Consider the following 85,410-nt stretch of genomic DNA (forward strand, 5'->3'; position numbering starts at 1 on the left):
AGGCCCAGCTCCTCGGCCCGCTGGGCGCTCATCACGACGACGGCGGCGGCGCCGTCGTTGAGCGGGCAGCAGTTGCCCGCGGTGATCCGCCCGTCCGGACGGAACACCGGCTTCAGGCCGGCCACCGCATCCAGGGTGACGCCTGCGCGGGGGCCGTCGTCGGTGCTCACCACGGTGCCGTCCGGCGTGGTGACCGGGGTGATCTCCCGGGCCCAGAAGCCGTCGGCGATGGCCTTCTCGGCGAGGTTCTGACTGCGCACACCGAACTCGTCCATGTCGGCGCGGGTCACGTCGTACACCTGGGCGAGGTTCTCCGCGGTCTGCCCCATGGTCAGGTAGATGTCCGGCAGCTCACCGGCCTCGCGCGGGTCGGTCCAGACCTCGGCGCCGCCCTGCGCGCGGCGCTTCGAGCGCTCAGCGGCCGCCGCGAAGCGCGGGTTCTCCCAGCCGCCGCCGACGAGGGCCTGCGCCTCGGGAGGCAGCCCGTCGGAGCTGCCGCGGGCGTAGCGGGAGACCATTTCGACACCGGCGGAGACGAACACGTCGCCCTCGCCGGCGCGGATCGCGTGCAGCGCCATCCGGGTGGTCTGCAGCGAGGAGGCGCAGTAGCGGGTCAGCGTGGCGCCGGGAACGGTGTCCAGACCGAGCAGGGTGGCCACCACGCGGGCCATGTTGAAGCCCTGCTCACCGCCGGGCAGGCCGCACCCGAGGTAGATGTCGTCGATGGTGGTCGGGTCGAGTTCGGGGATCTTGTCCAGTGCGGCCTGGACGATGGTCGCGGCGAGGTCGTCGGAGCGGACATCGCGCAGGGACCCCTTGTGCGCCCGGCCGATGGGGGAGCGGGCGGTAGCGACGATGACGGCGTCGCGGGACGACTCAATCGGCATGGGCCAACGTTAACCCGCCGGTAACATGGCACGGAAGAAGCAGGCGCGGCGGGAAATGTCACCCCGGCCGGGCGTGCTCTAGCGCCGGGAGGCGACCGCCGCCGCGGCCGCGACGGCCGGCAGCAGGGCGTGCGCCCACACCCGGTAGCCGTCGGCGGACGGGTGGAAGCCGTCGTGGCAGAGCGTCCCCGCGTCGGCCCGGAAGACCGGCCCGGTCTCGGTGGCCAGGTCGACCACCGCACCGCCCGCCTCCAACACCGCGGTGGTCTGCGCGCGGGCCATCCGCCGCCCGGACCAGCCGACCAGCTGACGCAGCGGCGGCGCGATGGCGCGTACGGCGCCGAGGTCGGGGCAGGTGCCCACCACCACCTCGACGCGCGCCTCCCGCAGCCGGTGCACCGCCGCCCCGAGATAGGCGGACGCGTCGGCGGGCCGGCGCAGCCCGGTGGCGTCGTTCGCGCCGATCAGGATCAGCGCCACGTCGGGCCGCTCGCCGAGCAGGGCCCGGGCGACCTGGGTGGCCAGGTCCGTCGAGCGCGACCCGGAGACGCCGACGCTGGACAGGTGCACCCGGCGGCCGGTCGGGCCCTCGGCGAGCAGGTTGGCCAACTGTCCGCCAATGGTGTCGTCGAGGCGGTCGACGCCCACGCCCAACGCCGACGAGTCACCGAGCAGCACCAGCCGCAGCGGCGCGGCGTCGGCCCGGCCGATCGTCGCCCGCAACGCCAACCCCAGCTCCGGCTCGGCGTAGCGCCGGTGCCGGGCGACGAACGCCTCACCGGCCAGGACGGCGGCGCCGCCCACCGTGCCGGCGAGCAGCGACAGCGCCGCCGCCCGACCCAGGCGGCCGGGAAGACCGGCGGTCACGCCCCGCTCGCTGCGCTCGTTCATGCCAGTCCCTCCACTGTCGAGGTGTCCGTCGCGGAGCCGGACTGCGGCACCGTGTTGACACCGAAGAACGCCCGGCGACGCAGCTGCGCCCACCGGCCGGCCGGTCCTCGGTCGCGGCCCCGGACCTGGGTGCCGCTGACCTCGGTGCCGGCGTGCCGGGCCGCCTCCTGCGCGGCCTTTGGCAGCGACCGTACGCCCTCGCCCCGCGCCGGTGTGGCCCGTCGCTCCGGCCCGGAGCCGAGCGCCGAGAGCATCGTCGGCAGCAGAGCGGCGGCGGCCATCGCGTACCCCTCGGCGGAGGGGTGGAACCGGTCCCAGGCGAACATTCGGTGCGGTTCGGCGGCGAACCGTGGGCCGAGCAGGTCGCCGAGGGACACCGTCGAGCCGCCCGCCTCGACCACCGCCACCGTCTGGGCGGCGGCGAGCTGGCGACTCCACCGGTGCGCCAGCCAGCGCAGCGGTGGCTGGATCGGCCGGATCGCGCCGAGGTCGGGGCAGGTGCCGACGACCACCTCGCAACCGGCGTCGCGCAGCGCGTGGACCGCCTCGACCAGGTAGCGCACCGCCAGGCCGCGCGGCGTGCGGTTGGTGATGTCGTTGCCGCCGATCAGGATCACCGCGATGTCCGGCGCACACTCCAACGCCGCCTCCACCTGGTGCCGGAGCGCCGCGGAGATGGCGCCGACCACCGCGAAACGGCGCACCAGGACCGGCCTGTGCAGCCGCCGGGACAGGCCGGTGGCGAGCAGCGCCCCCGGTGTCTCCCGGCGGCGGTGGACCCCGTAGCCGGCCGCCGACGAGTCACCGAGCACGACCATGGTGAGCGGGGGGCCGGGGAACTTCGCGCCGTACATCCCGTCGCAGCGCGGCGGCGGGGCCTCGGCCATCGGGATGGTGCGCCGGGCCTGGCGGGCCTGGCCGAGCAGCACCCCGCCGGTCGCCATCGCGGCCGCCGCGGTGGCGCCCGTCCCGATAGCCGCCAGCCGGGCGATCCGCCAGGCCTGCCGCCAGCGCGGACCAACGGGTACGACAGAACCAGCGACCCCCATATGCCGACATTATCGCGCCGGCCCGACACGCCGCTGTCGTCGTCCCGGCTCGGGAGTGCCTGGAAACCGACGAGACGGGGTACCTGTCCGGTGGAGGCCGGCCGACTTGCGCCGACCCGCCACGCTGATCCGGCGGAGAGGAGCGCGACGATGGGGAAGACACTGAAGCGCAGCGCGGCGTTCACGGCCCTGGCGCGGGCACTGGCGGCGGGGGCGCGCGGCGGGCCCTCGCTGGGCAGCCGACTGGCGGCGCTGCCCCGGATGATCCGGGCCACGACCCGGGGGGAGTACGACGGTGGCCTCCGGCTGGCCCTGATGACGGCGGCCACGGCGTACATCGTCTCGCCCATCGACCTGCTGCCGGAGATCCCACTGGCGATCTTCGGGCTGGCCGACGACGCGGTGATGATCACCTGGCTGGCCGGCAGCGTGCTCGCCGAGACCGACCGTTTCCTCGAATGGGAGGCCCGACGCAGCTCGGTCATCCCCGGGGGGCTGGTGCCCTGACGGCACGTACGCTGGTCGGCGAGGATACGTCTGCCCGGCCGCCGTCGCCGGCGCCGCAACGAAGGGCACACCGTGCAGTACTACGACAACGTCGTCGACATGATCGGCAACACCCCGCTGGTCCGCCTGCGCAACGTCACCGAGGGCATCCAGGCCACCGTGCTCGCCAAGGTCGAGTACGTCAACCCGGGCGGCTCGGTGAAGGACCGGATCGCGCTGCGCATGGTCGAGGACGCCGAGGCGGCGGGCCTGCTGCGGCCCGGCGGCACGATCGTCGAGCCGACCAGCGGCAACACCGGCGTCGGGCTCGCCCTGGTGGCCCAGCTCAAGGGCTACAAGTGCGTCTTCGTCTGCCCCGACAAGGTCAGTCAGGACAAGCAGGACGTGCTGCGGGCGTACGGCGCCGAGGTGGTGGTCTGCCCGACCGCGGTCGCGCCGGAGGACCCGCGCTCGTATTACAACGTCTCCGACCGGCTGACCCGCGAGATTCCCGGCGCGTGGAAGCCCGACCAGTACAGCAACCCGGCGAACCCGCGCTCGCACTACGAGACGACCGGCCCGGAGCTGTGGAAGCAGACCGAGGGCCGGCTCACGCACTTCGTGGCGGGCGTCGGCACCGGCGGGACGATCTCCGGCATCGGGCAGTATCTGAAGGAGGCGTCCGAGGGGCGGGTGCGGGTCATCGGGGCCGACCCGGAGGGCTCGGTCTACTCCGGCGGCACCGGCCGGCCGTACCTGGTGGAGGGCGTCGGCGAGGACTTCTGGCCGGAGACGTACGACCGGGGTGTGGCCGACGAGATCGTCGAGGTCTCCGACAAGGCGTCCTTCGAGATGACCCGGCGGCTGGCCCGCGAGGAGGGCCTGCTGGTCGGGGGCTCCTGCGGGATGGCCGTGGTCGCCGCGTTGGAGGTGGCCCGCAAGGCCGGCCCGGACGACGTCGTGGTGGTGCTGCTGCCCGACGGCGGTCGCGGCTACCTCTCCAAGATCTTCAACGACTCGTGGATGGCCCGGTACGGCTTCCTGGACAACTCCGGCCACGAGCCGACGGTGGCCGACGCGCTGGCCAGCAAGCCGGGCGGCCTGCCCGAGCTGGTGCACGTGCACCCGACCGAGACGGTCCGGGACGCGATCGACTACATGCGCGAGTACGGCGTCTCGCAGCTGCCGGTGCTCAAGGCCGAGCCGCCGGTGGTGACCGGTGAGGTCGCCGGCTCGATCGCCGAGCGGGATCTGCTCGACGCGCTGTTCACCGGTCAGGCCCACCTGCACGACACCATCGAGCGGCACATGGGTAACCCGTTGCCGATGATCGGTGGCGGCCAGCCGGTGAGCGAGGCCGTCGGCCTGCTGGAGAAGTCCGACGCCGCGCTGGTCCTGGTCGACGGCAAGCCCAAGGGCGTCCTGACCCGCCAGGACCTCCTGGCTCACCTCGGCGCCCACTAGTTCTCGCCCCCGCCTGTCCGCATGCTCGCCTCCGGGGCGGCACGGGCACCTCTGCCGGTCCTTTGCTCTGCTTCACTCCACGCAACACCGAGTGTCCGGTAATCGGACACTCGGTGTTGCGTATGTTGAAGCAGAGCAAAGGCCGTGAGGCAGGGCGGGGCGGGGTGGACGCCGCACGAACCGCACGTGGGCGAGCGCCCCACGAAACGCACGATCGTCGGGCAGCAGGGCGTCAGAGGGGGCGGGTGTAGCGGAGCTGGGGCGCGGGGGCGGTGCCCATGTGTTCCTCGCGTTCCGCTCCCGTCGGGGTCCAGCCGCCGCGCTCGTAGAAGGCGCGGGCGTGGGCGTTGTCGCGGAGCACCCAGAGCACCGCCCGCTGCCAGCCCCGCGCCCGCATGGCGTCCAAAGCGTCCACCATCAACGCGCGGCCGGTGCCCCGCCCCTGCTCGGCCGGGTCCAGGTGGATCGCGTTGAGCAGTCCGGTCGCCGGGTCGTCCTCGTCGTCCGGGCCCACGTAGCTGAAGCCGACCAGCACGCCGGCGCGTTCCGCCACGGTCAGCCGCTGGTTGTCGCGCTCCCAGGCCCACCGTTCGGTCCAGTACCGTCCCATCGCCTCCCCGGTCGGCTCGGCCAGCGCTTCCGCCGGCAGGAACGACGAGTAAGCGGCCACCCGGGAGCGTTGGTGCAGGGCGCCGATCCCCATCAGGTCGTCGTCGGTGGCGGGGCGGAGCGTGACGGTCATCCGGCCGAGGCTACCCGGCGGGGCGGGACCTGCACGGTGGTCAGATCCTCGGCGATGACCAGGTCGCCGTCGAATGGCCCGCGGGCCTCGTCGAAGAACCGGCGCGGGTCGGGGTAACGCTGCGAGAAGTGCGTGAGCACCAGCGTGCGTACCCCCGATTCGGTCGCCACCCGCGCGGCCTGCGCCGCGGTCAGGTGGCCGACCTCGGCGGCGAGCGCGGCCTCCGACTCCAGGAAGGTCGACTCGATGACCAGCAGGTCGGCGTGCTCGGCCAGGGCGTACACCCCGTCGCACAGGCCGGTGTCCATCACGAAGGCGAACCGCTGCCCCGGCCGGGGCACGCTCACCTCGTCGCGGGTGACGCGACGACCGTCGAGGTCCAGGTGCCCGACGCGGATCAGCTCGCCGACGGCCGGACCGGCGATGCCGTACGCGGCCAGCTTCTCCGGCAGCATCCGGCAGCCGTCCGGCTCGACCAGCCGATAGCCGTACGTCTCGATCGGGTGCCGCAGCCGGCGGGCCTCCAGCGTGCCGCAGCTCAGGGCGATCCGTTGACCGTCGGTCTCGATCGGGGTGACCGCCAGCTCGGCGGTCTCGTAGAAGGAGGTGGCGTGCCGCAGTCGGGCGAAGTACTCGGCGCCGCCCGCCGGGAAATGCACGGCGACCGGATGCGACACCCGGTCCAGCGAGAGTCGCTGGATGGTGCCGGGCAGGCCGAGGCAGTGGTCGCCGTGGAAGTGCGTGACGCAGATCCGGGTCAGGTCGGTCGCGGTGACCGTGGTGTGCAGGAGCTGCCGCTGGCTGCCCTCGCCCGGGTCGAAGAGGATCACCTCGTCGTCCCAGCGCAGCACGTACCCGTTGTGGTTGCGCTGCCGGGTGGGGGCCTGGCTGGCCGTCCCGAGAATCACCAGCTCGCGCATCGACACGCTGATCTCCCACAGCTATGGAGCGACCCCCGGGGCGCTCCGCGCTGTCGCGCGGGCCGGCTGGACTTGGCCGGCACCCCGGGGGTCGGGTGGCTGTCGTGGATTCGCCGCACCGCTGCCACACGGTCTCGACGGTCGTACTGGTTGCCCGCCTCGCGGCGGACGGATCACTGTCGAGGACAGCGGCTAGCTGACAGCCACCTCACGAGTCCGATTGCTATACAAGTCTGGACCACCTCCTTTCACGTGTACGGCCACGTTATCGAGTTCTCGCCGGGCGCGGCAACGGATTTCGATCACAGGGCCAGACGGGAATGCCCGGCCACCTCGTCGGCGGCCGGGCATCGCGCTCAAGCAGGTGGGTCAGCCAGCGGTACGCGCCACGCCGACCGGGCAGCTCAGCCCGTTCGGGCCGTGGTTGCAGTACCCGTTCGGGTTCTTGGTCGGGGCGAGGTACTGCTGGTGGTAGTCCTCGGCGAAGTAGTAGCTGCCGAGCGGGGCGATCTCGGTGGTGATCTCACCCTTGCCGGCCCGGCTCACGATCGGCTGGAAGGCGTCCCGGGACGACTCCGCGATGGCCCGCTGCTCGTCATTGGTCGTGTAGATCGCCGACCGGTACTGGGTGCCCACGTCGTTGCCCTGGCGCATGCCCTGGGTCGGGTCGTGGTTCTCCCAGAAGACCTTCAGCAGGTCCTCATACGTGATCTTGCTGGGGTCGTACACCACCTGGACGACCTCGGCGTGCCCGGTCCGGCCGGAGCACGTCTCCTCGTACGTCGGGTTCTTGGTGATGCCGCCCGCGTAGCCGGCGGAGGTGGTGTAGACGCCGGGCAGCGTCCAGAACAGCCGCTCGGCACCCCAGAAACAGCCCATGCCGAAGACGGCGACCTGGAGACCCTCCGGGAACGGGCCCTTCAGCGGGGTGCCCAGCACCTCGTGGCGGTCGGCGACCGGCATGGCGATCGGCCGGCCCGGCAGGGCCTGCTCGGGCGAAATCATCTCGGCGTTCATACGGCGCAGGAACACGGTGGGACTCCTCTCGTACCTCTCCCAGCGTGTAACACCGGTGGGTCTTTCTTCCTTACCCGTGCCACTGTGACTCAGGCCCCGCCACCCAGGCCGGCGGCGATCCGGTCGGCGTAGGTCTGTGCGTCGGTGTCGTCGGCGTACCGGGTGCGCGGCCAGAAGAAACCCCGCAGCCCGTCGCCCTTGGTTCGCGGCACCACGTGGGTGTGCAGGTGCGGGACGGATTGGGACACCTTGTTGTTCACCGCCACGAACGTCCCACCCGCCCCCAGAGCGGCCTCCACCGCCACCGCCAGCCGCTGGACCAGCGCGAAGTAGCCGGGCAGCAGGTCGGCCGGAAGCTCGGCCAGGGTCACCAGGTGCGCCCGGGGCACCACCAGCACGTGCCCCTTGAACACCGGCCGGGTGTCCAGAAATGCCACCCCGTCCGCCTCGTCGGCGACCCGGAACGCCGGCACGTCACCCGACACGATCCCGCAGAAGACGCACCCGCTCATCGCCCCAGGCTATGTCGCCGGCTGACCGGCCCGCCGCCCCCTGGCCGGCACGTGGGGGCCGGGCCGGACAGGCCCGTCCCCACCCGGAGCGCGGGTTCCGTTCCAGCCCGCCGGACGGGGGCACTAGCCTCACCAGAATGAGTCACGGCTTCGAGACGCTCGCCATTCACGCCGGTCAGGACCCTGAGGCCCGCACCGGCGCGGTGATCCCGCCGATCTACCAGACCAGCACGTACGCCCAGGACGCCGTCGGCGCGCCCCGGCTCGGCTACGAGTACAGCCGCTCCGGCAACCCGACCCGTGACGCCCTGCAGGAGTGCCTGGCCGCGCTGGAGGGCGGGCCGGTGGGCCTCGCCTTCGCCAGCGGCCTGGCCGCGGAGGACACCCTGCTGCGGGCCGTCTGCCAGCCGGGCGACCACGTGATCATCCCGGACGACGCGTACGGCGGCACCTACCGGCTCTTCGCCCGGGTGGCCCAGCGCTGGGGCCTGGAGTTCACCCCCGCCAAGGTCTCCGACGCGGCCGCGGTCCGGGCCGCCGTGCAGCCCGGTCGGACGAAGATCGTCTGGGTGGAGACGCCGACGAACCCGCTGCTCGGCATCGCTGACATCGCCGCCCTGGCCGCCGTGGCGCACGACGCGGGCGCGCTGCTGGTTGTCGACAACACCTTCGCCTCGCCGTACCTCCAGCAGCCGATCGCCTTCGGCGCGGACGTGGTGGTGCACTCCACCACCAAGTACATCGGTGGGCACTCCGACGTGGTCGGTGGCGCGCTCGTCGTCGCCGACGCCGGGCTCGGCGAGGAGCTGCGCTACCACCAGAACGCGATGGGCGCGATCAACGGCCCGTTCGACGCCTGGCTCACCCTGCGCGGCATCAAGACCCTCGGGGTACGCATGGACCGGCACTGCGACAACGCCGAGCGGCTCGCCGCGTACCTGGACGGGCACGCCCAGGTGGCCGAGGTGATCTACCCCGGGCTGCCCTCGCACCCTGGTCACGAGGTGGCCGCGAAGCAGATGCGTCGGTTCGGCGGCATGATCTCGTTCCGCGCCTCCGGCGGTGAGGACCACGCCGTGGAGATCTGCAACCGCACGAAGCTCTTCGTGCTTGCCGAGTCGCTCGGCGGCGTGGAATCCCTGATCGAGCACCCGGGCCGGATGACACACGCAAGTGCTGCCGGCTCGCCGCTTGAAGTTCCCGGCGATCTCGTGCGACTGTCTGTCGGCATCGAGACGGTCGACGACCTGCTCGCCGATCTGGAGCAGGCGCTGGGCTGACCGCTGGGGAGGATGGCCGTGCAGGACATCATGTCGACCTGGGTCGGGGCGACCGCCAAGCAGATCGCCCGGGGCGTACGCAGGGGTGACGTCTCGGCCACCCAGGTCGTCGCCGACCACCTGGAGTACATCGCCTCGGCCGACCGCGAGCTGGCGGCTTTCCGCGCCGTTCGCGGCGGCGAGGCGATCACCGAGGCCGAGAAGGTCGACGAGCAGGAGGACCTGGCCAACCTCCCCCTGGCCGGGGTGCCGGTGGCGGTCAAGGAGAACACCCCGGTCGCCGGCCTGCCCACCTGGAACGGGTCGGCAGCCGTGCGGACCGACGTCGCGGAGGCCGACCACGAGGTGGTGCGTCGGCTGCGCGGCGCGGGCGCGGTGATTCTCGGAGTCACCCGGATGCCGGAGCTGGGGCTGTGGGCACTCACCGACGACGACAGCGCGGTGACCCGCAACCCGTGGGACAACACGCGTACCCCCGGTGGCTCTTCGGGCGGCGCCGCCGCCGCGGTGGCCGCCGGGCTGGTGCCGATCGCGCACGGCAACGACGGTCTCGGCTCGATCCGGATTCCCGCGGCCTGTTGCGGCCTGGTCGGGCTCAAGCCCGGCCGAGGCGTGGTCCCCTGCCAGCTCGGCGCGGACGACTGGTTCGGCCTCACCGAGCACGGCATGCTGACCAGCACGGTCGCCGACGCGGCGGTCGGCTTCTCGGTGCTCGCCGGCCGGCGAGCGGAGAAGCTGGTCCCGCCGCAGCGGCTGCGGGTGGGTGTGTCACTGCGCTCCCCGGTGCGCGGCGTCTCCCCGGACGCGCCCAACCGGGACGCGGTGGCCACCGCCGGCCGGCTGCTCGCCGCCGCCGGGCACGACACCGTGCCCGCCGATCCGGTCTACCCCACGGCCCTGGGCCTGCAGGGCATCGCCACCTGGTTCGCCGCGGCCGCCACCGACGTCCGGGCCGCCGGGCTGGACCGACGCGGCCTCCAGCGCCGCACCCGCCGGCACGTCGCGCTGGGCGAGTGGGCGCAGCGTCGCGGTTACGTCCGGGAGGCCGACCGGGCCGCCTGGCGGCAGCGGTCGGTCGACTTCTTCACCGACCACTCGGTCGACCTGCTGCTCACCCCCGCGCTGGCCAGCGCGCCGCCGGAGGCCGCGCGCTGGTCCGAGCGGTCCTGGCGGGCGAACATGTCGGCCAACATCCGGTACGCCCCGTACGCCGCACCGTGGAACATCGCCGGCCTGCCGGCGATCGTGGTGCCGGTGGGCCGCCGGCCCGACGGCCTGCCGGTCGCCGTGCAGATCGTCGGCCCGCCCGGCTCGGAACTGCTGCTGCTCGGCGTGGCCGGTCAGTTCGAGATGGCCGCCCCGTGGTCGCGTCACGCCCCCGGTTATCCCCTCGTCGGAACGGGGTCGCCGGCCGCCGCATGATCGTCTACCGTGTGCGCGCAACGTCGCGCGGACCCGGGGGACACCAATGCGCTGCCAGACCTGCGGGGACCCCACGTCCCCCGAGCACAACGACTGCCAGCGCTGCTACACGCCGCTGGGCCAGCCCGCCGTCATGCCGGGTCTGCCGACCTACCGGGTACGCGGGATCGGCCTGGCGGCGAACATCGCCGTCGGCGCGACCGCCCTGCTCTACCTGGTGGTGGCGCTGTCTCCGCTGATCGGGATGGCGATGGCCCGGCAGGCCAGGGTTAACGACGACGTGGACCTGCTGCTCGGCGCGGCGATCGTCGGAGGGCTGCTGTCGCTGCCCATGGTGGTGGCGCACCTCACCGCCGCCGTACTGGTGATCATCTGGACGTGGCGGGCGCGGAAGAACACCGACGCCTTCCCCGGCGCCCTGCCGACGCTGGGGGCCGGCTGGGCGATCGCCGGCTGGCTGGTGCCCTTCGCGAACTTCGTGGTGCCGGCCCGGGTGGTGGCGGGCGTGGCGCGGGACAGCCTCTGGCGGCGGTTCACGCCGACCCTCGTGGTCGTCTGGTGGTGCGCCTGGCTGGTGTTCAGCGTCGGCGATCGGGTGCGCAGCCGCGTGGACGAGGAGGCGTACAACCGGCTGCCGGAGACCCCGTTCACCGACGCCGGCTACCAGGCGTACGTCGACTACTACCGGGACTCCCTGCTCCGCAACACGCTGCCCGCGCTGGGCTGCGCAATCGCCGCGGTGACGCTGATCCTGCTGATCCACCGGATCTCCGCCGCGCAGGAGGCCCGGATCGCCCGCGCCGCCCCGGTGTGGCCTACCGCCCCGGTCTGGCCGGGGGCGCCGGTGTGGCCGGCGGCGCCGGTGTGGCCCGCGTCCGCTCCGCCCTCGGCCGGTCCGGCTCCGACGATGGCGACCCCGGCGGCCCCTGCCCCGCCAGAGGCTCCTGCCGCGGCCCCGGCGGGTCCTGCCGCGGCCCCGGCGGGTCCTGCCGCGGCCCCGGCGGCCCCCGCGGGCCCTGCCGCACCGGAGGCCGCGCCGACACCGTGATCCACTCGGGATCGCTGATGTGGCGGTGTCCGGGCGCGGTTGATACCGCGACATCGGGGATGTCGAGTGGATCAACCCGGTGTCGCCGCAGGGGACGCCGGGGCCGGGTGGCACGATCGGGGGCATGACGGAACTGGTCGGCCTCGACGACGTACGGGCTGCGCGGAAACTGCTCGCCGACGTCGTCCGGACCACCCCGCTGGAGCCCTGCCGGCCACTGAGCGCCGCACTGGGCGGACCGACCTGGCTCAAGTGCGAGAACGTGCAGCGCGCCGGCTCGTACAAGGTGCGCGGCGCGTACGTGCGGATCTCCCGGCTGTCGGCGGCCGAGCGCGAACGCGGCGTGGTCGCGGCGAGCGCCGGTAACCACGCCCAGGGAGTGGCTCTCGCCGCCGGGCTGGTCGGCACGCACGCGACGGTCTTCATGCCGGTCAACGCGCCGCTGCCGAAGGTCGCAGCCACCAAGGGGTACGGCGCGCAGGTCGAGCTGGCCGGCAACACGGTCGACGAGTCGCTGGTGGCGGCGCAGACGTACGCCGAGCGCACCGGCGCGGTGCTCATCCACCCGTTCGACCACCGGGACGTGATCGCCGGGCAGGGCACGGTGGCGTTGGAGATCCTCGAACAGTGCCCGGACGTGCGGACGATCATCACCGGGGTGGGCGGCGGCGGCCTGATCTCGGGTATGGCGGTGGCCGCCAAGGCACTGCGGCCCGACGTCCGCATCATCGGCGTGCAGGCGGCCGGCGCGGCGGCCTTCCCGCCCTCCCTGGTGGCCGGGGAACCGGTCCGGCTGCCCGCCTTCGCCACCATCGCGGACGGCATCGCGGTCGGGCGACCGGGGGAGATCACGTTCAACCATGTCCGCAAGCTCGTCGACGAGATCGTCACGGTGACCGAGGAGGACATCTCCCGGGCCCTGCTGATGCTGTTGGAGCGGGGCAAGCAGGTCGTCGAGCCGGCCGGGGCGGTCGGCGTGGCCGCGCTCCTGGCCGGCGTGGTGGAGGTGGAGACACCCGTGGTCGCGGTGCTCTCCGGCGGCAACATCGACCCCCTGCTGATGATGCGGGTGATCGAGCACGGGCTGGCCGCCGCGGGTCGCTACCTGCGGGTGACCGTGCGCTGCTCGGACCGGCCGGGGCAACTCGCGTCGCTGCTCAGCCAGATCGCCGAGCACCGGGCCAACGTGGTGGACGTGGAACACCAGCGGGCCAATCCGCACCTGGGCCTCGGGGAGGTGGAGGTGGCGCTGTCGGTGGAAACCCGTGGTGTGGAGCACTCCGACACGCTGATCAGCGCCTTGCGGGCCAGTGGTTACCAGGTGGTCTTCGCCGCCGAGGCGTGACACGGGTGGGTGTCACGCCTCGGCGGCGGCACACGTCAGACGGCGCTCAGGTGCCCGGTGCCCTGAAAAGCCGCTCGGCGACCGCGGCGCAGAGCCGCGTGACGCTCAGCCGGAGAACGGCTCGAAACTGACCACGGTCACCTTGATGTCGGCGCCACTCGGGGCCGTGTAGGTGCAGGTCTGCCCGGAGCGGCCACCCAGGATCGCCTTACCGAGCGCCGACTCGGGGCTGTAGACGGTGAGGTCGGTGGTGGCGGCGATCTCCCGTGAGCCGAGCAGGAAGGTCTCGGTGTCGTCGGCGTCGTCGTCGAAGTAGATCGTCACGACCATGCCGGGCGACACCGCGTCGGCCGTCGGGGCCTCGCCGACCTTGGCGGTGCGCAGCAGTTCCTGCAGGTAGCGGATGCGGCCCTCGGCCTTGCCCTGCTCCTCGCGGGCGGCGTGGTAGCCGCCGTTCTCGCGCAGGTCACCCTCCTCGCGCCGAGCGTTGATCTCGGCTGCGATCGCCGGCCGGTTGGCGATGTGCTCGTCGAGCTCGGCCTGGAGGCGGTCGTACGCGTCCTGGGACAGCCAGGTGGCGGGCGCCTCGTTGCCAGTGGACACAGGCGTTCTCCTCAGTTGTGCGTGGCTGGCTGACAGGTGAACTACCAAGTTACCAGTGCGGTACGACACAGCGTGGCGGCGATCACCGCCGGTGTCCGCCTCCGGCACTCGCGGTCGACGCGCCGCGACGGGTTGACCGCAGGCGTTGCGGAGTGACGTCTGCGCAGCTCAGGCAGGAGGCCGGCAGCGCAGCACCTCGCCGATGAACGGTCGGGCGGAGGTGTTCAGACGGTGCCGGGTGGTGACGTGCCGGTCGCCGGGTGCGGCGCTCACCGTGACCTCTTCGCGGGCCACCTCGACGCCGGCGCGGTCCCGGGCGCGCAGCACACAGACCGCCGAGCCGCCCGACGGCACGGTCACCCGGAAGTCGACGACCACCTGGCTGTCCGTGATGTCGGTGTACGTGATCACCTGAGCGTCGTAGACCGGGTCGCCGTACTGCCGGTAGAGCCGCAGCGAGATCAGGCTCAGCACCGTCACCAGCACCAGGAGGACCAGCGCGGCCAGCAGCGTACGGCGGCGGCCCCCGCCGGGCGCCCGGCGGCGACCGTAGCGGCCGGCGGGGAAAACCGGCGCGCCCGGTGAAATTGTGGCGTGCGTCTCGGTCACCGGCGGGTATCTCCTGGCGTTGTTGTCGGCGGCATCGGCAAGAATGGCAGAAGTCCATCCTCCCAGCCCGGCCAAACGGCAGGAATGGCAGGTCGGGCCCCGCGGTGCCGACCGGCAGCGGGGCGAGGAGGGTCCCGGCAGGTCAGCCGGTCGAGCCCGGTCGGGTCCACCGGCCGGCACAGACGAGGAGCGCCGAAGTTGGCAGAGCAGCTGCGTCTCATGGCCGTCCACGCGCACCCGGACGACGAGTCGAGCAAGGGTGCGGCGACGATGGCGAAGTACGTCGCCCAGGGGGTGGACGTGCTGGTGGTGACGTGCACCGGTGGTGAGCGCGGCAGCGTGCTCAACCCCAAGCTCGACCGGCCTGACGTCTGGGCCAACATCGCAGAGATCCGGCGCGCCGAGATGGACGCCGCGCGGGCGATCCTCGGCGTCGACCAGGCCTGGCTCGGGTTCGTCGACTCCGGCCTGCCCGAGGGTGACCCGCTGCCGCCGCTGCCCGAGGGCTGCTTCGCGCTCCAGGACGTCGAGGTGGCGGCCGGCCCGCTGGTGCGCCTGATGCGTGAGTTCCGTCCGCACGTGGTGACCACGTACGACGAGGAGGGTGGCTACCCGCACCCCGACCACATCATGTGCCACAAGGTGAGCGTGGCCGCGTTCGAGGCCGCCGGCGACCCGGAGCGCTACCCGGAGCTGGGTGCCCCCTGGCAGCCGCTGAAGCTCTACTACGACATCGGTTTCTCCAAGGCCAGGATCATGGCCCTGCACGAGGCCATGCTCGCCACCGGCGCCGAGTCGCCGTACGAGGATTGGCTCAAGCGCTGGGACGAGCGCCCGGACAAGGGCCCCCGCATCACCACCCGGGTGGACTGCGCCGAATACTTCCCCGTCCGGGACGACGCGCTGCGCGCCCACGCCACCCAGGTCGACCCGGACGGCTTCTGGTTCCACGTGCCCATGGAGCTGCAGCAGCGTGCCTGGCCGACGGAGGATTTCGAGCTGGCGCGCACCGTGGTGGACAGCCCGCTGCCCGAGTCCGACCTCTTCGCCGGAGTGCGGGAGACGGCGCACGCGGGTTGATTCCGGCCGGGGCTACCCTGGTAGGCAGTCGCACAACGGAGGAACGCCATGCTGACCGCTGCCCAGGTGCTCGCGGAGAACAACTTCGGTGACACCCGCACGGGTGGTCTGGCCGGACCGATGGGCCTCTTCCTCATCCTGCTGCTGTCCGCCGCGACCATCCTGCTGATCCGTAACATGAACGCCCGACTGCGGCGTCTGCCCGACCGGTTTCCCCAGCAGGGGCGGCCGACCGATGCGACCAGGGCCGACGCTTCAGTCGTCGATCCGACAGACGGGACCAGCGCGCATGATTCATCCACGCGCGCTCCCAATGGGCACCAGCAGCAGCGGAACGGGTAGTCCGCGCATGATTCACGCCGAACCGGGTGGTGGACCCCTGTTGCGACCACCCGGTTTGGCTTAGCCTTCCGCCGGGGGGACCAAAAGTCCCCGAGCCGTGCGCGGAAGGGGGCGCCGATGACCGTCACAGCACCGGCCGCCCGCCGTACCGTCGGTCGGTCGGCTGACGGGGGAGGTCGATGACCTCCGGCACGGGCGGCGACCCGTTCGACCGTCTCGGGGTGCACGGCATGCCAGCCCGGCTGCTCGTGCTGACGGCTGCGGTGACGGTGACGGCTCTGGCCGCCGCCGTGGTCGGTCTGACCCTTCCGGCCGGGCTGCCGTCGGATGATCCTCTTGGTGCTCCGGCCCGCTTCGGCATCGCCGTCGCCGTCCTCGCCGTGGCCCAACTCGCCCGGCTTCGCTTCCGCACCTCCGCCGGCATGGTCAGCATCACCTGGGGCGAGGCCGCCCTGATCGTCTGCCTCTACCTCGCGCCGGCCGGCTGGCTGCCGTCGGCCACCCTGCTCGGCACCGGGCTGGCCTGGACGGCGCTGTCGCTGCACAGCGACCGTCGCCCGCCGCTGGAGATCGTCCGGATCGCCGCGTCGCTGACTGCCGCGTCGGCGCTGGCCGTGACCGTGACCACCGCCCTGGGGCATCCGCTGCTCGCCTCGCCGACGCCGATGCTGGCGCTGGCCGTGATCGCCGGTTCGGTGACCTACCTCCTGGTGACCGCGTGGCTCGGTGGCGTGACGCTGGGTCTGCGGCACGGGCTGCCCATCGGGCCGCCGCTGCTCGCCGCGCTGCGCGGCAAGCTGCTGATGTTCGTGGGCAACGTGGCGGTCGGCCTGGTCGTGGTCGCGCTGCTGGAACTGGATCCGCGCTGGTTGCTGCTGCTCCCGCCATTGCTCTGGCTGCTGCAACAGACCTACCGCTACCGGCTGCGCGCGGACCAGGAACGCCGAACGTGGCGTGCCTTCGCCGAGGCCACCGCGGCCCTCAACCAGCTCGACGAGCGGGGCGTGGCCAGCGCGGCGGTGACCGGCGCGCTGGCGCTGTTCAACGCCGAGTTGGTCGACGTCGACGTGGCCCGGGCCGACGGCAGGTGGCGTCGCTACCGGGGAGACGCCGGCGGTCAGCTGCTCGACCGGGAGGTGAGCCCTCCGGACCGGTCGGAGCCCGACGAGTACGAGTTGGTCCGTCCCCTGTCGGTGGGCACCGCGCCGGTCGGCCAGCTACGGGTCCGGTTCCCGCGCTCCGCTCCACCCGCGACCCGGGAACGGGACGCGGTGGCGGCCTTCGGCGACGCGCTCGCCGCCGCCCTGCACGACGCCGCGACCCATCGCGAGCTGCGGCTGGTCACCGCCCGATCGTCGTACGAGGCGGTGCACGACCCGCTCACCGGGCTGGCGAACCGTACGGCGATGCTCGGCAAGGGCGACCAGTCGCTGCGGCAGCTCGCCCACGACCACCCGGTTGCGCTGCTGCTGCTGGACATCAACCAGTTCAAGGAAGTCAACGACACCCTCGGGCACGCGGCCGGCGACCAGTTGCTGCGGCTGACCGCCAACCGGCTCAGCGCGCTGGCCCGCCCCGGTGACCTGCTCGGCCGGCTCGGCGGCGACGAGTTCGCGCTGCTGCTCACCTCGGTCCCCGTGCTCGGCGACCGGGCCGCGCCGATGGCGCACGCGCTGCGGCAGGCTCGCGAGATCGCCGAGCGGCTGGCCGCACCGACCGAGGTGGCCGGGGTGCGGATGTCCATCGAGGTCTCCGTCGGGGTGGTGGTCGCCGACGCCGGCACCGCCGACCTGACCGAGCTGCTGCGCCGCGCGGACATCGCGATGTACCAGGCCAAGGAGGGCGGCGGCAGCGTCGCCGCGTACGACAGCACCCGGGATGCGGCCAGCACCGACCAGTTGGCACTGCTGGCCGAGCTGCGCGAGGCGCTGAAGGTCGACGACCAGTTGGTGCTGGCGTTGCAGCCGGCGGTCGACCTGGCCACCGGCGCGCCCACCGGGGTGGAGGCGCTGATCCGCTGGCAGCACCCCCGCCGTGGCTGGCTGAACCCGGCCGACTTCATCCGCCCGGTGGAAAACAGCGAGCAGCTCGGCACCTTCACCCGCTACGTGCTCGACAAGGCGCTCGGCGTGGCCGCCGGCTGGGCCCGCGAGGGGCTGGACGTCCCGATCTCGGTCAACCTCTCCGCGCGCAGTCTGCTCGACCCGCGCCTGCCGGCGGAGATCGCCGACGCGCTGCGCCGACATCAGGTGCCGCCGCACCGGCTGGTCCTGGAGATCACCGAGACGGTGGTGATGAGCGAGCTGGAGATCATCGACGAGGTGCTCGCCACGCTCCGGTCGATGGGTGTGCAGCTCGCGGTGGACGACTTCGGCACCGGCTTCTCCTCGTTGACCTTCCTCACCCGGATCGCCGTGGACGAGTTGAAGGTGGACCGCTCGTTCGTGATCCGGATGACCGACTCGCCGGAGGCCGCGGCGATCGTCCGGACCACCGTCGGGCTCGCCCACGAGCTGGGGCTGCGGGTGGTCGCCGAAGGCGTGGAGACGGCCGAGCAGCGGCTGGCCCTGGCCGAGCTGGGCTGCACGTCGGCGCAGGGCTACCACTTCTTCAAGCCGATGCCGGCGGACAAGATCGGCGCGGTGCTCGGGTCGCTGCGCGACTCGGCCGAGTCGAACGTCTTCCGGCTACGCGCCGACGGCGCCTCCTGACGAGGAAAGCCGGGGGTTAACAGGAATTGCGTAGCGGAGTGCGCTTGCAGAACCGGACACCGGGGCGGTAAGTCCTACTGCACCTGGGGAGCGCTGGCCGCACCGCCCTGCATCGCTAGGGCCAGGCACTCCTGCCCGGGCAAAGCCGTGCCCCGGGCGGCATGCAGAGCAGAGGCGGACCCGGGGCTTACGTCCTTCACGGTACCACGCCAACCCACGCAGGTAACCCGTTCGGACGGAGTGACTGAGCATGAGCGCCGACGACCTGCCGGACTGGATTCGCCGAGCGTTCTCCGTCCCGCGACTGAACCCGTACCTGACGGAGAGCGGGCAGGATCCGGATGAAGCGGTGGGGCTCTACTGGTGGAACATCGAGGTATCTGCTGCCTTCTACGGACCGCTGCACTGTCTCGAAGTTGCGCTCAGGAATGCTCTACACGACCAACTCTGCCGCCGATTCGGTCGATCGGACTGGTGGGCGTCGGCGTCGGTTCCCCTGACCGATCACGGCATCCGACTGGTGACCGAAGCGACGCTCAAGTGCCGTCGCAGGGGCCTGACGCCACCCACGGCCGATGATGTCGTCGCCGAACTGAGCTTTGGATTCTGGGTTTCTCTGCTCAGCAATCACCGCGGCTCCTCCTACGACCGGTTGCTCTGGGTCCCGACGCTGCACCTGGCGTTCCCGCATTACTCTGGCCGAAGGGATGAACTGCACGAGGCGTTCGAAACCATGCGGCTGCTGCGGAACAGGATCATGCACTACGAGCCCATCCACCACCGGGACCTGGCCGCCGACCACCGCAAGCTCTATCTCCTGTTGGGCAGGATGGATCCCACGCTGGCAAAGGAGATCCGAGGGCTGGATCGAGTCGAGACGGTCCTTATGCGACGCGTAGATTTACGTTCGCGAATAGCGCGGCCGGGCTTCTGAGGCTCGCATGGACACCCTCGGCGCAGATCTCGTTTCCCGATCTGACATCGCACGCCTCGCGGGCGTGGAACGCCCGGCCGTCACCAACTGGGAGCGTCGGTACTCCAACTTCCCGAGACCGGTCGAAACGCCTCGCGGACAACTTTTCCAACGAGACGAGGTGGTCGCCTGGCTCTTTCGGCGTCCAATACCTATGAAGTCGCTCCGGGATGACGAACTGCCGGGTAGTACATACGGCTGCCGTGTGGAACCAAGTGCGCAGCCCGGAGCGCAGAGGGAAGAGTCCGCATCCGAAGGGGATTGCCGACTGGTCAGGGAGGTCGTCGGTCTTACGGCGGACCTTCACCGATCGGCGACCCGCGATGGTGTTTTTTGGCACGTCGTCCTGGCGCTCGTATTCCTGCGCCGCTTCCGACCGGTGGTCTGGCACCATCTTCTACTCAACCAGCCGGCCCAACGAAATAATCAGTTCGCCGGCGTATTCGCAGACGCTGGCTTGTTCGAGTCGGCTAGGATTGCCGAGCGGTTGGTCGACGCGCCACCGGCGACTCTGCGCCCCTTGGGTCGCGTGATCGACCTCCTTGACAGCGTGGCCGCGGAGCCGTCTGATCTCCTCGCCGTCTTCGAGCACGCGCTCGACCAGCTCGGCGACGACCTGTCGTACGAGTTTGTCACCCCTCGATCGGCCGCTCGGCTGATTGCGGAGATGGTTGGTCCGATCACTGCTGGCTCGCGTTGTTTCGATCCGTTCTGCCGCACGGGAGAACTTCTCGTCGAGGTCAACCGTGTGGCTGGAGAGGGCGGTGCCGTACCCGTTGTCGTGAGGGGTTCGCACCCCGAACCAGCTTTCGTGGAACTGGCGGAGATGAACCTTTCCATGCATGGGCGAGTGCCCTCGTGTCGAGGTCGGAGCCGGCTTCACCCGCGATGCCTGTCAGTGACCGGTTCGACGTCGTGGTATCGAATCCGCCTTTCGGCTCGCTGGCGGAAGCCGACGTGATGCATCGGCGGTATGGACCCTCCCGCAGGCGGGAGTTTAACTGGCTGCAAATCGTCGTCGAATCGCTCGACGAGAATGGGCGGGGCGGAGTCATCATGCCCAATGGTGCCGCCTTCACCCTCAGTCACCGGGATCGGGAAATCCGGCGAGCTCTTGTCGAGGATGGAGCGCTTACCGCAGTGGTGGCCCTGCCCACGCAGCTCTTCCGGGGGACATCGATCGGGGTGACCCTGTGGCTGGTGCAACGTCCATCCGGACAGAGCGGTGAGATGCTCTTCATCGACGCCCAGAAGCTGGGCGTCATGTCCACGCGGACCCGCCGGCAGTTGGCGCCGCAGGACATCGAGGAAGTGTCCCAGGAGTATCGACGCTGGCGGTTGGCCCTCCGGACGGACGGCACGTTTGTCCCGCGGGCCGGCTTCAGCGCGACAGCCACGGCGGCTGCCATTGCCAAACAGAACTACTCGTTGTTTCCGCCGAGCTACGTGGAGCCTGGCCCGATCGCACCGGACCGCGACTCCGAGGCGGACTTCTGGACGCTGGCGAAAGAGTTGGTTCGATTGACCGATGCTGCGCAAGAGGCAGATGCCGACGTCCGCAAGATGTTGAGGGGGTTCAGCGAAGGATGAGCCTGCTGGATGTCGTACCCCGAGGCTGGGCGGAGTCCAGTCTGGGAGATGTCGCCGATATTCGGTCCGGGCCCTCGGGAGCGGCTGTGAAGACGGACGACCGCAGCGCGGACGGCGTAGGCATGATCGCTCCAAAGGACCTACATGACGGGCGGGTCCAGCCGGGTGCTGTCAGCCGCGTCCGTGCCGATGTGGCGGCCGCTCTCGCGCCCTACACCGTCGTTCTGGACGACATCGTTGTTACCCGAACCGGCACGGTTGGCCGACTCGCATGGATTCCGTCGGCATGCAACGGGTGGCTTTTCTCCACCAGCCTGATGAGGGTACGTCCTCATCGAGTGGTGTCGCGGTATCTCGCCTACTACCTCGCGCTGCCCGAGGCGCAGGAGTGGGTACGGCGGCGAGCCCGGGGTACGGCTGTGCCGTCGATGAGCGCGGCAGTGCTCGCTGGCCTGCCGGTAGTGCTTCCGCCCCTTGAGGATCAGCAAGAGATCGCTCGTGCTCTCGCGCTGTTGGATGCGCAGGTCGAGGCACACGCCACGCTGAGTCGGTTGGCAGCGCAGACACGGAATACGCTGGCCGGAATGATGATGCGAGGTGAAAGGCCGGACCGGCTCGCGCTTCGTGGGTAACTTTTTCACACTCTTCTGGCATGGCTGGTTATGGTCGTCGGGTGAACCGACTCGCCGACGCCACCAGCCCGTACCTGCTCCAGCACGCCGACAACCCGGTCGACTGGTGGCCCTGGTGCGACGAGGCATTCGCCGAGGCGAAGCGACGGGACGTCCCGGTGCTCATCTCGGTCGGCTACGCGGCCTGCCACTGGTGCCACGTCATGGCGCACGAGTCGTTCGAGAACGAGCAGGTCGGCGCCCTGCTGAACGACAACTTCGTGTCGATCAAGGTGGACCGTGAGGAGCGCCCCGACGTCGACGCCGTCTACATGACCGCCACCCAGGCGATGACCGGGCAGGGCGGCTGGCCGATGACGGTCTTCGCCACCCCGGACGGCACCCCGTTCTTCTGCGGCACGTACTTCCCGCGCGCCAACTTCACCCGCCTGCTCCAGTCGGTCACCACCGCCTGGAAGGACCAGCGGGACGAGGTGCTGCGCCAGGGTGCCGCCGTGGTCGAGGCGATCGGCGGCGCACAGGCCGTGGGTGGCCCCACCGCCCCGCTGGACGCCCCGCTGCTCGACGCCGCGGCCGCCAACCTCGCCGGTGAGTACGACGCGACGAACGGCGGTTTCGGGGGCGCCCCGAAGTTCCCGCCGCACATGAACCTGCTCTTCCTGCTGCGCCACCACCAGCGCACCGGCGACCCGCGCAGCCTGGAGATCGTCCGGCACACCGCCGAGGCGATGGCCCGGGGCGGCATCTACGACCAGCTGGCCGGCGGCTTCGCCCGCTACTCGGTGGACGCGCACTGGACGGTGCCGCACTTCGAAAAGATGCTCTACGACAACGCGCTGCTGCTGCGCGTCTACACGCAGCTCTGGCGGCTGACCGGCGACCCGCTGGCCCGTCGGGTCGCCCGGGACACGGCCCGGTTTCTCGCCGACGAGCTGCACCGGCCGGGGGAGGGGTTCGCGTCCGCGCTGGACGCCGACACCGAGGGCGTCGAGGGGCTCACCTACGCCTGGACGCCGGCGCAGCTCGTCGAGGCGCTCGGCGACGAGGACGGCCGGTGGGCCGCCGACCTGTTCACGGTGACCGAGGCTGGCACGTTCGAGCACGGCATGAGCGTGCTCCGGCTCGCCCGGGACGTCGACGACGTCGCGCCCGAGATCCGGGCCCGCTGGCAGCGGGTGGTCGGGCAGTTGCTCGCGGCCCGCGACACCCGGCCCCAGCCGTCCCGCGACGACAAGGTGGTGGCCGCCTGGAACGGGCTGGCGATCACCGCGATCGCCGAGTTCCTCCAGGTCGCCGCGCTGTACGCGTCGCCGCAGGACGAGGACGCCAACCTGATGGAGGGCGTCACCATCGTCGCCGACGGCGCGATGCGTGACGCCGCCGAGCACCTGGCCACCGTGCACCTGGTCGGCGGCCGGCTGCGCCGGGTCTCGCGCGACGGCAGGGTCGGCGAGCCGGCCGGGGTGCTGGAGGACTACGGCTGCGTGGCCGAGGCGTTCTGCGCGCTGCACCAGCTCACCGGCGAGGGTCGCTGGCTCAGCCTGGCCGGTCAACTGCTGGACACCGCGCTGGAGCACTTCGCCGCGCCCGGGGGCGCGTACTACGACACGGCCGACGACGCGGAGCGGCTGGTCGCCCGGCCGGCCGACCCGACCGACAACGCCACCCCGTCGGGTCGGTCGGCGCTGATCGCCGGCCTCGTGTCGTACGCCGCGCTGACCGGGGAGACGCACTATCGGGAGGCCGCCGAGACCGCGCTCGCCACCGTGGCGCCGATCGTCGGGCGACACGCCCGGTTCGCCGGGTACGCGGCCATGGTCGGCGAGGCGCTGCTCTCCGGGCCGTACGAGATCGCTGTGGCGACCGACGACCCGGCCGGCGATCCGCTGGTGGCCGCGGCTCGGCGGCACGCCCCGCCCGGAGCGGTGGTGGTCGCCGGTCGCCCGGACCAGCCCGGGGTGCCGCTGCTCGCCGACCGGCCGCTGGTCGACGGACGGTCCGCCGCGTACGTCTGCCGGGGTTTCGTCTGCCAGCGACCGGTCACCTCGGTCGAGGACCTGGTCGCCGAGCTGGGTTGAGTTGTAGCGCCCGGTAGTTGCCGGCGCCGCGCACCGGGCGGTCGGCGCGGCGTTGTCGAGGTGGGTCACCGGCCCTGCGGATCGGCACGGCGGCCGCCCGGATAGGCTGGCCGCGCTATGGATTCCCGTACCGGTCTGCCTGTTGTCGGCATGGTGGGTGGCGGCCAGTTGGCCCGGATGACCCACCAGGCCGCGATCGCCCTCGGCCAGTCACTGCGTGTGCTCGCGAGCGCCCCCGACGACGGCGCGGCGCTGGTCGCCGCCGACGTCCAGTACGGCGACCACACCGATCTGGCCGCCCTGCGCACCTTCGCCAAGGGCTGTGACGTGGTCACCTTCGACCACGAGCACGTGCCCAACGAGCACATCCGCACCCTGGCGGCCGAAGGGGTGACCCTGTACCCGCCGGCGGACGCGTTGCTGCACGCCCAGGACAAGCGGGTGATGCGGGAACGCCTCACCGAGCTGGGCGCTCCCAACCCGGTGTGGCGGCCGGTCAGCGAGCCCGCCGACCTGGTCGGCTTCGGTGAGCAGGTCGGCTGGCCGGTGGTGCTCAAGGCGGCCCGGGGCGGCTACGACGGTCGGGGTGTCTGGATGGTGGACGACGCCACCCAGGCCACCGAGCTGGCGACCACGCTGCTCGCCGGAGGCACCCGGCTGATCGTCGAGGAGCGGGTGCCGCTGCGTCGCGAACTCGCCGTGCAGGTGGCCCGCTCGCCGTTCGGGCAGGTGGCCGCGTACCCGGTTGTCGAGACGGTCCAGCGCGACGGCATCAACGTCGAGGTGCTGGCCCCGGCGCCCGGCCTGGACGAGGAGTTGGCCGTCGCCGCTCAGCAGCTCGCCATCGACCTGGCCACCGCGCTCGGCGTGGTCGGCCTGCTGGCCGTGGAGCTGTTCGAGGTGCGCGACGACGCGGGCCGGCCGGCGATCGTGGTCAACGAGCTGGCCATGCGCCCGCACAACTCGGGGCACTGGACCATTGAGGGCGCCAGGACCTCGCAGTTCGAGCAGCACCTGCGGGCGGTGCTGGACTACCCGATGGGTGACACCGCGCTGACCGCGCCGGTGGTCGTGATGGCGAACGTCCTCGGCGGCGAGCCGGGCGGAATGTCGATCGACGAGCGGCTGCACCACCTCTTCGCCGCCGAGCCGGGCGCCAAGGTGCACCTCTACGGCAAGCAGGTACGCCCCGGCCGCAAGATCGGGCACGTCACGGTGCTCGGCGACGACCTGGACGACGTACGGGCGCGGGCGGCGCGGGCCGCACGCTGGCTGCGCATGGGGCATGAGTGACCCGGGCGGCCGCGAACCAAGGAGGACCCCGGTGACCACGGTCGGACTGATCATGGGTAGCGACTCGGACTGGCCCACGATGCGGGCCGCCGCCGAGGTGCTGGACGACTTCGAGGTGTCCTACGAGGTGCGGGTCATCTCGGCACACCGGACGCCGGTCGCGATGATCGACTATGGTCGCGACGCCGCCGACCGGGGGCTCAAGGTGATCATCGCCGGTGCCGGTGGCGCCGCCGCCCTGCCGGGCATGGTCGCCTCGGTGACGCCGCTGCCGGTGATCGGCGTGCCGGTGCCGTTGAAGCACCTCGACGGTATGGACTCGTTGCTGTCCATCGTGCAGATGCCGGCGGGGATTCCGGTGGCCACCGTGTCGATCGGTAACGCCCGCAACGCCGGCCTGCTGGCCGTCCGGATCCTCGGCGCCTCCGACGAGACCCTGCGCGCCCGGATGGCGACGTACCAGCGGGACCTGGAGCAGCTCATCAAGACCAAGGACGCAGCCCTCCAAGTCACCCTCCCGTAACCCCTGCGGCCAACCCGGCCGGTTGACGGTGACCGGCGCACGAACCCGGCCCACTCACCGTCCCCACTCACCCACGCCGCCGTGACCCTCCGTTTTATCTCATGCCGCGTAGCGCGGTCTGGAGGCGTTCCTGGGCGCGGCGGCGGCGTTCGTTGCTGGCCCCGAGGACGAGCAGCAGGAGCCCCACGGGGATCAGCGCCAGCCACGGGCCGAGGCTGAACAGCGCGTGGATCGCGGCGATCGCGGTGACCGACGCGCCGACGATCACCGGGGCCTGCTGCCGGCTGGACGAGCCGAAGATCAGCACCGCCACCGCACCGAGCAGCAGCAGCATCTGCCGCAACGTGCTGGAATCGGTGGCCAGCACGATCGCCAGCGTCGGCAGGAACGCGGCGACCAACGCCGGCCCGTACGCCACCCAGCTGCTCAGATCCGGTCGGTGCCGTAGTTCGAGCACGCCGACCAGCAGGGCCAGCGCGGCGAACGGCAGCGTGTACGCCTCGGGCAGCGCCACGTCGGCGACGCGCATCAGGATCCACCAGGCGGTGATCTCGCAGAACACCACAGCCCAGAAGAGGATTCGGCGTTCCACCGGCCGTCGTCCGGGACGGGTCGCCGCCACGCCGAGGACCGCTCCCCAGGCGGCCAGCAGGGCGGCGATGTGCCGGGGGGAGTCGAAGGCGAGCGCCAGCGCGATCAGGGCCGCCGCGTACCCGCTCCACTGCACGGTGGCGGCCTCGCGCTGCGCCTCCGGGCGGCGCAGTCGGGGCAGGGTCGCGGCGAACACCTGCAGGACCGCTCCGACGGCGAGCACCCCGAACGCGGACCAGACCGCTGCCAGCCCGACGATCAGGCCGGCGGTGAGCACGAAGAGCTGGGCCATCAGCGAGGCGAAGAGCCAGCCGAGGATGCGCGCCCGCTGGGTGGTGCCGAACAGGGCCGCCACCACGCCCACGCCGACCGCGCCCCCGAGGGTGAACAGGGTCAGTTGCCGGTCGGCCAGGCTGCCGGCCAGGCCGGCCCCACCGGCGGCGAGGCCGATGGCGAAGACCAGCACCCGGGCCAGCCGCAGCGAACGGGCCGGCTCGACGAGGGGCGGTGGCGGGGTCAGGGCGAGGCCGAGCATGGAGATGGTGAAGACGGAGAGCGCGGCGAGCGTGCTCGCCGGCCACCCACTGCCCAGCGCGATGGGCGCGATCAGCAGCGTGACGGCAGCGCCGGGTAGCACCACCGGTACGGCACGGGACCGCCGTCCGCCGCTGAACCCGGTAGCGGCCAGGGCCGCCGTCGCGGTGAGCAGCAGCGCGGTCAGCACGTGGGTCGGGTTGACCACGTCCGCCGGCGGCGTGAGCAGCTCCGGCGGCGGACCCTGCCAGATCCGGCTCAACGTGCGGTGTGGCTCGACGAGGGCGACGACCAGGGCGGGCGCGATCGACGCGACCGCCAGGGCGGTCGGCAACGCGGCGGCCGCGAGCGCCCCGGCGGAGGGGCTGACCCGCCACCGCCGCCGGTCCGGGTCGTCCGGCAGTCGCCGCAGCGCACCGTCGAGGAGCACCGCCCAGCGGCGGACCGGCTGGGCGGAACCGGTGGGCGGCACGGTCGCCGCGCGGATCAGCTCGGCGAGGACACCGAGCAACGCGGCGGCGGCCGCGTAGACCCCGGCCGGGAGCCCGGTGGGGATGGCGGCGAGCGCGCTGATGCTGGCACCGCCGACCACGGCCACGCTGACCCAGGGCAGGTACTGCGGAACGTGCCGGCGTACCGCGGCGACGCCGGCCAGACCGAGGCTGGACGCCGCCAGCGCGGCGGTCAGCACCACCTGTGCCGAGTGCTGGAACTCGACGGCCAGCGCCGCCACCGCGCCGGGCAGCGCGAGCAGCGCGGCGCCGGCCGCCGCGCCACCGATCTGCGCCAGGTGCGGCGGCATGCCCTCGGTCTCCAGGTCGGTCACCTGCGGCCCGGCCAGGACGCGCGCCAGCGCGGCCACCACGATGCCGATCAGCGCGATGCTGCCCAGCGCCAGCGCGGTGGTCCACGGGCGGACCAGGCCGGCACCGGCCCCGTGCAGCGCGACCACCCCGGCCACGGTGGCCCGGGACAGCCCGGCCCGAGCCTCCTCGCTGGCCACCGCCGCCATCCCGTAGACGGTGGCGACCATGGCCCCGACGAGCACCGGCGACCACCAGGGCAGGTCGAACGCGGCCGGTGCGCCGATCGTGGCGAGCACCACGGCCACGCCGGACGCGTCCCACCGCCAGGGCGGCGGGAGCAGGACGCCGGCGGCGACGGCCAACAGCACCAGCGCGATGGGCGCCTGCCAGGTCGCGCCGCCGGTCGGCGCGGCCGGCCAGCCGCTCAGGTCGCCGTCCCAGATCGGCCCGGGGGTGGCCAGCACACCGACCCCACCGCGCAGCGCCGTCCAGCCGGCGAGCACCCCGATGAGCAGGCCGCCGACGGCGATGCCGAGGATCGGGCCGCGTCGCCACTCCTCGGGCATGGCACGGGCGCCCACGGCCACCACCAGGACCAGGCCGGCGGCCACCGCCAGTTGTCCACCCGGAGCGAGGACCGCGGCGATCCGCACCATCGTGGCGATCAGGGCGGTGGTCACCGCCGCGGCGGCCAGGTCCGAGCCGTCCAGGGTGAGGTCCGAGCGGCGGCCGGCGTCGATCGACGGGGCCAGGAAGAGCAGCACCGCGGCGACCAGCAGCAGCGCACCGACCCAGGCGTCGGCGACCGTCGCACCGGGCGCGCCGAAGGCGGCGGCGGTGACGACGAGCGCGCCCAGCCCGGTGCCGACCGACAGGGGCACCGGGATACGCCGCTGGGACACCTGCACCATGGCGGCGTACCCGAGGGTCACACAGACGGCCAGGAAGCTCGCCGCCAGCACCGGGACGGTCGCCTCGCGGAGGCTGGCCGGGGTGGGGGTCTCGTCTACGGGCATGGTCGCGGCGACGAACGCGGCCACCGCTCCGGGCAGCGCGAAGGCCGCCCCTCCGGCGGCCCAGTCCGTGACCGTGTCGGCGGCGGCCGACGCGATCCGGACCCGGGGCGCCAGCGCGACCAGCGCACCGGCCGCGAAGAGGGTGAGCAGGACCGCGGCGGTGAGCGCCGGTCGGGACAGGCCGGCGCCCGCGCCGAACAGGCCCACCACGGCGGCGCCGGCCGCGTGGGCCAGGGCGGCCCGGGTGGTACGCGCGGAGAGGCCGATGACCCCGATGCCGATCGCGGTGACCACCATCGGCCAGGGCGCCGAGGCCCAGCCGAGCCCGAACGACGCCGGTACGGCGAGCGCAGTCAGCGCGGCCCCGGCGACCGCGAACTCGCGGCGGATCTCCGGCGGCAGGGCCAGCACCGCGGCGATGGTGAGCAGGAACGCGGCGGCGGCGAGTTGCCACGTGGTCGGGCCGACGGCGGCGGCCAGCTCGGCCGGGTACCTGTCCAGGTCGGCGCTCCACGCGGGCAGTGCCGCCCGGACCGGGGCGACCCCGGCGCGCAGTGCTCCTCCGGCGACCACCAGTCCGCTGACGGTGAGGGCGACCGCCGAGGCGATCTGCGGGCCGCGTCGGGCGGTCTCGGGGACCGCGCGTACCGCCAGCCCGGTCACCGTGATCACCGCCGCGATCAGCAGCAACGCCTGGCCGGGCAGGGCCACGGAGACGATCCGGCCGAACGCGCCGATCACGGCCAGGGTGAGGATGCCGGCCGCCACGTCCGGCAGCGGTGGGCGGCGCAGCACCAGCGCGCCGGCCAGCCCGACGGCGGCGGCCAGCAGGAGCACCAGTCCGGCGCCGGTCGCCGTCGGCACGGCCTGCGCCCGCAGCAGGGCGGTGACCGCGTACGCCAGGGCGACCGCGACGGCCACCGCGTGCAGCGACCAGGTCAGCTCGCGCAGCCCGGGAACCGCGCGGGCGGGCCGGGCGTCGACGGTGCCCGCGCCCGCGTCGATCAGCTCGCCGGCCTCCTCCGGGTCGGCCTCCGGTCGCGCCTCGGCGGCACGTTGCCGGGGCGCCGCCGATCCGGTGGCCGCGTCCGGCAGGTCCTGCCGGACGGGGCGCTCCACCACGATCGGGGAGCGGGCCAGCCAGAGGTCGAGGAGGGCCACCAGGGTCAGCACCAGCGCCCAGCCGCCCGGCCCGGTGATCCGGTCGTACGCGAGCAGCGGCAGCACCGGCTGCGCGGCGACCACTGTCGCGAAGCGGGGCGCGCGCAGCCCGGTCCAGGCGGCGTACCCGACGGACACGGCTGCGGTGGCCGCGAAGATCAATCCGGCGAAGACGGCGCCGGAGGTGACGCCGTCGCCGATCCGGTCCACCGCCCACAGCGCGTACCCGGCCAGCGGCACGAGCAGCAGACCCACCGCGGAGATCGTCTCCGCGGTGGAGGTGAGCCCGCGCCGGGCCAGCGCCGGCGGGGCGAGCAGCATCAGTGCCGTGGCGAGCAGCAGGACGCCGAGGCGGGCCAGCGCGTCCATCGAACTCGTCGCCACCGCGGCGAAGACCACCGCGGCCACGGCGAGCAGCAGCGCGCCCAGCCCGAGCGGGATGTTCTGCACCTCCCGCGAGGACGCCTCCGGCGGGTGCTCGGGGTCGTCGGCGTCCAGCCAGGACGCCCGGGGCGGGGGCGGCGGCGGATCGTCCGGGACGTGCGGCGTGCCCTGGCGCGGAACCCGGGGCGGCGGCGCGCCGGTGGTGGCCGTCGGCGGGCGGCGACCGGGGCGGCGGCGCAGCACCCGGCGGGGCCGGGTGGCCTGCTTGATCCGCTCCTCACCGGCGTGGGCGAGGATGTCCCGTTGAAAGAGCGCGGCCTGCATCTTGGCGGCGATCTGCCGCTGTTCGCTGGCGATGGCGGCGTCGCGTGCCTTCATCTCCGCGATCGAGCGCTCGATGTCCGCCAGATGTTCGACCCACTGGGGCTGGTCGGCCCCGCAGTGCGGGCAGCGTACGGCCGGCTTGATCTCCCGACCGCACGAGGAGCATTGAAAGGTCGCCACGACACCCCTCCACCCGCACTGTGGACTCCCACTGTCGCAGCATGCCCAAAGCTGGCGCGGATTTCGACACTTGTCGGCGGGTCCGGGGCAAACAACATCACCGGCCGGCCGCGCAGAGTGCTTCGCGACCGGCCGGTGAGTGGCGAACCGTCAGGGGCGGCCCATGCCCCGGTACTCCCAGCCGGCCTGGGTCCACAGTGCCGAGTCGAGACAGTTGCGCCCGTCGACGACCTTGCGACCGCCGACCAGCTCGCCCAGGGCGACCGGGTCGGCGTTGCGGAAGTCCGCCCACTCGGTGAGGACGCAGACCAGGTCGGCGCCGGCGACCGCCTCGTTGATGCCGGCCTCGTAGGTCAGCTCGGGCACCGCGCGGCGGGCGTTCTCGGTGCCCTGCGGGTCGTACACGTGCACGTCGGCGCCGGCCTTCTGCAGGAGCGCGGCGACGGCGAGCGCCGGGGCGTCGCGGACGTCGTCGGTGTTGGGCTTGAAGGTCGCGCCCAGCACGGCGATCCGGGTGCCGGAGAAGTCCGGGCCGGCCGGCCCGGAACGGCGGCCGAGCAGGTCCGCCGCGAGCTGGAGCACGCGGGTCCGGCGGCGCAGGTTGATCAGGTCGACCTCGTGCAGGAAGCGCAGCGCCTCGCCGGCCCCCAGCTCCTGCGCGCGGGCCTGGAAGGCACGGATGTCCTTGGGCAGGCAGGCGCCACCGAAGCCGAGGCCGGCCTGGAGGAACCGGTTGCCGATCCGGGGGTCGTACCCGATCGCGCGGGCCAGCTGGGTGACGTCGCCGCCGCTGGCCTCGCAGACCTCGGCCATGGCGTTGATGAAGGAGATCTTCGTGGCCAGGAACGCGTTAGCCGCGACCTTGACCAGCTCGGCCGTCGCGAAGTCGGTGACCACCAGGGGCACCTCGCGGTCCTCGGTGGCGGCCAGGTCGAAGACGCCCTTGTGCGCGGCGTAGAGCATGCCGTTGGCCCACTCGCTCTTCACGCCGACCACGATCCGGTTGGGGCGCAGCACGTCGTCGACGGCGAAGCCCTCCTGGAGGAACTCGGGGCTCCACGCCACCTCGACGCCCAGGTCGCCGGGGGTGTGCTTGCCGACCAGCTGCTCGACCCAGTCGGCGGTGCCCACCGGCACGGTGGACTTGCCGACGATCAGCGCCTTGCGGGTCAGGTGCTGCGCGAGGCTGGTCACCGACGCCTCGACGTACGACAGGTCGGCGCCCATCCCGTCGGCCCGCTGCGGGGTGCCGACGCAGATGAAGTGCACGTCGCCGAACTCGGCGGTCTCGGCGATGTCGGTCGAGAACCGCAGCCGACCGGCGGCCAGGTTGCGCTTGAGCAGCTCGTCCAGGCCGGGCTCGTGGATCGGCACCTCGCCGGCGTTCAACATCGCGATCTTGTCCGCGTCGACGTCGAACCCGAGCACCTCGTACCCGAGTTCCGCGTAGCAGATGGCGTACGTCGCACCGAGGTAGCCGGTCCCCAGGAACGTCACCCGCGGCCGAGGCGCGCCCGAAGGCGGCGTCACCGCGGCGATGGCGGGGGTCGGCTGGATGGTGGGGTAGGGGATCGTCACGCCTGTCTTCTCCGCTCGCACTGGCGGCGCGTCGTCGCGTCGCATTCTGCTGCGGCGCCTGGCCGGGCACCGGAGGGGTGGCTCAACTGTCTGCCTTCCATCATCGCCCAGCGGCGCGGGTGCTCCGTCATGCCCATACCTACGCGCCGGTAACATCACCTGAACTGCAGTCGCTATCCTTCAGTCTGCGCGGTCGGCGGTCAGGGGAGGCCACAGACTGCGCATGATAGCGGTGAAGGGGAGGGGCCGACATGGCCGCAGGGGAGTCGTTCGACGTCTACCGGTTGCCCGAGGAGCACGAGGCGATCCGGCAGGCGGTCCGTGAGGTCTGTGCCGCCAAGGTGGCTCCGCACGCCGCCGAGGCCGACGAGACCGGGGAGTTCCCGAAGGCGTCCTACGACGCGCTGCGGGCAGCCGATTTCCACGCGCCGCACATCCCCGAGGAGTACGGCGGCGCGGGCGCGGACGCGCTGGCCACCGCCATCGTGATCGAGGAGGTGGCGCGCGCCTGCGCGTCCTCGTCGCTGATCCCGGCGGTGAACAAGCTCGGCACGATGCCGCTGCTGCTGTCCGGTTCCGAGGAGCTCAAGCGCCGCTACCTGACCCCGGTCGCGGCGGGCGACGCCATGTTCTCGTACTGCCTCTCCGAGCCGGAGGCGGGCAGCGACGCGGCGTCGATGACGACCCGGGCGGTGCGTGACGGGGATCACTGGGTGCTCAACGGCGTGAAGCGGTGGATCACCAACGCCGGCGTCTCCGAGTTCTACACCGTCTTCGCCGTCACCGACCCCGCCGCCCGTTCCCGGGGCATCTCGGCCTTCGTGGTCGAGAAGTCCGACGCCGGGGTGAGCTTCGGCGCTCCGGAGAAGAAGCTCGGCATCAAGGGCTCGCCGACCCGCGAGGTCTACCTGGACAACGTGCGAATCCCCGCCGACCGGATGATCGGCGCCGAGGGCACCGGCTTCGCCACCGCCATGAAGACCCTGGACCACACCCGGGTCACCATCGCCGCGCAGGCCGTCGGGATCGCGCAGGGCGCGCTCGACTACGCCAAGGGGTACGTGGCCGAGCGCCGCCAGTTCGGCAAGGCGGTCGCCGAGTTCCAGGGCATCCAGTTCATGCTCGCCGACATGGGCATGAAGCTGGAGGCGGCGCGGCAGCTCACGTACGCCGCCGCCGGCAAGTCCGAGCGGGGCGACGCCGACCTGACCTACTTCGGCGCGGCGGCCAAGTGCTTCGCCTCCGACGCCGCCATGGAGATCACCACCGACGCGGTGCAGCTGCTCGGCGGCTACGGCTACACCCGCGACTACCCGGTCGAGCGGATGATGCGCGACGCCAAGATCACCCAGATCTACGAGGGCACCAACCAGGTGCAGCGCATCGTCATGGCCCGGCAGTTGCTGGCCGGCGTCGTCTGACCGCCGCCTGATCGACCCCGACAGCCCCACCGCCCGCCGGCGGTGGGGCTGTCGTCGTCTGCGTGAGCCCCCACACAGTGGCGATGTCACAGGGGTCTGCGACGTTGTCGCCAAGTGAGAATCACCGAACACGATCCCCCACCGCTCGCCCCACGACGCACGACCCTCCGCAGAGAGATCGAGATGATGAAGCAGCTGGTGGAGAAGACCGCCCCCGAGCAGGATGTGCTGCCCGGCGACCTGATGACCAACCGCCAGCGGGCGCGGCTCGTGCTGGTGCTCGGCGCGTTGATCGCGATCGGCCCCCTGACCATCGACATGTACCTGCCGGCGCTGCCCGCCATCACGGCCGGCCTGCAGACCACCGAGACGGCCGTGCAGTTGACGCTGACCGGCACGCTGCTCGGCCTCGCGCTGGGCCAGTTGCTGATCGGGCCGCTCTCCGACGTGGTCGGGCGGCGTCTGCCGCTGCTCGCCGGGCTCGCCGTGCACATCGTGGCCTCCGTGCTGTGCGTCTTCGCGCCCAACATCGCCGTGCTCGGCGTGCTGCGCGTCCTGCAGGGCCTCGGCGTGGCGGCCGCCACCGTGGTCGCCACGGCCGTCGTCCGCGACCTGTTCAGCGGCGCCTCGTTCGCGCGGATCTTCTCCCGGTTGATGCTGGTCATGGGGCTGGCGCCGATCCTCGCGCCGACGCTGGGCAGCGGGCTGCTGCGCTGGACCGAGTGGCGGGGCGTCTTCGCGGCGCTGGCCGTGCTGGGCGCGTTGCTGATCGTCATCGCGGCGTTGCAGCTTCCGGAGACCCTCGCGGTGGCACGCCGCCGGCACGGCGGAGTGGCGGCGACCCTGCGCGACTACCGGGGGCTGCTCAACGACCGGGCCTTCGTCGGCCTGGTGCTCGTCGCCGGGCTGGCCATGGCGTCGCTGTTCGCGTACGTCTCCGGGTCGTCCTTCGTGCTCCAGCGGGAGTACGGCCTCGACGAGCAGCAGTTCGGCCTGGCCTTCGGGGCCGGTGCCGTCGGCCTGATCGGCGCCACCCAGTTCAACATCCGGCTGCTGCGGCGCTACACCCCGCAGCAGATCCTCATCAGCGCGCTGATCGCCGGAACGGCCGCCGGGCTGCTGCTGGTCGTGTTCGCCGCCACCGGCGTCGGTGGCCTCGGCACCCTGCTCGCGTCGCTGTGGCTCGTGCTGGCCGCGGCGGGCCTGGCCCTGCCGAACGCTCCGGCGCTGGCCATGAGCCGGCACAGCGAGGCCGCCGGCACAGCCGCGGCGCTGCTCGGGGCCGTGCAGTTCGGCGTCGGCGCGTTGTCGGCGCCCCTGGCCGGCCTGTTCGGCACGGGGAGCGTACCGATGGCGATCGTCATCGCGGGCGGCATGGCCGCGGCGCTGGCGGTCATGGTCCTGGTCGTGCCCCGCGCCACCCTCGGCGCGGTCGACCCGGACCTGGCCGTCGCCGTGCACTAGCGCGACTCGCGCCCCTCGCGCGGCGGGTCTGGTCGGGCGGGCCGGGCCTGCCGGCCCGCCCGACGATCAACGGATCTCGGTGGTGTCCTCGGGGCGCGACTGGCCGCGCGGCGGGGCGGACCACGGCGATTCGCCGCCCACCCGGCGGGGCAGCGGCTCGGTCGGCGTCGGATCGGCCGGGTAACCCAGGGTCAGCGGGGCGGTGTCGCGCTCCGCGGGCTCGGGCGACGGCCAGTCGGTGAGGGTGAAGTCGTCGCCGCGCGGGCCGTCCGCCGGCGCCGGCGTCAGGGCCGGCGCGGTGGCGGCCTGCGGCCACTGCCGCCAGCGTTGACCGCTGAACGTCGCCATGAGCAGCAGCAGGCCGATCAGGAAGAGCGTGCCGTTCTGCACCGGCAGCGCCAGCGGCAGCGGGTCACCGAGCACCTTCCACCCCTGCGGGATCGCGTCGCGCACCTCGAACGGCGCCACGAACATCCCGACGTACGGGGTGACCAGCAGCAGCCCGGCCACCAGCGGGCCCGCCGGTGAGAAGCGCAGTGTGCCGAGCAGCCCGAGCAGGACACCGCCGACACCGAGGTACACGGCCGGCTCGATCAGGTTGGCGGTGTTGAAGGTGCCGATCTCCACCCAGCGGTCGACCGTCCGGCTCGACCCGTCCTGCCCGAGTGTGACAAGCGCCCACGTGATGGGTGCCACCACCAACCCGGCGAGGAAGCTCCAGAGATGTCGCATCCGCGCACCGTACCGTTTCCGGCATGACCGAGCACCTCTCCGCCGCTCCGACCGGCAAGCCGACGTCGTACTCGCGCGTCACCCTCAGCAAGATCATGACTGCGGTGGACGTGAACCTCTACGGAACCGTTCACGGCGGGGTCCTGATGAAGTTCGTCGACGACGTGGCGGGCGCCGCCGCCGCCCGGCACAGCGGCGGAACGGCGGTCACCGCGGCGATCGACGAGATCGTCTTCTCCGAGGCCGTGCGGGTCGGTGACCTGGTGCACGCGCACGCCCAGGTGAACTGGACCGGGCAGACGTCGATGGAGGTGGGCGTGCGGGTGGTCGCCGAGCGGTGGGACTCGGCCGAGGACGCGCCGGTGCGGGTGGCCACGGCGTACCTGGTCTTCGTCGGGGTGGACGTCGGCGGTGCGCCGCGCATGGTCCGTCCGGTGCTGCCGGAGACGCCGGAGGACGAGCGCCGGTACCGGGAGGCCGAGATCCGGCGTGCACACCGCCTGGCCCGCCGCCGGGCCATCCAGGCGCACCGGGCGGGCTGAACCACATGGGTGGGTGGGCTGGAGTGTGGGCCGGGCACGCGTCGATCGGCGTACCCGGTGCGCAGAATGGCGCTTCGAGGTAGGGCAAGATGGCGCCACGGCCCATTCACAGTGTCGTGCGGGGCCAGGGGAGGGTGGAGCAGTGGGTGACGTGCTGTGGACGCCGCCGGCGGACGTGCTGGAGCGGTCCCGGATCGGCGACTACCTGCGCTGGCTGCGGGAGCACCGCGGGCTGGACTTCGCCGACTACGACGCGCTGTGGCGGTGGTCGGTCACCGACCTGGACGCGTTCTGGCGCTCGATCTGGGACCACTTCGAGGTGATCGCGCACACCCCGCCGACCGCCACCCTGGCCGAGCGGGGGATGCCCGGGGCCCGCTGGTTCCCGGGCGCCACCCTCAACTACGCCGAGAACGTGCTGCGGATGCCGGGCCGCGCCGACGACGACCCCGTGGTCATCGCGCACAGCCAGACCCGGGGGCCGGTCACCCTCACCGCCGGGGAGCTGCGCGAGCAGGTCCGCCGGGTGTCGGCCGGTCTGCGCCGCCTCGGCGTCACCGCCGGGGACCGGGTGGCGGCGTACGCCCCCAACATTCCCGAGACGTACGTCCTGCTGCTGGCCACCGCCAGCCTGGGGGCCATCTTCTCGTCCTGCGCGCCGGAGTTCGGCACGCGCAGCGTCACGGACCGGTGGCAGCAGATCGAGCCGACCGTGCTGGTCGCCGTGGACGGCTACCGCTACGGCGACAAGCCGGTGGACCGCCGCGCCGAGGTCGCCGCGATCCGGGCGGCCCTGCCGTCGCTGCGCCACACCGTGAGCATCGGCTACCTCGACCCGACGGGCTCCGCGCCCGAGGGCGCGCTGAGCTGGGCGGAGCTGGCCGCGCCCACCGACGAGCCGTCGACGTTCACGCCGGTGCCGTTCGACCACCCGCTGTACGTGCTCTACTCCTCGGGCACCACCGGCCTGCCGAAGCCGATCGTGCACGGCCACGGCGGCATCCTGCTGGAACACCTGAAGATGCTCGCCCTGCACCACGACCTCGGCCCGGCCGACCGCTTCTTCTGGTTCACCACCACCGGCTGGATGATGTGGAACTTCCTGGTCTCCGGGCCGGCGGTGGGCGCGGCCATCGTGCTGTTCGACGGCAACCCGGGGGTCCGGGCGGAGCCCGGCCAGCCGGCCGAGCCCGACCTCGGCGCGCTGTGGCGGCTGGCGGCCGAGACCAACACCACGTACTTCGGCACCTCGGCGCCGTTCCTGCTGGCCTGCCGCAAGGCCGGCCTGGTGCCCCGCGAGGTCGCCGACCTGTCCGCGCTGCGCGGTGTCGGTTCCACCGGTGCGCCGCTGCCCGCCGAGGGCTTCAAATGGGTGTACGAGACCGTCGGCGACCAGGTGCAGCTCCAGTCGCTGTCGGGCGGCACCGACGTGTGCACGGGCTTCGTCGGCGGGGTGCCGCTGCTGCCGGTGTACGCCGGTGAGATCGCCTGCCGCGCGCTGGGCGCCAAGGTGGAGGCCCGCTCGGCCGACGGCACCCCGGTGATCGGCGAGCTGGGCGAGCTGGTGATCACCGAGCCGATGCCGAGCATGCCGGTGGGCTTCTGGAACGACCCGGACGGCACCCGCTACGCCGAGGCGTACTTCTCCGTCTACCCGGGCGTCTGGCGGCACGGTGACTGGATCACCATCAACTCCCGGGGCGGCTGCGTGATCACCGGGCGCTCCGACGCCACCCTCAACCGTGGCGGGGTGCGGCTCGGCACCGCCGAGTTCTACTCGGTGGTCGAGGGCCTCGACGAGGTCGTCGACTCGGTGGTGGTGCACCTGGAGGACGACGAGGGCGGCGCCGGTGAACTGCTGCTCTTCGTGGTGCTGGCCGACGGGCTGACGCTGGACGACGCGCTGCGGAAGAAGATCTGCCGCGAGCTGCGGACCGCCCTCTCACCCCGGCACGTGCCCGACGAGATCCACCAGGTACGCGCCGTGCCCCGCACCCTCTCGGCGAAGAAGCTGGAGGTGCCGGTCAAGAAGATCCTCACCGGCACCCCGGTCGACCAGGCCGCGGCCAAGGGCGCCCTGGTGAACCCGGATTCGCTGACCGCGTTCGCCGCCCTGGCCCAACGCCGCCCAGCGAACAGGACGCCCGCCTGACAGTTGGCCGCGTGGCGACTCGTCTCCGCCCCGTCGGAGCGCATGGTGGTGACTGGGGTGTGCCCCGGCATACGCGTCCTTTGCTCTGCTTACGCGGACGCAACAGTCCGGGCCGCTTTCTGTTGCGCCGGTTGAAGCAGAGCAAAGGACGGGCGCGTACCCACCGGCCCTTGGCCGTGCCGGGCGCCCACCCGGGGATCCCCGTGGTGCCGCGCTGCCGCGCCACCGGGGCGCCGGCGGGTGGGTCACGGGAGAGCGTGCGTGACCTTCTCCGTGGTCAGGCGGGTGGGGAGGTTGGCCGGGGCCAGGTTGGCGCACAGGACGACTGTGGCGGCCCGGGTCAGCGGGGCCAGGAGCCAGTCGACCGGATCCGGGTAGCGGCTGGCGTCGACCAGGACACGTGCCCCACGCTCGATGCCCAGCTCGTCGGCGCGGGCCTCGGCGCGGGCCAGCAGGTGCGCGTCGGCGGGGCCGGGACCGGACTGCGGGGTGAAGTGGTCGCCGTGCCCGCGTACCTCGACCACGTAGTCGGCGAAGCCGGGCGGCACCTGCCGCAGCGGGACGGCGAGCGGGGCGAGGCCCAGGACGTACCGCTCGTCGGCGGGCCAGGACTGTGCTTCGTCGAGCCGGTCGGCGGCGGCGAAGAGAACGTCCACCGCGCCCGGGGTGTCGGCGACGGTCACCTTGGCAGCCCAGCAGCCCAGCAGGACGGCGGCGGTCTGCCAGTGCGGGGGGAGCAGCACGCCGGCCGCTGTGCCCGGCGCGAGGCCGACCTCGTCGACGAGGAGGTTGGCGGTCTTCGACACCCAGTTCGCCAGGGTCGCGCCGGAGAGTTCGGTGCGGTCGCCGGTGGAGTCGTCGTACCAGGTCAGTAGCGGTCGGGTCGGGTCGGTCGCGATCGCGTCGGCGAACACCCGGGCAATGTTGTCGGCCATCGGCGCGAACGATACGCCTCCGCCGCCCGTACTCGATGACGATGACAAGTCGGCGTACCGTCGGGTCGCAGTCAGCGTCGGCCCCGTACTCCGGCGTAGGCTTTACCCCGGAGTGTTGTTCCCCACAGACCCACCCTCAAGGAGTCGCCCCGTGACCGCCGGTCGCCCGCCCCGCGTGCTCATCGACGCCACGAGTGTCCCCGCCGACCGTGGTGGCGTCGGTCGATACGTCGACGGTCTGCTCGGTGCCCTCGGCAAGGTGTGCGGGTCGGGGGTGGAGTTGGCCGTGGTGAGCCTCCGCACCGACCTGGAGCGTTACACCCGGATGCTGCCCGGCGCGGAGATCATCCCCGCTCCGGCCGCCGTGGCGCACCGCCCGGCCCGGCTCGCCTGGGAGCAGACCGGCCTGCCGCTGCTCGCCCAGCAGGTCGGCGCGCACGTGCTGCACTCGCCCTTCTACACCTGCCCGCTGCGGGCCGGGTGCCCCGTCACGGTCACCGTGCACGACGCGACGTTCTTCACCGAGCCGGAGCACTACGACAAGTCCCGCCGCACGTTCTTCCGCAGCGCCATCAAGACCTCAATGCGCCGCGCCAACCGGGTGATCGTGCCCAGCAAGGCCACCCGGGACGAGCTGATCCGGCTGCTCGACGCCGACCCGACCCGTATCGACGTGGCCTACCACGGTGTCGACCACGACGCCTTCCACGCGCCCAGCGAGGAGGAGAAGGCCCGCGTGCGCGCCCGGCTGGGGCTGGGCAACAGCACGTACGTGGCCTTCCTCGGCGCCAAGGAGCCGCGCAAGAACGTGCCCAACCTGATCCGCGGCTGGGCCCGCGCGGTGGCCGACCGGGTCGACCCGCCGGCCCTGGTGATCGCCGGTGGGCAGGGGCACGACGACGACATCGACCGGGCGGTGGCCGAGGTCCCGTCCCACCTGCGGCTGCTGCGCCCCGGCTACCTGCGCTACGCCGACCTGCCCGGCTTCCTCGGCGGCGCGCTGGTCGCGGCCTACCCGTCGTACGGCGAGGGATTTGGCCTGCCGATCCTGGAGGCGATGGCGTGCGCCGCCCCGGTGCTGACCACCCCCCGGCTCTCGCTGCCTGAGGTGGGCGGCGATGCCGTGGCGTACACCTCGGAGGACCCGGGCCAGATCGCCACCGACCTGGCCGCCCTGCTCGACGACGAGCAGCGCCGGTTGTCGCTGGCGAAGGCGGGCTTCGACCGAGCCAAGGAGTTCACCTGGGAGTCCAGCGCCGAGGTGCACATCGCCGCCTGGAGTCGCGCCCGGTCGTAACCCTTCGGGCCTCTCGTGGTGACCCGTGCCACTGCGGGCGGATGCGTCGGGCATGATGTGCGGATGCTTTATGCGGTCATCCCGGCAGGTGGCAGCGGCACAAGGTTGTGGCCGTTGTCCCGCGCCGGCCACCCCAAGTTCCTCCACCCGCTGACCGGTACCAGCGCCTCGCTGCTCCAGGCGACCGTGGAGCGGCTCGCGCCGCTGACCACACCGGATCGGACCCTCGTGGTCACCGGCGCCGCGCACGTCGCGGCGGTCGCCCGGCAGCTGACCGGGCTGCCGGAGGAGAACATCCTGGTCGAGCCGTCCCCCCGGGATTCCTGCGCGGCGATCGCGCTGGCCGCGGCGGTGATCGCGCAGCGTGACCCGGACGCGGTCATGGGGAGCTTCGCGGCCGACCACCTGATCCGCGACCCGGACAGCTGGGTGCGCACGGTGCGGGAGGCGGTCCGGGGGGCCGAGCAGGGCATGCTGATGACGGTCGGGATCACCCCGACCCGGCCGGAGACCGGCTACGGCTACCTGGAGACCGGCGACGAGACCGAGGGCACGCCGTGGCGCCAGGTGGCCGAGTTCAAGGAGAAGCCGGCCGCCGAGGTCGCCGAGGCGTACGTCCGCTCGGGCCGGCACCTGTGGAACGCGAGCATGTTCGTCTGGCGGGTGGACGTGTTCCTCGCCGAGTTGGCCCGCCAGCAGCCGGCGCTGCACGCGGGGGTCACCGCGATCGCCACCGCCTGGGGCACCCCTGAGCAGGACGACGTGCTCGGCACGGTCTGGCCGACGCTGCCGAAGATCTCCGTCGACTACGCGGTGATGGAGGGCGCGGCCACCGCGGGTCGGGTCGCCACGGTGCCGGGCGATTTTGGCTGGAACGACGTCGGTGACTTCCACACCCTGGGTGACGTGCTGCCCGCCGACGACGCGGGCAACGTGGTGCTCGGCACCGACGCCAAGCCGGGCGTGCTCCTGCGGGACACCGCCAATCTGGTGGTGGTGCCGCAGTCGGGCCGGTTGGTGGCGGTCCTCGGTGTGCGCGACCTGATCGTGGTGGACACTCCGGACGCGGTGCTGGTCTGCCCGCGTGAACGGGCCCAGGACGTCAAGCTCCTCGTCGACGAGCTGAAGGAGCGGGGCGAAGAGGGCTACGTCTGAGGGCCGCGAGGGCCGGCTCGACCAGTTGCGCCGTCCCGCCGGCCAGCGGCTCGGGCAGCCGATCGGGCGGGAACCATCCCAGCTCCTCGGCCTCGTCGCTGACCTGCTCGACGGCGCCGGGCGGGGCGACCACGGCGAACCGGACGTCGTAGTGGCGCGACCCGCCCTGGCAGAACACCTCGTGCACGTCGATGTCGATCGGCACCGGATCGATGCGCAGCCCGTCGATGCCGGACTCCTCGGTGGCCTCGCGCAGCGCTGCCCCGACCAGGGTCTGGTCGACCGGTTCGCAGTGCCCGCCGAGCTGCACCCAGCGGCCGAACTTGGCGTGCAGGCAGAGCAGCACCCGTGCGCCGGTCGGGTCCAGCACCAGCGCGCTCGCGGTGACATGGCCGGGGCGGTGCTGCCGGCTCATCGCGACCGGCCCGGCGGTGAGCAGCGCGAGGGTCCGGTCCCGCGCGTCGGCCGCCGCCGGGCTGGTCGGCTGCCAGCCCTGCAGCAGCGCGACGGCGTCGGCGTGCAGCGTCGCGTACGACGCGGGATCGGTGGGGTCGACGGCGGGTCCGGTGAGCGCGGTGTCAGGCACCCCGTCACTGTACGAGCGTGCCCTCCGTACGCTAGCCGATCCTGGTGGAGGTGTCCGGGGTGCCGGGCATGTTCGCCGCGGAGCCGGTGTGGCCCCGGGCGCTGGGGGCGTACGCGGTGACCGGGGTGACCCCGCCGGGCGAGCTGACCGGCTTCCGGGCGATCGCGCCGAGGCCGGACGGCGGGTACGCGGCAGTGATCGGCTCGATCGACGCGCTGGGCAAGGGGTCGGTGCTGCTCGACGACCATCCGGGCGGGGGCGCGGTCACGTCCCGGCACGTGCGGTTCCGGTTCCCGGCGGGGCGGACGGGCGACTCGTGCCGACTGGTCGGGGAGCCGGTGGCCGACCTGGCGCCGTTTCACCACGTCGAGGGGCTGGCCGAGCTGGACGGACGGCCGTTCTACGTCACGGACGAGGACCATCGGGTCGCGCTCTGGGTCGGCTGAGCGGGGCAGGCGTTTCCGCGGCGATGGGATGACCGGACGGCACCTCTGCGGAGCAAGGGCCGCAGACCCTCGTGGTGCCGCCCGATCACCGGTCCCTCCCCGGTCCCCGGTGCCCCCGGCGCCGGTTACGTCCATGACGTGTCGGTGCCGTGCTCGGGCACTGGAAGCATGCCTAACTGGCCCCGGGGACGTCGAGGTTTTTCAGCCCAGGCTTAAAGATGGAGATAACTGCCGGCCGGGTAGAGTCGAACGGTCGCCCGGCATCCCTCTGCCGGCGACACGGGAGCGCTCCATGCTGAAGATCCACTTTTCCGGCGAGGACATTCTCCGGACCCGGGTGGCGCCGGCGGCCGACCCGGTCTGGGAGCTGGTCCTCAGCCTGCACGTGTTGCAGGGCCGCAACCGCGATCCGTTGACGTCGACCTGGCGGCGCACCGTGACTCGCGGTCTGCGCCAGGACGCCGCCTCCGACCAGCTCCGACTGCTCTTCGCCCTGAACCCGCCGCGCGGCTACTTCCCCGACTTCCTCACCCCGTACGCCAGCGTCGAGGGTTTCGAGGCGGGGCTGGAAGCGGTTCGCAGCACGCCGACCCAGCTGCTCCAGCGGGATCTGAACCTGCTGGCCGCCGAGAACCAACTGCCGGCCTCCGCCACCGCGCTGGCCCGCGGTGACGGGGCGATGCTGCGCCACCTCGCGGAGTCCATGGAGCAGTACCGGTCGCTCGCGATCGGCCCGTACTGGAGCCGGATCCAGTCGGCGGTGGCGGCGGACCGCACCCTCCGCGCGCGGGCCCTGCTCGACGGCGGCGTCGAAGGGCTGTTGGCCAGCCTTCGCCCGCGCATGCGCTGGGACAGCGGGGTGCTGGAGGTGCGCGACTACCCGCACAGCCGGGAGCTGCACCTGGACGGTCGAGGGCTGCTGTTGGTGCCGTCGTTCTTCTGCGCGGGCACCCCGGTCGCCCTGCTCGACCCGGCGCTGCCGCCGGTGCTGGTCTATCCGGTGGACCGGCTGGGCGGGATCGCCGCGACCGACGGCGACGCGTTGGCCGCGTCGAGCGCCGGCCGCGACTCGCTGGCCGCGCTGCTCGGCCGGACCAGGGCGGCGGTGCTGGAGGCCAGCCACGACGGCTGCACCACGAGCGAGGTGGCCCGCCGGCTCAACATCTCACCGGCGGCGGCCAGCCAGCACGCCACCGTGCTGCGCAACGCCGGCCTGCTCGTCAGTCACCGCGACCGCAACACCGTGCTGCACACGCTGACCCCGCTGGGCCGGGCCGTCCTGGACGCGTGAGTCCGGCCCGGCCGTGGGGTCACAGGGCGAGTGCGGCGCTGGCCGGGCTGCCGGCCGGCGGAGGCAGCAGCGTCGACCGGACACCCTCGGCGGTCAGGGCGACGCGCAGCCGGTGCAGGTCGGCGCCGAATCGGACCAGGTCCATCGGGTCGACCGGCGCCGGCGCGGTGCCGAGCACCAGCGCGCTGGCGTCGGCCGGCCAGCCCGGCACCTCGGCGACCAGGCCGGCGCGTACCTCCGCCTCGTCGACCAGGGTGAAGACCGTGCCGGGGGTGACCACCTCGGCGACCGCGTCGAGCGCCCGTCGCACCGCGGCCGGGTCGGCCGGCTCGGGGCCGATCGCCTCGGCGAGGGTCGCGGCCTCGGCCAGCCCGGACGCCCGAGCCTCAGCGGTGCCCAGCGAGAACAGGTCCTGCGCGGCATCACGGATGAGCGCCCGCGCGCCGTCGGAGTCGTCCGCGCGGGTGGCCGCGAGGTAGCCGCGCACCACGGCCACGGGGACCTGGTCACACTTGCCCTTGATCAACTCACCGGCGCCCGCCAGCTCGTCCACCACCGCCATCTGGGTCAGTTGCAGCTCGTTGCCGTACGGGTCCACCTCGCCCCGATGGTCGCGGATGGCCGGCATCCCGGCCACCCCGAGCGCCACGTCGGTCAGCCCGTTGCGCCAGGGTCGGCCCATGGTGTCGCTGATGATCACGGCGACATCCAGGTCGTACCGTTCCCGGAGCGCGGCGCGCAGCTCCCGGGCCGACGCGTCCGGATCCACCGGCAACAGCACCAGCCGGGTCTTGTCGACGTTCGACGCGTCGATCCCGGCGGAGGCCATCACGAAGCCGTGGTGGGTCTGCACGATCCGGGTCGGCCCCCGGCTGGCCACCACCCGGGCGGTCTCACCGGCCAGCACCTCCTCGCGCGCGGCGAGCCGCTCCGGCCCGTCCGCCGGGACGTCGACCAGCCGCCCCTCCGCCTTCGAGACGATCTTGCTGGTCACCACCAGCACGTCGCCGTCGCGCAGCCATGGCGCGGCGGTGGCGATCAGCGCCGCCAGGTCGTCACCCTCGGTCACATGGCCGATGCCCAGCACCGGCAGGATCTCCAGCCTCACGTCAACTCCACCGCGGCGCGGACCATCGCCGCCGTCGCCGCCTCGTCGGTCATCCGCAGCGGCATCGCGCGGACCGTCACCTCCGGCACCAGCGTGTCGGCGTCCTCCTCGTCCACCAGCCAGCCGTCCAGCAGCCCACCCGCCGCCCGAGGGCCGTAGAGCCGGCCCACCCCGGCCGCGCTGCACTCGACCCCGAGCACGGCGAGACAGCGGTCGGCCATTCCCCGGACCGGGGCGCCGCCGATGATCGGCGAGACACCCACCACCGGCGCCGGGCCGTCGGTCACCGCCTCGCGCATCCCCGGTACGGCCAGCACCGGCGCGATGCTCACCACCGGGTTGCTCGGCGCGATCAACACCAGGTCGGCCGCGCCGATCGCCTCCCGCACCCCGGGTGCCGGCGTCGCCGTCTCCGCGCCGACGAAGACGAAACGGTGGGTGGGGATGTCGGCCCGGTACCGCACCCACCACTCCTGGAAGTGGATCGCCCGCTGGCCCTCGTCACCGTCGACGACCGCATGGGTCTCCAGCCGGTCGTCGGTCGCCGGCAGCAGGCGTACGCCGGGCTGCCACCGGGTCGATAACGCCTCGGTGACCGCGCTCAGCGGGTAGCCGCCGTTGAGCATGGTGCTGCGCACCAGGTGGGTGGCGATGTCCTTGTCGCCAAGGCCGAACCAGGTCGGCTCCGCCCCGTACGCGGCCAGCTCCTCCTTGACCGTCCAGCTCTCGCCGACCCGGCCCCAGCCCCGCTCGGGGTCGGCGCCGCCGCCGAGGGTGTACATGACGCTGTCCAGGTCGGGACAGATCTTCAACCCGTGCAGCCACAGGTCGTCGCCGACGTTGACCACGGCGGTCACCTCGGCGCCGACCTCGCGGGCGTACGCCCGGACGCCGAGCAGGAACCGGGCGCCGCCGATGCCGCCGGCCAGAACCACGATGCGCATGTCGACCATCCTCGCGTACGCGACGCCTCCGGTCCGCCGGTGGCCGGGGAGACTAGGCTCACGTGCGCCCTGTCCGTCCATGCCCCGAGGGGGAGTTCGTGACCAGCCCCGCCGAGCCCGCGTCCGCCGACGCGACGCAGGCCCGCCAGCTGACCAAGCCACTGCGCGAACTGGGTGCGCTCGCCCTGCTCGGCGCCAACGCCGTGTTCCTCTTCGTGGGGCTGCTCCGGCTGCTCACCCCGAACGACTACCGCGGTTTCACCGACCGAGCTGGCGATCAGTTCTTCTCGTTCATCGGGGTGGAGTCGGTGGCGCTGCCGCTGCTGGCCGTCCTGCTGGCCACCCACGTCGCGCCGGTGCTGCCGAAGGCGAAGCTGATCACGCAGGTGGCGCTGGGTGAGTACGCGGTCAGCGCGGTGCTCGGCACCCTCACCATGCTGATCTGGACGGTGGGCCGCCTCGCCGAGGCCGAGATCCTCGACGCGTTGCTCGGCCTCCTCGCCCGGTTCGCCTGGCTGGTGATCTTCGCGGTGGCCGCCTGGGTGGTCTTCACGATCTGGCGGGCGTTCTACTACGTGCCCAAGCCGAAGCCGCAGCCGGGCGTCTACGGCCAGCCGCAGCCGGGTTGGCCGCAGCAGCAGGGCGGTTGGCCGGCGCCGGGTCAGCCCGGTGGCCAGCCGCAGGGCGGATGGCCCGCTCCCGGCCAGCCGGGCGGTTACCCGCAGGCCGGCCAGCAGGGCGGTTACCCGCCGGCGCAGTTCCCCGGCCAGTACGGCCAGCCGTCGCCGCCGTTCCAGGCCCCGCAGTCCGCGCCGCCGCACCCGCAGTCCGCGCCGCCGTTCCAGGCCGCTCCGCAGTCCGCGCCGCCGTTCCCGCAGTCCGCGCCCCCGGCCAACCCGGCCCCGCAGTCGGCGCCGCCCGCGCCGCCGTTCGGGCAGCCGCCGTCGGCCGACCCGACCCAGACGATCCCGCGCCAGTCCGCCGAGCCGGCGTCGGCCGACCCCACCCAGGCCATCCCGCGCCCGGCCGGCCCCGACGCCGACCGCACCCAGCACATCAACCCGGGCGAGCACCCCGACCAGACCCGCTGAGCCGCCAGCCCTCCGGGCTGGTGATGTTCGGGTCCTCCTTTGCTCTGCTTCAACCGAGGCAACGCCCGGCGTCCGAATATCGGACGCGCGGTGTTGCGTAGGTTGAAGCAGAGCAAAGGACCCGCGGGGGGTGCCCGCCCCTCCACCGACGCATCAAGTGATCATGGGGTGCGGTTTCCCACGCTGCGGGCCGGGTCTGGTGGCTCGGGCTCGTGCTGCGCATAGGCTGAGTGGATGGTTGATCGCACCCACTCCGGTCCGAGCGAGGCGAGCGTGCGGCGGGCCCTGGGCCGGGCCGCGACCGGGCGCGCGCTGGACGTCGACGAGGCGACCGCGCTGCTCGCCGCCCGTGGCGACGCGCTCGACGAGCTGCTCCGGACCGCCGGTGGGATCCGCGACGCCGGGCTGCGTGACGCCGGGCGGCCGGGCGTGGTCACGTACTCGAAGAAGGTCTTCATTCCGCTGACCCGGCTCTGCCGGGACCGTTGCCACTACTGCACGTTCGCCACGGTGCCGCACCGGCTGCCGGCGCCGTTCCTGGACCGCGACGAGGTGCTGGCCATCGCCCGGGCCGGTGCCGCCCAGGGCTGCAAGGAGGCCCTGTTCACCCTCGGTGACCGGCCGGAGGAGCGCTGGCCGGCGGCCCGGAGCTGGCTCGACGAGCGCGGCTACGACTCCACTCTGGACTATCTGCGCGCCTGCGCGGTGGCCGTGCTGGAGGAGACGGGCCTGCTGCCGCACCTCAACCCGGGCGTGCTGTCCTGGTCGGAGCTGCAACGGCTCAAGCCGGTCGCCCCGAGCATGGGCATGATGCTGGAGACCACCGCGACCCGCCTGTGGTCCAAGCCGGGCGGCCCGCACTACGGCTCGCCGGACAAGGAGCCCGCGGTCCGGCTGCGGGTGCTCGACGACGCGGGACGGGTCGGGGTGCCGTTCACCACCGGCATCCTCATCGGCATCGGGGAGACCCCGGCCGAGCGGGTGGACGCGCTGTTCGCGATTCGCCGCGCGCACCGGGAGTACGGCCACCTCCAGGAGGTGATCGTGCAGAACTTCCGCGCCAAGCCGGACACGGCGATGCGCGGCATGCCCGACGCGGAACTGCACGACCTGGCCGCCACGGTGGCGGTGGCCCGACTGCTGCTCGGCCCGAAGGCCCGCATCCAGGCCCCGCCGAACCTCATCGCCGGCGAGTACGACCTGCTGCTGCGCGCCGGCATCGACGACTGGGGCGGCGTCTCCCCGCTCACCCCGGACCACGTCAACCCGGAACGCCCGTGGCCGCAGATCGAGGAGTTGGCCCGGCACACCGAGCTGGCCGGGTTCACGCTGCGGGAGCGGTTGACGATCTACCCGGAGTACGTGCGCGCCGGTGACCCGTGGCTCGACCCGCGGCTGCTGCCCCACGTGAACGCCCTCGCCGACCCGGCGACCGGCATGGCGGTCGAGTCGGCCCTCCCGCAGGGGCGCCCCTGGCAGGAGCCGGAGGAGACGTTCGGCGGGCGCACCGACCTGCACGCCACCATCGACACCACCGGCCGCACCGACGACCGGCGCGGCGACTTCGACAGCGTCTACGGCGACTGGTCCGAGGTCGCCGGCAAGGTCACCCCCGAGGCGGCGGCGCAGCGAGCGGGCGTACCCCCGGCGCTGGCCGGCAGCGGTGCGGACCGTGACCTGGCGGCCGGGCTGCGGCTGGCGGCCGACGACCCGGCGGCCCTGCTCGATCCCCGGCACACCGACGCGGCGCTGGCGCTGTTCGGCGCGGACGGGCCGGCGCTGGACGAGCTGTGCCGGCTCGCCGACGACGTACGCCGCGACGCGGTCGGCGACGACGTCACCTACGTGGTCAACCGCAACATCAACTTCAGCAACGTCTGCTACGTGGGCTGCCGGTTCTGCGCGTTCGCCCAGCGTGAGCGGGACGCCGACGCGTACCGGCTCTCCGTCGACCAGGTCGCCGACCGGGCCGAGCAGGCGTGGGCGGCCGGTGCCAGCGAGGTGTGCCTCCAGGGCGGCATCGACCCGAAGATGCCGGTCACCGGGTACGCCGACATCGTGCGCGCGATCAAGGCCCGCGTGCCGGAGATGCACGTGCACGCGTTCTCCCCGATGGAGATCGTCACCGCCGCCGCGAAGGCCGGTGTGCCGGTGCGCGAATGGCTGACCCAGCTGCGCGAGGCGGGGCTGGACACCATCCCGGGCACCGCCGCCGAGATCCTCGACGACGACGTGCGCTGGGTGCTCACCAAGGGCAAACTGCCGGCCGCCGCCTGGGTCGATGTCGTCAGCACGGCCCACGAGCTGGGCATCAGGTCCAGCTCCACCATGATGTACGGCCACGTCGACCACCCCGGACAGTGGCTGGCGCACTTCCGGGTGCTGGCCGGCGTGCAGGACCGCACCGGCGGGTTCACCGAGTTCGTGGCGCTGCCGTTCGTGCACACCAACGCGCCGATCTACCTGGCCGGCATCGCCCGCCCGGGGCCGACCTGGCGGGAGAACCGCGTGGTGCACGCCATGTCGCGGCTGCTGCTGCACGGCCGGATCGACAACATCCAGTGTTCCTGGGTCAAGCTCGGCGACGAGGGCACCGTGGCGATGCTCCAGGGCGGCTGCAACGACCTGGGCGGCACGCTGATGGAGGAGACCATCTCCCGGATGGCCGGCTCCGGCAACGGGTCGGCGCGTACCGAGGAGCAGTTGCGGGCCATCGCGAAGGCCGCCGGTCGTCCGGCGCGCAAGCGATCGACTGCGTACGGTCACGCTCCGCGCTGAAGTCGAACCTTTTCCCGCCGTCGGCCGTACCAAGCGGTGCCGGCGGCGGTCGCGGCGAGGACCGCCGCCGGTGTTCCCTCAGGGGCCCGGCGGCGTCGGTCGACGGCACCGGACCCGTCCGTCACCGCGGGCGCGTACGCGCCGCCGCCGGAAAGGTTGCCCATGACCAGTGATCAGCGGAAGCGGCCCTGGCCGCGACTGACCCGCCGGCAGACGTTGACCGCCGCGGCCAGCGCCACCCTCGGCGCCGCCGCACTCACCGTGCCGGGTCTGTCGGCCGCGCAGAACGCGCCGGGCGCGGCAGGTCGGGACGACGAACCGATCGTCGTGCACCTGCGCGACGCCGCGTCCGGAACGATGGACGTCTTCGTCGGTGAATCCCGGATCGAGGTACGCGACCGCGGCCTGGCGGACCGACTGCGGCGCGCAGCCCGGCGCTGACCCGCACGCTCCGCCCGCCATCAGTCCCCGCCCAGTGAGGTTGGTCCGCCATGTCTTCCCACCGCGAGGCTCCGGAGATTGCCAAGGATCCGGTCGCCGACAGCTCCGACCTTTACGCGTTCGTCAGCCCCGACAAGCCCGACACGGTCACGTTGATCGCCAACTACGTGCCCTTGCAGCTCCCGTCCGGGGGGCCGAACTTCTTCGAGTTCGGCGACGACGTGCGCTACGAGATCCACATCGACAACGACGGTGACGGTCAGCCCGACGTCACCTACCGGTTCGAGTTCACCACCGAGATCACCAACCCGAACAGCTTCCTCTACAACACCGGGCCGATCGACTCGCTGGACAGCAAGAACTGGAACCGCCGGCAGTTCTACAGCCTGACCCGGGTGACCGACGGCCGGGAGCACCGGCTCGCGCACAAGCTGCCCTGCCCGCCGTGCAACGTCGGCCCGCTGTCCACCCCGAAGTACGCCGACCTCGTCCGGCAGGCCACCTACACGCTGTCGACCGGGGAGCGGGTCTTCGCCGGGCAGCGCGCGGACGGCTTCTTCGTCGACCTGGGGGCGATCTTCGACCTCGGCACGCTGCGGCCGTTCCAGCAGCTGCACGTCGCCGGGAAGAAGATCTTCAAGGCCGAGGGGGAGCCGGTCAACGCCACCGACCGGATGAACGTGCACAGCCTCGCCGTGCAGGTGCCGCTGAAGCAGGTGCGCCGCCGCGCCAGCCGGTACGGCGCGGGCGACCCGGCGTCGGTGCTCGGTGTGTGGACGTCGGCGTCGCGCCGGCAAGTCCGGGTGCTCGGTGACCGGGTCGCGCAGGACACCTCCACCGGCCCGTTCACCCAGGTCTCCCGGCTGGGCAATCCGCTGTTCAACGAGGTCATCGTGCCGATGTCCAAGAAGGACCTGTGGAACTCGCTGCCACCGTCGGAGGACAAGCGGTTCGCGCAGTTCGTCGAGCGGCCCGAGTTGGCCGCGCTGCTGCCGGCCCTCTACCCGGACGTCTTTCCCAACCTGGACAAGCTCAACAAGTCGAAGAAGGCCCGGGCCGACCTGGTGGCGATCCTGCTCACCGGCGTACCGGCCGGGCTGATCGACGGCTTCACCAACGCGACCGGTGACGTGCAGGCCGACATGCTGCGGCTGAACACGGCGATCCCGCCGACCCGCCGGCCGGACCGGTTCGGGGTGCTCGGCGGCGACCTGGCCGGCTTCCCCAACGGGCGGCGGGTCGGCGACGACGTGGTCAGCATCGCGCTGCGGGCGATCGCCGGGGTGACCGTCCCGCTGGTCGACAAGACGTTCCGCCCGGATGCGGCGGCCGCCGCGGTCACCCCGGGGTTGAGCGCCGCCGACGTGACGGCCCCGTTCCTCGCAAACTTCCCCTACCTCGGTACGCCGTACGACGGGTTCAACAACCCGCCGGCGTCGTCCTGATCTTCGGCCGGGGGAGCAGCGGATGCACGAGCACACGTACGGGCCGTCGGAGACGGGGAGTGTCGTCCTCGAACTGGGTGGTGACACCGGTGCCCTGATCGTCTACACCGGTCGGGAGTTGCACGGCCGGGAGATCGAGATCAGCCGCGGCGATGATCGGCGGGTCCACTCGGCGGTACGGGAGCGTCGGGTGCGGGACGGGTCGTTCCACAGTGCGGTCTATCCCGATCTGCCTGCCGGTCTGTATACCGTCTGGTGGGACGAGGACACGTCCGCCGGCATCGTTTCTGTCCATGGTGGAGGGATAGCCGAGTTCGTGTGGCCCAGCAGCGGTTTTGGGGCCGCAGGCTGACCTCGAAGCGCCACTTTTCACTCGCACCCCGTCCACATTGTGGGCGGGGTGCGAGTGCTGTCCACGGCTCGACGGGCGGTCTGCGCCGCGCCGCGTTAACCTGTCCCCCACCAAGATCAGCTTTGCGAGAGGGGGCTGGTGCTCTCCCGGCGGTGGCCCGTCGGGGGGAGCGCCACGGCAGAAAAGTCGGGCAACTCGCCGGAGAGGGCGTTACTCGGCCGGGGTCTGAATCGATAGGGCAGGTTGCGAGGCTGGGACGGTCCTGGTGGCCGACCAGGGGTGTCGGGAGGGCGACTCCATTATCAAGTTTGGCTTGACGGCGCACGCATTACACGCGTGTAATTTGAATGGGGTTGTTCGCACGGAACGCAACAAAAGGGACCGGACGAACAAACACGCCTTTCGCGTGGGGGGTTGCAGCGGCGATGACGCCGGTGCGCGACAAGGAGGCATTTGATGGACGGCCAGCTTGAGGTGGCCGACCTGCTCGGAAACGCGCCGGAGTGGCAGGAGCGGGCCTTGTGCTCGCAGACCGACCCCGAGGCGTTCTTTCCCGAGAAGGGCGGCTCGACCCGCGAGGCGAAGCGAATCTGCTCGCGCTGCGAGGTCAAGACCGAATGCCTCGAATACGCTCTCGGCCACGACGAGCGGTTCGGCATCTGGGGTGGGCTCTCCGAGCGGGAGCGGCGCAAGTTGAAGCGGCGGGCCGCCTGAGCGGTGCAGGGTCGGGGCGGTGGGGGCCGCCCGGCTCAGCCGTCGTACGGGCGCGTACGGCTCAGGCCAGCTCGTCCGGGTCGACCCCGAGCAGGTTCGCCACCTGTTCGATGATCACGTCGTGGACGAGGTCGGCGAGATCCTCGCGGTCCATGGCGCGGAACTCCAGCGGTCGCCGGTACAACACGATGCGCGGCGGCACCTCCTGGCGGCCGGGGCGGCCGGGCAGCAGCCGGGCCAGCGGCACCTCGCCGTCCTCCAGCACGTCGGAGTCGTAGACGTTCAGATCCGGTGGGACGTCCTCGACGGCGAACTCGACACCGGCCAGCTCCTTGGCGAACCGCCGCTCCAACGTCTCGACGGTGTCCAGCACCAGATCGTCGAAGACCTCGGCCTTGGTCCGCGCCAACGGCACGGTCGCCGGCACCAGACGCCCGCGCAGGCCACGCCCGTGCCGGTCGCGGTGCGCACGCCGGCCGGGGCCGGGGCGGCGGTGTTCCGGGCTCGTCATGACGCAAAGGGTAGTCCCCGTGCCGGGCCGGCCAGCGGCAGCGGCACTCCTCTGGCGCGGCGCGACCCGAACCGGGAATTGTGATCACCGCGACGGGCGTGTCGCAACGCGAAGCGATGCGCCGGACCCGGTAATGGAGATACCCTGCCGCCGTGAGGTCACCACGGCGCTGCTCCCGTAACGGCTGTCCCCGGCAAGCGGTCGCCACATTGACCTATGTCTACAACGAGTCGACAGCCGTGGTGGGCCCGTTGGCGGCGTTCGCCGAGCCGCACACGTACGACCTGTGTGAGCAGCACGCCCGCAGCCTCACCGCGCCGCGCGGCTGGGACGTGGTGCGGCACGAGGGTGAGTTCGAGCCGCCCCCGCCCACCACGGACGACCTGGTGGCGCTGGCCGAGGCGGTTCGCGAGGCCGCCCGCCCGGCCCCCCGCCCCCCGGAGCACGACCAGGCCCACCCGGAAGGCCCCCACCAGACGGGCCGCCGAGGCCACCTCCGAGTAATCCCCCCAAACCACTAACCCCCCACCCGGCCCGCCCAGCGCGGTCAGTGCCCCAGGAGGCGGGAGAGGGTTTTGGCGCGGTGGGAGGGGCGGTTGGTTCGGATCTCCTTTGCGTCGGCGCTGGTCATGACGCGCAGCGCCGTGTTCATCGCCAGCCAGCGCAGGGGTTCCGGCTCCCAGCGGGGCGAGCGGTGGTTGACCCAGGGCAGGCTGGTCAGCTCGCTGCGCTCGCCGCGGATCAGGTCGGCCAGGGTGCGGCCGGCGAGGTTGCTGGAACCCACCCCGTCCCCGACGTAGCCGCCCGCCCAGGCCAACCCACTGGCCCGGTCGAACCCGACCGAGGCGGCCCAGTCCCGGGCCACCCCGAGCGGGCCACCCCAGGTGTGGGTCACCGGAACGTCCGGCCCGAGCACCGGGAACAGTTCACCCAGCGTCCGCCGCAGCGCCGCGAAGACCCGTGGCTCCCGGTCCTGGCCGGGAGAGACCCGGGACCCGAAATGGTACGGAGCACCGCGCCCGCCGAAGGCCAGCCGACCGTCCGCCGTCCGCTGGCCGTAGATGATCACGTGTCGGTGGTCGGAGAACGTCTCCCGATCCGCCAGGCCGATCCGCTCCCAGGTCTGCGCCGGCAGCGGTTCGGTGGCCACCATCAGTGAGTACACCGGCGCCACCGTGCGTCGCAGGCCGGGCAGCATTGGCGTGTACCCCTCGGTGGCCCGTACCACCACCGACGCCCGCACCGTCCCCGACGCGGTGACCGCCGCGCCGGACCGGATCGCGGTCACCGTGGTCTGCTCGTGGATCCGCACCCCGAGTCGCTCCACCGCCCGCGCCAGACCACGCACCAGCTTCGCCGGGTGCACGACCGCGCAGTGCGGGGTGTACGTCCCACCGCGTACCCCCTCGGCGCCGCACCGGGCCGCGGCCTCGTCGGCGTCGAGGAGCGCCAGGTGGTCCGCGCCGAAGCCGAACGCGCGGGCCTCGTCCACGGCGGCCCGGGCCCGGGCGAGCTGCGGGCCGGTGCGGGCGAGCGTGACGGTGCCGCCGTCGGCCCAGTCGCAGTCGATGCCCTCGGCCGCGACCACCCTGCCCACCGCACGGACGGTGTCGTGCAGTGCCCGCTGCATGGCGACAGCCGCGTCGCGGCCGTGCCGGCGGGCCAGCCCGGTCAGTGACGTGGGAAAGAGCGCCGAGCACCAGCCGCCGTTGCGCCCGGACGCCCCGTACCCCGCGATCTCCCGCTCCAGGACGACGACCCGCAGCGTCGGATCGGCCTGGGCCAGGTGGTACGCCGTCCACAGCCCGGTGTAGCCGGCGCCCACGATCACCACGTCGGCGTCCGTGTCGCCGGGCAGCGCCGGCCGCGGCGTGAGCGGCTCGTCCAGGCTGGACAGCCAGTACGACAGATTCTCGTAGCCCATGGTCAGAGCCGCGACCACGCCTCGGTCAGCACCGTGCGGAGGATCTGCTCGATCTCGTCGAAGTGCTGCTGCTCGGCGATCAGCGGCGGGGCGAGCTGGATGACGGGGTCGCCCCGGTCGTCGGCCCGGCAGTAGAGACCGGCCTGGAACAGCGCGGTCGACAGGAAGCCGCGCAGCAGCCGCTCCGACTCGGCCTCGTCGAACGTCTCCCGGGTCGTCTTGTCTTTGACCAGCTCGATGCCGTAGAAGTAGCCGTCGCCCCGCACGTCGCCGACGATCGGCAGGTCGTGCAGCTTCTCCAGGGTGGCGCGGAACGCGTCCTCGTTGGCCCGTACGTGCCCGACGAGATCCTCGCGGGCGAAGACCTCCAGGTTGGCCAGGGCCACCGCGCAGGAGACGGGGTGTCCGCCGAACGTCACCCCGTGGGCGAACATGCTCGTCTCGGTGAGGAACGGCTCCATCAGCCGGTCGCTGGCGATCATCGCGCCGAGCGGGGCGTACCCCGAGGTGATGCCCTTGGCGGTGGTGATGATGTCCGGCTGGTAGCCGTAGCGCACGGCGCCGAAGTACTCGCCGAGCCGACCCCAGGAACAGATCACCTCGTCGGACACGAGCAGCACGTCGTACGCGTCGCAGATCTCCCGGACCCGCTCGAAGTAGCCGGGCGGGGGTGGGAAGCAGCCGCCGGAGTTCTGCACGGGCTCCAGGAAGACCGCGGCGACGGTGTCCGGCCCCTCGCGCTCGATGGCCCGGCCGATCTCGTCGGCGGCCCAGCGGCCGAACGCCTCGGCGTCGTCGCCGTGCTCGGGCGCCCGGTAGAAGTTGGTGTTCGGCACCTTGATCCCACCGGGCACCAGCGGCTCGAAGTCGCTCTTGATGCCGGGCAGGCCGGTGATCGACAACGCGCCCATCGAGGTGCCGTGGTAGGCGATGTAGCGGCTGACCACCTTGTGCTTGTTGGGCTGACCGGTGCGCTTGAAGTAGGCCCGGGCCAGCTTCCACGCGGCCTCGACGGCCTCCGAGCCGCCGGTGGTGAAGAAGACCCGGTTGAGGTCGCCCGGGGTGAGCGAGGCGATCTTCTCGGCCAGCTCGACCGCCTTCGGGTGCGCGTACGACCACAGCGGGAAGTACGCCAGCTCACCGGCCTGCTTGGCGGCGGCCTCGGCCAGCTCGGTGCGGCCGTGACCGGCGTTGACGACGAACAGCCCGGCGAGCCCGTCGAGGTAGCGGCGGCCCTGCGCGTCCCACACGTACGCGCCCTCGCCGCGCACGATGGTCGGCACCTCGCCGGCGGAGTAGCTCGCCATCCGGGTGAAGTGCATCCAGAGGTGGTCGGTGGCGTTGGCCATGTCAGCCCCATCGGTCGTCGGGCCGGTCAAAGGGGTGAAGCCGGCCGCTCTGCCAACGGTTATCGCACAGCACGACCCAGGAAAGCAAGTGTGATCGGTAGTGCCTAAGCCTAAGGACGACGGATTCGGCGAGAAATTGCCCTAGCCGCGACGGAATCCGCACGGGCGTCGGCCCTGCTCGTCGTGCCCGGCGGGCGCGCCGGGCTGCCCGCTGACCCCTGGTCGGCCTCCTTTGCTCTGCTTCAACGGACGCAACAGTGCACGTCCGGTATCCGGACGCGGGGTGTTGCGCCGGTTGAAGCAGAGCAAAGGACGCGAGCGATGGCCTGCCGGCCCGGCCCGCCGGCCACGATCCACTCCGTATCGCCGATGTCGCGGTGTCGGGGCGGAGTTGATGCCGCGATATCGGGGATGTCGAGTGGATCAAGCGAGTCGATCACGGGAGTGGAGCAACGGGTCGAGCAGCCGGGACGGGGGTGGGGCACCTTGGGGGCAGTTGCGGAGCGTTCTGGATGCGCGTCAACACGTTCACCGCAACACGCCGGTAGGCGGCGGACACCGACACGCAGCGTCGCTATCGTGCGCCGCAGTGTGCACCCGGCGGGCGGGAGGATCCGGTGGCGAACGAGGCGTTGCGGGTGGCGATGGCCGAGGCGGGGGAGACGGTCGAGTCGCTGGCCGAGAAGGTCCGCGTCGACCCCAAGACGGCGGCGCGGTGGCTCGCCGCGGGGCGCATTCCGCACCCGCGTACGAGGATCGCGGTGGCCGAGGTCCTACGCCGGGACGCGGCCGATCTCTGGCCGGAGCCGTTCCGCCGCCGGGACCTGCCCTGGTTCCGACCGTGGGCCGAGCTGGAACAGGACGCGACCTCGATCCGCTCCTATCAGCCGCTGCTCGTGCCGGGCCTGCTCCAGACCGAGGGGTACGCCCGCGCGGTCCTGAACACGGGCGGGCTGGTCGCAACCTCTGAAGTGGACCAGATCGTGGCGAGCCGGATCGACCGGCAGGCGGTCCTGCGCCGCGACGCCCCACCCCAGCTCGTGGCGGTGATCGACGAGGTGGTGTTGCGCCGCCCGGTCGGCGACCGCGCCGTCATGGCCGGCCAGCTGGCCCACCTCGCAGGCGTGGCCGAGTGGGAACACGTGCAGGTCCGGGTCATCCCCGCCGAGAGCCCGTGGCACACCGGCCTGGCTGGCCCCTTCGTGCTGGGCCGCCTGCCCGACGGGACGGAATTGGCGTATCTCGACAACCAGCTCCGCGGTCAGATCGTGACCGATCCCCTCGACGTCGCTAACCTGGGACGCAGGTGGGAGAGCGTCACCGGTGAGGCGTTGCCCCAACGTCAGTCGATCGAGCTGATCAGGGAAGTGGCCACGACATGGACATGACCGACGCCCGTTGGCGCACCGCTACCCGCAGCAGCAACAACGGCGGTGACTGCGTCGAGGTGGCCGACAACCTGCCCGGTCGAGTGCTGGTGCGGGACAGCAAGGACCGCGACGGTGGCACCCTGACCTTCGCCCCGACCGCCTGGACGTCGTTCATCGACGCAGTCCGGGCAACGGCACGCTGATCCACTCGGGTTCACGGAAACCGGGGTATCAGGGCGACCCGGACACCCCGACTTCCTGAAAGCCGAGTCGATCAAGCAAAGCACCGAGTCGATCAAAGCCCGTCAGGCCGTACCCCAGGTGTAGGTCTGCTTGCGGAGTTTGAGGTAGACGAACGCTTCGGTGGCGAGCACTCCGGGCACCGCGCGCAGCCGTTGCAGGATCTCCAGCAGGTGGTCGTCGTTGCGGCAGACCACCTCGGTGAGCAGGTCGAACGACCCGGCGGTGATGACCACGTAGTCGACCTCGTCCAGCTCGGCCAGCCGGTCGGCCACCGCCTCCAGGTCGCCGTCGGTGCGCAGCCCGATCATCGCCTGGCGGGGGAAGCCGAGCTGGAGCGGATCGGTCACCGCGACGATCTGCATGACGCCCGAGTCGAGGAGCCGCTGGACCCGCTGGCGGACCGCCGCCTCGGAGAGGCCGACGGCTTTGCCGATCGTCGCGTACGGCCGTCGGCCATCCTCCTGGAGCTGTTCGATGATCTGTTTGGCCACGTCGTCCAGCAGAGCGTGACTGGCACCTTCACGTACAGCGACGCGTCGACCGCCGTTGCCATTCTCGTGCTGCCGGTTCGTCATCGTGCGCTCCCCATGTCCCGAATCGTGATGTCGTGCGTGTGTCCCCGCGCAGTCTGGCGTATTTCGTCGTGCATCGCTAACCCCGCAACGGAATCCCTTGTGAGAGAGGGTCTCTCATGTCAGGATCAGTCGTCCCTGGTACTTGAGCCTCCCGACATTCCCGCCGGCGCGCGCCTCCCCCGTCCCGCCCGCCGACGATGACCCCTAGGAGTCGTCATGCGTACTCCCCTCCGGCCCCTCTCCCGGCGTGGACTGCTCACCGGCACTCTCGGATCGGCCGCCCTGCTCGCTGCGGGCGGCAGCCTCGCCGGCTGCGGCACCAAGGGCGCCCAGCAGACCGAGGCCGGCTGCGTCAGCGAAGACCTGTCCGGCACCGAGAAGAAGCTTGCCTTCTCCAACTGGCCGCAGTACATGGACGTCGACGAGAAGGACGAGTCCAAGCGGCCGAGCCTGGACGAGTTCATCACAAAGACCGGCATCCAGGTCACCTACACCGAGGACATCAACGACAACAACGAGTTCTTCGGCAAGGTGCAGAACCAGCTGGCCGCCTGCCAGAGCACCGACCGGGACATCATCGTGCTGACCGACTGGATGGCCGCGCGAATGATCCGGCTCGGCTGGATCCAGAAGCTCGACGTGGCGAAGATCCCGAACGTCCAGGCGAACCTGTTGCCGTCGCTGCTCAACCGCTCGTTCGACACCGAGAACCGCATCTCGATCCCGTGGCAGTCCGGCCTGGCCGGGTTGGCGTACAACGGCAGCGTCACCAAGGAGCTGCGGACCGTCGACGAGCTGCTGACCCGCCCCGATCTCAAGGGCAAGGTGACGGCGCTCAGCGAGATGCGCGACACCATGGGCCTGCTGCTCGGCTCGAACGGGCACGACCCGTCGAACTTCACCGCCGCCCAGTTCGACGACGCGCTCAACAAGCTCAAGAAGGCCGTCGACTCCGGGCAGATCCGCAAGTTCACCGGCAACGACTACGCACCCGACCTGGCCAAGGGCGACATCGCCGCGTGCATCGGCTGGTCCGGGGACGTCATCCAGCTCTCCAGTGAGAACGAGAAGGTGCAGTTCGTCGCCCCGGACTCCGGCGTGATGCTGTTCAGCGACAACATGATGGTCCCGAACAAGGCCACCCACAAGGGCAACGCCGAAGCGCTGATCAACTACTACTACGAGCCGGCGGCCGCGGCGAAGCTCGCCGCGTACGTCAACTACATCTGTCCGGTCAAGGGCGCCCAGGCCGAGATGGAGAAGATCGACCCGGAGCTGGCCGCCAACCCGCTGATCTTCCCCGACGAAACGCTGCTGGCGAAGTCCAAGGTGTTCATGGCCCTGGACGAAAAGCAGGAGAAGGAGTACGAGGGCAAGTTCCAGCAGGTCATCGGGGCGTGACGGGGATGACACGCGAGACACCCGCTGGCGATCTGCGCCTGGCCGACCTCACCAAGCGGTTCGGCATCTTCACCGCCGTCGACGACCTCAGCCTGACGATCCCGCAGGGCTCGTTCTTCGCGCTGCTCGGCGCGTCCGGATGCGGCAAGACCACCACCCTACGGATGATCGCCGGGCTGGAGGAGCCGACCAGCGGCCAGGTGCTGCTCGGCGACACCGACATCGCCCGGCTGCGGCCGTACAAGCGGCCGGTCAACACGGTCTTCCAGAGTTACGCGCTCTTTCCGCACCTCACCATCTTCGAGAACGTGGCCTTCGGGCTGCGGCGGCGCGGCATCCGTTCGGTCGACGACGAGGTCCGGCGGATGCTGTCGCTGGTGCAGCTCGACGGCTTCGGCCCGCGCCGTCCGGCGCAGCTCTCCGGTGGCCAGCAGCAGCGGGTCGCGCTGGCCCGCGCTCTGATCAACCAGCCGCAGGTGCTGCTGCTCGACGAGCCGCTGGGCGCGCTCGACCTCAAGCTGCGCCGGCAGATGCAGATCGAGCTGAAGCGCATCCAGACCGAGGTCGGTATCACCTTCGTGCACGTCACACACGACCAGGAGGAGGCCATGACCATGGCCGACACCGTCGCGGTGATGAACGCCGGCCGGATCGAGCAGCAGGGCGCCCCGGCCGACCTCTACGAGTTCCCGGCCACCGCGTTCGTGGCGAACTTCCTCGGCCAGTCCAACCTGCTCGCCGGCGAGGCCGCCGGCACGAGCGGCGGCGAGGTCGCGGTGACGGCGCACGGCGCGCGCTTCTCGGTGCCCGCCGGCCGGTCGCGCGCCGACCGGGGTCCGGTCCACCTGGGGGTACGCCCGGAGAAGCTGCACCTGGTCGGCTCCGCCGACCAGGTCCCCCAAGGACACCAACACCTCACCGGGGTGGTCACCGACGCCTCCTACGTGGGGGTCAGCACGCAGTACCTGCTGCGCACCGGTTGGGGCACCGAGCTGTCGGTCTTCGTGGCGAACAACGGCGCGGAGGCGCGGGTGCCGGTGGGCAGCGAGGCCGTGGCGTACTGGGATCCGCGCCACGCGTTCCTGCTGGCCCGAGACGCCGCCGACACCGACCGGACCACGCCGGTGCTCGACGAGCCGGTGGGCGCGTCGTCATGACCCTCCTGGCCCCCACCAAACCGGGGCAGCTGCCGCCGCCACCGGCCGCCCGGTCCGGGCGGTTCCGGCTCCTGCCGTACCTGTTGCTGCTGCCCGGCGCGGTCTGGCTGCTGGTGTTCTTCGGCGTGCCGCTGCTGCAACTCGCCGCGGCGAGCCTCTACGACCCCAGCGGCTCGCTCTCCACCGGGTACGCGATGACGTGGGCGTTCGGCAACTACCCGGACGTCGTGCAGGCGTACTGGCCGCAGCTGCTGCGCTCGTTCGGCTACGCCGGGCTGGCCCTGGTGCTGGCGCTGCTGCTCGGCTACCCGCTGGCGTACGCCATCGCGCAGAAGGCCGGCCGGTGGAAGAACCTGCTGCTGGTGTGCGTGGTCGCGCCGATGTTCACCAGCTTCCTGGTCCGCACGCTGGCCTGGAAGACGATCCTGTCGGACAACGGCGCGCTGGTCGGCCTGCTGCGTGACGTGCATCTGCTCGCGCCGGACGGCCGGCTGCTGGCCACGCCGTTCGCTGTGGTGCTCGGCCTGACGTACAACTTCCTGCCGTTTCTGGTGCTGCCGCTGTACGCGAGCCTGGAGCGGCTGGACCCCCGGCTGTTGGAGGCGGCGAGCGACCTGTACGCGAGCGGCGTCCAGGCGTTCCGCCGGGTGACCCTGCCGTTGTCCATGCCCGGCCTGGTCGCCGGCACGCTGCTGTTCTTCATCCCGGCCAGCGGCGACTACATCAACGCCGAACTGCTCGGCACCCCGAACGAATACATGATCGGCAACGTCATCGACTCGGCGTTCCTGGTCCGGCTGGACTACCCGCAGGGCGCCGCGCTGTCGTTCCTGCTGATGGCGGCGATCCTCGCGGTGGTCTTCGGCTACCTGCGCAGGGCCGGCACGGAGGAGGTGCTCTGATGCGGGTCTCCCGTTGGCTGGCCGATCGCTGGGTGATGATCGTGGCGCTGCTGGTGCTCGGCTACCTCGCGCTGCCGATCCTGGTGGTGGCCGGGCTGTCGTTCAACCGCCCGTCGAGCCGCCTGTCGTACGACTTCAACGAGTTCACCCTGGACAACTGGCGGCAGCCCTGCGCCACCTCCGACATGTGCGACGCGGTCGTCCGCAGCGTGCAGATCGGTTTCATCGCCACGGTGGTCGCCACAGTGCTCGGCACCCTGATGGCGTTCGCGCTGGTCCGGCACCGCTTCCGCGGCCGGTCCGGCATCAACGTGCTGATCTTCCTGCCGATGGCCACCCCGGAGCTGGTGATGGGCACGTCGCTGCTGGCCCTGTTCGTCTCGGCCGGGGTGCCGCAGGGATTCTGGACCATCGTCATCGCACACGTGATGTTCTGCGTGTCGTTCGTGGTGGTGACGGTCAAGGCGCGGCTCGCCGGAATGGACCGGCGGCTGGAGGAGGCCGCCATGGACCTCTACGCCAACGAGTGGCAGACCTTCCGGCAGATCACCCTGCCGCTGGTGCTGCCCGGCATCGTGTCCGCCGCGCTGCTGGCGTTCTCGTTGAGCTTCGACGACTTCATCATCACGAACTTCAACGCCGGCACGACAGTCACGTTCCCCATGTACGTCTGGGGCGCCGCCCAGCGGGGCATCCCGCCGCAGGTCAACGTCATCGGCACCGCGATGTTCGCCATCGCGCTGCTGCTGGTCGGGCTCAGCTCGCTGCGCGGGCGGCGTGCTCGCCGCGCCGCGCTGCTGGCCGGCCCGGTACCGCAAGCGCGTCGCTCGTCATGACCGCCCTGGATGCGGGCCGTCCGACCGGGCCGCCGTCATGACCCTCCCGCATACCGGCCGGGCGCTGGCCGACGCGGCGCCCGTGCCGTACTGGCTGGACCGCCCGGAGCGCCCCGACCCGCTGCCGCCGCTCACCGGCGCGCAGACCGCCGACCTGCTGGTGATCGGCGGCGGGTACGGCGGGCTCTGGGCCGCCCTGGAGGCCAAGCGGGCCGAGCCGGACCGTGACGTGCTGCTCGTCGACGCCGGGACCTGCGGGTGGGCCGCCTCCGGGCGCAACGGCGGGTTCTGTGCCGCCTCGCTCACCCACGGCCTGGCCAACGGCGTCGACCGGTTCCCCGGTGAGATCGGCGAGCTGGAACGCCTCGGCCGCGCCAACCTGGACGCGATCGCCGCCACCGTCGCCGAGTTCGACATCGACTGCGACTTCGAGCGCACCGGCGAACTGGCCGTCGCCGTCGAGCCGTACCAGCTCGACGGGTTGGCCGCCGACGCCGAGCTGGCCCGCCGGTACGGCCACCGGGTGCGGCTGCTCGACACCGACGAGGTGCGTGCCGAGGTGAACTCGCCGACGTACCTGGGTGGCATGGTCGACGCCGACCGGGTCGCCATGGTGGACCCGGCGGAGCTGGCGTGGGGTCTGCGCCGCGCCTGCGTCGACCTCGCCGTACGCGTGCACGAGCACACCCGGGTCACCGGGCTGCGCGCCGACGGCCCGGCCCTGCGCGCGGCGACCGCCGGCGGGCTGGACAACGCGCCCGGCTCGGTACGCGCCCGCCGGGTCGTGTTGGCCACCAACGCGTTTCCGCCGCTGCTGCGCCGGCTGCGCGCGTACGTGGTGCCCGTCTACGACCACGTGCTGATGACCGAGCCGCTCAGCCCGGCGCAGCGCGACGCGATCGGCTGGCGCAACCGCCAGGGCCTGGCCGACACCGGCAACCAGTTCCACTACTACCGGATCACCCGCGACGGGCGGATCCTCTTCGGCGGCTACGACGCCGTCTACCACTACGGCAACCGGGTCGCCCCGAAGCTGGAGCAGCGCCCGGCCACCTTCACCGCTCTCGCCAACCACTTCTTCACCACGTTCCCGCAGCTCGCCGACGTGCGCTTCAGCCACCGCTGGGGCGGCGTCATCGACACCTGCACCCGGTTCTGCCCGTTCTACGGGACCGCGTTCGGCGGTCGACTGGCGTACGCGGCCGGCTACACCGGCCTCGGCGTCGGCGCCACCCGCTTCTCGGCCCGGGTGCTGCTCGACCTGCTGGCCGGCGGGGACACCCCGCTGACCCGGCTCGATCTGGTCCGCCGCAAGCCCCTGCCGTTCCCGCCGGAACCCGTCCGCGCGGTCGGCATCAATCTCACCCGCCGGTCGATGGCCCGCGCCGATGCGCGTGAGGGCCGTCGCGACCTGTGGCTCCGTACTCTCGATCGTCTTGGTTTGGGGTTTGATTCCTGATGCGTGTCCTGCTCGTCGGCGCCGGTGGCGTCGGCTCCGCCGCCGTAGCCATCGCCGCCCGACGCTCCTTCTTCGAGACGATGGTGGTCGCCGACCATGACCCGGACCGCGCCGCCCGCGCGGTGGCCGGGCACGGCGACCGTTTCGTCGCCGCCCAGGTGGACGCCTCCTCGGCCGACGCGGTCACCGCGCTGTGCCGGGAGCACCGGATCACCCACGTGCTCAACGCCGTCGACCCGCGCTTCGTCATGCCCATCTTCGACGGTGCGTTCGCGGCCGGCGCGGACTACCTCGACATGGCGATGTCGCTGTCCCACCCGCACCCGTCCCGCCCCTACGCCGAGACCGGGGTGAAGCTCGGCGACGACCAGTTCGCCGTCGCCGACCGGTGGGCGGCGGCCGGCCGGCTCGCGCTCGGCGGCATCGGCATCGAGCCCGGCCTGTCCGACATCTTCGCCCGGTACGCCGCCGACGAGCTGTTCAGTGAGATCGACGAGATCGGCGTCCGGGACGGGGCGAACCTGACCGTCGACGGCTACGACTTCGCACCCTCGTTCTCCATCTGGACCACGATCGAGGAGTGTCTCAACCCGCCCGTGGTCTGGGAGGCCGACCGGGGCTGGTACACCACCGAGCCGTTCAGCGAGCCGGAGGTCTTCGACTTCCCGGAGGGAATCGGCCCGGTCGAGTGCGTCAACGTGGAGCACGAGGAGGTGCTGCTGATCCCGCGCTGGGTGAAGGCGAAGCGGGTCACCTTCAAGTACGGCCTCGGCGACGAGTTCATCGACGTGCTGAAGACGCTGCACAAGCTCGGCCTGGACTCGACGACGCCGGTCAGCGTGCGCGGCGTGCAGGTGTCCCCGCGCGACGTGGTCGCGGCCTGCCTGCCCGACCCGGCCACCCTCGGCGACCGGATGCGCGGCAAGACCTGCGCCGGCACCTGGGTGCGTGGCCTGGGCCCGGACGGGCAGCCCCGGGAGGTGTACCTCTACCACGTGGTCGACAACGAGTGGTCGATGCGCGAGTACGGCCACCAGGCGGTCGTCTGGCAGACCGCGGTCAACCCGGTCGTCGCGCTGGAACTGCTCGCCACCGGCGCGTGGTCCGGCGTCGGTGTGCTCGGCCCGGAGGCCCTGCCCCCGGTGCCCTTCCTCGACCTGCTGACCAGCTACGGCTCGCGCTGGGGGATGGAGGAGCGATGAGCCGCTACGGTGCCATGTACGGGCCGGACATCACCTTCCTCGGCGTGGACCGGTGCGCACTCGACGATCCATCGTCGTACGCGGACGCCGACATCGTCATCGTCGGCGCACCCTTTGACGGCGGCACCTCGCACCGGCCCGGCACCCGGTTCGGGCCGTCGGCGATTCGCCAGGCGTGCTACCTGGCCCACGACGGCTCCCGCCCGTCCCTCGCGCTGCGCGTCGACGCGCTGCGCGACCTCCGGGTGTACGACGCCGGCGACGTCGAGATGTTCTCCGGCGACATCGAACGGTCACTGGCCGCTCTGGAGGCGGCCGTCTACGCCGTGTCGTCCTCCGGCGCCATCCCGATCGTGCTCGGCGGGGACCACTCCATCGCGCTGCCGGACGCGACCGGGGTGGCCCGCCAGCACGGGCACGGTCGGGTGTCGCTCGTGCACTTCGACGCCCACGCGGACACCGGCGAGATCGAGTTCGGCTCGCTGCACGGGCACGGCCAGCCGATGCGTCGCCTCATCGAGTCCGGCGCGGTACGCGGCGACCGGTTCCTCCAGATCGGGCTGCGCGGCTACTGGCCCGGCCCGGACATCCTGTCCTGGATGGCCGAGCAGCGGATGCGGTCGTACGAGATGACCGAGCTGGTCGCCCGCGGGCTGGACACGTGCCTCACCGAGGCGTTCACGATCGCGGTCGACGAGTGCGAGGGGGTCTTCCTCTCCGTCGACGTGGACGTCGTCGATCCCGGGATGGCCCCCGGCACCGGCACCCCCGAACCGGGCGGCCTGACCTCCCGGCAACTGCTCGACGCGGTCCGCCGGGTCTGCTACGAGCTGCCGGTGGTCGGGGTGGACGTGGTCGAGGTCGCCCCGCCGTACGACCACGCCGACATCACCGCCTACCTGGGCAACCGCGTGGTCCTGGAGGCACTGTCGGCGATCGCCCGACGCCGGCGCGACGCCGCGGGCGGGTCACCGTGGAACCCCCACCAACCCCTCCTGGACGCCCGCTGACCAGCGCATTGACGGCAACTCGACACGTCGACGCCGGACCCGGACCTCCTCTGTGGAGCGGTCGTTATCGTGGCCAATAATTGGTGATTCGCGGATTTGCTGCCTGAATGCGCGGCACGATCAGCCGTGCCCGGTCCGGCCAAGTGGTTGCCTGACCTGTCGTCCCGTCGCCGGTCACGAGCGCGATGGTGGATATTGCACGCAGTGTTTGCGACGACACTCATCGACGTGACGATGCAACCACCGCCGAATCCTGGCCCGCCGCACGTGCCGCCGTTCGGCCCTGGGCCCCGCCTGCCCGCCGCCCAGAGCTGGTTCCGCCGGGCCAGTCCCGCCAGCCGCGTCGCCGTCATCCTCGGCTCGGTGGCCCTGTCGTTCCTGCTGCTCTGCTGCGCCGGCACCGCGATTGTCAGCGCCCTGGCCGGCGAACCGGAGCCCACCCGCACCGGCACCGCGGCCGAGCAACCGCAGCAGCCCATCGTGGCGGCACCCGCCGAGCCGACCGAGGAGGCCCCCGCGCAGGAGGTGTCGCCGGTCGCCGCACCCTCCACCGCGTCGGTCTCGCCGAGCCCGTCCAGCGCCGCGCCGGTGGTGCAGGTGACGACCGTGACGGAGCGGGCCACGATCCGGTACGCCGAGCGGACCGTGAAGGACTCCTCCCTGGCCGAGGGCAAGCGGGTCGTCCGAACCAAGGGCGTCAACGGTACGAAGACACTGACGTACGAGGTGACCACCACGGACGGGGTGCGGACGGCCCGGAAGCTGGTGAAATCCGTTGTGACGAAGCAGCCGTTGACCCAGGTCGTCGCCGTCGGCACCAAGAAGGCCGCGCAGGCGAAGTGCGACCCGAACTACAGCCCCTGCGTCCCGATCGCCAGCGACGTCGACTGCCTGCCAGGCAGCGGCAACGGCCCCGCCTACGTTCGCGGCCCGGTCAAGGTCATCGGCACCGACATCTACGACCTCGACCGCGACAACGACGGCTACGGCTGCGACTAACCGCGCCGCGTCGGCCCTGCCCCGCGTGCCCTGAACCGAGTCGATCATGGAGTTGTGGTGCCCGGTAGACGATGGTTCAGGAGTTCTGTCCGGCACCACAACTCCTTGATCGACGCTGTGGTGGAGGTCGATGCGCATAGCACGGGTGGGCTTTGTTTGGGGGTTGTGCACAGGGCGCTCGGGTATCCACAGATTCCTGGGTCGGGGCGGAATGCCTGGGGCGGGGCGCGGCAGTCTCTGCCGCATGGCACAGGATCAGTATCGATACGCGGAGTTACTCGCCGCCGGCCTCAGTCGGGAGCAGGTGCGCAGGCTGGTTGGGCTGTCCCGCCTGCACCGGTTGACGCGGAGCGTCTACACGCCCTCGGCCGACCCAGCCGCGCGACTGCCGGCGATCTTTCGGCGGTTGCCTGAGACTGCCGTCGTCGGCTTCCATACCGGTGCACAGTTGCACGGCTTCGGCGACGTCCGCAGTTTCGACGTGCACATCATTGTGCCGGCCGGCGAGAACGTCCCGCAGATGCGGGGAGTCGTCGCCCACGAGGCGGTGCTGCCGGTACGCGATACGGTGCTGCTGGGCGGAGTGCCCTGTGCCCCGGCCGCCCGTTGCGCGGTCGACCTAGCCCGGTCACTGCGCCGAATGGACGCGATGCCGCTGCTGGACCTGTGCCTTCGCGTGGGTGCCTGCCGATCCGAGGAACTCAGGGCGGAGGTCGCTCGGCACAAACGCCTCCGTGGCGTCTGCCAGGCGCGTGAACTCGTGCCACGCGCCGACCCGCGGGCGGAGTGCCGGCAGGAGAGTCAGCTTCGCCTGGTGTTGATAGATGGCGGCCTGCCACCGCCGGAGCCACAGGTCTGGGTCCCGGACGGTCATGGAGTGCCGCTCTACCGCCTCGACCTCGGTTACCGGCGCCGCAAGGTCGGCGTCGAGTATGACGGATCGTGCCATTTGGACCGCGACCGTCTCCGGCATGATCGATCCCGATCGAACTGGCTAGCCGCAAACGGCTGGAAAATCCGCCACTTCACGGACCTGGACCTCTACCGCCGCCCCAACCACATCATCAAAACCCTGATCCCCCTCCTCCACCCCTAACCCCCTCCCCGCCCCACGCTCCCCAGGGCCGATCATGGAGTTGTGGTGGCTGACGAAAGGTGTAAAGCATCCCTTGCTGCCCACCACAACTCCATGATCGACGGGGCGGGGGCGGCCCACACGCAGCGGTCGCGGGTGACCTAGGCGGCGAGGCGGGAGCGGATGAGGAAGCGGAGACCGTCGGGGGCCTCCAGGGAGAAGCCGCTGCCCCGGCCCGGGACCACGTCGACGGTGAGCCTCGTGTGTTTCCACAACTCCCACTGGGCCGACGACATCCAGAACTCGACCGGCTCCGGCACACCGTCCACGGCGAGCGAGGCGAGCAGGACATCGGACGATCCGGTGCGGAACTCGCCTGCCGGGTAGCACATCGGGGCACTGCCGTCGCAGCAGCCGCCGGACTGGTGGAACATCAGCGGCCCGTGCCGCTCCCGCAGCGACCGGATCAGATCGGCCGCCGCGGGGGTCACGGAGACGATGGACATCAGAAGAAGCCGAGCTTCTGGGTCGAGTAGCTGACCAGCAGGTTCTTGGTCTGCTGGTAGTGCTCCAGCATCATCTTGTGGTTCTCCCGGCCGATGCCGGACTGCTTGTACCCGCCGAACGCGGCGTGCGCCGGGTACGCGTGGTAGCAGTTGGTCCACACCCGCCCGGCCTGGATCGCCCGCCCCGCCCGGTACGCGGTGTTCATGTCCCGGGTCCAGACGCCCGCGCCCAGCCCGTACAGGGTGTCGTTCGCGGTCTTCACGGCGTCGTCGAGGTCGGCGAAGGAGGTCACCGAAACCACCGGTCCGAAGATCTCCTCCTGAAAGACCCGCATCGAGTTGTCGCCCTCGAAGATCGTCGGCTGGACGTAGTACCCGCCCGACAACTCGCCGCCCAACTCCGCCCGGGATCCACCGGTGAGCACCTTCGCACCCTCCTGGCGGCCGATGTCCAGGTAGGACAGGATTTTCTCCAGCTGGTCGTTGGAGGCCTGCGCGCCGACCATCGTGTCGGTGTCCAGCGGGTGGCCCTGCACGATCCGGCCGGTCCGCTCCACCGCCGCGGCGAGGAAGTCCGAGTAGTGGCCCTGCTGGATCAGCGCCCGCGACGGGCAGGTGCAGACCTCGCCCTGGTTGAGGGCGAACATGGTGAAGCCCTCGAGCGCCTTGTCGAAGAAGTCATCACGGGACGCGCTGACGTCGTCGAAGAAGATGTTCGGGCTCTTGCCGCCCAGCTCCAGGGTGACCGGCTTGATGTTCTCACTGGCGTACTGCATGATCAGCCGCCCGGTGGTGGTCTCACCGGTGAACGCCACCTTGGCGACCCGTGGCGAGGACGCCAGCGGCTTGCCGGCCTCCACGCCGAAGCCGTTGACGATGTTGAGCACGCCCGGCGGCAGCAGGTCCGCCACCAGCGACAGCCAGTAGTGGATCGAGGCCGGGGTCTGCTCGGCCGGCTTGAGCACCACGGCGTTGCCGGCGGCCAGCGCGGGCGCCAGCTTCCAGGTGGCCATCAGGATCGGGAAGTTCCACGGGATGATCTGCCCGACCACGCCGAGCGGCTCGTGGAAGTGGTACGCGACGGTGTCGTCGTCGATCTCGCCCAGCGAGCCCTCCTGCGCCCGGATCGCCCCGGCGAAGTAGCGGAAGTGATCGATGGCCAGCGGAATGTCGGCAGCCAGCGTTTCGCGGATCGGCTTGCCGTTCTCCCAGGTCTCGGCGATGGCCAGCGACTCCAGGTTGTCCTGCATCCGGTCCGCGATGCGGTTGAGGATCAGCGCCCGCTCGGCCACCGAGGTGCGCCCCCAGGCGTCGGCGGCGCCGTGCGCGGCGTCCAGGGCCTTCTCCACGTCCGCGGCGGTGCCCCGGGCCACCTCGGTGAAGGTCTGCCCGGTGACCGGGGTCGGGTTCTCGAAGTAGCCACCGCCGTGCGGCTTGACGTACTCGCCGCCGATGAAGTGGTCGTAACGGGACTGCCAGTGGGTGGGCGCGTCGTAGCGCGTCATGGTTACCTCCGCCGTCGTGGTGCGGTGTCGGCGGCGAGGCTAGTTTCGGGGACGTTGCAGCAACGTTGCGCGTGGTAGGTCGTACTCCGTGGCGAGCTGGTGGATGCGGGCGAGCGCGAGCGGCCGGCGGGCCGCGCCCACCGGTAACGCCCGCGCCAGGGCCTGCCACGCGGTCAGGTCGTCGGCGCCGGCGGGCGTCGCGGTCCACGCCGCGAGCAGCGCCGGGTCCGCGGCGGCCAGCACGGCCGCGCGGAGCTGGCCGTCGATGAGCCGGCGCAGTCGCGTGACTCCCGGCGCGTCCGAGCCGGGCAGCAACGGCCCGGAGTACGCGTCGAGCGCGCCTGCCGGATCGCCCTGGTCCAACCGATCGGCGACCGTGGTGAAGTCGGCGCGGACGGTGCCGTGCAGCCGGTACGGCCGGGAGTTGAGCAGCTCGGGACCGAGCACCCGGCGCAACCGGGACAGCTCCGCGCGCAGGGTGACCGGCAGGAGCCGGTCGTCTCCGTACACGTCGAGGCCGAGCTGTTCGCCGGTGCGCCCCTCGGGATGGTGCAGCAGCAGCACCAGCAGCTCGCTGTGCCGGCGGCCCAGCCGGATGCGCCGCCCGTCGACCCGCAGTTCCGCCTCGTCGCGGCCGAGCGCGGTCACGGTGACGACGCCGGGCTCCACCGGTCGGTCGGTGGCGAGCTGCGCCTCGGCGGCCCGGGCGGTGGCGCGGACCAGCGCCAGGCTGTGCGGGTTGGCCAGGTGGTCGCCGCCGGTGATGTCGACCGCGCCGAGCAGTCGCCCGGTGGCCGGGTCGTGGATCGGCGCCGCCGCGCAGGTCCAGCGCTGCACCGGCCGGATGAAGTGCTCGGTGGCGAAGATCTGCACGCTGTGGTCGACGGCCAGTGCGGTGCCGGGGGCGTTGGTGCCGGCGTGCCTCTCGTCCCACAGGGCGCCGGGCACGAAGTTCATCCGCTCGGCGTGCCGGCGCACCCCCGGGTGGCCCTCCACCCAGAGCAGCCGCCCGTACGCGTCGCAGACCGCCATCAGGTGCGCGCCGTCCTGGGCGATGCCGCCGAGCAGGTCCCGGAAGAGCGGCAGCACCCGGGCCAGCGGGTGCGCGGCCCGGTAGCTCGCCAGCGCGTCGTCGGTCAGGTCGACCGGCGGAGTTGCCTCCGGGTCGAGTCGGGCGGACCGTTCCCACGACCGGCGTACCACCTCCCGCACCCGGCGCGGCGCGGCGCCGGCGGCGAGGAACGCCTCGTGGGCCGCGCCGACCTGCGCGATCCGCTCGGCCGGATCGACGCCGAATTCCAGGGCGAGCCACGGGTCAGCCATGGGGCGACCTCCTCGGTCCCCATCGTGACGCAGCTCACCCTCGATCGCCAACCACACCAGGTGCGGACCCGTCGAACTGGCCGCCACGACGATCGGTGCCCGTGTCGGCTGAACGGTAGGTCCCTCCCGTCCGTACCACGCGGTGAAGAACACACCGAGGACGGGAGTGACGGCGATGAGGGTGCAGCGCAAGCACGTGCTGGCGGCGACCGTGGCGGTGCTCGCCGCGGCGGGAGTGGCGGTGGGGACCGGGTTCGGGTTCGCCGACACCGCACCCGCGCAGCAGTCCGTCTGCTCGGGCTCGGTCACCTTCTCGGCCGAGGGCGGGGCCCCGGCGGCGACCAGTGACCGGTTCCCGGTGGGCACGCGGCTGCGGGTGACCAATCTGGACAACAACCGGGCGGCCACGGTGACGGTGACCGGCCCGTCGGGCAGTTGTGTGCTGCTCAACGCCGCCGCGATGGAGCTGGTGCGGGAGCCGGGCAAGAACGTGATCCGCCGCAACGTGGTGCAACGGCTCGACGGCGAGGCCGTTCCGCCCGCCGCGCCGCCGGCCGCCGGCACGGTCCGACCCGGCGCAGCGTCTCCCGGAGCGCCCGGCCCGGCGCCCCGCTCGGCCTGCTCGGGGGCGATCACCTTCTTCGCCGAGAATGCCGCGCCGGCGGCGACCAGCGGGCAGTTTCCGGTGGGCACCCGGCTGCGGGTGACCAACCTGGACAACAACAAGGCCACCACGGTCACGGTGACCGGCCCGTCGGGCAGCTGCGTGCTGCTCAACACCGCCGCGATGGACCAGATCCGCGAGCCGGGCAAGAATCTGGTCCGCCGCAACACCGTCGAGGTGCTTCGCTGACCCTGCCGTGCGGAAGGGCCCCTTCTCGGGAAGGGGCCCTTCCCTCGGTCAGCCGAACGCGGCGTCGAGGATGTCGGCGCCTCTGGTCAGGTGCTCGTCGGAGATCACCAGCGGGGGCAGGAAGCGCAGCACGTTGCCGTACGTGCCGCAGGTCAGGGTGAGCAGGCCGGCGGCGTGGCACGCGGCCGAGATGGCCGCCGTGGCGGTCGGGTCGGGGACGAGGGTGCCGGGCTGCACCAGCTCCACGGCGAGCATCGCGCCGCGCCCGCGTACCTCGGCGATGCGGGGGTCCCGCTCGGCGATGGCGCGGAGCCGGGGGGCCAGCACGGACTCGATCCGACGGGCCGCGCCCGCCAGGTCCAGCTCGTGCATGGTCTCGATGGTGGCCAGCGCGGCGGCGCAGGCGATCGGGTTGCCGCCGTACGTGCCGCCGAGCCCGCCGACGTGCACCGCGTCCATCAGCTCGGCCCGACCGGTCACCGCCGCGAGGGGCAGGCCACCCGCGATGCTCTTGGCCAGGGTGACCAGGTCCGGTTCGACGCCCTCGTGCTGGCAGGCGAACCAGTCGCCGGTACGGCAGAAGCCGGTCTGGATCTCGTCGGCGACGAACACCACGCCAGCCGCTGTCGCCCAGGCGCGCAGCGCCGGCAGGAAACCGGGCGCGGGCACCACGAAGCCGCCCTCGCCCTGGATCGGCTCGATGAGCAGCGCGGCGACGTTCTCGGCGCCGACCTGCTTCTCGACCATCTCGATGGCCCGCGCGGCCGCCTCGGCGCCGGAGAGGCCGCCGTCGCGCAGCGGGTACGACATCGGCACCCGGTAGATCTCCCCGGCGAACGGCCCGAACCGGTGCTTGTACGGCATGTTCTTCGCGGTCAACGCCATGGTCAGGTTGGTCCGGCCGTGGTACGCGTGGTCGAACACCACCACCGCCGGTCGCCCGGTGGCGTGCCGGGCGATCTTGACGGCGTTCTCCACCGCCTCGGCCCCGGAGTTGAACAGGGCCGAGCGCTTCTCGAACCCGCCCGGCGTCAGCGCGTTGAGCTGCTCGCACACCGCCACGTACGACTCGTACGGCGCGACCATGAAGCAGGTGTGGGTGAACCGTTCCACCTGTGCGCGGACCGCCTCGACCACCCTCGGCGCGGAGTTGCCGACGCTGGTGACGGCGATGCCGGCGGCGAAGTCGATCCACTCCCGCCCGTCGACGTCGGTGAGCGTGCCACCCGACGCGGAGTCCACGTAGGACGAAATGACACTGCCCACGCCCCGGGCGACGGCACCACCGCGCCGCTTGTGCAGTTCTTCGGAGGATGTCATCGCCTCAGCCCTCGATGTTGTGCATGACGTGCTTGATCCGGGTGTAGTCCTCCAGGCTGTAGACCGAGAGGTCCTTGCCGTGCCCGGAGTGCTTGAAGCCGCCGTGCGGCATCTCGGAGACGAACGGGATGTGCGTGTTCACCCAGACGCAGCCGAAGTCCAGCCGCCGGGTCATCCGCATCGCCCGGCCGTGGTCCCGCGTCCAGACCGAGGCCGACAGGCCGTAGTCGACGCCGTTGGCCCAGCGCACCGCCTCGTCCTCGTCGGAGAAGCGCTGCACGGTGATGACCGGCCCGAACACCTCGTCCTGGATGATCTCGTCGGACTGGCGCAGCCCGGACACCACCGTCGGCGCGTAGAAGTAGCCGCGCTCACCCTGCCGGGAGCCGCCGGTCTGGATCGCCGCGTGGTCGGGCAGCCGGTCCACGAAGCCGCTGACCCGGGCGAGCTGGTTGGCGTTGTTCAGCGGGCCGTAGAGCACGTCCGCGTCGTCCGGTGCGCCGGTCTTCGTGTTGCGGGCCTGCTCGGCCAGGGCCGCCACGAAGTCGTCGTAAATGCCCGGCCCGGCCAGCACGCGGGTCGCCGCCGTGCAGTCCTGACCGGCGTTGAAGTAGCCGCCCAGCGCGATGGCCTCGGCCGCCGCCGCCACGTCCGCGTCGTCGAAGATCACCACCGGGGCCTTGCCGCCCAGCTCCAGGTGGGTCCGCTTCAGGTCGGGGGCCGCCGCGGCGGCCACCTCCATGCCCGCGCGCGTCGAGCCGGTGATCGACACGAGCTGGGGGGTCGGGTGCGACACGAGGGTACGACCGGTGTCCCGGTCGCCGCAGACCACGTTGAACACCCCCGGCGGGAAGAACTCGGCGGCGATCTCGGCGAGCAGCAGCGTCGACACCGGCGTGGTGTCCGACGGCTTCAGCACCACCGTGTTGCCGGCGGCGAGGGCCGGGGCGATCTTCCACACCGCCATCATCAGCGGGTAGTTCCACGGGGTCACCTGGGCGCAGACACCGATCGGCTCGCGCCGCACGTACGAGGTGTGCCCCGCCAGGTACTCGCCGGCGGACCGCCCCTCCAGCAGGCGGGCTGCCCCGGCGAAGAACCGGAACTGGTCTACCGCCGGCGGCAGCTCCTCCTCGGCGGTGAGCTGGCGCGGCTTGCCGGTGTTGCGGACCTCGGCGTCCACCAGTTCGGCCGCGCGGGCCTCCACGGCGTCGGCGAGCCTGAGCATCGCTCTCTGCCGCTCGGCCGGGGTGACCTCCCGCCAGCTCTCGAACGCGGTGGCGGCGGCGGTCATCGCCGCGTCGACGTCGGCGGCCCCGGAGACCGGCGCCTGGGCGAACACCTCGCCGGTGCAGGGGTCGACCAGATCGGCGTACCCGCCGTCGGCCGGTTCGACGTAGGAGCCGTTGACGAAGTTGCGCAGCTGCTGCTGGTCACTCATGACGGGATCACTCCGAGGGGGGCCGGGGATGCGGTGTGCGGAGGTTATCGCAATCTTCCTGCCATCTTCGCTACTGAATTCGCGGCAGACAAGGGATACGGCGACTGTTTCCGTCGGCGGTTGTCTCGTCTACGCTGCACGGCGTGGAGCCCGCAGACTTCTTCGTCGCCTCCCGTCCCGCCTCCGGTGAGGGCGAGCTGACCGTTCACCATCCGTACGACGGCCGCACGGTGGGGCGTACCACCTTTGCCACCCGCGACCAGGTCGACGCCGCCGTCGCGGCGGCGGCCGGTGTGGCCGCGCAGGCCGCGGCCCTGCCCGCGCACGCCCGGGCGGCGGCCCTGGACCACGTGTCGCGGCGGCTCGCGGAGCGCGCCGACGAGGTCGCGACGCTGATCACCGCCGAGAACGGCAAGCCGGTGAAGTGGGCGCGCGCCGAGGTCGGGCGGGCGGTGTCCACCTTCCGGTGGGCCGCCGAGGAGGCCCGGCGCTTCTCCGGTGAGCTGCAACGCCTCGACACCGACCCGGCCGCCAGCGGGCGGATCGCCCTGGTCCGGCGGGTGCCGAGAGGGCCGGTGCTCGGCATCGCGCCGTTCAACTTCCCGCTCAACCTGGTCGCGCACAAGGTCGCGCCGGCCATCGCGGTCGGTGCGCCGATCATCGTCAAGCCGGCCCCGGCCACGCCGCTGTCCGCGCTGCTGCTCGGCGAGCTGCTGGCCGAGACCGACCTCCCCGCCGGCATGTTCTCGGTGCTGCCGCTGCCCAACGACCGCGCCGCCGAACTGGTCGCCGACCCCCGGCTGCCGGTCGTGTCGTTCACCGGGTCGGGGCCGGTCGGCGCGGCCATCCGCCGGCAGGTCCCGGAGAAGCACGTGACGCTGGAGCTGGGCGGCAACGCGGCAGCGGTGATCTGCGCGGACTGGACGTCCGACGAGGACCTGGACTTCGCCGCGCAGCGCATCGCCACCTTCGCCAACTACCAGGCTGGCCAGTCGTGCATCGCCGTGCAACGCGTGTACGTGCACCACGCGCTGCATGCCGACTTCCTGCCCCGGCTGGTCGCGGCGGTCCGCGCCCTGCGCACCGGAGATCCCGCCTCGGAGCTGACCGACGTCGGGCCGATGGTGTCCGAGGAGGCGGCCCGCCGGGTCGAGACGTGGGTGGCCGAGGCTGTCGCGGCCGGCGCCACCGTCGAGGTGGGCGGCGTGCGAAACGGTGCGACGTACCCCCCGACCGTGCTCACCGGTGTGCCCGCCGATGCCAAGGTCGTCGCCGAGGAGGTGTTCGGGCCGGTGCTGGTGGTCACCCCGGTCGCCGACGACCAGGCCGCGTTCGCCGCCGTCAACGACTCGGCGTACGGGTTGCAGGCCGGCGTGTTCACCCGGCGCCTGGACGTGGCCTTCTCCGCCGCGCGGGTCCTGGAGGTGGGCGGCGTGATCGTCGGCGACGTGCCGTCGTACCGGGCCGACCAGATGCCGTACGGCGGGGTGAAGGGCAGTGGCGTCGGTCGGGAGGGGCTACGCAGCGCGATGGACGACTACACCGAGGTGCGGGTCATGGTGCTGACCGGGCTGGCGCTCTAGCTCGGGTCCGCCGGCCAGGTGCCGTCGTCGCCGACCCGGGCGGGGGCGCGGCCGAGCAGCAACGTGGTGAGCGCGGCGTCGATGGTGTCGCCGAGGAACCACTCGCCGCCCTGGTCGAGGGCGAAGACCCGGCCGCGCTCGTCGACGGCGAGGATGCTGTCCTGCTGCTCGGTGCCGATCGGAAAGAGCCGCACGCCGAGCACCGCGCCGAAGTCCGCGAGGGTGTCGGCGGTGTGCGCGATGGTGTGCGGGCGGATGTCGAAGCGCGAGATCCACACCTGCGCGCCCGGGCCCCGCCGCGCGCCGACCAGGCTGGGGAACGCGGTCAGCGCCTCCACGGCGGCGGGAAAGACCTCGTGCTGGTGGACGGCCCCCGGCACGGCGGTGACGTCCCGCACGCCGGCCGCGGCCATGATCTGGTCACCGATGTGCGGTCGCCAGCCCGCCGCCACCAGCGCGTTGGCCACCTCGGGCGGAAAGCGGCCCGGGTCCGGGTCCGGCTCCGCCGGTGCGAGCCACGTCTCGGTGTAGGCCCGCGCCGACTCTGGCAGAACATTGGCGCTCACCAGGAAAGAGATGCACGAGTCGCAGGGTCGCTCCGCGGCGCCACCGGCCGGGTCACCCGGCTCGCGGATCCGGAAGATCTCGAAGCGCGCCGCCTCCAGCAGGGCTGCCGCCTCGGCCCGCCCCATCGGCTCGATGCCCTCGGCGGCCCGGCGGTGGTCGTACTCGTGCAGCACGTCGGAGACCACGATCAGCTCGGCGTGACACTCGGCGCCGCGGACCAGCTCGCCCGGAGGCCGCTCGTCCAGGTAGCTGCGGACGAGTGGGTGGTGGTTCAGCGCGACGGCGCCCTTCGTGCCCTGGGCCGTCCAGATCCGACCGTCGAGGGTCAGGTGTGCCACCGTGTTCGGCATCGGCGCGCGACGGATCTCCCGGATCAGCAGACTCGACGCGTCGACGGTGCGGGGGGCCGTCGGCCCGCTGGGCTGACTGCGTCGGTACAGGTCCGCCACCACCTCGGTGGGCACGCGGGGCCAGGTGGTGACCTTTCCGGTCCGCCTGTCGATGACGGTCGTCGGCAGATCGCCGGGGATCGCCCGCACCTCGCTCGACACGATCGAGGTGACGACGAAGCCGAGGTCGAACTCGTCGACCACCGGGGTGCACTCGTGGCCGAGGCGCTGCGAATCCCGGCGCGCCCACGCGGACGCGAGCTGCTCGGCCTGCTGACGGTCGATCACACATCGAAACTACCGGACTACACGAATCGATGGCGGCCGGTATGGTCTTCCCTACCGACGGTGACGGGAGGAGCGGCGGTGAGCGAACGCGTGGACCGGAACGCCAATCGCGAGCTACGGGCCCGATTCGACGACGTGTACGGCCAGTATCAGCAGCTCAGGTCCGGTTTGGAAACTCTGCAGGCGCGGCTCGCCCAACTGCGGGTGACCCGGCGCTCGCCGGACGGCCACGTCACGGCGACCGTCGGCGCGCAGGGTCAGTTGGTCGAGGTCGTACTGGCCCCGGCGATCTACCGGGACCGCGACGCGGAGGCGCTGAGCCGGAAAGTCACCGAAACGGTCCACGCCGCCGTGGCCGCCGCCACCCAGGCCACCCAGGCCTTGGTCGCCGAGACCATGCCGGCCGGCGCCGGCTCGGCGGAGTTCCTGCGTACCGGCGATTTCGGCGCGTTGCTCGGCCGCGCCGACGCCGTGCTCGGCCGTGGCGAGGCGCCGGCATGACCGACGGCCAGCTCTGGCTCGACGCGTCCCGCGCCCGGCGCGGTGGCGCCGACCTGGCCCTGTCCGGCGAGGCGGTGACGGCCAGCCGGGCAGCGGAGGGCGGCGAGATCGAGGCCGCCAGCGGCGCCCGCCCGTGGGGGCGCGACGACATCGGCGCCGCGTTCGAGCGCAGCTACCGCGGCATCGAGCAGACCGTGCTGCGCGCCTGGGCTGGCGTCGGGCAGCGGCTCACCGAGCTGGGCGCCGACGTGGTCAGCGCCGTCGACGCGAGCGTGCAGACCGACCAGAGCAGCGCCGCCCGGCTCGACCGGGCCGCCGACCAGCGCTGACGGCGGGTCGATCCGGATGAGCGTGCTGCCCAGCCCGATCCCGCACCCGCTCGACTACGCGCCCTGGGACGTTCCCGGCTGGATCTACGAGGCCCTCGACTGGGCGGTCGGCGTGCAGTGGCCCGAGGGGAACGAACGGGCCGTCTGGGACGTCGCCGACCGGTGGTACGCGGTCGCCGGCGTCCTCGCCGGTCCGCACGCCGACGCCGCAGCGGCCGCCACCGAGGTACGCAGCGGATACGGCGGTGTCGGAGCCGTCGACGCCGCGTTCGAGGCGGCCTGGCGTGGGATCGCCGAGGGTGCTGACGCGCCCCTGCCGGTGCTCCTCGCGGTCACCGCCGATCTGGGTCGCCTGGTCGAGGAGTGCGGCTGCGACATCGAGGGCGCCAAGCTCGAAGTCTGGATCGAGCTGGGCATCCTCGTCATCGAGCTGCTCTCGGTGGCGGTCGCGGCGGTGCTCACCGCGGGTGCCGCATCCCCGGCGGCCGGCGCGGCCATCACCGCCACCCGGCTGCTGATCCAGCAGATCTTCAAGCGTCTGATGGGCCAACTGGCGAGCAAGGCGCTGCGGCGGGGGCTCAAGGAGGCCGGCGAGCGCGCCGCCAAGGAGGTCGCCAAGGGTGGCGTGCGCGGCCTCGCCAAGCGAGCCACCCGGGAGGGGCTGGAGGAGGCGGCCGAGGAGTCCGGGATCAGCCTGGCCACCCAGGCGTACCAGAACTCCACGGGCCGGGCGCACGGCGTGGACCTGACCGACCTGGGCGCGTCGGCGGTCGGCGGGCTCGCCGGGGGAGCGGTCGCGCCACTGGCCGGCCTGGGCCGTCACGCGACCGGCCGCGCGGCGCGCCTCGGCGAGCACCTGGGTCGGGAGATGACCGGCGAGATGTTCGCCGAGAGCGCCGCCAGCATCGCCACCGGGCAGGGCCTGACCTCGGTGGAGGACGCGGTACGCGCCGCCGCGTCCGGGGCCACCGGGTCGGCGACCGGGCAGACCGACCACGCCCTGCAGGCCCGGCTGCACGCGCAGGCCAACGCCCTCGCCGGAGCGTCCTTCACCGGCCCGTCCCTTCCGATCCCCACCGCGCCTCCGCTGGATGCCTCGCCCCCGGAAGCCGCGTCTTTCTCGCCGGCGTCTTCTGCTCCGGGGCCGCTGTCTGGGGCTGCGTCCTCCCCGGGGTCTTCGGTGGCGGATGTCGCCCAGCAGGCGGGGGCGGACGTTGTCGGCTCGCCGGTGCCGGCGGCACCCGACGCGACGTCGTCGGGCGTTGGGCACGGCACGAGTCCGGCGCTCTCCGCTGTCGCGGCGGATCCCACGCTCTCGGCCGTCGCGGCCCCGGGGCTTCCTGCTGTCGCGGCGGATCCCCTGCTCTCGGCCGTCGCGGCCCCCGTGGCCGGCGCCGTTGACCCGAACGGCGGGCCGGTGGCGGGGGCTGGGCCGGCGGTCGGCGCGTCGCCGGGGATCGCCTCGGGTGCGGTCGCCCCGGGCACCAACGGCACGGTTGCCGTGCCCCCGTCGACCGGCCCGTCGCCGGCTTCCGTGCCCCCGTCGACCCTGCCGTCGGCCTCCGTGCCTCCGTCGACCCCGCCGTCGTCGGCTTCGGTGCCGCTGTCGACCGGCCCGTTAGCGGGGGGCCTTTCCCCGTCGGCGGCGGCGAGCACCGTGGGGCTGGCGACGCCGGTCGCGTCCGCCGGTCCCGCGTCGACCGTCGCCCCCGGAACGGCGTTTCCGTTCACGTCCACCGGCCCGGTGGCCGGTACGACGCCCGATGCCGCCGGCAGGCCCGGCGGTGGCGCGGTCACCGGTGCGGCGGTGGGCCGGCACGCCGTACCCACGCGGTTCTCGACGCGGGAGGCGCCCGCGCCGGCCCGCGTACCCCGGCAACGGGCTCGCGGCCGGGCCTCGGTTCCCGTCGACGTGCTCGCGTTCGGCGACCCGTCGGTGTCCGTGACCGAGAGCGACGGGTACGCCGCCCGGTGGGTGGCCGAGGCGGAGGCCGCCGAGCGGCGGCGCTACCAGGGCCACTACGAGTCGCAGCGGACCGGGTTCGAGAACAATCGCCGGCAGGCGGAGGCCGCCCGCCTGCGGACCCGCGCCGCGGAGCACGACCGCAGGGCTGTCGAGTACGCGAACTACGCCCGACAGTTGCACCAGGCGGGGCACCGGCAGTGGGCCGACGGCTGGCAGCGGGCGGCGAACGACGAGACACGCGCGTACGCCCAATGGCGTGACCTGGCCGACGACGTGCTGGCGGGCATCAGAGCACCCGCGGTCGTGGACCTCGCCGACGGCGCTTTCGCGCACGCCAACAGCGACGTGGGCGCGCTCGCGCTCGGCGCGGTGGAGACCGCCGGCCCGTCCCGGCTCACCGGCGACGACGTACCCCCGTCGATCGACGACTCCCGGCCGTACGGGCAGCCGGGCGGGCTCCGGCCGCCGCTCGCCCTGCACCAGGTCGACGTCGAACGGCAGATGCCCCGTGACCTCGACGGCGCTGTCCTGCGTACCGCCGACCCCCGCCGGGGCGGCTGGTTCGGCCTCCTGAACGACGGCGGCCCCCAGGCCGACGCCACCCGGGGCATCAACTGCCTGGACTGCACCCTGTCGCTGTTCGAGACCTGGGTACACGGGCGGCCGCGGGTGTCCGCGCCGCGCACCTTCGACGGCTACCTGGACGGCGACACCCGACGCCCGATCCGCGGTGAGGCGGGTGGCCCGGGCCGGGTGGAAGACGTGACCGGCGGCCGTTTCCAGCGCGTCCTCGCACCGCCATCCGACCAACGGGCTCACCCGGCGCAGGCGCGGCAGGCCGCCGACCGGGGGTACGCCAACCTGCACGACCAACTGCTGCTGGGCGGCCACGGCAGCTACGCGTTCCTGATCACCGAGTGGGCGGGCGGCGGCTCGCACGCCTGGGTGGCGCTCAACCAGAACGGCACGGTCCTCTACGTCGACCCGCAGACCGGCCTCGTCCGGGACCGGCCGCTCTACCCCGACGTGGTCGGCATCGACGCACTCGTGCTGGGCGGGGACGGCCGGCCGATGCCACTCGGCGGGCTGCCCCGAGGCCGGTTCAGTGAACGTCCCGACCTGCCGACCCACCCACCGGCGTACGACGACGGCGGCCATGGCGACCCGTACATCAACCGGATGTACCTGCTGCTCGACGGGCCGGGCTCGGTGGCGGGTGCCCCGAGTGGGTCGCCCGGTCCGGCTGCGGACAGGCCGACGGCGGGCCGCGACCCGGCTGAGGTGCTCGCGCTGGCCGACAGTCTGGACGAGGTCTTCTCGGCCGGGGTGAGCCCGGGTGAGTTCGCGAGGGCCCTGGATCCACCGACCCTGCGGCGGCTGGTGCCCAGCCTCGACGACGCGGCCGCGCAGGACGGGTCGCGGCTGCTCACGGATGCCCGGGTCCGCGACATGCTGGATACCGCCCTGCGAGAGCCACCCGCCAGCGAGCCGAAGCTGGCCGAGACGTTGGCCCGGCAACTGGCGCAGGCGCCGGACCTGGCGCGGATCATCCTGGCCAGCCCCGAATTGGCGACGTCACTGACGGCGCGGCCGTTGACGCTGCATCACCTGGCGAGCCACCAACAGGCCATCGATGCCCTCGCCGACGTGCTCGACGACATCGCCCAGCAGGAGACGGCAGGGCCGGAGGCAGCATTCGCCGAGGTGTTGCCTGAGCCAGAACCGACACCTCTCACTGCGGATCAGCTAAGGATCAGCGCTAGCCTTCGCGCACGTCCTGGACCGGTTGCGCAGGCTGGATTCGACAGACTTCGCCGCGCTGACGATGCCTACCGCAAGCGTTACCTCGATGATCTCTACGCAGCGGCCGCCGTGGCGCAGGCCGACCTGAACCAGCTTGCGGAGTCTCTGGCCTTTGTCGATGGTCGTCGAGTCGGCGAGCCAGGCTGGCGTTCTCGGCCCAAGGATCGACGCAGAGCAGAAGACAAGGTGAACAAACGGCAGGGTGATGCGTCGACGTTGCTCGACCTCGCGGCCGCGAAGATCGAATTTGGCTCTCTCGACGCGCTCTACGCGGCGCTTGGCCGAATAAAGGACAACCCGGACGTTGTCGTCGTGAGCTGTGAAGACCGCTTCCTGTCGCCAATGAGTAGCGGCTATCGGGACGTGCAGCTCGTACTGCGGATGCGTAACGGCCATCTCGCTGAGTTCCGTCTGCACCTGGCTGCTATCGACGCTGTGGCAGTTTGGGAGCATGTGCTGTATGAGGTGCGTCGTGACATCGAGGCGTTAGCTCTCGCCGAGGACAGGGCCTTGACGGCACGCGAGCGAGCCCTTACCGAGGGTGTGCGCCTCCGTGAGCAGCGGCTGTTCTGGCAGGCGCTGCTATCGACCTACGAGGAGAAGTCCGGATGACCGAGGCGCCCGGCTTGGCCCTACCCGCCTACTACCTTTACCACCAAGCACCCGTGAAGATCGTGGAAACCCCGGAGGGTGGCGCACGCGTCTGGAGACTCTCCATCGATTCAGGTGGGTGGCACGAGAAGAACGACATTTTCGCGGAGATCATGCTGGCGGTCGGCGGCGATATCTTCCGCCGTGCCGAAGCGGAGTTTGTCCAAGAAGTAGAGGCGTTCCGGGCGCATTATCTGGAAGGTGACGGCCCTATTTTCGCGCTCTACGAGACGGTCCGGTCTATCCAGGGCGTGGCAGATGCCGAGGGGCGTCATCTGACCCCGAAGGAGCAGGCTCTGATCCGGGGGATTCGCCAGCGGACCTTCGTGATGTTCGAGGAGCAGTTACGGGAAGCCGGCGATCCAGGTGCGGATCCCGAGTTGGCGTCGGGTCCCGCGACGTGACGCAGGCTCGCCGTCGTCGTGTTCGACCCTTGTCCAGGGTGCAGGCTGACGGGCGCGCGGCGGTTGCCGAGGTGGACGGCTATCGACAAGAGTCGTCGTATGGCTGACTCACGCGCCGAGGCGACGACCTCCGACGGCGAACCCACGCGGACCTTCGGTTGGTCGTACCTGTTCGTTCATCCGGACGACGACCCGCGCTCGGATGGCAACTTCGCCGACGAGCGGACGGTGCTCGTCGAGTACCTGCGCGACCAGCGCCTCACGTTCGAACTGAAGTGTGACGGCCTGAACGCCGAGCAGTTGGCCCGGCGGGCGGTGCCGCCGTCGACGATGTCGCTGCTCGGGCTGATCCGACATCTGGCCGAAGTGGAGCGCGGTTGGTTCCGCAGGACCATGGCCGGCCAGGTCGCGCCCAAGCTGTACTGCTCGGACGACGATCCCGACGGCGACTTCGAGGGCGCGGTGGCCGATCCGGCCGTGGTCGACGAGGCGTACCTCACCTGGCGTACGGAGGTCGAGTTCTCCGAGCGCTTCGTCGCCGAGGCAGCGGATCTGGGAGTGCAGGGACGGCAGCGGGACGGCAACGTCATCGTGCTTCGTCGGCTGCTGGTGCACATGATCGAGGAGTATGCGCGGCACAATGGCCACGCCGATCTCCTGCGCGAGCGCATCGACGGAAGGGTGGGTCAGTGATGGCCGAAGGGTCCGACATCCGGTTGACGCGGGCGCAGGAGCGCTATGAGCAGGCGGTCTTCGGCGGCGACGCGACGTCGTTGGACGAGGCGGAGCGGGATCTCGTGGCGTTGGAGGCGGACACGGCTCTGGCCCGGGGCCGGCTCCTGCATGCCCGCTTCCTGGAGACCGGTGCGGAGGACGCGGCCGAGCTGCGGCTCTTCGAGCGGGCGGCGCAGCTCTACCGCGAGCTGGGTGACGCTCATGGCGAGGGGGAGTCGCTGTTCTGGGTGGGCACGGTCCACCAGGTGATCCGCCAGGACCAGGCGAC

73 protein-coding genes and 3 pseudogenes (1 of these 76 only partly in view) are annotated in these 85,410 nt (G+C 72.2%); 50 read left to right on the plus strand and 26 right to left on the minus strand.

The window, feature by feature from the left end; genetic code table 11:
* From ABZU46_RS01610 to ABZU46_RS01620, 3 genes and pseudogenes are all read right to left on the minus strand, one after another.
* On the minus strand, positions 1-887 hold the 5' portion of the coding sequence (locus ABZU46_RS01610) for an acetyl-CoA C-acetyltransferase (protein ID WP_354854179.1). It extends 376 nt beyond the left edge of the window; only the first 887 of its 1,263 coding nucleotides appear in the window; it begins with the start codon at positions 885-887; the stop codon falls past the left edge of the window.
* A gap of 78 nt (positions 888-965) precedes the next feature.
* Positions 966-1,778 carry an SGNH/GDSL hydrolase family protein gene (locus tag ABZU46_RS01615; protein WP_354854308.1) on the minus strand — a complete coding sequence of 271 codons (813 nt, stop codon included), beginning with the start codon at positions 1,776-1,778 and terminating at the stop codon, positions 966-968.
* A pseudogene (locus tag ABZU46_RS01620) lies at positions 1,755-2,827 on the minus strand (SGNH/GDSL hydrolase family protein); the annotation flags it as partial. The pseudogene ABZU46_RS01620 and the gene ABZU46_RS01615, both read right to left, overlap by 24 nt.
* Positions 2,828-2,977: 150 nt before the next feature.
* Here ABZU46_RS01620 and ABZU46_RS01625 point away from each other — a divergent pair.
* Both ABZU46_RS01625 and ABZU46_RS01630 read left to right on the plus strand, forming a co-directional pair.
* Positions 2,978-3,334 carry a YkvA family protein gene (locus tag ABZU46_RS01625; protein ID WP_354854181.1) on the plus strand — a complete coding sequence of 119 codons (357 nt, stop codon included), beginning with the start codon at positions 2,978-2,980 and terminating at the stop codon, positions 3,332-3,334.
* A 72-nt stretch (positions 3,335-3,406) separates the two neighbouring features.
* Complete coding sequence (locus ABZU46_RS01630; protein WP_354854182.1) at positions 3,407-4,777, plus strand: cystathionine beta-synthase; 1,371 nt, start codon at positions 3,407-3,409, stop codon at positions 4,775-4,777.
* A 232-nt stretch (positions 4,778-5,009) separates the two neighbouring features.
* Here the strand turns inward: ABZU46_RS01630 and ABZU46_RS01635 are convergent, their stop codons facing one another.
* The 4 genes from ABZU46_RS01635 to ABZU46_RS01650 all read right to left on the minus strand — a co-directional run bounded on the left by ABZU46_RS01635 (position 5,010) and on the right by ABZU46_RS01650 (position 7,968).
* Entirely contained in the window at positions 5,010-5,519 is a 510-nt protein-coding gene (locus tag ABZU46_RS01635; RefSeq protein ID WP_354854184.1) for a GNAT family N-acetyltransferase, read from the minus strand.
* Entirely contained in the window at positions 5,516-6,445 is a 930-nt protein-coding gene (locus ABZU46_RS01640) for a ribonuclease Z (protein ID WP_354854186.1), read from the minus strand. The genes ABZU46_RS01635 and ABZU46_RS01640 overlap by 4 nt, the downstream gene beginning before the upstream one ends.
* Positions 6,446-6,808: 363 nt before the next feature.
* Complete coding sequence (gene msrA / locus ABZU46_RS01645; RefSeq protein WP_354854188.1) at positions 6,809-7,471, minus strand: peptide-methionine (S)-S-oxide reductase MsrA; 663 nt, start codon at positions 7,469-7,471, stop codon at positions 6,809-6,811.
* Positions 7,472-7,545: 74 nt separating this feature from the next.
* The gene (locus tag ABZU46_RS01650; RefSeq protein WP_354854190.1) at positions 7,546-7,968 is read right to left on the minus strand and encodes an HIT family protein; all 423 of its coding nucleotides are present in this window, start codon (positions 7,966-7,968) and stop codon (positions 7,546-7,548) included.
* Positions 7,969-8,105: 137 nt separating this feature from the next.
* Between ABZU46_RS01650 and ABZU46_RS01655 the strand changes: the two genes are divergently transcribed.
* The 4 genes from ABZU46_RS01655 (at position 8,106) to ilvA (ending at position 13,063) form a co-directional block, all read left to right on the plus strand.
* On the plus strand, positions 8,106-9,248 hold the full coding sequence (locus ABZU46_RS01655) for a cystathionine gamma-synthase (RefSeq protein ID WP_354854192.1): 1,143 nt from the start codon (positions 8,106-8,108) through the stop codon (positions 9,246-9,248).
* A 12-nt stretch (positions 9,249-9,260) separates the two neighbouring features.
* Entirely contained in the window at positions 9,261-10,670 is a 1,410-nt protein-coding gene (locus ABZU46_RS01660; protein WP_354854194.1) for an amidase, read from the plus strand.
* Between the two features lie 46 nt (positions 10,671-10,716).
* A complete protein-coding gene (locus ABZU46_RS01665) occupies positions 10,717-11,718 on the plus strand; it encodes a DUF4328 domain-containing protein (protein ID WP_354854196.1) in 1,002 nt (333 codons plus the stop codon).
* A gap of 124 nt (positions 11,719-11,842) precedes the next feature.
* Positions 11,843-13,063, plus strand: a complete 1,221-nt coding sequence (gene ilvA, locus ABZU46_RS01670; protein WP_354854197.1) for a threonine ammonia-lyase — start codon at positions 11,843-11,845, stop codon at positions 13,061-13,063.
* A gap of 105 nt (positions 13,064-13,168) precedes the next feature.
* On the opposite strand, the gene greA is transcribed toward ilvA, so the two are convergent.
* Positions 13,169-13,666, minus strand: coding sequence for a transcription elongation factor GreA (gene greA / locus ABZU46_RS01675; protein WP_354854199.1), 498 nt, complete (start codon positions 13,664-13,666; stop codon positions 13,169-13,171).
* 168 nt (positions 13,667-13,834) lie between these two features.
* The gene (locus tag ABZU46_RS01680; protein WP_354854200.1) at positions 13,835-14,275 is read right to left on the minus strand and encodes a DUF4307 domain-containing protein; all 441 of its coding nucleotides are present in this window, start codon (positions 14,273-14,275) and stop codon (positions 13,835-13,837) included.
* Between the two features lie 198 nt (positions 14,276-14,473).
* On the opposite strand from ABZU46_RS01680, the gene mca reads away from it, so the two are divergent.
* The 10 genes from mca (at position 14,474) to purE (ending at position 25,497) form a co-directional block, all read left to right on the plus strand.
* A complete protein-coding gene (gene mca / locus ABZU46_RS01685; RefSeq protein WP_354854202.1) occupies positions 14,474-15,355 on the plus strand; it encodes a mycothiol conjugate amidase Mca in 882 nt (293 codons plus the stop codon).
* Between the two features lie 48 nt (positions 15,356-15,403).
* On the plus strand, positions 15,404-15,697 hold the full coding sequence (locus ABZU46_RS01690) for a hypothetical protein (protein WP_354854204.1): 294 nt from the start codon (positions 15,404-15,406) through the stop codon (positions 15,695-15,697).
* A gap of 230 nt (positions 15,698-15,927) precedes the next feature.
* Entirely contained in the window at positions 15,928-18,408 is a 2,481-nt protein-coding gene (locus ABZU46_RS01695) for a bifunctional diguanylate cyclase/phosphodiesterase (RefSeq protein ID WP_354854309.1), read from the plus strand.
* A gap of 250 nt (positions 18,409-18,658) precedes the next feature.
* Positions 18,659-19,342 carry a hypothetical protein gene (locus ABZU46_RS01700; RefSeq protein ID WP_354854206.1) on the plus strand — a complete coding sequence of 228 codons (684 nt, stop codon included), beginning with the start codon at positions 18,659-18,661 and terminating at the stop codon, positions 19,340-19,342.
* Positions 19,343-20,048: 706 nt separating this feature from the next.
* On the plus strand, positions 20,049-20,342 hold the full coding sequence (locus ABZU46_RS01705) for a hypothetical protein (protein WP_354854310.1): 294 nt from the start codon (positions 20,049-20,051) through the stop codon (positions 20,340-20,342).
* Positions 20,270-20,971, plus strand: a complete 702-nt coding sequence (locus tag ABZU46_RS01710) for an N-6 DNA methylase (RefSeq protein WP_354854208.1) — start codon at positions 20,270-20,272, stop codon at positions 20,969-20,971. The genes ABZU46_RS01705 and ABZU46_RS01710 overlap by 73 nt, the downstream gene beginning before the upstream one ends.
* The gene (locus tag ABZU46_RS01715) at positions 20,968-21,603 is read left to right on the plus strand and encodes a restriction endonuclease subunit S (RefSeq protein ID WP_354854210.1); all 636 of its coding nucleotides are present in this window, start codon (positions 20,968-20,970) and stop codon (positions 21,601-21,603) included. The genes ABZU46_RS01710 and ABZU46_RS01715 overlap by 4 nt, the downstream gene beginning before the upstream one ends.
* A gap of 41 nt (positions 21,604-21,644) precedes the next feature.
* The gene (locus ABZU46_RS01720) at positions 21,645-23,681 is read left to right on the plus strand and encodes a thioredoxin domain-containing protein (RefSeq protein WP_354854212.1); all 2,037 of its coding nucleotides are present in this window, start codon (positions 21,645-21,647) and stop codon (positions 23,679-23,681) included.
* Between the two features lie 117 nt (positions 23,682-23,798).
* Positions 23,799-24,974, plus strand: a complete 1,176-nt coding sequence (locus tag ABZU46_RS01725) for a 5-(carboxyamino)imidazole ribonucleotide synthase (protein WP_354854214.1) — start codon at positions 23,799-23,801, stop codon at positions 24,972-24,974.
* 31 nt (positions 24,975-25,005) lie between these two features.
* The gene (gene purE / locus ABZU46_RS01730) at positions 25,006-25,497 is read left to right on the plus strand and encodes a 5-(carboxyamino)imidazole ribonucleotide mutase (protein ID WP_354854216.1); all 492 of its coding nucleotides are present in this window, start codon (positions 25,006-25,008) and stop codon (positions 25,495-25,497) included.
* Positions 25,498-25,591: 94 nt separating this feature from the next.
* On the opposite strand, the gene ABZU46_RS01735 is transcribed toward purE, so the two are convergent.
* Both ABZU46_RS01735 and ABZU46_RS01740 read right to left on the minus strand, forming a co-directional pair.
* Entirely contained in the window at positions 25,592-30,493 is a 4,902-nt protein-coding gene (locus tag ABZU46_RS01735) for a permease (RefSeq protein WP_354854217.1), read from the minus strand.
* 150 nt (positions 30,494-30,643) lie between these two features.
* Entirely contained in the window at positions 30,644-32,071 is a 1,428-nt protein-coding gene (locus tag ABZU46_RS01740; RefSeq protein ID WP_354854219.1) for a UDP-glucose/GDP-mannose dehydrogenase family protein, read from the minus strand.
* Positions 32,072-32,322: 251 nt separating this feature from the next.
* Between ABZU46_RS01740 and ABZU46_RS01745 the strand changes: the two genes are divergently transcribed.
* Together ABZU46_RS01745 and ABZU46_RS01750 are read left to right on the plus strand one after the other, a co-directional pair.
* Entirely contained in the window at positions 32,323-33,492 is a 1,170-nt protein-coding gene (locus ABZU46_RS01745) for an acyl-CoA dehydrogenase family protein (protein ID WP_354854221.1), read from the plus strand.
* A 183-nt stretch (positions 33,493-33,675) separates the two neighbouring features.
* The gene (locus ABZU46_RS01750) at positions 33,676-34,956 is read left to right on the plus strand and encodes a Bcr/CflA family efflux MFS transporter (protein WP_354854223.1); all 1,281 of its coding nucleotides are present in this window, start codon (positions 33,676-33,678) and stop codon (positions 34,954-34,956) included.
* 66 nt (positions 34,957-35,022) lie between these two features.
* Here ABZU46_RS01750 and ABZU46_RS01755 read toward each other — a convergent pair whose 3' ends face one another.
* The gene (locus ABZU46_RS01755; protein WP_354854224.1) at positions 35,023-35,688 is read right to left on the minus strand and encodes a hypothetical protein; all 666 of its coding nucleotides are present in this window, start codon (positions 35,686-35,688) and stop codon (positions 35,023-35,025) included.
* Between the two features lie 23 nt (positions 35,689-35,711).
* Here ABZU46_RS01755 and ABZU46_RS01760 point away from each other — a divergent pair, with 23 nt between their 5' ends.
* Both ABZU46_RS01760 and ABZU46_RS01765 read left to right on the plus strand, forming a co-directional pair.
* Complete coding sequence (locus ABZU46_RS01760; protein WP_328423667.1) at positions 35,712-36,230, plus strand: hotdog domain-containing protein; 519 nt, start codon at positions 35,712-35,714, stop codon at positions 36,228-36,230.
* Between the two features lie 142 nt (positions 36,231-36,372).
* The gene (locus ABZU46_RS01765; RefSeq protein ID WP_354854226.1) at positions 36,373-38,382 is read left to right on the plus strand and encodes an acetoacetate--CoA ligase; all 2,010 of its coding nucleotides are present in this window, start codon (positions 36,373-36,375) and stop codon (positions 38,380-38,382) included.
* Between the two features lie 245 nt (positions 38,383-38,627).
* On the opposite strand, the gene ABZU46_RS01770 is transcribed toward ABZU46_RS01765, so the two are convergent.
* The gene (locus tag ABZU46_RS01770) at positions 38,628-39,317 is read right to left on the minus strand and encodes a TIGR03089 family protein (protein WP_354854228.1); all 690 of its coding nucleotides are present in this window, start codon (positions 39,315-39,317) and stop codon (positions 38,628-38,630) included.
* Positions 39,318-39,468: 151 nt separating this feature from the next.
* On the opposite strand from ABZU46_RS01770, the gene ABZU46_RS01775 reads away from it, so the two are divergent.
* Both ABZU46_RS01775 and ABZU46_RS01780 read left to right on the plus strand, forming a co-directional pair.
* Positions 39,469-40,614 (plus strand): glycosyltransferase family 1 protein, encoded by a 1,146-nt coding sequence (locus ABZU46_RS01775; protein WP_354854230.1) that lies wholly within the window; start codon positions 39,469-39,471, stop codon positions 40,612-40,614.
* 63 nt (positions 40,615-40,677) lie between these two features.
* Positions 40,678-41,769 (plus strand): sugar phosphate nucleotidyltransferase, encoded by a 1,092-nt coding sequence (locus tag ABZU46_RS01780; RefSeq protein WP_354854232.1) that lies wholly within the window; start codon positions 40,678-40,680, stop codon positions 41,767-41,769.
* On the opposite strand, the gene ABZU46_RS01785 is transcribed toward ABZU46_RS01780, so the two are convergent.
* The gene (locus tag ABZU46_RS01785) at positions 41,717-42,292 is read right to left on the minus strand and encodes an NUDIX hydrolase (RefSeq protein WP_354854312.1); all 576 of its coding nucleotides are present in this window, start codon (positions 42,290-42,292) and stop codon (positions 41,717-41,719) included. The genes ABZU46_RS01780 and ABZU46_RS01785 overlap by 53 nt on opposite strands.
* A gap of 98 nt (positions 42,293-42,390) precedes the next feature.
* Between ABZU46_RS01785 and ABZU46_RS01790 the strand changes: the two are divergent.
* Positions 42,391-42,801: pseudogene (locus tag ABZU46_RS01790) on the plus strand (hypothetical protein); the annotation flags it as partial.
* Between the two features lie 292 nt (positions 42,802-43,093).
* Positions 43,094-44,092 carry a winged helix-turn-helix domain-containing protein gene (locus ABZU46_RS01795; protein WP_354854234.1) on the plus strand — a complete coding sequence of 333 codons (999 nt, stop codon included), beginning with the start codon at positions 43,094-43,096 and terminating at the stop codon, positions 44,090-44,092.
* Between the two features lie 19 nt (positions 44,093-44,111).
* Here the strand turns inward: ABZU46_RS01795 and ABZU46_RS01800 are convergent, their stop codons facing one another.
* Positions 44,112-45,200, minus strand: coding sequence for a coenzyme F420-0:L-glutamate ligase (locus ABZU46_RS01800; protein WP_354854236.1), 1,089 nt, complete (start codon positions 45,198-45,200; stop codon positions 44,112-44,114).
* Positions 45,197-46,144, minus strand: coding sequence for a 2-phospho-L-lactate transferase (cofD, locus tag ABZU46_RS01805; protein ID WP_354854238.1), 948 nt, complete (start codon positions 46,142-46,144; stop codon positions 45,197-45,199). The genes ABZU46_RS01800 and cofD overlap by 4 nt, the downstream gene beginning before the upstream one ends.
* A gap of 98 nt (positions 46,145-46,242) precedes the next feature.
* On the opposite strand from cofD, the gene ABZU46_RS01810 reads away from it, so the two are divergent.
* From ABZU46_RS01810 to ABZU46_RS01835, 6 genes are all read left to right on the plus strand, one after another.
* Positions 46,243-47,235, plus strand: a complete 993-nt coding sequence (locus tag ABZU46_RS01810; protein ID WP_354854240.1) for a hypothetical protein — start codon at positions 46,243-46,245, stop codon at positions 47,233-47,235.
* A 234-nt stretch (positions 47,236-47,469) separates the two neighbouring features.
* Entirely contained in the window at positions 47,470-50,013 is a 2,544-nt protein-coding gene (locus tag ABZU46_RS01815; protein WP_354854241.1) for a bifunctional FO biosynthesis protein CofGH, read from the plus strand.
* Positions 50,014-50,175: 162 nt separating this feature from the next.
* Positions 50,176-50,454 (plus strand): hypothetical protein, encoded by a 279-nt coding sequence (locus ABZU46_RS01820; RefSeq protein ID WP_354854243.1) that lies wholly within the window; start codon positions 50,176-50,178, stop codon positions 50,452-50,454.
* Positions 50,455-50,504: 50 nt separating this feature from the next.
* Positions 50,505-51,899 (plus strand): DUF4331 domain-containing protein, encoded by a 1,395-nt coding sequence (locus ABZU46_RS01825; protein WP_354854245.1) that lies wholly within the window; start codon positions 50,505-50,507, stop codon positions 51,897-51,899.
* Positions 51,900-51,921: 22 nt separating this feature from the next.
* Entirely contained in the window at positions 51,922-52,251 is a 330-nt protein-coding gene (locus tag ABZU46_RS01830) for a phospholipase (protein WP_354854247.1), read from the plus strand.
* A 456-nt stretch (positions 52,252-52,707) separates the two neighbouring features.
* Positions 52,708-52,965 carry a WhiB family transcriptional regulator gene (locus ABZU46_RS01835; protein WP_007455784.1) on the plus strand — a complete coding sequence of 86 codons (258 nt, stop codon included), beginning with the start codon at positions 52,708-52,710 and terminating at the stop codon, positions 52,963-52,965.
* 61 nt (positions 52,966-53,026) lie between these two features.
* Here ABZU46_RS01835 and ABZU46_RS01840 read toward each other — a convergent pair whose 3' ends face one another.
* Entirely contained in the window at positions 53,027-53,476 is a 450-nt protein-coding gene (locus ABZU46_RS01840; RefSeq protein ID WP_007455785.1) for a metallopeptidase family protein, read from the minus strand.
* 152 nt (positions 53,477-53,628) lie between these two features.
* Between ABZU46_RS01840 and ABZU46_RS01845 the strand changes: the two genes are divergently transcribed.
* The gene (locus ABZU46_RS01845) at positions 53,629-53,997 is read left to right on the plus strand and encodes a DUF3499 domain-containing protein (RefSeq protein WP_354854249.1); all 369 of its coding nucleotides are present in this window, start codon (positions 53,629-53,631) and stop codon (positions 53,995-53,997) included.
* A 26-nt stretch (positions 53,998-54,023) separates the two neighbouring features.
* Here the strand turns inward: ABZU46_RS01845 and ABZU46_RS01850 are convergent, their stop codons facing one another.
* Together ABZU46_RS01850 and ABZU46_RS01855 are read right to left on the minus strand one after the other, a co-directional pair.
* Complete coding sequence (locus ABZU46_RS01850) at positions 54,024-55,400, minus strand: FAD-binding oxidoreductase (protein ID WP_354854313.1); 1,377 nt, start codon at positions 55,398-55,400, stop codon at positions 54,024-54,026.
* A 2-nt stretch (positions 55,401-55,402) separates the two neighbouring features.
* A complete protein-coding gene (locus ABZU46_RS01855) occupies positions 55,403-56,749 on the minus strand; it encodes an aspartate aminotransferase family protein (protein ID WP_354854251.1) in 1,347 nt (448 codons plus the stop codon).
* Positions 56,750-57,393: 644 nt separating this feature from the next.
* Between ABZU46_RS01855 and ABZU46_RS01860 the strand changes: the two genes are divergently transcribed.
* Positions 57,394-58,137, plus strand: coding sequence for a Scr1 family TA system antitoxin-like transcriptional regulator (locus tag ABZU46_RS01860; RefSeq protein ID WP_354854315.1), 744 nt, complete (start codon positions 57,394-57,396; stop codon positions 58,135-58,137).
* On the plus strand, positions 58,128-58,322 hold the full coding sequence (locus ABZU46_RS01865; protein ID WP_354854253.1) for a DUF397 domain-containing protein: 195 nt from the start codon (positions 58,128-58,130) through the stop codon (positions 58,320-58,322). The genes ABZU46_RS01860 and ABZU46_RS01865 overlap by 10 nt, the downstream gene beginning before the upstream one ends.
* A 102-nt stretch (positions 58,323-58,424) precedes the next feature.
* On the opposite strand, the gene ABZU46_RS01870 is transcribed toward ABZU46_RS01865, so the two are convergent.
* Complete coding sequence (locus tag ABZU46_RS01870) at positions 58,425-58,937, minus strand: Lrp/AsnC family transcriptional regulator (RefSeq protein WP_354854255.1); 513 nt, start codon at positions 58,935-58,937, stop codon at positions 58,425-58,427.
* A 216-nt stretch (positions 58,938-59,153) separates the two neighbouring features.
* Here ABZU46_RS01870 and ABZU46_RS01875 point away from each other — a divergent pair, with 216 nt between their 5' ends.
* The 9 genes from ABZU46_RS01875 to ABZU46_RS01915 all read left to right on the plus strand — a co-directional run bounded on the left by ABZU46_RS01875 (position 59,154) and on the right by ABZU46_RS01915 (position 68,999).
* Entirely contained in the window at positions 59,154-60,338 is a 1,185-nt protein-coding gene (locus ABZU46_RS01875; RefSeq protein WP_354854257.1) for a spermidine/putrescine ABC transporter substrate-binding protein, read from the plus strand.
* A gap of 5 nt (positions 60,339-60,343) precedes the next feature.
* Positions 60,344-61,495, plus strand: coding sequence for an ABC transporter ATP-binding protein (locus ABZU46_RS01880; RefSeq protein ID WP_354854259.1), 1,152 nt, complete (start codon positions 60,344-60,346; stop codon positions 61,493-61,495).
* Positions 61,492-62,397, plus strand: coding sequence for an ABC transporter permease (locus ABZU46_RS01885; RefSeq protein WP_354854261.1), 906 nt, complete (start codon positions 61,492-61,494; stop codon positions 62,395-62,397). The genes ABZU46_RS01880 and ABZU46_RS01885 overlap by 4 nt, the downstream gene beginning before the upstream one ends.
* A complete protein-coding gene (locus ABZU46_RS01890) occupies positions 62,397-63,233 on the plus strand; it encodes an ABC transporter permease (protein ID WP_354854263.1) in 837 nt (278 codons plus the stop codon). The genes ABZU46_RS01885 and ABZU46_RS01890 overlap by 1 nt, the downstream gene beginning before the upstream one ends.
* Before the next feature lie 37 nt (positions 63,234-63,270).
* Entirely contained in the window at positions 63,271-64,692 is a 1,422-nt protein-coding gene (locus tag ABZU46_RS01895) for an FAD-dependent oxidoreductase (RefSeq protein ID WP_354854265.1), read from the plus strand.
* On the plus strand, positions 64,692-65,894 hold the full coding sequence (locus tag ABZU46_RS01900) for a saccharopine dehydrogenase C-terminal domain-containing protein (RefSeq protein WP_354854267.1): 1,203 nt from the start codon (positions 64,692-64,694) through the stop codon (positions 65,892-65,894). Before ABZU46_RS01895 ends, ABZU46_RS01900 begins: the two co-directional genes overlap by 1 nt.
* A complete protein-coding gene (gene speB, locus ABZU46_RS01905; protein ID WP_354854269.1) occupies positions 65,891-66,904 on the plus strand; it encodes an agmatinase in 1,014 nt (337 codons plus the stop codon). The genes ABZU46_RS01900 and speB overlap by 4 nt, the downstream gene beginning before the upstream one ends.
* Positions 66,905-67,138: 234 nt before the next feature.
* On the plus strand, positions 67,139-67,903 hold the full coding sequence (locus ABZU46_RS01910; RefSeq protein ID WP_354854317.1) for a G5 domain-containing protein: 765 nt from the start codon (positions 67,139-67,141) through the stop codon (positions 67,901-67,903).
* A 244-nt stretch (positions 67,904-68,147) separates the two neighbouring features.
* Positions 68,148-68,999 (plus strand): DUF559 domain-containing protein, encoded by an 852-nt coding sequence (locus tag ABZU46_RS01915; protein WP_354854271.1) that lies wholly within the window; start codon positions 68,148-68,150, stop codon positions 68,997-68,999.
* A gap of 140 nt (positions 69,000-69,139) precedes the next feature.
* On the opposite strand, the gene ABZU46_RS01920 is transcribed toward ABZU46_RS01915, so the two are convergent.
* The 3 genes from ABZU46_RS01920 to ABZU46_RS01930 are packed head-to-tail and all read right to left on the minus strand — an operon-like array spanning position 69,140 to position 72,312.
* Positions 69,140-69,487: a DUF779 domain-containing protein gene (locus tag ABZU46_RS01920; protein ID WP_354854319.1), complete on the minus strand. Its 348-nt coding sequence runs from the start codon at positions 69,485-69,487 to the stop codon at positions 69,140-69,142.
* On the minus strand, positions 69,484-70,989 hold the full coding sequence (gene adh / locus ABZU46_RS01925; RefSeq protein ID WP_354854273.1) for an aldehyde dehydrogenase: 1,506 nt from the start codon (positions 70,987-70,989) through the stop codon (positions 69,484-69,486). The genes ABZU46_RS01920 and adh overlap by 4 nt, the downstream gene beginning before the upstream one ends.
* A gap of 39 nt (positions 70,990-71,028) precedes the next feature.
* Entirely contained in the window at positions 71,029-72,312 is a 1,284-nt protein-coding gene (locus ABZU46_RS01930; protein ID WP_354854275.1) for a GAF domain-containing protein, read from the minus strand.
* 175 nt (positions 72,313-72,487) lie between these two features.
* On the opposite strand from ABZU46_RS01930, the gene ABZU46_RS01935 reads away from it, so the two are divergent.
* Positions 72,488-73,165: a hypothetical protein gene (locus tag ABZU46_RS01935; RefSeq protein WP_354854277.1), complete on the plus strand. Its 678-nt coding sequence runs from the start codon at positions 72,488-72,490 to the stop codon at positions 73,163-73,165.
* A 48-nt stretch (positions 73,166-73,213) separates the two neighbouring features.
* Here ABZU46_RS01935 and gabT read toward each other — a convergent pair whose 3' ends face one another.
* Both gabT and ABZU46_RS01945 read right to left on the minus strand, forming a co-directional pair.
* Complete coding sequence (gene gabT, locus ABZU46_RS01940; protein WP_354854278.1) at positions 73,214-74,485, minus strand: 4-aminobutyrate--2-oxoglutarate transaminase; 1,272 nt, start codon at positions 74,483-74,485, stop codon at positions 73,214-73,216.
* Between the two features lie 4 nt (positions 74,486-74,489).
* Positions 74,490-75,926, minus strand: a complete 1,437-nt coding sequence (locus ABZU46_RS01945; protein ID WP_354854280.1) for a gamma-aminobutyraldehyde dehydrogenase — start codon at positions 75,924-75,926, stop codon at positions 74,490-74,492.
* Between the two features lie 143 nt (positions 75,927-76,069).
* On the opposite strand from ABZU46_RS01945, the gene ABZU46_RS01950 reads away from it, so the two are divergent.
* Entirely contained in the window at positions 76,070-77,509 is a 1,440-nt protein-coding gene (locus ABZU46_RS01950; protein WP_354854282.1) for an aldehyde dehydrogenase family protein, read from the plus strand.
* Here ABZU46_RS01950 and ABZU46_RS01955 read toward each other — a convergent pair.
* Entirely contained in the window at positions 77,506-78,753 is a 1,248-nt protein-coding gene (locus tag ABZU46_RS01955) for an SUKH-3 domain-containing protein (protein ID WP_354854284.1), read from the minus strand. The two genes, ABZU46_RS01950 and ABZU46_RS01955, sit on opposite strands and share 4 nt — an antisense overlap.
* A 78-nt stretch (positions 78,754-78,831) precedes the next feature.
* On the opposite strand from ABZU46_RS01955, the gene ABZU46_RS01960 reads away from it, so the two are divergent.
* The 6 genes and pseudogenes from ABZU46_RS01960 to ABZU46_RS01985 all read left to right on the plus strand — a co-directional run.
* Complete coding sequence (locus tag ABZU46_RS01960) at positions 78,832-79,254, plus strand: YbaB/EbfC family nucleoid-associated protein (protein WP_354854286.1); 423 nt, start codon at positions 78,832-78,834, stop codon at positions 79,252-79,254.
* Positions 79,251-79,583: a hypothetical protein gene (locus ABZU46_RS01965; protein ID WP_354854288.1), complete on the plus strand. Its 333-nt coding sequence runs from the start codon at positions 79,251-79,253 to the stop codon at positions 79,581-79,583. Before ABZU46_RS01960 ends, ABZU46_RS01965 begins: the two co-directional genes overlap by 4 nt.
* Positions 79,584-79,599: 16 nt before the next feature.
* A complete protein-coding gene (locus ABZU46_RS01970; RefSeq protein ID WP_354854290.1) occupies positions 79,600-83,964 on the plus strand; it encodes a toxin glutamine deamidase domain-containing protein in 4,365 nt (1,454 codons plus the stop codon).
* Positions 83,961-84,407, plus strand: a complete 447-nt coding sequence (locus ABZU46_RS01975) for a hypothetical protein (RefSeq protein WP_354854292.1) — start codon at positions 83,961-83,963, stop codon at positions 84,405-84,407. The genes ABZU46_RS01970 and ABZU46_RS01975 overlap by 4 nt, the downstream gene beginning before the upstream one ends.
* A 99-nt stretch (positions 84,408-84,506) precedes the next feature.
* Positions 84,507-85,100, plus strand: coding sequence for a DinB family protein (locus tag ABZU46_RS01980; RefSeq protein ID WP_354854294.1), 594 nt, complete (start codon positions 84,507-84,509; stop codon positions 85,098-85,100).
* Positions 85,100-85,410: pseudogene (locus ABZU46_RS01985) on the plus strand (tetratricopeptide repeat protein); the annotation flags it as partial. The gene ABZU46_RS01980 and the pseudogene ABZU46_RS01985, both read left to right, overlap by 1 nt.

The sequence above is a fragment of the Micromonospora sp. NPDC005197 genome (assembly GCF_040608295.1).
GTDB lineage: Bacteria > Actinomycetota > Actinomycetes > Mycobacteriales > Micromonosporaceae > Micromonospora.

Excerpts from the sequence above, each read along its gene's own strand:
- ABZU46_RS01615 (WP_354854308.1), bottom strand. The coding sequence starts at position 1,778 with ATGAACGAGCGCAGCGAGCGGGGCGTGACCGCCGGTCTTCCCGGCCGC.
- ABZU46_RS01625 (WP_354854181.1), top strand. The coding sequence starts at position 2,978 with ATGGGGAAGACACTGAAGCGCAGCGCGGCGTTCACGGCCCTGGCGCGG.
- ABZU46_RS01635 (WP_354854184.1), bottom strand. The coding sequence starts at position 5,519 with ATGACCGTCACGCTCCGCCCCGCCACCGACGACGACCTGATGGGGATC.
- ABZU46_RS01650 (WP_354854190.1), bottom strand. The coding sequence starts at position 7,968 with ATGAGCGGGTGCGTCTTCTGCGGGATCGTGTCGGGTGACGTGCCGGCG.
- ABZU46_RS01655 (WP_354854192.1), top strand. The coding sequence starts at position 8,106 with ATGAGTCACGGCTTCGAGACGCTCGCCATTCACGCCGGTCAGGACCCT.
- ABZU46_RS01660 (WP_354854194.1), top strand. The coding sequence starts at position 9,261 with ATGGCCGTGCAGGACATCATGTCGACCTGGGTCGGGGCGACCGCCAAG.
- ABZU46_RS01665 (WP_354854196.1), top strand. The coding sequence starts at position 10,717 with ATGCGCTGCCAGACCTGCGGGGACCCCACGTCCCCCGAGCACAACGAC.
- ilvA (WP_354854197.1), top strand. The coding sequence starts at position 11,843 with ATGACGGAACTGGTCGGCCTCGACGACGTACGGGCTGCGCGGAAACTG.
- ABZU46_RS01690 (WP_354854204.1), top strand. The coding sequence starts at position 15,404 with ATGCTGACCGCTGCCCAGGTGCTCGCGGAGAACAACTTCGGTGACACC.
- ABZU46_RS01695 (WP_354854309.1), top strand. The coding sequence starts at position 15,928 with ATGCCAGCCCGGCTGCTCGTGCTGACGGCTGCGGTGACGGTGACGGCT.
- ABZU46_RS01700 (WP_354854206.1), top strand. The coding sequence starts at position 18,659 with ATGAGCGCCGACGACCTGCCGGACTGGATTCGCCGAGCGTTCTCCGTC.
- ABZU46_RS01705 (WP_354854310.1), top strand. The coding sequence starts at position 20,049 with ATGGTTGGTCCGATCACTGCTGGCTCGCGTTGTTTCGATCCGTTCTGC.
- ABZU46_RS01710 (WP_354854208.1), top strand. The coding sequence starts at position 20,270 with ATGCCTGTCAGTGACCGGTTCGACGTCGTGGTATCGAATCCGCCTTTC.
- ABZU46_RS01715 (WP_354854210.1), top strand. The coding sequence starts at position 20,968 with ATGAGCCTGCTGGATGTCGTACCCCGAGGCTGGGCGGAGTCCAGTCTG.
- ABZU46_RS01725 (WP_354854214.1), top strand. The coding sequence starts at position 23,799 with ATGGATTCCCGTACCGGTCTGCCTGTTGTCGGCATGGTGGGTGGCGGC.
- ABZU46_RS01745 (WP_354854221.1), top strand. The coding sequence starts at position 32,323 with ATGGCCGCAGGGGAGTCGTTCGACGTCTACCGGTTGCCCGAGGAGCAC.
- ABZU46_RS01750 (WP_354854223.1), top strand. The coding sequence starts at position 33,676 with ATGATGAAGCAGCTGGTGGAGAAGACCGCCCCCGAGCAGGATGTGCTG.
- ABZU46_RS01755 (WP_354854224.1), bottom strand. The coding sequence starts at position 35,688 with ATGCGACATCTCTGGAGCTTCCTCGCCGGGTTGGTGGTGGCACCCATC.
- ABZU46_RS01760 (WP_328423667.1), top strand. The coding sequence starts at position 35,712 with ATGACCGAGCACCTCTCCGCCGCTCCGACCGGCAAGCCGACGTCGTAC.
- ABZU46_RS01770 (WP_354854228.1), bottom strand. The coding sequence starts at position 39,317 with ATGGCCGACAACATTGCCCGGGTGTTCGCCGACGCGATCGCGACCGAC.
- ABZU46_RS01780 (WP_354854232.1), top strand. The coding sequence starts at position 40,678 with ATGCTTTATGCGGTCATCCCGGCAGGTGGCAGCGGCACAAGGTTGTGG.
- ABZU46_RS01795 (WP_354854234.1), top strand. The coding sequence starts at position 43,094 with ATGCTGAAGATCCACTTTTCCGGCGAGGACATTCTCCGGACCCGGGTG.
- cofD (WP_354854238.1), bottom strand. The coding sequence starts at position 46,144 with ATGCGCATCGTGGTTCTGGCCGGCGGCATCGGCGGCGCCCGGTTCCTG.
- ABZU46_RS01815 (WP_354854241.1), top strand. The coding sequence starts at position 47,470 with ATGGTTGATCGCACCCACTCCGGTCCGAGCGAGGCGAGCGTGCGGCGG.
- ABZU46_RS01820 (WP_354854243.1), top strand. The coding sequence starts at position 50,176 with ATGACCAGTGATCAGCGGAAGCGGCCCTGGCCGCGACTGACCCGCCGG.
- ABZU46_RS01825 (WP_354854245.1), top strand. The coding sequence starts at position 50,505 with ATGTCTTCCCACCGCGAGGCTCCGGAGATTGCCAAGGATCCGGTCGCC.
- ABZU46_RS01830 (WP_354854247.1), top strand. The coding sequence starts at position 51,922 with ATGCACGAGCACACGTACGGGCCGTCGGAGACGGGGAGTGTCGTCCTC.
- ABZU46_RS01835 (WP_007455784.1), top strand. The coding sequence starts at position 52,708 with ATGGACGGCCAGCTTGAGGTGGCCGACCTGCTCGGAAACGCGCCGGAG.
- ABZU46_RS01840 (WP_007455785.1), bottom strand. The coding sequence starts at position 53,476 with ATGACGAGCCCGGAACACCGCCGCCCCGGCCCCGGCCGGCGTGCGCAC.
- ABZU46_RS01850 (WP_354854313.1), bottom strand. The coding sequence starts at position 55,400 with ATGGGCTACGAGAATCTGTCGTACTGGCTGTCCAGCCTGGACGAGCCG.
- ABZU46_RS01855 (WP_354854251.1), bottom strand. The coding sequence starts at position 56,749 with ATGGCCAACGCCACCGACCACCTCTGGATGCACTTCACCCGGATGGCG.
- ABZU46_RS01860 (WP_354854315.1), top strand. The coding sequence starts at position 57,394 with ATGGCCGAGGCGGGGGAGACGGTCGAGTCGCTGGCCGAGAAGGTCCGC.
- ABZU46_RS01865 (WP_354854253.1), top strand. The coding sequence starts at position 58,128 with ATGGACATGACCGACGCCCGTTGGCGCACCGCTACCCGCAGCAGCAAC.
- ABZU46_RS01870 (WP_354854255.1), bottom strand. The coding sequence starts at position 58,937 with ATGACGAACCGGCAGCACGAGAATGGCAACGGCGGTCGACGCGTCGCT.
- ABZU46_RS01875 (WP_354854257.1), top strand. The coding sequence starts at position 59,154 with ATGCGTACTCCCCTCCGGCCCCTCTCCCGGCGTGGACTGCTCACCGGC.
- ABZU46_RS01880 (WP_354854259.1), top strand. The coding sequence starts at position 60,344 with ATGACACGCGAGACACCCGCTGGCGATCTGCGCCTGGCCGACCTCACC.
- ABZU46_RS01885 (WP_354854261.1), top strand. The coding sequence starts at position 61,492 with ATGACCCTCCTGGCCCCCACCAAACCGGGGCAGCTGCCGCCGCCACCG.
- ABZU46_RS01890 (WP_354854263.1), top strand. The coding sequence starts at position 62,397 with ATGCGGGTCTCCCGTTGGCTGGCCGATCGCTGGGTGATGATCGTGGCG.
- ABZU46_RS01895 (WP_354854265.1), top strand. The coding sequence starts at position 63,271 with ATGACCCTCCCGCATACCGGCCGGGCGCTGGCCGACGCGGCGCCCGTG.
- ABZU46_RS01900 (WP_354854267.1), top strand. The coding sequence starts at position 64,692 with ATGCGTGTCCTGCTCGTCGGCGCCGGTGGCGTCGGCTCCGCCGCCGTA.
- speB (WP_354854269.1), top strand. The coding sequence starts at position 65,891 with ATGAGCCGCTACGGTGCCATGTACGGGCCGGACATCACCTTCCTCGGC.
- ABZU46_RS01910 (WP_354854317.1), top strand. The coding sequence starts at position 67,139 with ATGCAACCACCGCCGAATCCTGGCCCGCCGCACGTGCCGCCGTTCGGC.
- ABZU46_RS01915 (WP_354854271.1), top strand. The coding sequence starts at position 68,148 with ATGGCACAGGATCAGTATCGATACGCGGAGTTACTCGCCGCCGGCCTC.
- adh (WP_354854273.1), bottom strand. The coding sequence starts at position 70,989 with ATGACGCGCTACGACGCGCCCACCCACTGGCAGTCCCGTTACGACCAC.
- ABZU46_RS01930 (WP_354854275.1), bottom strand. The coding sequence starts at position 72,312 with ATGGCTGACCCGTGGCTCGCCCTGGAATTCGGCGTCGATCCGGCCGAG.
- ABZU46_RS01935 (WP_354854277.1), top strand. The coding sequence starts at position 72,488 with ATGAGGGTGCAGCGCAAGCACGTGCTGGCGGCGACCGTGGCGGTGCTC.
- gabT (WP_354854278.1), bottom strand. The coding sequence starts at position 74,485 with ATGACATCCTCCGAAGAACTGCACAAGCGGCGCGGTGGTGCCGTCGCC.
- ABZU46_RS01945 (WP_354854280.1), bottom strand. The coding sequence starts at position 75,926 with ATGAGTGACCAGCAGCAGCTGCGCAACTTCGTCAACGGCTCCTACGTC.
- ABZU46_RS01965 (WP_354854288.1), top strand. The coding sequence starts at position 79,251 with ATGACCGACGGCCAGCTCTGGCTCGACGCGTCCCGCGCCCGGCGCGGT.
- ABZU46_RS01970 (WP_354854290.1), top strand. The coding sequence starts at position 79,600 with ATGAGCGTGCTGCCCAGCCCGATCCCGCACCCGCTCGACTACGCGCCC.
- ABZU46_RS01975 (WP_354854292.1), top strand. The coding sequence starts at position 83,961 with ATGACCGAGGCGCCCGGCTTGGCCCTACCCGCCTACTACCTTTACCAC.
- ABZU46_RS01980 (WP_354854294.1), top strand. The coding sequence starts at position 84,507 with ATGGCTGACTCACGCGCCGAGGCGACGACCTCCGACGGCGAACCCACG.